The organism is Streptomyces toxytricini, assembly GCF_014649915.1.
Lineage (GTDB): Bacteria > Actinomycetota > Actinomycetes > Streptomycetales > Streptomycetaceae > Streptomyces > Streptomyces toxytricini.
Genome location: NZ_BMTY01000002.1, coordinates 223,463 through 336,659, shown reverse-complemented (window position 1 = coordinate 336,659; position 113,197 = coordinate 223,463). Strand labels below are relative to the sequence as shown.

At 73.6% G+C, this 113,197-nt stretch carries 102 protein-coding genes, 8 tRNA genes, 1 other RNA gene and 1 pseudogene (1 of these 112 only partly in view); 53 read left to right on the top strand and 59 right to left on the bottom strand.

Annotated features, from left to right (window positions below; all coding sequences use genetic code 11):
• The 3 genes in view from purL to purS are tightly spaced (at most 3 nt apart) and all read right to left on the bottom strand, a layout consistent with a single transcriptional unit that may run on beyond the window.
• Positions 1–178 carry the start of a phosphoribosylformylglycinamidine synthase subunit PurL gene (gene purL, locus IE170_RS03765; RefSeq protein ID WP_189807854.1) on the bottom strand. The gene continues 2,072 nt to the left of window position 1, outside the view, so only the first 178 of its 2,250 coding nucleotides appear in the window; the start codon lies at positions 176–178; its stop codon lies off the left edge, out of view.
• On the bottom strand, positions 175–855 hold the full coding sequence (gene purQ, locus IE170_RS03760) for a phosphoribosylformylglycinamidine synthase subunit PurQ (RefSeq protein ID WP_114058208.1): 681 nt from the start codon (positions 853–855) through the stop codon (positions 175–177). Before purQ ends, purL begins: the two co-directional genes overlap by 4 nt.
• 3 nt (positions 856–858) lie before the next feature.
• Positions 859–1,110 carry a phosphoribosylformylglycinamidine synthase subunit PurS gene (gene purS / locus IE170_RS03755; protein WP_114058209.1) on the bottom strand — a complete coding sequence of 84 codons (252 nt, stop codon included), beginning with the start codon at positions 1,108–1,110 and terminating at the stop codon, positions 859–861.
• A gap of 345 nt (positions 1,111–1,455) precedes the next feature.
• On the opposite strand from purS, the gene IE170_RS03750 reads away from it, so the two are divergent.
• The 6 genes from IE170_RS03750 (at position 1,456) to IE170_RS03725 (ending at position 4,264) form a co-directional block, all read left to right on the top strand.
• A complete protein-coding gene (locus tag IE170_RS03750; RefSeq protein ID WP_189807853.1) occupies positions 1,456–1,773 on the top strand; it encodes a histone-like nucleoid-structuring protein Lsr2 in 318 nt (105 codons plus the stop codon).
• Positions 1,774–1,917: 144 nt separating this feature from the next.
• Positions 1,918–1,989 (top strand) — tRNA-Gly (locus IE170_RS03745).
• Between the two features lie 77 nt (positions 1,990–2,066).
• Positions 2,067–2,139, top strand: a tRNA-Gly gene (locus tag IE170_RS03740).
• 180 nt (positions 2,140–2,319) lie between these two features.
• The gene (locus IE170_RS03735) at positions 2,320–3,558 is read left to right on the top strand and encodes a sensor histidine kinase (RefSeq protein ID WP_189807852.1); all 1,239 of its coding nucleotides are present in this window, start codon (positions 2,320–2,322) and stop codon (positions 3,556–3,558) included.
• Positions 3,555–4,166 carry a response regulator transcription factor gene (locus IE170_RS03730; RefSeq protein WP_114058212.1) on the top strand — a complete coding sequence of 204 codons (612 nt, stop codon included), beginning with the start codon at positions 3,555–3,557 and terminating at the stop codon, positions 4,164–4,166. The genes IE170_RS03735 and IE170_RS03730 overlap by 4 nt, the downstream gene beginning before the upstream one ends.
• Before the next feature lie 22 nt (positions 4,167–4,188).
• Positions 4,189–4,264, top strand: a tRNA-Gly gene (locus IE170_RS03725).
• A gap of 78 nt (positions 4,265–4,342) precedes the next feature.
• Here the strand turns inward: IE170_RS03725 and IE170_RS03720 are convergent.
• The 6 genes from IE170_RS03720 to ffs form a co-directional block, all read right to left on the bottom strand.
• A complete protein-coding gene (locus tag IE170_RS03720; protein WP_189807851.1) occupies positions 4,343–5,245 on the bottom strand; it encodes a phosphoribosylaminoimidazolesuccinocarboxamide synthase in 903 nt (300 codons plus the stop codon).
• A 95-nt stretch (positions 5,246–5,340) separates the two neighbouring features.
• Positions 5,341–6,819 (bottom strand): N,N-dimethylformamidase beta subunit family domain-containing protein, encoded by a 1,479-nt coding sequence (locus tag IE170_RS03715; RefSeq protein WP_189807850.1) that lies wholly within the window; start codon positions 6,817–6,819, stop codon positions 5,341–5,343.
• A gap of 215 nt (positions 6,820–7,034) precedes the next feature.
• Complete coding sequence (locus IE170_RS03710; protein ID WP_189807849.1) at positions 7,035–8,633, bottom strand: M48 family metalloprotease; 1,599 nt, start codon at positions 8,631–8,633, stop codon at positions 7,035–7,037.
• A gap of 287 nt (positions 8,634–8,920) precedes the next feature.
• Complete coding sequence (purD, locus tag IE170_RS03705; RefSeq protein WP_189807848.1) at positions 8,921–10,174, bottom strand: phosphoribosylamine--glycine ligase; 1,254 nt, start codon at positions 10,172–10,174, stop codon at positions 8,921–8,923.
• 60 nt (positions 10,175–10,234) lie between these two features.
• On the bottom strand, positions 10,235–12,433 hold the full coding sequence (locus IE170_RS03700; protein WP_189807847.1) for a DNA polymerase III subunit gamma and tau: 2,199 nt from the start codon (positions 12,431–12,433) through the stop codon (positions 10,235–10,237).
• A 78-nt stretch (positions 12,434–12,511) separates the two neighbouring features.
• Positions 12,512–12,610: signal recognition particle sRNA small type (gene ffs, locus IE170_RS03695), an RNA gene on the bottom strand.
• A gap of 72 nt (positions 12,611–12,682) precedes the next feature.
• Here ffs and IE170_RS03690 point away from each other — a divergent pair.
• Positions 12,683–12,767: transfer RNA gene (locus IE170_RS03690), tRNA-Ser, on the top strand.
• A gap of 110 nt (positions 12,768–12,877) precedes the next feature.
• Positions 12,878–13,843: a phosphorothioated DNA-binding restriction endonuclease gene (locus tag IE170_RS03685; protein WP_189807846.1), complete on the top strand. Its 966-nt coding sequence runs from the start codon at positions 12,878–12,880 to the stop codon at positions 13,841–13,843.
• A gap of 27 nt (positions 13,844–13,870) precedes the next feature.
• Here the strand turns inward: IE170_RS03685 and IE170_RS03680 are convergent, their stop codons facing one another.
• Positions 13,871–14,290, bottom strand: coding sequence for a TOBE domain-containing protein (locus tag IE170_RS03680; RefSeq protein ID WP_189807845.1), 420 nt, complete (start codon positions 14,288–14,290; stop codon positions 13,871–13,873).
• Positions 14,291–14,292: 2 nt separating this feature from the next.
• Positions 14,293–15,111, bottom strand: coding sequence for a VOC family protein (locus IE170_RS03675; RefSeq protein ID WP_189807844.1), 819 nt, complete (start codon positions 15,109–15,111; stop codon positions 14,293–14,295).
• 101 nt (positions 15,112–15,212) lie between these two features.
• On the opposite strand from IE170_RS03675, the gene IE170_RS03670 reads away from it, so the two are divergent.
• Positions 15,213–15,815: an HhH-GPD-type base excision DNA repair protein gene (locus IE170_RS03670; RefSeq protein ID WP_189807843.1), complete on the top strand. Its 603-nt coding sequence runs from the start codon at positions 15,213–15,215 to the stop codon at positions 15,813–15,815.
• A gap of 18 nt (positions 15,816–15,833) precedes the next feature.
• Here IE170_RS03670 and opcA read toward each other — a convergent pair whose 3' ends face one another.
• Positions 15,834–16,760: a glucose-6-phosphate dehydrogenase assembly protein OpcA gene (gene opcA / locus IE170_RS03665; RefSeq protein ID WP_189807842.1), complete on the bottom strand. Its 927-nt coding sequence runs from the start codon at positions 16,758–16,760 to the stop codon at positions 15,834–15,836.
• Between the two features lie 56 nt (positions 16,761–16,816).
• Positions 16,817–18,406, bottom strand: coding sequence for a helicase HerA-like domain-containing protein (locus tag IE170_RS03660; RefSeq protein WP_189807841.1), 1,590 nt, complete (start codon positions 18,404–18,406; stop codon positions 16,817–16,819).
• An 88-nt stretch (positions 18,407–18,494) separates the two neighbouring features.
• Here IE170_RS03660 and IE170_RS03655 point away from each other — a divergent pair, with 88 nt between their 5' ends.
• Both IE170_RS03655 and IE170_RS03650 read left to right on the top strand, forming a co-directional pair.
• The gene (locus tag IE170_RS03655) at positions 18,495–18,791 is read left to right on the top strand and encodes a type II toxin-antitoxin system VapB family antitoxin (RefSeq protein WP_114058229.1); all 297 of its coding nucleotides are present in this window, start codon (positions 18,495–18,497) and stop codon (positions 18,789–18,791) included.
• A 165-nt stretch (positions 18,792–18,956) separates the two neighbouring features.
• On the top strand, positions 18,957–19,601 hold the full coding sequence (locus IE170_RS03650; protein WP_189807840.1) for a LytR C-terminal domain-containing protein: 645 nt from the start codon (positions 18,957–18,959) through the stop codon (positions 19,599–19,601).
• A 94-nt stretch (positions 19,602–19,695) separates the two neighbouring features.
• On the opposite strand, the gene upp is transcribed toward IE170_RS03650, so the two are convergent.
• Positions 19,696–20,331 (bottom strand): uracil phosphoribosyltransferase, encoded by a 636-nt coding sequence (upp, locus tag IE170_RS03645; protein WP_114058231.1) that lies wholly within the window; start codon positions 20,329–20,331, stop codon positions 19,696–19,698.
• Positions 20,332–20,513: 182 nt separating this feature from the next.
• Between upp and IE170_RS03640 the strand changes: the two genes are divergently transcribed.
• The 10 genes from IE170_RS03640 (at position 20,514) to IE170_RS03595 (ending at position 27,436) form a co-directional block, all read left to right on the top strand.
• Entirely contained in the window at positions 20,514–21,458 is a 945-nt protein-coding gene (locus tag IE170_RS03640) for a universal stress protein (protein WP_229884580.1), read from the top strand.
• A 111-nt stretch (positions 21,459–21,569) separates the two neighbouring features.
• The gene (locus IE170_RS03635) at positions 21,570–21,764 is read left to right on the top strand and encodes a hypothetical protein (RefSeq protein WP_114058232.1); all 195 of its coding nucleotides are present in this window, start codon (positions 21,570–21,572) and stop codon (positions 21,762–21,764) included.
• Between the two features lie 385 nt (positions 21,765–22,149).
• Positions 22,150–22,695: a tRNA adenosine deaminase-associated protein gene (locus IE170_RS03630; RefSeq protein WP_189807923.1), complete on the top strand. Its 546-nt coding sequence runs from the start codon at positions 22,150–22,152 to the stop codon at positions 22,693–22,695.
• Between the two features lie 80 nt (positions 22,696–22,775).
• Complete coding sequence (tadA, locus tag IE170_RS03625; protein WP_189807922.1) at positions 22,776–23,204, top strand: tRNA adenosine(34) deaminase TadA; 429 nt, start codon at positions 22,776–22,778, stop codon at positions 23,202–23,204.
• A gap of 70 nt (positions 23,205–23,274) precedes the next feature.
• Positions 23,275–23,359 (top strand) — tRNA-Ser (locus tag IE170_RS03620).
• A gap of 253 nt (positions 23,360–23,612) precedes the next feature.
• Complete coding sequence (locus tag IE170_RS03615) at positions 23,613–23,897, top strand: hypothetical protein (protein ID WP_189807839.1); 285 nt, start codon at positions 23,613–23,615, stop codon at positions 23,895–23,897.
• 260 nt (positions 23,898–24,157) lie between these two features.
• A complete protein-coding gene (locus IE170_RS03610; RefSeq protein ID WP_185902808.1) occupies positions 24,158–24,319 on the top strand; it encodes a hypothetical protein in 162 nt (53 codons plus the stop codon).
• A gap of 236 nt (positions 24,320–24,555) precedes the next feature.
• Complete coding sequence (locus IE170_RS03605; RefSeq protein WP_189807838.1) at positions 24,556–25,407, top strand: RNA polymerase sigma factor SigF; 852 nt, start codon at positions 24,556–24,558, stop codon at positions 25,405–25,407.
• Between the two features lie 220 nt (positions 25,408–25,627).
• Positions 25,628–26,476: an RNA polymerase sigma factor SigF gene (locus IE170_RS03600; protein ID WP_189807837.1), complete on the top strand. Its 849-nt coding sequence runs from the start codon at positions 25,628–25,630 to the stop codon at positions 26,474–26,476.
• 111 nt (positions 26,477–26,587) lie between these two features.
• Positions 26,588–27,436, top strand: coding sequence for a hypothetical protein (locus IE170_RS03595; RefSeq protein ID WP_229884579.1), 849 nt, complete (start codon positions 26,588–26,590; stop codon positions 27,434–27,436).
• Positions 27,437–27,476: 40 nt separating this feature from the next.
• Here the strand turns inward: IE170_RS03595 and IE170_RS03590 are convergent, their stop codons facing one another.
• Complete coding sequence (locus IE170_RS03590) at positions 27,477–27,680, bottom strand: hypothetical protein (RefSeq protein ID WP_189807931.1); 204 nt, start codon at positions 27,678–27,680, stop codon at positions 27,477–27,479.
• A gap of 122 nt (positions 27,681–27,802) precedes the next feature.
• On the opposite strand from IE170_RS03590, the gene IE170_RS03585 reads away from it, so the two are divergent.
• Positions 27,803–28,258 (top strand): MarR family winged helix-turn-helix transcriptional regulator, encoded by a 456-nt coding sequence (locus IE170_RS03585; RefSeq protein WP_189807836.1) that lies wholly within the window; start codon positions 27,803–27,805, stop codon positions 28,256–28,258.
• A gap of 104 nt (positions 28,259–28,362) precedes the next feature.
• Positions 28,363–29,901 (top strand): MDR family MFS transporter, encoded by a 1,539-nt coding sequence (locus IE170_RS03580; protein ID WP_469810020.1) that lies wholly within the window; start codon positions 28,363–28,365, stop codon positions 29,899–29,901.
• A 35-nt stretch (positions 29,902–29,936) separates the two neighbouring features.
• Here IE170_RS03580 and IE170_RS03575 read toward each other — a convergent pair whose 3' ends face one another.
• The 11 genes and pseudogenes from IE170_RS03575 to IE170_RS03525 all read right to left on the bottom strand — a co-directional run bounded on the left by IE170_RS03575 (position 29,937) and on the right by IE170_RS03525 (position 39,877).
• Positions 29,937–30,374 (bottom strand): hypothetical protein, encoded by a 438-nt coding sequence (locus tag IE170_RS03575; protein WP_229884578.1) that lies wholly within the window; start codon positions 30,372–30,374, stop codon positions 29,937–29,939.
• 312 nt (positions 30,375–30,686) lie between these two features.
• Positions 30,687–32,876, bottom strand: a complete 2,190-nt coding sequence (locus IE170_RS03570; protein WP_189807833.1) for a glycosyltransferase family 39 protein — start codon at positions 32,874–32,876, stop codon at positions 30,687–30,689.
• A complete protein-coding gene (locus IE170_RS03565) occupies positions 32,873–34,141 on the bottom strand; it encodes a bifunctional glycosyltransferase family 2/GtrA family protein (protein ID WP_189807832.1) in 1,269 nt (422 codons plus the stop codon). The genes IE170_RS03570 and IE170_RS03565 overlap by 4 nt, the downstream gene beginning before the upstream one ends.
• A 25-nt stretch (positions 34,142–34,166) precedes the next feature.
• Positions 34,167–35,771, bottom strand: coding sequence for a sensor histidine kinase (locus IE170_RS03560; RefSeq protein WP_223855545.1), 1,605 nt, complete (start codon positions 35,769–35,771; stop codon positions 34,167–34,169).
• Positions 35,772–35,818: 47 nt separating this feature from the next.
• Positions 35,819–36,589 (bottom strand): response regulator transcription factor, encoded by a 771-nt coding sequence (locus IE170_RS03555; protein WP_308428356.1) that lies wholly within the window; start codon positions 36,587–36,589, stop codon positions 35,819–35,821.
• 99 nt (positions 36,590–36,688) lie between these two features.
• On the bottom strand, positions 36,689–37,609 hold the full coding sequence (locus IE170_RS03550) for an amidohydrolase family protein (RefSeq protein ID WP_189807830.1): 921 nt from the start codon (positions 37,607–37,609) through the stop codon (positions 36,689–36,691).
• Positions 37,593–37,931 (bottom strand): antibiotic biosynthesis monooxygenase family protein, encoded by a 339-nt coding sequence (locus IE170_RS03545; protein WP_189807829.1) that lies wholly within the window; start codon positions 37,929–37,931, stop codon positions 37,593–37,595. The genes IE170_RS03550 and IE170_RS03545 overlap by 17 nt, the downstream gene beginning before the upstream one ends.
• Positions 37,932–38,041: 110 nt before the next feature.
• Positions 38,042–38,916: pseudogene (locus tag IE170_RS03540) on the bottom strand (DUF2797 domain-containing protein).
• Positions 38,913–39,347, bottom strand: a complete 435-nt coding sequence (locus IE170_RS03535; RefSeq protein ID WP_189807828.1) for an Lrp/AsnC family transcriptional regulator — start codon at positions 39,345–39,347, stop codon at positions 38,913–38,915. Before IE170_RS03535 ends, IE170_RS03540 begins: the two are co-directional and overlap by 4 nt.
• Before the next feature lie 103 nt (positions 39,348–39,450).
• Positions 39,451–39,523 (bottom strand) — tRNA-Arg (locus IE170_RS03530).
• Between the two features lie 263 nt (positions 39,524–39,786).
• Positions 39,787–39,877, bottom strand: a tRNA-Ser gene (locus tag IE170_RS03525).
• A 201-nt stretch (positions 39,878–40,078) separates the two neighbouring features.
• Here IE170_RS03525 and IE170_RS03520 point away from each other — a divergent pair.
• The 3 genes from IE170_RS03520 (at position 40,079) to IE170_RS03510 (ending at position 44,659) form a co-directional block, all read left to right on the top strand.
• Entirely contained in the window at positions 40,079–40,504 is a 426-nt protein-coding gene (locus IE170_RS03520; RefSeq protein WP_189807827.1) for an SSI family serine proteinase inhibitor, read from the top strand.
• A gap of 119 nt (positions 40,505–40,623) precedes the next feature.
• The gene (locus IE170_RS03515) at positions 40,624–44,070 is read left to right on the top strand and encodes a PAS domain-containing protein (protein WP_189807826.1); all 3,447 of its coding nucleotides are present in this window, start codon (positions 40,624–40,626) and stop codon (positions 44,068–44,070) included.
• A gap of 13 nt (positions 44,071–44,083) precedes the next feature.
• Positions 44,084–44,659, top strand: coding sequence for an antibiotic biosynthesis monooxygenase (locus IE170_RS03510; protein ID WP_189807825.1), 576 nt, complete (start codon positions 44,084–44,086; stop codon positions 44,657–44,659).
• Between the two features lie 18 nt (positions 44,660–44,677).
• Here the strand turns inward: IE170_RS03510 and IE170_RS03505 are convergent, their stop codons facing one another.
• The 14 genes from IE170_RS03505 to IE170_RS03440 all read right to left on the bottom strand — a co-directional run bounded on the left by IE170_RS03505 (position 44,678) and on the right by IE170_RS03440 (position 58,460).
• Entirely contained in the window at positions 44,678–46,327 is a 1,650-nt protein-coding gene (locus IE170_RS03505; protein WP_189807824.1) for a long-chain fatty acid--CoA ligase, read from the bottom strand.
• A gap of 287 nt (positions 46,328–46,614) precedes the next feature.
• A complete protein-coding gene (locus IE170_RS03500) occupies positions 46,615–47,148 on the bottom strand; it encodes a SigE family RNA polymerase sigma factor (protein WP_189807823.1) in 534 nt (177 codons plus the stop codon).
• A 125-nt stretch (positions 47,149–47,273) separates the two neighbouring features.
• Complete coding sequence (locus IE170_RS03495) at positions 47,274–48,440, bottom strand: lipid-transfer protein (protein WP_189807822.1); 1,167 nt, start codon at positions 48,438–48,440, stop codon at positions 47,274–47,276.
• Positions 48,437–48,856 carry a MaoC family dehydratase gene (locus IE170_RS03490; protein ID WP_189807821.1) on the bottom strand — a complete coding sequence of 140 codons (420 nt, stop codon included), beginning with the start codon at positions 48,854–48,856 and terminating at the stop codon, positions 48,437–48,439. Before IE170_RS03490 ends, IE170_RS03495 begins: the two co-directional genes overlap by 4 nt.
• The gene (locus IE170_RS03485; protein ID WP_189807820.1) at positions 48,853–49,962 is read right to left on the bottom strand and encodes an acyl-CoA dehydrogenase family protein; all 1,110 of its coding nucleotides are present in this window, start codon (positions 49,960–49,962) and stop codon (positions 48,853–48,855) included. Before IE170_RS03485 ends, IE170_RS03490 begins: the two co-directional genes overlap by 4 nt.
• On the bottom strand, positions 49,962–50,909 hold the full coding sequence (locus IE170_RS03480; RefSeq protein ID WP_189807819.1) for a bifunctional MaoC family dehydratase N-terminal/OB-fold nucleic acid binding domain-containing protein: 948 nt from the start codon (positions 50,907–50,909) through the stop codon (positions 49,962–49,964). The genes IE170_RS03485 and IE170_RS03480 overlap by 1 nt, the downstream gene beginning before the upstream one ends.
• Positions 50,906–52,063, bottom strand: coding sequence for an acyl-CoA dehydrogenase family protein (locus IE170_RS03475; protein ID WP_189807818.1), 1,158 nt, complete (start codon positions 52,061–52,063; stop codon positions 50,906–50,908). The genes IE170_RS03480 and IE170_RS03475 overlap by 4 nt, the downstream gene beginning before the upstream one ends.
• A 164-nt stretch (positions 52,064–52,227) precedes the next feature.
• On the bottom strand, positions 52,228–52,671 hold the full coding sequence (locus tag IE170_RS03470) for a DUF6344 domain-containing protein (RefSeq protein ID WP_223855500.1): 444 nt from the start codon (positions 52,669–52,671) through the stop codon (positions 52,228–52,230).
• Between the two features lie 190 nt (positions 52,672–52,861).
• Positions 52,862–52,946 (bottom strand) — tRNA-Ser (locus tag IE170_RS03465).
• Positions 52,947–52,985: 39 nt separating this feature from the next.
• A complete protein-coding gene (locus tag IE170_RS03460; protein ID WP_189807817.1) occupies positions 52,986–53,954 on the bottom strand; it encodes a trypsin-like serine peptidase in 969 nt (322 codons plus the stop codon).
• A 171-nt stretch (positions 53,955–54,125) separates the two neighbouring features.
• Positions 54,126–55,184, bottom strand: coding sequence for a YeiH family protein (locus IE170_RS03455; RefSeq protein ID WP_189807816.1), 1,059 nt, complete (start codon positions 55,182–55,184; stop codon positions 54,126–54,128).
• A complete protein-coding gene (locus IE170_RS03450; protein ID WP_189807815.1) occupies positions 55,184–55,738 on the bottom strand; it encodes a cysteine dioxygenase family protein in 555 nt (184 codons plus the stop codon). Before IE170_RS03450 ends, IE170_RS03455 begins: the two co-directional genes overlap by 1 nt.
• Before the next feature lie 117 nt (positions 55,739–55,855).
• Positions 55,856–56,761, bottom strand: coding sequence for a LysR family transcriptional regulator (locus tag IE170_RS03445; RefSeq protein WP_189807814.1), 906 nt, complete (start codon positions 56,759–56,761; stop codon positions 55,856–55,858).
• Between the two features lie 136 nt (positions 56,762–56,897).
• On the bottom strand, positions 56,898–58,460 hold the full coding sequence (locus IE170_RS03440; RefSeq protein WP_189807813.1) for a S1C family serine protease: 1,563 nt from the start codon (positions 58,458–58,460) through the stop codon (positions 56,898–56,900).
• Positions 58,461–58,735: 275 nt separating this feature from the next.
• On the opposite strand from IE170_RS03440, the gene IE170_RS03435 reads away from it, so the two are divergent.
• The 3 genes from IE170_RS03435 to IE170_RS03425 all read left to right on the top strand — a co-directional run bounded on the left by IE170_RS03435 (position 58,736) and on the right by IE170_RS03425 (position 61,322).
• Positions 58,736–59,536: a glycerophosphodiester phosphodiesterase gene (locus IE170_RS03435; RefSeq protein WP_189807812.1), complete on the top strand. Its 801-nt coding sequence runs from the start codon at positions 58,736–58,738 to the stop codon at positions 59,534–59,536.
• Between the two features lie 85 nt (positions 59,537–59,621).
• Positions 59,622–60,224 (top strand): ATP-binding protein, encoded by a 603-nt coding sequence (locus IE170_RS03430; RefSeq protein ID WP_189807811.1) that lies wholly within the window; start codon positions 59,622–59,624, stop codon positions 60,222–60,224.
• 123 nt (positions 60,225–60,347) lie between these two features.
• Positions 60,348–61,322, top strand: coding sequence for a DUF5926 family protein (locus IE170_RS03425; protein ID WP_189807810.1), 975 nt, complete (start codon positions 60,348–60,350; stop codon positions 61,320–61,322).
• A 194-nt stretch (positions 61,323–61,516) separates the two neighbouring features.
• On the opposite strand, the gene IE170_RS03420 is transcribed toward IE170_RS03425, so the two are convergent.
• The gene (locus IE170_RS03420) at positions 61,517–62,134 is read right to left on the bottom strand and encodes a hypothetical protein (RefSeq protein ID WP_189807809.1); all 618 of its coding nucleotides are present in this window, start codon (positions 62,132–62,134) and stop codon (positions 61,517–61,519) included.
• A 123-nt stretch (positions 62,135–62,257) separates the two neighbouring features.
• Positions 62,258–63,049 (bottom strand): bifunctional DNA primase/polymerase, encoded by a 792-nt coding sequence (locus IE170_RS03415; protein WP_189807808.1) that lies wholly within the window; start codon positions 63,047–63,049, stop codon positions 62,258–62,260.
• Positions 63,050–63,462: 413 nt separating this feature from the next.
• On the opposite strand from IE170_RS03415, the gene IE170_RS03410 reads away from it, so the two are divergent.
• A complete protein-coding gene (locus IE170_RS03410; protein ID WP_189807807.1) occupies positions 63,463–65,004 on the top strand; it encodes a PP2C family protein-serine/threonine phosphatase in 1,542 nt (513 codons plus the stop codon).
• 85 nt (positions 65,005–65,089) lie between these two features.
• A complete protein-coding gene (locus IE170_RS03405) occupies positions 65,090–66,556 on the top strand; it encodes an aminopeptidase P family protein (protein WP_189807806.1) in 1,467 nt (488 codons plus the stop codon).
• A 92-nt stretch (positions 66,557–66,648) separates the two neighbouring features.
• Here the strand turns inward: IE170_RS03405 and IE170_RS03400 are convergent, their stop codons facing one another.
• Positions 66,649–67,164 carry an ATP-binding protein gene (locus tag IE170_RS03400; RefSeq protein WP_189807805.1) on the bottom strand — a complete coding sequence of 172 codons (516 nt, stop codon included), beginning with the start codon at positions 67,162–67,164 and terminating at the stop codon, positions 66,649–66,651.
• A gap of 216 nt (positions 67,165–67,380) precedes the next feature.
• On the opposite strand from IE170_RS03400, the gene IE170_RS03395 reads away from it, so the two are divergent.
• From IE170_RS03395 to IE170_RS03355, 9 genes are all read left to right on the top strand, one after another.
• On the top strand, positions 67,381–68,193 hold the full coding sequence (locus tag IE170_RS03395; protein ID WP_189807804.1) for a hypothetical protein: 813 nt from the start codon (positions 67,381–67,383) through the stop codon (positions 68,191–68,193).
• Between the two features lie 113 nt (positions 68,194–68,306).
• Positions 68,307–69,023, top strand: a complete 717-nt coding sequence (locus IE170_RS03390; protein WP_189807803.1) for a YcnI family copper-binding membrane protein — start codon at positions 68,307–68,309, stop codon at positions 69,021–69,023.
• Between the two features lie 102 nt (positions 69,024–69,125).
• The gene (locus tag IE170_RS03385) at positions 69,126–69,779 is read left to right on the top strand and encodes an SCO family protein (RefSeq protein WP_189807802.1); all 654 of its coding nucleotides are present in this window, start codon (positions 69,126–69,128) and stop codon (positions 69,777–69,779) included.
• Positions 69,776–70,294 carry a copper chaperone PCu(A)C gene (locus IE170_RS03380; protein WP_189807801.1) on the top strand — a complete coding sequence of 173 codons (519 nt, stop codon included), beginning with the start codon at positions 69,776–69,778 and terminating at the stop codon, positions 70,292–70,294. The genes IE170_RS03385 and IE170_RS03380 overlap by 4 nt, the downstream gene beginning before the upstream one ends.
• Before the next feature lie 23 nt (positions 70,295–70,317).
• Complete coding sequence (locus IE170_RS03375; protein ID WP_189807800.1) at positions 70,318–72,339, top strand: copper resistance CopC/CopD family protein; 2,022 nt, start codon at positions 70,318–70,320, stop codon at positions 72,337–72,339.
• A complete protein-coding gene (gene efeB, locus IE170_RS03370; RefSeq protein ID WP_223855553.1) occupies positions 72,336–73,610 on the top strand; it encodes an iron uptake transporter deferrochelatase/peroxidase subunit in 1,275 nt (424 codons plus the stop codon). The genes IE170_RS03375 and efeB overlap by 4 nt, the downstream gene beginning before the upstream one ends.
• Positions 73,611–73,669: 59 nt before the next feature.
• Positions 73,670–74,605, top strand: a complete 936-nt coding sequence (gene pheA / locus IE170_RS03365; RefSeq protein ID WP_189807798.1) for a prephenate dehydratase — start codon at positions 73,670–73,672, stop codon at positions 74,603–74,605.
• Positions 74,606–75,126: 521 nt separating this feature from the next.
• Positions 75,127–76,404, top strand: coding sequence for a serine--tRNA ligase (gene serS, locus IE170_RS03360; protein WP_189807797.1), 1,278 nt, complete (start codon positions 75,127–75,129; stop codon positions 76,402–76,404).
• The gene (locus tag IE170_RS03355) at positions 76,401–77,213 is read left to right on the top strand and encodes an HAD family hydrolase (protein WP_189807796.1); all 813 of its coding nucleotides are present in this window, start codon (positions 76,401–76,403) and stop codon (positions 77,211–77,213) included. Before serS ends, IE170_RS03355 begins: the two co-directional genes overlap by 4 nt.
• A gap of 260 nt (positions 77,214–77,473) precedes the next feature.
• On the opposite strand, the gene IE170_RS03350 is transcribed toward IE170_RS03355, so the two are convergent.
• Genes IE170_RS03350 through IE170_RS03335 form a run of 4 tightly spaced genes read right to left on the bottom strand, consistent with a single transcriptional unit; the run spans position 77,474 to position 80,964 of the window.
• Entirely contained in the window at positions 77,474–78,193 is a 720-nt protein-coding gene (locus tag IE170_RS03350; RefSeq protein ID WP_189807795.1) for an ABC transporter permease, read from the bottom strand.
• Between the two features lie 14 nt (positions 78,194–78,207).
• On the bottom strand, positions 78,208–79,119 hold the full coding sequence (locus IE170_RS03345; protein ID WP_189807794.1) for an ABC transporter ATP-binding protein: 912 nt from the start codon (positions 79,117–79,119) through the stop codon (positions 78,208–78,210).
• On the bottom strand, positions 79,116–80,003 hold the full coding sequence (locus IE170_RS03340) for an ABC transporter permease (RefSeq protein ID WP_189807793.1): 888 nt from the start codon (positions 80,001–80,003) through the stop codon (positions 79,116–79,118). Before IE170_RS03340 ends, IE170_RS03345 begins: the two co-directional genes overlap by 4 nt.
• The gene (locus IE170_RS03335) at positions 79,993–80,964 is read right to left on the bottom strand and encodes an ABC transporter ATP-binding protein (RefSeq protein WP_189807792.1); all 972 of its coding nucleotides are present in this window, start codon (positions 80,962–80,964) and stop codon (positions 79,993–79,995) included. The genes IE170_RS03340 and IE170_RS03335 overlap by 11 nt, the downstream gene beginning before the upstream one ends.
• Before the next feature lie 214 nt (positions 80,965–81,178).
• Here IE170_RS03335 and IE170_RS03330 point away from each other — a divergent pair, with 214 nt between their 5' ends.
• From IE170_RS03330 to IE170_RS03320, 3 genes are read left to right on the top strand one after another with little or no spacing between them, the layout of a single operon-like run.
• Positions 81,179–82,054, top strand: coding sequence for a M24 family metallopeptidase (locus IE170_RS03330; RefSeq protein WP_189807791.1), 876 nt, complete (start codon positions 81,179–81,181; stop codon positions 82,052–82,054).
• Positions 82,051–83,853, top strand: a complete 1,803-nt coding sequence (locus IE170_RS03325; protein ID WP_189807790.1) for an SDR family oxidoreductase — start codon at positions 82,051–82,053, stop codon at positions 83,851–83,853. Before IE170_RS03330 ends, IE170_RS03325 begins: the two co-directional genes overlap by 4 nt.
• Positions 83,850–84,803 carry a MerR family transcriptional regulator gene (locus IE170_RS03320; RefSeq protein WP_373298941.1) on the top strand — a complete coding sequence of 318 codons (954 nt, stop codon included), beginning with the start codon at positions 83,850–83,852 and terminating at the stop codon, positions 84,801–84,803. Before IE170_RS03325 ends, IE170_RS03320 begins: the two co-directional genes overlap by 4 nt.
• A 138-nt stretch (positions 84,804–84,941) precedes the next feature.
• Here the strand turns inward: IE170_RS03320 and IE170_RS03315 are convergent, their stop codons facing one another.
• Positions 84,942–85,697 carry an aquaporin gene (locus IE170_RS03315; protein WP_189807789.1) on the bottom strand — a complete coding sequence of 252 codons (756 nt, stop codon included), beginning with the start codon at positions 85,695–85,697 and terminating at the stop codon, positions 84,942–84,944.
• Positions 85,698–85,830: 133 nt separating this feature from the next.
• Between IE170_RS03315 and IE170_RS03310 the strand changes: the two genes are divergently transcribed.
• The 3 genes from IE170_RS03310 (at position 85,831) to IE170_RS33130 (ending at position 91,386) form a co-directional block, all read left to right on the top strand.
• Positions 85,831–86,379, top strand: coding sequence for an RNA 2'-phosphotransferase (locus IE170_RS03310; protein WP_189807788.1), 549 nt, complete (start codon positions 85,831–85,833; stop codon positions 86,377–86,379).
• 115 nt (positions 86,380–86,494) lie between these two features.
• Positions 86,495–88,357, top strand: a complete 1,863-nt coding sequence (locus tag IE170_RS03305) for an HSP90 family protein (protein ID WP_189807787.1) — start codon at positions 86,495–86,497, stop codon at positions 88,355–88,357.
• Positions 88,354–91,386 carry a tetratricopeptide repeat protein gene (locus IE170_RS33130; protein ID WP_263406919.1) on the top strand — a complete coding sequence of 1,011 codons (3,033 nt, stop codon included), beginning with the start codon at positions 88,354–88,356 and terminating at the stop codon, positions 91,384–91,386. Before IE170_RS03305 ends, IE170_RS33130 begins: the two co-directional genes overlap by 4 nt.
• A gap of 53 nt (positions 91,387–91,439) precedes the next feature.
• Here the strand turns inward: IE170_RS33130 and IE170_RS03295 are convergent, their stop codons facing one another.
• Positions 91,440–92,345 carry an LLM class flavin-dependent oxidoreductase gene (locus tag IE170_RS03295; RefSeq protein WP_189807786.1) on the bottom strand — a complete coding sequence of 302 codons (906 nt, stop codon included), beginning with the start codon at positions 92,343–92,345 and terminating at the stop codon, positions 91,440–91,442.
• Positions 92,346–92,464: 119 nt separating this feature from the next.
• Between IE170_RS03295 and IE170_RS03290 the strand changes: the two genes are divergently transcribed.
• Entirely contained in the window at positions 92,465–93,349 is an 885-nt protein-coding gene (locus tag IE170_RS03290) for a Cof-type HAD-IIB family hydrolase (RefSeq protein WP_189807785.1), read from the top strand.
• Positions 93,350–93,381: 32 nt separating this feature from the next.
• On the opposite strand, the gene cydD is transcribed toward IE170_RS03290, so the two are convergent.
• The 3 genes from cydD to IE170_RS03275 are packed head-to-tail and all read right to left on the bottom strand — an operon-like array spanning position 93,382 to position 99,533.
• Positions 93,382–96,957 carry a thiol reductant ABC exporter subunit CydD gene (gene cydD / locus IE170_RS03285; protein ID WP_189807784.1) on the bottom strand — a complete coding sequence of 1,192 codons (3,576 nt, stop codon included), beginning with the start codon at positions 96,955–96,957 and terminating at the stop codon, positions 93,382–93,384.
• Between the two features lie 53 nt (positions 96,958–97,010).
• Positions 97,011–98,012, bottom strand: coding sequence for a cytochrome d ubiquinol oxidase subunit II (cydB, locus tag IE170_RS03280; protein ID WP_189807783.1), 1,002 nt, complete (start codon positions 98,010–98,012; stop codon positions 97,011–97,013).
• Between the two features lie 18 nt (positions 98,013–98,030).
• On the bottom strand, positions 98,031–99,533 hold the full coding sequence (locus tag IE170_RS03275) for a cytochrome ubiquinol oxidase subunit I (protein ID WP_189807782.1): 1,503 nt from the start codon (positions 99,531–99,533) through the stop codon (positions 98,031–98,033).
• Positions 99,534–99,719: 186 nt separating this feature from the next.
• Here IE170_RS03275 and IE170_RS03270 point away from each other — a divergent pair, with 186 nt between their 5' ends.
• Positions 99,720–100,088, top strand: coding sequence for a cyclophilin-like fold protein (locus IE170_RS03270; RefSeq protein ID WP_189807781.1), 369 nt, complete (start codon positions 99,720–99,722; stop codon positions 100,086–100,088).
• Positions 100,089–100,165: 77 nt separating this feature from the next.
• Here the strand turns inward: IE170_RS03270 and hisC are convergent, their stop codons facing one another.
• Positions 100,166–101,245: a histidinol-phosphate transaminase gene (gene hisC / locus IE170_RS03265; protein ID WP_189807780.1), complete on the bottom strand. Its 1,080-nt coding sequence runs from the start codon at positions 101,243–101,245 to the stop codon at positions 100,166–100,168.
• A gap of 361 nt (positions 101,246–101,606) precedes the next feature.
• On the opposite strand from hisC, the gene IE170_RS03260 reads away from it, so the two are divergent.
• The 3 genes from IE170_RS03260 (at position 101,607) to IE170_RS03250 (ending at position 105,153) form a co-directional block, all read left to right on the top strand.
• Positions 101,607–102,722, top strand: coding sequence for a LacI family DNA-binding transcriptional regulator (locus tag IE170_RS03260; protein WP_189807779.1), 1,116 nt, complete (start codon positions 101,607–101,609; stop codon positions 102,720–102,722).
• A 230-nt stretch (positions 102,723–102,952) separates the two neighbouring features.
• Complete coding sequence (locus IE170_RS03255; protein WP_189807778.1) at positions 102,953–104,170, top strand: metallophosphoesterase; 1,218 nt, start codon at positions 102,953–102,955, stop codon at positions 104,168–104,170.
• A 152-nt stretch (positions 104,171–104,322) separates the two neighbouring features.
• The gene (locus IE170_RS03250; protein WP_189807777.1) at positions 104,323–105,153 is read left to right on the top strand and encodes a hypothetical protein; all 831 of its coding nucleotides are present in this window, start codon (positions 104,323–104,325) and stop codon (positions 105,151–105,153) included.
• A gap of 24 nt (positions 105,154–105,177) precedes the next feature.
• On the opposite strand, the gene IE170_RS03245 is transcribed toward IE170_RS03250, so the two are convergent.
• Positions 105,178–105,975 (bottom strand): hypothetical protein, encoded by a 798-nt coding sequence (locus IE170_RS03245; RefSeq protein ID WP_189807776.1) that lies wholly within the window; start codon positions 105,973–105,975, stop codon positions 105,178–105,180.
• Between the two features lie 236 nt (positions 105,976–106,211).
• Here IE170_RS03245 and IE170_RS03240 point away from each other — a divergent pair, with 236 nt between their 5' ends.
• A complete protein-coding gene (locus IE170_RS03240) occupies positions 106,212–107,348 on the top strand; it encodes a glycosyltransferase (protein WP_229884577.1) in 1,137 nt (378 codons plus the stop codon).
• 120 nt (positions 107,349–107,468) lie between these two features.
• Here IE170_RS03240 and thiC read toward each other — a convergent pair whose 3' ends face one another.
• The gene (thiC, locus tag IE170_RS03235) at positions 107,469–109,256 is read right to left on the bottom strand and encodes a phosphomethylpyrimidine synthase ThiC (protein ID WP_223855501.1); all 1,788 of its coding nucleotides are present in this window, start codon (positions 109,254–109,256) and stop codon (positions 107,469–107,471) included.
• Positions 109,257–109,480: 224 nt separating this feature from the next.
• Here thiC and IE170_RS03230 point away from each other — a divergent pair, with 224 nt between their 5' ends.
• Positions 109,481–110,878, top strand: a complete 1,398-nt coding sequence (locus IE170_RS03230; protein ID WP_189807916.1) for a YibE/F family protein — start codon at positions 109,481–109,483, stop codon at positions 110,876–110,878.
• 58 nt (positions 110,879–110,936) lie between these two features.
• On the opposite strand, the gene IE170_RS03225 is transcribed toward IE170_RS03230, so the two are convergent.
• The 4 genes from IE170_RS03225 to IE170_RS03210 form a co-directional block, all read right to left on the bottom strand.
• Positions 110,937–111,386 carry an SsgA family sporulation/cell division regulator gene (locus tag IE170_RS03225; RefSeq protein WP_189807775.1) on the bottom strand — a complete coding sequence of 150 codons (450 nt, stop codon included), beginning with the start codon at positions 111,384–111,386 and terminating at the stop codon, positions 110,937–110,939.
• Positions 111,387–111,483: 97 nt separating this feature from the next.
• Complete coding sequence (locus IE170_RS03220; protein WP_229884576.1) at positions 111,484–112,230, bottom strand: IclR family transcriptional regulator; 747 nt, start codon at positions 112,228–112,230, stop codon at positions 111,484–111,486.
• A gap of 297 nt (positions 112,231–112,527) precedes the next feature.
• Positions 112,528–112,755 (bottom strand): DUF5326 family protein, encoded by a 228-nt coding sequence (locus tag IE170_RS03215; RefSeq protein WP_114058314.1) that lies wholly within the window; start codon positions 112,753–112,755, stop codon positions 112,528–112,530.
• A 199-nt stretch (positions 112,756–112,954) separates the two neighbouring features.
• The coding region (locus tag IE170_RS03210) for a cupin domain-containing protein (protein WP_229884575.1) at positions 112,955–113,197 on the bottom strand (243 nt) is incomplete at its 5' end.

Sequence of the window (113,197 nt, the reverse complement as noted above, 5' to 3'; positions counted from 1 at the left end):
TCTTGTACGAGCAGTGCTCGGACCACATCACGGAGTACATGGCGAGCTCGGCGCCCGTGGGGCGGCGGCCGAGGATCTCGCGGATGCGCTGGTACTCGTCCTCCTTGAGGCCGAGTTCCTTCCAGGGCTGCGCCGCGTCCGGGGTCCCGGCGGCGTGCTTGACGGTGTCCAGAGTCATGCGGAGACCAGCTTCTTCAGGATCGAGGTGAAGAATCCGAGGCCGTCGGTGCGGCCGGTCCCGATCAGCGGCTCGACCGCGTGCTCGGGGTGCGGCATGAGGCCGACGACGTTGCCGGCGGCGTTGGTGATGCCTGCGATGTCGTTCAGCGAGCCGTTGGGGTTGAAGTCGAGGTAGCGGAAGGCCACTCGGCCCTCGCCCTCCAGTTCGTCCAGCGTCCGCTGGTCGGCGACGTAGCGGCCGTCCATGTTCTTGAGCGGGACGGAGATCTCCTGTCCCTGCTCGTAGTCGCCGGTCCAGGAGGTGTCCGCGTTCTCGACGCGGAGCTTCTGGTCGCGGCAGATGAAGTGCAGGTGGTTGTTCCGGAGCATCGCCCCCGGCAGCAGGTGGGCCTCGGTGAGGATCTGGAAGCCGTTGCAGATGCCGAGGACCGGCATGCCGCCCCTGGCCTGCTCGATGATGGTCTCCATCACCGGCGAGAACCGGGAGATGGCTCCGGCGCGCAGGTAGTCGCCGTAGGAGAAGCCGCCCGCGAGGACGACCGCGTCGACCTGGTGCAGGTCCTTGTCGCGGTGCCACAGCGAGACGGGCTCGGCCCCTGCGAGGCGCACGGCGCGCAGCGAGTCACGGTCGTCGAGCGTTCCGGGGAACGTGACGACACCGATGCGAGTGGTCACCGGTCAGTCCTCTACCTTCACGGTGAAGTCTTCGATGACGGTGTTGGCGAGGAACGTTTCGGCCATCTTGTGGATCCGGTCGAGGGCGGTCTGGTCGACCGGACCCTCCACCTCCAGCTCGAAGCGCTTCCCCTGGCGGACGTCGGCGATGCCCTCGAAGCCCAGGCGCGGCAGTGCACGCTGCACCGCCTGGCCCTGGGGGTCGAGGATCTCCGGCTTGAGCATGACGTCGACTACGACGCGTGCCACTGGCACTCCCGATGGGTGGTTGGTGCAAGGCGGTTCCTTCAGCGTACCCGCCCGAAATTTCTACGCGGGTAGATTTCCGGAGGGGGTCGCACGGGCGCCGTTGAGGCTTCACCAACGCTTCGCAAAATCCGCCGGAAAACCCCCGACTCGGCATTGCGGCGGGACACGCGCAGACAATTAACTGGGCTTCGCAATGCAATGGCAATCGCGGTACAAAGGAATCCCCGAGCAAGCGGGATTTGCCGCCCCGCTTCGGGGCCGGAAAACCGCATTGCTCCGAAACATCCACACAGGCGACATCACCGCACGTCAACGGACGGCGGCGAGTGGCCCACGAAGGGATCGAGATCCGTGGCGCAGCGCGTAGTGGTCACTCTCTCCGACGACATCGACGGCGGAGAAGCGGCGGAAACCGTCACGTTCGGCCTGGACGGGAAGTCCTACGAGATCGATCTCAATCCGGCCAACGCGAAGAAACTCCGGAAGAGCCTGGCCCCGTACGTGGCCGCCGGCCGCCGGCAGTCCCGCTCCGGGCGGGCCTTCAAGCACACCTCCCTCGCCCCCGACCCGGCGGTGGTCCGCGCCTGGGCCCGGTCGCACGACTTCGAGGTGCCCCCGCGGGGCCGGATCCCCAAGCGCGTCTACGAGGCGTACGAGCAGGCGCACTGAGCGGCGGGCCGGCGGCGCCCCTGAGGCTGCCCCGGCCGCGCGCCCGGCCGGGGCAGGGGCGGATTTGGCATCCACCCCCTGTCGTCCGCTAGTGTGTGGATCACGCCGAGGGGCGAGGCCGCAGGTCAGAGCCCCGAAGGTCGTGCGGGTGTAGTTCAGTAGCAGAACATCCCCCTTCCAGGGGGAAGGCGCAGTGTGCGATCCCTGTCACCCGCTCGCAGGCTTTACCCACCACTCCGGTGGATCGGGTAGAGTGATGCACGCATCGCGCGGCCATCGTGCCGAGGCGGCATGCGGACGTAGCTCAGTTGGTAGAGCACCACCTTGCCAAGGTGGATGTCGCGAGTTCGAGTCTCGTCGTCCGCTCAGCTGCGAAGGGCCCTGATCATCGATCAGGGCCCTTCGTCGTATGTGCCGCACCCCCGGTTCCTGACAAATGTCATCCTCGGCGATGATCACCTGCACTGGTGCGGCGGCCGGCCCGCCGCCAGGCTTGGACCGTGGAGAGCGCCCGCCCGAGGGCGGCCGGGGGGACGGACGGGGACCGTGTCGAGACTGACCGGATGGTGGAGGAACCGCAGCAGCGCGGCCAAGGTCGAGCTGTACACGCGGTGGTCGTTCCACTTCTTCATGGCCATCGAGGCGCTCGCCGTCCTCGGCGCGCTGGGAACCATGCCGAAGCCCGTCGCCCTGGCCCTCCTCCTGCCCGTCCTGGCACACCCCGTGCTGTTCGGTGTGCTGTCCGCCAGGGCGCTGGACTGGGTCCTGGGCCACCGCGAGCGCCCCGTGCGCCAGGCCGCCGCCCTCTCCGCCCTGACCCTGGTCCTCGTGGCCGCCCTGCTCCTGCTGCACTCCGCCGGAAAGGCCGGCGACGGCAACGCCACCCCGATGATCGTGGTCAACACCGTCGCCTTCGCGACGGGCGCCCTCGCCCTCGCCCTGGACAAGGTCCGCCACATGGCCTGCCTGCCCGCCGCTGCGGCCGTGCTCGCCGGGCTGCCGTCCGCGGCCCTGCGCCCGCCCATGGAAGCCGCGGGCTACGCGACCGGGGTCTTCCTCACCAGCCTCCTCCTCGCCTTCACCTGCGCCTTCTCCGCCTGGCTCCTCAAGACCGTCTACGAACTCGACCGCGCCCGCGAGCTCCAGGCGCAGCTCGCCGTCGCCGAGGAGCGCCTCCGCTTCGGCCGGGACCTGCACGACGTCATGGGCCGCAACCTCGCCGTCATCGCCCTCAAGAGCGAACTCGCCGTGCAGCTGGCCCGCCGTGAGCGCCCCGAGGCCGTCGACCAGATGATCGAGGTCCAGCGGATCGCCCGCGAGTCCCAGCGCGAGGTCCGCGACGTCGTCCGCGGCTACCGGGAGGCCGACCTCGCGGTCGAGCTGGAGGGCGCGCGCGGCGTCCTCGCCGCGGCCGGCATGGACTGCAGGGTCGAAGTGGAGGCCGGGCGGGTCCTGCGCCCCGAGGTGCAGTCGGCGCTCGGCTGGGTGGTCCGCGAGGCCACCACGAACGTGCTGCGGCACGGCGACGCCCGCTCCTGTGTGATCCGCCTCACCGTGCCCCCCGAGGCCGCGGCCGGCGGGGACGGCGCGCTCACCCTGGACGTGGAGAACGACGGAGCCCCCGACGCCCCCGCCGGTCCCCCCGGCTCGGGGCTGGCCGGGCTGCGGGAGCGGCTCGCAGCCCTGGACGGCACGCTGGAGGCCGGCCCGCTCGGCGACGGCCGGTTCCGGCTGCGCGCCCGGATACCCGGGCGCCAACTGCGAGGACTGGAGGTGCGGGCATGAGCCCCGTGCGCGTACTGCTGGCCGACGACGAGCACCTGATCCGCGGCGCCCTCGCCGCCCTGCTCGCCCTGGAGGACGACCTGCTGGTCGTCGCCGAGGCGGCATCGGGGCCCGAGGCGCTGGCGATGGCCCGGGCGCACCGGCCCGACGTGGCGGTGCTCGACCTGCAGATGCCGGGGGCGGACGGCGTGAGCGTCGCCACGTCCCTGAAGGCGGAGCTCCCCGACTGCCGCACCATGATCGTCACCAGTCACGGGCGGCCCGGCCACCTCAAGCGGGCCCTCGCCGCGGGCGTGCGGGCGTTCGCCCCGAAAACCGTGTCGGCGCAGCGGCTCGCCGAGCTCATCCGCACCGTGCACGCCGGCGGCCGGTACGTGGACCCGGAGTTGGCGGCCGACGCGATCAGCGCGGGCGACTCGCCGCTGACCGCCCGCGAGGCCGAGGTGCTGGAGCTCGCCGGGGACGGCGCGCCGATCGCGGAGATCGCCGAACGGGCCGGCCTGTCACAGGGCACCGTGCGCAACTACCTGTCGTCGGCGGCCTCGAAGCTGGGCGCCGAGAACCGGCACACCGCGGTGCGTCTCGCCAGGGAGCGCGGTTGGGTATAGTGGTGCCCGCGCCACGGCGCCTGCGGACATAGCTCAGTTGGTAGAGCACCACCTTGCCAAGGTGGATGTCGCGAGTTCGAGTCTCGTTGTCCGCTCCACAGGGAAGCCCCCGGTCACCGACCGGGGGCTTCCGGCGTATCCCCCCCCCCGGCCCGGCCGGGCAGGGGGGCGCGCGTTCAGGACCAGGACAGGCCGGTGAGCCGCTCGTACGCCTCGACGTACTTGGCGCGGGTCTGCTCGACGACCTCCTGCGGGAGGGCGGGCGGCGGGAGTTCGCCCTTGGGGTCCCAGCCGGAGGCGGGTGAGGACAGCCAGTCGCGGACGAACTGCTTGTCGAAGGACGGCTGGGCGCGGCCCGGCTCCCACAGGTCCGCCGGCCAGAAGCGCGACGAGTCGGGGGTCAGCACCTCGTCGGCGGCGACGAGCGTGCCGTCGCGGTCGAAACCGAACTCGAACTTCGTGTCCGCGAGGATGATCCCGCGCTCGCGGGCGATGTCCCGGGCCCGGCCGTAGACGTCCAGGGTCGTCCGGCGCAGCAGGGCGGCGGTCTCGGCGCCGGTGGTGCGCGCCACCTCCTCGTACGAGACGTTCTCGTCGTGCTCGCCCACCTCGGCCTTGGCGGCCGGCGTGAAGATCGGCGCGGGCAGCTCCGAGCCGTCGACGAGCCCCTCGGGCAGTGCGAGCCCGCACACCGTGCGGGTCTGCCGGTACTCGGCGAGGCCCGAACCGGTGAGGTAGCCGCGGGCCACGCACTCGACCGGGACCATCTCCAGGTCCTTGCAGACCAGGGTGCGGCCCGCCCAGTCGGCGGGGGCGCCGGCGGGCAGGTCCGTGCCGATGACGTGGTTCGGGACGAGGTCGGCCAGCTGGTCGAACCACCACAGCGACAGCTGCGTCAGGACGCGGCCCTTGTCCGGGATGCCGGTGGGCAGCACCCAGTCGAAGGCGGAGATGCGGTCGCTGGCGACCATGACGAGGTTGCCGTCGCCGTCGCGGTAGAGGTCCCGCACCTTGCCGGTGTGGAGGTGGACGAGGCCCGGCACCTGCACCGGCTCGGGCTTTTCGACGAATCCGGACACGGGGTCTCCCTGTGGTTCTGTACGAGCGCAGCCCCATTCTCCCGCACCGGCCGCGCGGCGGCCGCCGAGGGTCGCGCGGCGGGGGCGGCGCCCGGTCAGTCCCTCTTGCAGATCCGGTCGAGGAGGTTCGCCGTGGCCCGCTGGATCCGCTCGTCGACGTGCCCGGGGCGGTCCAGCGCCGGGGACCACGCGAAGGTCCCGGAGGCGAAGACCAGCGCCCCGCTCGGCGCCCGGTACAGGGAGGTCTCCTGGTGCCGCCGCACCCCGTCCCCGTCGAGGTACGGGGAGTGCGCGAGGAGGATCCGGTCGTGGTGCTCGGGCAGCTGGGTGCGCGGGAAGTACCGGTCGGCCTCGCCCGCGACCAGGCCGGGCAGCTCGTCGTTCTCGCCGGCCCCGGTGGATTCCCACAGCCAGTGCGCGGCGTTGCGGACGACGAGCGGGGCGGGCTCCGGGACCCGGCCCGCGTACTGGATCCCGAGGAGCTGCTGCTCCGGGCGGTCGACCTCCCGCCACAGGCAGGGGCGGCCCGGGCCGCGCCGTTTTCGGCAGGTCAGGAGCCGGTCGGGGACCCCGGAGGGGGAGGGGCCGAGCTCGACCTGCCAGTACATGGTGTTCGCGGAGAGGAAGACGAGGGAGGTGCCGTGGTCGCGGGCCCGCTCGGCGGTGCGGCGCATGGCCGTGGACCAGTACTCGTCGTGGCCTGGGAAGACGAGGCCGCGGTAGCGGGTGGGGTCGACGCGGCCGGCGTGCAGGTCCCGGGTGTCGGCGTAGGCGAGGTCGTAGCCGTAGCGCTCGGCCCAGCGGATGAAGTCGTAGGCGTGGCCGACGTGCAGCGGCAGCCCGGCGCCGGCGTAAGGGCGGTCGAAGGAGACGGTGACCGCCGCGTCCCGCTCGCCGAGCAGCCGGCCGTCCGCGTCCCACGCGTGGTAGAGGCTGGCGCCGGTGCGGCCGTCCTCCGGGTACAGGTTGTACGCCTGCCAGGTGATGTCCGGCAGGAGCAGGAGCAGGTCGGCGGGGTGCTCGTCGCGGACGGTGAACGGGATGTGCGACCGGTAGCCGTCGGCGGTGGTCAGCACGGCCACGTAGGCCCCGAGGTTCCAGTACGAGGGGATCTGCAGCCGCCACGACAGCCACCAGTGGTGGCAGGACACGGTCCGGTCGGCGGTCAGCGGGGGCGGCTGGACGATCCCGGAGAGGCGCGGGCTGGTGGTGATCTTCGAGGCGCCGTCGCCGCCGTAGTGGCCGATGCGGTAGACGTCGACGGAGAACTGCTGCGGCGGGTCCACCGTGATGTGGAAGTCGATGGCCTCGCCCGGGGCCACCGCCCCCGTGGAGGCGAATCCCTTGATCTGCCGGTGCACGTCGTCCACGGTGCGGGGGCCGCCGCTGCCCGTGGCGCGGGCCGGCCGGCCGGGGGCGATGGCCGGGTCGACGTACCACGGCACGACCTGCCCTGTGTCGCCGAAGTACACCTCGCTGCCGCGGAACCACGGCAGCGGACCCTGCCCGAAGGGGTCGTTCACCGCATGGGCGAGTGCCCCCGACTCCCACCGCCGGATCTGGTCCGAACCCATTCCGCGCCCCTCCCTCGCTCCCCCGAACGGTCCTCTGCTGCATGCCGGCACGGCTCGGCTGCCCGGGCGACCGACCGCGGCCGGTCCCAGCACATCACATAACGCGCTGATTCCGTCACCGTTCGCCACAACCAACCACGACCTCGAAAACCGACCCGCAAGCGCACGGCAGACGGGAGTGGCGGGTGTGATTGCAGGGGTGCAGGGGGAGGTCGTCAGAGGAGGCGGATGGGCTTCTCCGGGCGGATGCCCAGGGTGGCGAGCCAGTCGCGGAGGGGGTCCGGGTCGCCGTCCTCCACGAGGCTCAGGACGCGGGGGGCGAGGTCCTGGCGGCGTTCTCCCGCGAGCAGGAGGACGGGGCCGTCGAGCCAGTCCAGGCCCGGGCCGGCGCCCACGCCGTCGACGGCGGCGCAGCACACCGCGGCCGTCACGTGGTCGGCGAGCAGGTCCCGGCCGCTGCGCTGCGGCTGGAGCGGGAACAGCGGTACCGCGTCCGCCCCGCGCACCGGCTCGGCGCGGTGCTCCGCGGAACGTTCCTCCCTGGCGACATCGGCGCTGAGGCGCCCCGCGAGCGCCTCCCCGGGGCCGCCTTCGCCGCCCCCGCCCGCCAGGTAGCCGAGGACCCGGTCCAGGGTGGGCCCGGTGCCGGCCGGCACCGCGAGGGCGTCCAGCGCGGCATGCAGCCGGGCCGCCTCCTGGCGCCACTTCCGGTCCACGACCTCCTCCGGGTACGCCGCCCAGTCCACCGGCGACCACTGCGGTCCCGGCTCGGCCGGGCCGCCGTGGAACAGCCGCGCGGCGAGCAGCGAGGCCGCCTCGTCCACCGCGCCGGGCCGCTCCAGCAGGTCGCAGGCCGGCCGGTCGCCCAGCCGGGAGGTGAACCCGTCGGCCAGCCGGTCCCGCCGGGACAGCTCCGTCAGCGCGGAGACCACCCCCGCGTCGAGGTGGGAGGGCCAGCGGCCCATCCGCCAGGCGGGCAGCGCCACCCTGGTCAGCAGCCGGTCCCAGCCCGCGTACGCGAGGCCGACCTGCTCCTGGGCGGTGATCCGCAGCCCGTAGTCGACCCGCTCCGCCCGCGCGGACGCGGCGGCCGCGACACCCCGCTCCATCTCGGCGGCGTCGTCCCGGCAGAGCCTCAGCAGCAGCCGGGCAGGGCGGCCGATCCAGCCGAGGCCGGGCCTGCCGCCCACGTCGGCCGCGGCGTCGAGCCCGCGCACGAAGCTCCTGGCGTCGGCTATGTCCGGGTGCGCCGAGGGCCCCGTACCGGCGACGACGGGCGCGAGCACCGCCCGCAGCTCCGCCACCCGCATCCACCACAGGAACGGGGAGCCGATCACCAGCACCGGTGCGGCGCCGGGCTCGCTGCCCGGGCCGGCGGCCGCGCCGCGCCGGCGGTGGGCCGCATGCGTGCGGTCCTCCAGCCAGCTGTCGCAGTCCGGCGCGAGCGCTATGGCCGACGGTGCGGGCACCTCCATCCGGTCGGCGAGGTCCCGCACCAGCCGGTACAGGTCGGGCGCCTCCGACTCGGCCAGCGGCACGGTCGGGGTGACCGGCGGGCCGGCGCGCAGCACCACGGCGGCGAAGACGCCGGCGGCGAGCAGCACCACGGCGGCGACCGCACAGACGACGAGGGTCACCAGCGGCCAGGGGTCGCCGGCGAGCCGGCCCGTCATGCGGGCGGTCACCAGTACCACCGCCGCGGCGGCGGGCAGCAGGCAGAGGGCCAGCGCCCTGCTCCGCACGCGGAGCACGGCCAGGGCCCTGGAGCGCGCGGACGGCGCGCCGCCTTCCCCGTACGAACCGGTTCCGGACACGGCCGGACCTCACCCCCTCTGCCCTGCGGCGGTTTCGCTCACTCCCCCACTGTGACACCCGCCACTGACATCGCAATGCCGGTGGGCCAAGTGCCGGAATGCTTGCGCCGCACCCTAGTTGGGGAGCGGCCGGCAGTCAGCCGGACAGTATGACGATCACTCGATGGAATGGCTTTGGGTAAAGCTGCTGCGTTCGAACGCGGCCGGATGCACTCGCACACGCACACGCGCGCGGGCCCGGTGCGCATGCCTCTCGCGCACCGGGCCCGCGTCGCGGATCGGACTGCTCAGCTGCCCGCGGCCGCCTTCGCGGCGATGTCCGTACGGTGCTGGGAGCCGTCCAGCCGGATCCGGGCGACGGCCCGGTACGCCTTCTCGCGTGCCTCCGCGAGGTCGGCGCCGGTGGCGGTCACCGACAGGACGCGGCCGCCGGCGCTGACGACGGCGCCGCCCTCGCGCCGGGTCCCCGCGTGCAGCACGTACGCGTCGGGGCCGTCCTCGGCGGCGACCTCGTCCAAGCCCTCGATCGGGTCGCCGGTGCGCGGGGTGCCCGGGTAGTTGTGCGAGGCGATGACCACCGTGACGGCGGCGTCGTCGCGCCAGGACAGCGGCGGCTCGGCGTCCAGGGTGCCGTTGGCCGCGTTCAGCAGGACGCCCGCGAGCGGGGTCTTCAGCCGGGCCAGGACGACCTGCGTCTCGGGGTCGCCGAAGCGGGCGTTGAACTCGATGACGCGGACGCCGCGCGAGGTGATCGCGAGGCCGGCGTACAGCAGGCCGGAGAAGGGCGTGCCGCGGCGGCGCAGCTCGTCGACGGTCGGCTGGAGCACGGTCGCCATGACCTCGTCGACCAGCTTGGGGTCGGCCCACGGCAGCGGCGAGTAGGCGCCCATGCCGCCGGTGTTGGGGCCCTGGTCGCCGTCGAGCGCGCGCTTGAAGTCCTGCGCGGGGCGCAGCGGGACCACGGTGACGCCGTCGGTGATGGCGAAGAGGGAGACCTCGGGGCCGTCGAGGTACTCCTCGATGACGACGCGGTCGCAGGCCAGCGCGTGGGCGCGGGCGGCCTCCAGGTCGTCGGTCACGACGACGCCCTTGCCGGCCGCGAGGCCGTCGTCCTTGACGACGTACGGGGCGCCGAAGGCGTCGAGCGCCTCGTCGACCTCCTCGGGCGTGGTGCAGACGTGGCTGCGGGCCGTCGGGACGCCGGCGGCGGCCATGACGTCCTTCGCGAACGCCTTGGACCCCTCCAGCTGCGCCGCCTCGCGGGACGGCCCGAAGACGGGGATGCCCGCGGCGCGGACGGCATCGGCGACGCCGGCGACGAGGGGCGCTTCGGGGCCGATGACGACCAGGCCGGCGCCGAGCTCGGCGGCGAGGCCGGCCACGGCGGCGCCGTCGAGGGCGTCGACCGGGCGCAGCTCCGCCACCTCGGCGATGCCGGCGTTGCCGGGGGCGCAGTAGAGCGCGTCGACGGCGGGGTCGAGGGACAGGGAGCGGCACAGGGCGTGTTCGCGGGCGCCGCTGCCGATGACGAGGACCTTCACGCCATGCAGCCTAGCCCGCTCGCGCGCCGGCCCTTTGTGCGGCCACCCGAAAACCAGCCCCTATTCGTTCGTGTATTCCTCCACAACGGTCGCCCCGAGCTCGCGGACGATGAGGTCGTGCCCGGTCAGCGCGCTCTCGACGAGGTCGGGGTCGTCCTCCTCGGGTACGTCGTCCTCGGGCGCCACCGGCGGCGGTGCCTGCCGTACGGGCGCCTGAGGCGCGGCGGCCTGCGGGGGCTGCTGCGGCGGCTGGTACTGCTGCTGGGGCGGAGCGGACGGCTGCGGCGCGGGCGCCGGGGCCGCGGGGGCGGCCGGGGCGGCCGGCGGGCTGTGGGCCGGGGCGGGCGCGGGGGCCGGGGCCCCGTACGCCGGGGCGCCGTAAGCGGACGGCTGCGGGGCGGGCTGGCCCCCGCCGACGACGGCGTCGATCTTCCAGTTGACCTGGAACTGCTCGGCCAGGACGGCCTTCAGCACGTCCTCGCTGCCGCTGCTGGCGAAGTTGTCGCGGGCTCCGGCGTTCGGGAAGCCGAGCTGGAGGGTTGTTCCGTCGAAGCCGGTGACCTGGGCGTTCTGGCTGAGCAGGATCCAGGTGAAGCGGCGGCGGTTCTTGACGGCGTCGAGGATGCCGGGCCACATCGCCTGCACCTGCCCGGCGCCCGCCGCCATGCCCGGCGAGGGCTGCGCGGCCGGGGCCGCCGCGGCGGCCGGTGCGGGAGCGGGAGCGGCAGGGGCCGCCGGGGCCGCTGCCGGTGCGGGGGCGGGGGCGGGGGTGCCCTGCCCGGGCGCGGCCGCGGTGGGCCAGGCGCCGCGCACCCCGGAACCGGGCTTGGCGGCCCCCGGCCACGCCCCGGGCGCCGCGGGAGCCTGCGCCGAGGGTCCGGCGGGCGCGGGCTGGGCGGCGGGCGCGGCGGGCGCGGCGGGCTGGGCCGGCGGTGCCGCCACCGGCGCCATGGCGTGCGCCTCGGGACCGGGCGAGTACCCCATGGCGGGCTGCGGGGCCGCGGGCTGCACGACCGGCGGCGCGGCCACGGGCGGGAGCGGCGGCGGCGACACGGGCGCGGCGGGGTGCGCCCCGAGCGCCGCGGCCCCCGCCATGACGGCACCGCCCCGCTCCAGCCGCTCCAGACGGGCCTGGAAGGACCGCTCGTCGTCGAACGCGGCCGGCAGCAGCACCCGCGCACAGATCAGCTCCAGCTGGAGCCGCGGCGAGGTGGCGCCCCGCATCTCGGTGAGACCGGTGTTCACCAGGTCGGCGGCGCGGCTGAGCTCGGCCGCCCCGAAGACGGAGGCCTGCGCCTGCATCCGCTCCAGCACATCGGCGGGAGCGTCGATCAGCCCCTTCTCCGCGGCGTCGGGCACCGCGGCGAGGATCACGAGGTCGCGCAGCCGCTCCAGCAGGTCGGCGACGAACCGGCGCGGGTCGTTCCCGCCCTCGACGACCCGGTCGACGACCTCGAACGCGGCGGCCCCGTCGCCCGCGGCGAACGCGTCCACGACGGAGTCCAGCAGCGACCCGTCCGTGTAGCCGAGCAGCGACGTCGCCATGGCGTACGTCACGCCGTCGTCGGCGGCGCCCGCGAGCAGCTGGTCCATGACGGACATCGAGTCGCGCACGGAGCCCGCGCCGGCCCGCACCACGAGCGGCAGCACGCCGTCCTCGACCTTGGCTCCCTCGCGGCCGCACACCTCGCCCAGGTAGTCGCGCAGCGTCCCGGGCGGCACGAGCCGGAAGGGGTAGTGGTGCGTCCGCGACCGGATGGTCCCGATGACCTTCTCGGGCTCGGTGGTCGCGAAGATGAACTTCAGGTGCTCCGGCGGCTCCTCGACCACCTTCAGCAGGGCGTTGAAGCCCGCCGAGGTGACCATGTGCGCCTCGTCGATGATGTAGATCTTGTAGCGGCTGGACGCCGGCCCGAAGAACGCCTTCTCGCGCAGGTCACGGGCATCGTCGACACCGCCGTGCGAAGCGGCGTCGATCTCGATCACGTCGATCGACCCCGGGCCGTTGCGCGCGAGGTCCCGGCAGGACTGGCACTCCCCGCACGGATCGGGAGTGGGACCCTGCTCACAGTTCAGGCACCGGGCCAGGATCCGCGCACTGGTGGTCTTGCCACAGCCGCGGGGCCCGCTGAACAGGTACGCGTGGTTGACCCGGTTGTTCCGCAGGGCCTGCATCAGCGGAGCGGTGACATGCTCCTGGCCGATGACCTCGGCGAACGACTCGGGGCGGTAGCGGCGGTACAGCGCAAGGGACGACACGTCTACGAGGTTATCCGGGCCCGCCGACAAACAGCCCCGCCGAACATCCGGCGGCCACCACCCGCCCGCCCGTCCGGGAACGCGAACGCCCCCCACGCACCCGCCAGAGCCCACTTACCCTTGCTGCCTTCCGGCCCTGGGGGAGTTGGGTGAGATAGCGCCACGTGAGGGGCTGCCCCCACCCTAGCGGATGGAGGCCCCGGGTATCGAGTTCGCTAGCACCCCTCATCGTCTTGTATTGTTCGTCGCGGAGGATTCGCCTAGAGGCCTAGGGCGCACGCTTGGAAAGCGTGTTGGGGGCAACCCCTCACGAGTTCGAATCTCGTATCCTCCGCAGCCGCCTGAAAAGGCGAGACGAAGACCCCGACCGCATTGCGGCCGGGGTCTTCGTCGTTGGGGGCCGAACCGGGCGGCGTCAGCAGGGGCGCACTACGATCGCCGATCGTGGACTGGGTGGAGCGGACCGCGACGTTGCGGCAGTGGACCAGGGACGGGGCGCGCGCTCCGCACAAGCCGCTCCTCCTGCTGTACGCCCTCGGACGGTTCCAGGAGGACGCCGGCGGCGAGCTGGTCTACAGCGCCGTGGAGGAGGACCTGAAGCGGCTGCTGGCCGAGTACGGGCCGCCCCACAGGACGACGCCCGCGTATCCCTTCCACCACCTGGCCGGCGACGGCGTGTGGGAGGTGCGCACCGACCGCGGGCCGGGAAGTCCCGGGACCGGAGTCCGGGAGCTGCGGGCGTCCCGGGCTGCGGGGCGGCTGGCACCGGAGCTGCGGACGGCGCTGCGGCGCGAGCCGTCGCTGCTGGGCCGGCTGGCGCGCGTACTGCTCGACCGGCATTTCCCGCCCTCCCTGCACGGTGAACTGTGCGAGGCGATCGGGCTCGAGCTGGAGCTGGAGCCCGAAGAGACCGGACGGGCCCCGTCCGCCCGACGGCAGAGGGACCGGCGTATGCGGGAGCTGGTGCTGACGGCCTACGAGTACCAGTGCGCGTTCTGCGGCTACGACGGGCGGATCGGAGCGGTGCCGGTCGGACTGGAGGCCGCGCACGTGCGCTGGTGGGCGTTCGGCGGACCGGATGACGTGGAGAACGGCCTGTGCCTGTGTTCACTGCACCACAAGCTCTTCGACAAGGGCGTCCTCGGTGTCGGCGACGGCCACCTCATCCTCGTCTCGCAGCACTTCGTCGGGCGCAGCCCTGCAGCCCGCGAGCACGTCACGGCCCTCGCGGGCCGTCCGGTCATCGGCCCGCAACCGGGCGCCCGCCCCGTGGCGGCACACCACCGCTCCTGGCACACCAGCCAGGTGTTCCACGGCGTCCCGCGACCCGGTGCAGATCTTCCGCGAAGCCGGTCTCCAGAGGGCTCGCCCGGCCACCCGCAGGTGAGTCCCGGTACTTCCGCGGGTTGAGCACCGATCCGCGAGGGCAGCGGCCCGTCAGGCCGTGGCCAGGGCGACCTCCGTGGCCTTGATCAGGGCCACCACGTGGGAGCCGGGGGCCAGGGAGAGGGCCTCGACGGCGTCGCGGGTGATCGCCGCGGTCAGTTCGCCGTCGTTCACCACGATGCGCACCGACGCCATGGCCCCGCCCTCGGTGATGCCGGCGACCGTGCCGGAGATCTGGTTCCGGATGCTGATGCCCTCGACGGCGCCCGACGCCAGCGCCACGTCGGTGGCCTTGACCAGGGCGGTCACCGCCGCGCCGGGGCTCAGGTCGAGTTCCCGGGCGGCGTCGCTCGTGATGGCCGCGACGATGTCCGCGCCGCCCTCCAGCCTGATTCCCACCGTCGTCACGGCCTCGCCGCCGGCCACCGCCGTCACCCGGCCGACCAGCCGGTTCCGGATGCTCAGGTGCACGGCTACACGTCCGTCATGGCGGGCATGCCGCCCTGGGTGGTCGAGGTGTCGATGACCGCGAACGCCGCGCCCTGCTGGTCGGCGAGCGCCGCGAACCGCCCGAAGGGGCTGTCCATGGGCCCGAAGTGCAGCCTGCCGCCGAGCCTCTGCGCCTTCGCCACGGCCTCGTCGCAGTCCGGCACCGAGAAGTAGAGCTGGACGTACGGCGGGACCTCCGGCGGGAAGTCCCCGCCCATCGCCATCCGGCCGAGCACCGGGTTCTCCGGCCCGCCCGCGCTGAAGACCCGGAAGTCCATTCCCTCCTCCTCGGGGCTGCCGTCGGGCTGCATCTGCTGCGCCCCGTACGGGAAGACCTGCGGGAAGAAGGCGTCCACGCGCTCGGGGTCGCGGGTGAAGACCTCGGCCCACGTGTAGGCGCCCGGCTCGCCCATCTTCTCGAAGCCCCGGTGCTCGCCCGGCTGCCAGACGCCGAAGACCGCGCCGCTCGGCTCCTTCGCGATGAGCATGGTGCCGTACGTGCCGATCTGCATCGGGCCCATCATCACCTCGCCGCCCGCCGCCCTGATCTTCTCGGCGGTGGCCGCCGCGTCGGGCGAGGCGAAGTACAGGCACCACTGCGACGGGGCTTCGGTGCCGGGCATCGGGGGGACGACGGCGGCGACCGCCTTGCCGTCCGAGTACGCCTGCGTGTAGTTGCCGTACTCGCTCGCCGCCTCGCCGAAGGTCCAGCCCAGCACCTCCCCGTAGAAGGCCTTCGCCGCCTCGACGTCCGTGAACATCGCGTCCGCCCAGCAGGGCGCGCCCTCCGAGAACTCCGCCATGGTCGATCGACTCCTGTGTCGTGGGCTCCGTCCGGTGTTCCACGCTAGGCGCGCGGTGCGCCGCCCGCGCGCGGAACGCGGCCGCGCGAGAGGCTGGAGCCATGGACACCACCTTGCGGCTGTCGCAGCACCCGGAGGCCGACGAGCTGCTCGGGCGCAGCCCGCTCGCCGCGCTCGTCGGGATGCTGCTGGACCAGCAGGTGCCGATGGAGTGGGCGTTCGCCGGGCCGTACACGATCGCGCAGCGGCTCGGCGCGGACGACCTCGACGCCCATGCCATCGCCGCCTGCGACCCGGAGGAGTTCGCCGCGCTGCTGTCGCGGAAGCCGGCCGTCCACCGCTATCCGGGGTCGATGGCGAAGCGGGTGCAGCAGCTGTGTGCGTACCTGGTGGAGCACTACGACGGGGACGCGGCGGCGCTGTGGGACGGCGTCGGGACCGGGGCGGAGCTGCTGGACCGGCTGAAGGCGCTGCCGGGCTTCGGCGAGCAGAAGGCGCAGATCTTCCTCGCGCTGCTGGGCAAGCGGCTCGGCGTACGGCCGGAGGGCTGGCGGGAGGCGGCCGGCGGCTACGGGGAGGCCGGCGTGTACCGCTCGGCGGCGGACATCACCGGGCCGGAGTCGCTGGCCAAGGTGCGGGCGCACAAGCAGGAGCTGAAGGCCGCGGCCAAGGCCGCCAAGGCCGCGAAGGCGCCCGGCGGCTGACCCGCCCCCGGCCCGGCCCTACACCGGGACCGGGTCGGGGCGCCGGCGCAGGGCGGCGGCGTACACCTCGTCCGCGTGCAGCCGCCGCAGCTCCTCCGACAGCAGCTCGGCCGTGCTGCGGATCTTCAGGGCGGCGGTGCGGTCCGGGCTGTCCGGCAGGCTCAACGTGGCCAGCACCCCGTCGGGCCGGTCCACGCGGATGTCGCCCTCGGGGGTCCCCAGCCGCACCCCGGTGATGACGGGCCCGCCGGTGGCGATCCGCTCCACGGAGACGCCCAGCCGGTCCTCCAGCCACCGTGCGAGGAGTTCCGCGCTCGGGTTCCCGGCCTCGCTCTCCACGGCCGCGCCGGTCACGGGCAGCGGCTTCTGGTCCAGCGCGGCGGCGAGCAGCGCCCGCCAGGGGGTGAGCCGGGTCCAGGCCAGGTCGGTGTCCCCGGGGGCGTACGCGGCCCCCTGCGCGGCCAGCGCGGCCAGCGGGTCGGCGGCCGCCTCGGAGTCCGTGATCCGGCGCTGCGCCAGCGCGCCCAGCGGGTCGCGGGCCGGGTGGGCGGGGGCGTCGGCGGGCCACCAGGCCACGACGGGGGCGTCGGGGACGAGGAGCGGCAGGACCACGGAGCCGGCCTGCTCGGTGAGCGCGCCGTGCAGCCGCAGCACGACGACCTCGCCGGTCCCGGCGTCCGAGCCGACCCGCAGCTCGGCGTCGAGCCGGGTCTGGCGGAGCCGGTTCGGGCCGCGCGAGGAGCGCTTGACCACCGCGATGATGCGGCAGGGGTGCTCCCGGGAGGCCTCCGTGGCCGCGCGGATCGCGTCGTAGGCGTTCTCCTCGTCTGTGGCGATGACGAGGGTCAGGACCAGGCCCATGGCGGGGCTTCCGATGGCCCGCCGGGCTTCGAGCAGGGCCCGGTCGACCTTGCTGGACGTGGTGTCGGTGAGTTCGGTCCGCATGGGTCGAGTGTGGCAGCGGGGACGGCCGGTGCGTCACCCGGCGGGGCGCCCATCCGTCACCTGCGGCGCCGGGCGGTACCGAAGAGGGAGCGGGAGATCTCCCGGCCCAGCTGGGTGCCGACCGACCGGGCGAGCGAGCGGAAGATTCCGCTCCCCATCACCTGCTGCGCCAGAGACGGCTCCTCCGCGGGCCGGCGGGGCTGCTGCGGCCGGGCGGCCTCCGTCCCGGCGCCGGCACGCGGGGGTTCCGCCCGCGCCGCCTCGGCCTCCGCCGCCGCCTCTGCGGCGGCCTGCTCCGCGCTGATCTTCTCGTACGCCGACTCGCGGTCCACGGGCTGCGCGTAGCGCGCGTACAGCGGCGACGCGTGCACCGCCCGGTCCAGCGCCTCCGCCCCGACCGGCGCCATCAGCGACCGCGGGGCCCGCAGCCTGGTCGCCGCGACCGGAGTCGGGGCGCCCTTCTCGTCTAGCACGGTGACCACGGCCTCGCCGGTCCCGAGCCCCGTCAGGAGCTCCTCCAGGTCGTACTCCGAACGGGGGTAGGTCTTCACCGCGGCCTTGAGCGCCCTGGCGTCGTCCGGCGTGAACGCGCGCAGCGCGTGCTGCACCCGGTTGCCGAGCTGGGCCAGCACGTCCGCCGGCACGTCCTTGGGGGTCTGCGTCACGAAGAAGACGCCGACGCCCTTCGAGCGGATGAGCCGGACCGTCCGGGTGACGGCCTCCAGGAAGGCCTTGGAGGCGCCGTCGAAGAGCAGGTGCGCCTCGTCGAAGAAGAAGACGAGCTTCGGCTTGTCGAGGTCGCCCGCCTCGGGCAGGGCCGCGAACAGGTCGGCCAGCAGCCACATCAGGAAGGTCGAGAAGAGCTGCGGCCGGTCCTGCACGGCCGGGAGCTCCAGCAGGGAGACGACGCCGCGCCCGTCGGGCGCCGTCCGCAGCAGGTCGGCGGTGTCGAACTCGGGCTCGCCGAAGAACACGCCCGCGCCCTGCTGTTCGAACGCGGTCAGGGCGCGCAGGATCACCCCGGCCGTCGCCGCGGAGATGCCGCCGATGTCCTTCAGCTCGGCCTTGCCGCGGTCCGACACGAGGAACGCGACGACGGCCCGCAGGTCCTTGAGGTCGTACAGCTCCAGGCCCTTGGCGTCGGCGTAGTGGAAGACCAGTCCGAGCGACTGCTCCTGGGTGCGGTTGAGGCCGAGCACCTTCGACAGCAGCACCGGCCCGAAGTCCGTCACCGTGGCGCGCACCGGGACGCCCGGCCCGATGCCGCCCAGCGAGAGGAACTCGGCGGGGCAGCCGCCCGGCTGCCAGTCCTGGCCGACCTCGCGGGCCCGCTCGGCGGTCTTCGGGTGCGGCTCGCCCGGGGCGGCGATGCCGGAGACGTCCCCCTTGACGTCGGCGAGGAACACCGGGACGCCGCTCGCGGACAGCTGCTCGGCGATGAGCTGGAGGGTCTTCGTCTTGCCGGTCCCGGTCGCACCCGCGATCAGGCCGTGGCGGGCGAGCACCGCGAGCGGAACACGGACGCGCCGGTCGGGCAGGCAGGCGCCGTCCCACAGCAGTGCGCCCAGCTCCAGCGCCGGACCGGTGAAGGCGTAACCGGCGGCGATCCGGTCGGCCGGCGCTTCCGGGGCGGTGCTCTCGCTCATACGACCCTCCCGTATTGACCCTGTACGCCACTTTTGCACCGCCCGCGTGAGGCTGCGCCCGCAGGCACGGGCCCGGTAGGCTTTCCGTGTGATCTTCAAGCGCATCGGAAACGGGCGGCCGTACCCCGACCACGGCAGGGAAACCACCCGGCAGTGGGCGGATGTCGCCCCGCGCCCGGTCCGGCTCGACCAGTTGGTGACGACCAAGGGGCAGCTGGACCTCGAGACGCTGCTCGCCGAGGACTCCACCTTCTACGGGGACCTCTTCGCCCACGTCGTGAAGTGGCAGGGCGACCTGTACCTGGAGGACGGCCTGCACCGCGCGGTCCGCGCCGCCCTGCAGCAGCGCCAGGTCCTGCACGCGCGCGTCCTCGAAATGGACTGACGGCGGCCCTGCCGCCGCACCGGGCGGGACTTCGCGGCACCCGCGGGGGCCCGTCGCGCCCCCGCCCGCCTCCCGCTTGTCGCGAGTTGCGCCTTTCGGGTCGGTCTTGCCCTATCAACAGATCATTCGGTGGGCAACCTCTGCGCCCGGTATTACGCTGCGCCCATGAGCATGCTCACTCCCCCCGGCATGGGCGGAAAGTACCGCGTCACGGGAGCGGCCTACCCCCGCCTGAGCCGGCGCCCGCGCCGCCGTCGGATCGTGTTCGCCGTACTCGGCGCGGTCCTCGGGATCTCCCTGCTCGGTTACGGATCCCTGCAGCTCATCGAGGTGTTCCGCGGCGACGGCGACGGACGGCGCCCCGCCGCCGGCGGGAAGTGCCCCGACAAGGGCAGCGGGGCGGCCTCGGCCGCGCCGGCGAACGCCCCCGCGGTGGTCCTGCCGCAGCCCGCCGACATCACCGTCAACGTCTACAACGCCACCCCGCGCGCGGGCCTGGCCAAGGCCGTCGGGGACGAGCTGAAGGCGCGCGGGTTCACCGTGGGCCAGGTCGGCAACGCCCCCGCCGACTTCGACAAGAAGGTCCCCGGGACGGGGATACTGCTCGGCTCGCCGAAGACCGACAAGGCGGCCTACTCCGTGCTCGGCACGCAGCTCGCGGGCGACACCCTGCAGAGCGACGCCCGCGAGGGCGCCGACATCGACCTGATCCTCGGCGACGCGTTCACGGAGCTGAGCCCGAAGGCGACCGCGGACCAGGAGCTGGCGCTGCTGGCCAACCCCAAGCCGGCGGCCGCACCGGCCTGCTGACCCGGCGGCGGGCGGCGGCCGGCGGCGGGCCGGCAGGCCGGACCGGAGGCAGGAGAAGGCCCCGGCGCCGTACGGCACCGGGGCCCGTGGACTGCTACTCGGCCGAGCCGTACATGCGGTCGCCCGCGTCGCCCAGCCCCGGCACGATGTAGCCGTGCTCGTTGAGCCGCTCGTCCACCGCGGCCGTCACGACCGTCACCGGCGTGCCCGCGAGCTCGCGCTCCATGACCTCGACGCCCTCCGGCGCGGCCAGCAGCACCACGGCCGTCACGTCGTCCGCGCCGCGCTTGATCAGCTCCTGGATGGCCGCGACCAGCGTGCCGCCCGTCGCCAGCATCGGGTCCACGACGTAGACCTGGCGTCCGGAGAGGTCCTCCGGCATGCGCGTCGCGTACGTGGAGGCCTCCAGGGTCTCCTCGTTGCGGACCATTCCCAGGAAGCCCACCTCGGCCGTCGGCAGCAGCCGCACCATGCCGTCGAGCATGCCGAGGCCGGCGCGCAGGATCGGCACGACCAGCGGGCGCGGGTGCGACAGCTTCACACCGGTGGTCGGGGCGACCGGCGTCTCGATGTCGGACTGCTCGGTGCGGACGTCGCGGGTGGCCTCGTAGGCGAGGAGCGTCACCAGCTCGTCGGCGAGCCGGCGGAACGTGGGGGAGTCGGTGCGCTTGTCGCGCAGGGTGGTCAGTTTGTGCGCCACCAGGGGGTGATCGACGACCTGCAAACGCACAGCATCCTCCAAGGCTCAAGAGTCGGGTTTCGACCTGCGACCAGCAAAAACGGCCGCACGTTTTCGCGACCCACACCCAAAAGGCTACGCGGTGTGCGCACCCCCGTGCGCCCCGACGCCCGCCCGGGCCCCGCCCGGCCCCTGCGGATGCGGCCCGGCCGGGCGCCCAGCACGCTGGTCACGTGACCAATGCACCGGTGATCGCGGCCGTCGACGGATCCGAGCACAGCCTGCGCGCCCTCGAATGGGCCTGCGCCGCGGCCGTGCGGCACGGCACCGGGCTCGTCATCGCCCACGTCCTGTCCGACAGCGCCCAGCTGTACGTCGCCCGCCGCTCCTCCCTCGCCGATCCGGGCGCTCCCGCGGAATGGGAGGACCCGGTCGCGGAGCGGATCCACACCCTGCTCGCCGAGGCCCCCGGCGCCCCGGAGGACGTCCGCTACGAGTCCCTGACCGGCTCCGTCCCGGAGGCGCTGCGCGTGATCGGCGCCGACGCGCTGATGCTGGTCATGGGGTCGCGCGGACGCGGCGGCTTCGCCGCCCTGCTGCTCGGCTCGAACAGCAGGGCCGTCTCCGGGACGGCGCCCTGCCCGGTCGTCGTGGTCCCGCACGAGGCGCGCGACGCCGCCGCCGGCGACGCGGCGGGCCCCTCCGCCGGCCGGGTGGTCCTCGGGCTGCACGTCGACGAGACCCCGGACGACGTCATCGCCTTCGCCTTCGCCGAGGCTGCCTCGCGCGGCACGGACCTCCAGGTCCTCTCCGCGTACGCCGTCCCGCCGTCCCCCGTGGTGGTGGCCGACACCCCCTTCACGGTGCTCACCCCGGAGGGGCTCGCGGACGGCGCCGACACCGCCCCGGCCGAACGCGACATGCTGCGCGCCCAGAGCCGGCGACTGGCCCCGCACCGGGAGCGCGCGCCGGACACCGCCGTCGCCCAGGCCGCCGTACCCGGCGACGCGGCGGGCGGGCTCGTCGAAGCCTCCCGGTCCGCGGCGCTCGTCGTTGTGGGCCGCCACCACCCGAGGCGCAGCGTCCGCGGTCTCGCGATCGGCTCCGTCGCGCACGCCGTGCTGCACCACGCGCACGGCCCGGTGGCCGTCGTCCCGGCCCTCTCGGACGACGCCTGACCTGCGCGGGGGTGGCGTCAAGAGGGCCGACGGGGGGAAGGTGGGTGCGGAGGGGTTTCCTCCGCACCGGCGGAGGAGGAAGACCTGACCAGCCGGGGTGGGTGGTGGCCGATGCCCGACACGCAGCCGAGCCGAGACAGCGGCGAGGACGACGCGCCCGAAACGGCGGCGCAGCGCCGAGCGCGCCGCGCGCAGTTCCTGCGCGACCTGATGGAAGCGCGCGCCCTGCGCGACCGCGTCCAGCCCCGGCGCGCCCGCGCCGCGCGCATGCGCCAGCAGATGCGGATGCGCACATTCCGCTGGTGATGCGCGCCCTGCCGGTGACGCCTGCGGCGTGAGGGACCCCTGTGACGCCCGTGGCCACCGGGCGGATTCCGGCGCGCCCGCAGGTCCGCGGCCCGGCCACGCGCGCGGGCGACCGCCGGTCGGCCGTACGCCGCGCCCCGCCGGGGTGCCCCCGCCCGGCGCCGGCCGCCCGGCCCCGCCGTGGCCGACGGGCCGCCTTGCGCCCGCCGCCGCGGGCGGCACGGCACGACGCAAGCGCGGAAGACCTCTCGCAAAGCCGCTGTTTCTGCCACGATGCCGATTGGGCGGGGCACGAAACGGCGAGCAGCACGGCCGTTCCAACCCTCCCCACCTCCGGCCGGGGGGACCTCCAACCGGCACGCCTATGACCAGTGGGAGAGTCACGGTGTACTTCGCCGCACTGCTCGCGCGCACCGAAGACGGGTGGGAAGCGAGCGACATGGAACTCGACGACGTCGAGTCCCTCAGTGATCTGATCGATCTCGCCCGTGCCGCCGCTGTCGACGACGACACGGTGGTCGCCCTCATCGAGCAGGAGGACGCCTGGTTCGGCGTCGTCCGCGTGGACGGCGAGGAGGACCCGCGGTACTTCGTCTCGAACGCCGCCGCGGCCTCCCGCAGCTCCTACGGCTCGATGCTGACCGACGAGCTGCTGGGCAGCGACGAGGAGGACGACGAACTCGACGAACTGGACCTGGACGGCACCGAGGACGGCGAGGAGGAGGCGATCACCGCGTACGGCGGATCGGACGACGGGGACGACGGCGCCGGCTCCGGCGCGGAACCGGTTCCGGCCGGCCCGCTCGGCGACCCCCGCCTGCTGGACGACCTCGGGGTGACCCACAAGCAGCTGATGACCCTCGACGGGGACGCCCTCTCGGAGATCGCCGAGTCCCTCGGCGCGACCGAGGTGCTGGAGGCTGTCCGCTAGTGATCACCGAGCACCACCCCCCGCAGCCCTCCGGGCCCGGGCCCGCCCCCGATCCCGTACGGGACCCGTGGCGGGACCCCATGCGCCTGGCGCTGCGGGAAGCCGCACGGGCGGTGCCGGCCGGCGACGTGCCGGTCGGCGCCGTCGTGCTCGGCCCGGACGGGGAGCTGCTCGCCTCCGGGCACAACGAACGGGAGGCCGCCGGCGACCCGACGGCGCACGCCGAGGTGCTGGCGCTGCGCCGGGCGGCCGCCCGGCTCGGGGAATGGCGGCTTGCCGGGTGCACGCTGGTGGTGACCCTGGAGCCGTGCGTGATGTGCGCGGGCGCGCTCGTCCAGGCGCGGGTGGCCCGGGTCGTGTACGGCGCGGCGGACGAGAAGGCGGGCGCCGCGGGTTCCCTGTGGGACCTCGTACGGGACCGTCGGCTCAACCACCGCCCCGAAGTGGTCCGCGGGGTGCTCGCGGAGGAGTGCGCGCAGCAGCTGACGGACTTCTTCCGGGAGCTGTGAGCCCGGGCGGCGGGGCCCGCCCGGGAGGCGGATTTCGGAACTGGGCCGACCTTGGGCTAGGATCTCTCTCGGTAGCGTGTCCGAGTGGCCGAAGGAGCTCGCCTCGAAAGCGAGTATGGGGCAACCCATCGGGGGTTCAAATCCCTCCGCTACCGCTCCGATCGAGAGCCTCGTCCCGCAAGGGCCGGGGCTCTCGGCGGTTTCCGGGGTGCGGAGCGCCTCGTACCGGAGGCCTGGCGGCGGCGTGGTGGCGGAGGCCCCCGCAGCGGAGCGCTTCGTCGCGGAGGCTTCGTACGGCAGCGCCTCGTACCGGGTTCGCGGCCCCGGGCCCGTACTCCGCACCGGTGAGCCCGGGATGCCCGCGGCGCCCGCCGCGTGACCGCACCGCCCGCCGGGCGTTGTCACGGCATGACCAAGACCCAGCGCATGCTCGCCGCCGTCGCCCTCGCGGGGGCCGCCGCGGGGCTCGCCGCACCCGCCGCCTCCGCAGCGCCCGTGGCGCCCCTCACCCTTCCGGACCTGCCGCGCCCCGCGGGGATGCCGGAGGGGGCCGTACCGGGCTCCGTCCAGGAGATCGGCGGGCAGCTGAACGCGCTCAACCAGCTGAACCAGCTGGCGGAGCTCCCGAACCACCTGGAGCCGGTCGTCGCACCCGCCGCCCCGGTCCTGGGGCTGCTCGGCGCCATCCAGTAGCGCACGGCGGGGCCGCGGGCCGGGACCCTGCCGGGGGAGGTGCGGTCCCGGCCCGCGGCGGACCCCGTCGGGCCGGGTCCACCGGCTCCCTGCCGCAACCGGCGGACCCGCCTCCATCCTGCGGGCCCGCACACGGCGCACGGCGCGGCAAAGGGCCCGCGGGGCAGGGCCGTTGGTCCCGAAGGCCGGGCCGGCGCGCGGGACCGACCGGATAGACTCACCCGACCTGGCAGGACCGGTTGGGGAGGCCGACACCGCTGATGGAGACCAAGAAGATGATCACGGGAGGGCTCGTCGTCTTCGCGCTCTTCGTGATCATCACGCAGCCGGTCAAGGCCGCCGACATCGTGAAGATCGGCTTCCAGGGCATCTCGGACGCCGCCCACGGCATCGGCGCGTTCATGACCGAACTGGTGACCTGAAACCCGTAAGCCGAGGCGGCCCTCCGGGCCGAACGGCCCCCCACTCCTACGGGTGGGGGTTTTTGCGTTCCCCACCCTCGTGGCACTCCACCAAGAACGCCCCATTATGCCCAACTTGCCCTCAACACGGCGATATACGGTGCTTGCATACAGTGCACATGTGTTGTGATGCTATGACCGCTTTTGACGGATAGTTGATGTGGTTGATCTGGTTGATCCGAAGGGGTGGCGTGACCGTGCCGGCCAGTACTGCGCCTCAGGTGCCACCCCAGCAGGACCCGCAGCACGGCCAGGAGGAGGCCCCGCCGCCCCCCAGGCCGCAGAGCCGGGGCGCGGACACCCGGGCGCTCACCCAGGTCCTCTTCGGGCAGCTGAAGGACCTCCAGCCGGGCACCCGCGAGCACGAGCGGATCCGCGGCGCACTGATCGAGGCCAACCTGCCGCTGGTGCGGTACGCGGCCGCCCGCTTCCGCAGCCGCAACGAGCCGATGGAGGACGTGGTGCAGGTCGGCACCATCGGCCTGATCAACGCCATCGACCGCTTCGACCCGGACCGCGGGGTGCAGTTCCCGACCTTCGCCATGCCGACCGTGGTCGGCGAGATCAAACGATACTTCCGCGACAACGTCCGCACCGTGCACGTGCCGCGCAGGCTCCACGAGCTGTGGGTCCAGGTCAACGCCGCCACCGAGGACCTCACCACCCTCCACGGCCGCACCCCCACCACCCCCGAGATCGCGGAACGGCTGCGGATCAGCGAGGACGAGGTGCTCTCCTGCATCGAGGCCGGGCGCAGCTACCACGCCACCTCGCTGGAGGCCGCCCAGGAGGGCGACGGCCTGCCGGGCCTGCTCGACCGGCTCGGGTACGAGGACCCCGAGCTCGCCGGCGTCGAACACCGCGACCTCGTCCGGCACCTGCTCGTGCAGCTGCCCGAGCGCGAGCAGCGGATCCTGCTGCTGCGCTACTACAACAACCTGACGCAGTCGCAGATCAGCGCGGAGCTCGGCGTCTCCCAGATGCACGTCTCGCGCCTGCTCGCCCGGAGCTTCGCTCGACTCCGATCCGCAAACAGGATCGAGGCGTAACCGGATCGGGTGGAGATCCGCCGAGCGTTTCCCGACAGAACCGGCGCAATCCGCTCTATCGCTGGAGATATATGTCGACATGGCGCTACAGCGCGTTGCCGACATGTGACATTCTGCTTGAACCGCGTTTGCCGCAGCCCCGGCTCCGGTATTCAGGTTGAGGCTGCGTTCCTCCGACGGGCGCGCCGTACGCGACCGTCCGCGACCTCAAGGGGGTGGCATGTCCGAAGACCAGGGCAGCTCCAAGGTGCTCACGCTCGTCAAGAGCGATGCGCCGACAGCACCCGCGGTGTCCCACCGCTCGGAAGCCATCGACACCCGCACCCTCTCCCGCTCCCTCTTCCAGCGACTCGCCGCCCTGGACCCGGACAGCCCCGAACGGGCCTACGTGCGCGACACCCTCATCGAGCTGAACCTCCCGCTCGTGCGGTACGCCGCCGCCCGCTTCCGCAGCCGCAACGAGCCGATGGAGGACATCGTCCAGGTCGGCACCATCGGCCTGATCAAGGCGATCGACCGGTTCGACTGCGAACGGGGCGTCGAGTTCCCGACGTTCGCGATGCCCACCGTCGTGGGCGAGATCAAACGGTTCTTCAGGGACACCTCCTGGTCCGTGCGGGTCCCGCGGCGCCTCCAGGAGCTGCGCCTGGCCCTCACCAAGGCGAGCGACGAGCTCGCCCAGCGGCTCGACCGCTCCCCGACCGTGCCCGAACTCGCCGCCGTGCTCGGCGTGTCCGAGGAGGACGTCGTCGACGGGCTGGCCGTCGGCAACGCGTACACCGCCTCCTCGCTCGACTCGCCCTCCCCGGAGGACGAGGGCGGCGACGGCTCCCTCGCCGACCGGCTGGGCTACGAGGACACCGCGCTCGAAGGGGTCGAGTACCGCGAGTCCCTCAAGCCCCTGCTGGCCAAACTGCCGCCCCGCGAGCGACAGATCATCATGCTGCGCTTCTTCGCCAACATGACGCAGTCGCAGATCGGCGAGGAGGTCGGCATCTCCCAGATGCACGTCTCCCGGCTGCTGACGCGCACGCTCGCGCAGCTCCGCGTCGGGCTGATCGGGGACTGACGCTCCGCACGCGTGCGGCCGCCCGGTCCGGGCTCCTCCCGGATCCGGCGGCCGCACGCGCATGCGCCGGCGGGGTTTACATGTGACGGTACGTCAGCCACACTGCGGCGCGTGCCCGACGGATGCCCCAGGCCCGGAGCCGCCCGCGCCCGCCGCCGCGCCCGCACCTCCGGCCGCGCGCCGGGCGTCCGGGCCGCCGCGCTGCTCGCCCTGTGGGCGGCCGCGGCCTGCCTGGCCGGCTGTGCCGGCACCCCGACCGGCGGCTATACGGCCTCCGGAGCCGCGGCACCCGGGCCGGAGCGGCGCGCCGGCGACAACGTCGCCCCGCGGGGGCCGGTGGAGTACCGGCGGCTCGGCGATCCGCCCGCGGCGGACGGGCCCGCGCCCTCGGCCGCGGCCGGTACGGGGGCCGGGGCTCCGGGCAGCCCGAGCGCCGGCGGCCCCGGGGGCGGCGTACCGGGTGGGGGCGGCGGCGTACCCGCGGGGCTCGGCGGCGTACCCGGCGTGGGTGGCGGGGGCTCCGTACCGCCCAGGGGGCACGACGGCCAGGCTCCACCCGCTCCGGGGCCCTCGGGGCCCGCGCCCGGGATCCCGCCGGGCAGTCCGCCGGCCCCGGCCCCGGGTACCCCGCCGCCCCCGGCGTCCCCGCCCGCGCCCGCGTACGTCACTGTGGGCAGCCCCGCCCGCGCGCCGGCGGCGGACCGCTGGTGCGAGCAGGTGACCGTCCGCATCGCCAACACGGGCGGCACGGCGGTCCGTTCGGGGACGATCACCTTCGAGACGCACGTCATCGGCGCCCTCGGCATCGACTGGGCCACGGTCAGGACGAGCCGCCCCCTGCCCGCCCCGCTGGCCGGCGGGACGGCGCGGACGCAGACGTACACGGTCTGCCTGGACGCCTGGCGGGTCCCCCTCGGCATGCACGTGGAGATCCGGCGGGCCACCGCCGCCTGGAGCTGAGCCGCCCTTGTCCGCTTGCCGAGCGGGTGTCGGCGTACCGTCAGCGCAGGACGATCCAGAGCGCCGCGGCGAGGACCGCGGCGAACCCGGCGGCGAGTGCGGCGAGGTTCCCCCCGCCCTCGGCCGGGCGTTCCGCGGCGCGCCGGCCGCTGGCGCCCTCCTCGACGAAGGCGCGGAACATCTGGGTGTCGGCCGCCGGGTCCTGCGGAGCTTCGGCGGCCGGTGAGTCGTGGTGCGAAGACATGGCGCGGACCCTAGCGGCTTTGGGGATTCCTTTACCGCCGGATGGCCCGAATTCATTTGCCTGTAGCAACCAACCGCTTCTATGGTTGCCCGGAGCAACGACATTCGGAGGAGGAGGGCCAGATGCCGACGCAGACCGCCCCGGCGGCCCGCTACGAGGAACTGGCCCGGCAGCTCGCCGGCATCGGCGCGGTCAAACGGGACCTCGCCCGACTCCTCCCGCCGGACTGCCCTCCGGGCTCCGCGGCCGTCCTGACGATCCTCGACCGCCACGGCGAGATGCGCCTCAGCCGCCTCACCGACCTCATGGGCATCGACATCTCGGTGACCAGCCGCCACGTCGCCCACGTCGCCGACCGCGGTTGGATCGCCCGGGACGCCGACCCCGGAGACGGCCGCTGCCGCATCCTGCGGCTCACCCCCGCCGGCGCCGCCCTCCTGGCCGAGATCGGCGCCCGGTACACCGGCGCGCTGGCCGGAGCCCTGGCCGACTGGTCCGCCCACGACGTCGACGCCCTGTGCTCGCTGCTGGCCCGGCTCCGGACGAGCGTCCGAACGGGCTTCCGGCCGAGCCCCTAGACGAAGGAACCCGCATGACCACGACCTCACCCGCACGGGTGAAGGGAGGCGGCCCGCCGCAGGCCCCGTCCGACCAGGCGCCCGCCGACGCCGCGCCCGCGCCGATGACCCACCCGCAGATCATGAAGGCGCTCTCCGGGCTGATGCTCGGCATGTTCGTGGCGATCCTCTCCTCGACGATCGTCTCCAACGCCCTCCCCCAGATCATCGGCGAGCTCGGCGGCACCCAGTCCTCCTACACCTGGGTCGTCACCGCCGCCCTGCTGTCGATGACCGCCGCGACCCCCCTGTGGGGCAAGCTCGCCGACCTGTTCAGCAAGAAGCTGCTGGTGCAGCTGGCCCTCGTCGTCTACGTGCTCGGCTCGGTCGTCGCCGGGCTGTCCCAGAACACCGGCATGCTCATCGCCTGCCGCGTCGTCCAGGGCATCGGCGTCGGCGGCCTGTCCGCCCTCGCGCAGATCGTGATGGCCGCCATGATCTCCCCGCGCGAGCGCGGCCGGTACAGCGGCTACCTCGGCGCCGTCTTCGCCGTCGCCACCGTCGGCGGGCCGCTGCTCGGCGGGGTCATCACCGACACCGACTGGCTGGGCTGGCGCTGGTGCTTCTACGTCGGCGTCCCCTTCGCCGTCATCGCGCTCGTCGTCCTGCAGAAGACGCTCCGGCTGCCCGTCGTGCGCCGCGCCGACGCCAAGGTCGACTGGCTCGGTGCGCTCCTCGTCAGCGGGGCCGTCTCGCTGCTGCTCATCTGGGTCACCCAGGCCGGCGACTCCTACGGCTGGATCTCCTGGACCACCCTGGCCATGACCGGCGGCGCCGTCGTCCTCGGCCTGCTCTTCGTCCTCGCCGAGAGCCGCGCCGCAGACCCGGTCATCCCGCTGCGGCTCTTCCGGAACAAGACCATCGCCCTCGCCTCGGCCGCCTCCCTGTTCGTCGGCACCGCGATGTTCTCCGGCACGGTCTTCTTCAGTCAGTTCTTCCAGCTGGCCCGCGGCGAGTCCCCCACCATGTCCGGCATCCTGACCATCCCGATGATCGGCGGGCTGTTCGTCTCCTCCACCGTGTCCGGCCAGGTCATCACCAGGACCGGCCGGTGGAAGGGGTGGATCGTCTCCGGCGGCGTGCTCCTGACCGCGGGCCTCGGGCTCCTCGGCACCCTGCGCCACGACACGCCGTACTGGCACATCGCCGTCTTCATGGCGCTCACCGGGCTCGGCCTCGGCATGATGATGCAGAACCTCGTCCTCGCCACCCAGAACCAGGTCGCGCCCGGCGACCTCGGCGCAGCCAGCTCCGTCGTCACCTTCTTCCGCTCCCTCGGCGGCGCCGTCGGCGTCTCGGCGCTCGGCGCGCTCATGGCCCACCGGGTCAGCCACTACGTCGAGGAGGGGCTGGCCGCCCTCGGCCCGAAGGCGGCCGCGATGGGCCACGGCGGCACCGCCGGCGGGGGCATCCCCGACCTCGACACCCTGCCCGCGCCGCTGCGCGCGGTCATCGAGTCCGCGTACGGGCACGGCGTCGGCGACGTGTTCCTGTACGCCGCCCCCTCGGCCCTCCTCGCGCTGCTCCTGGCGGTGTTCATCAAGGAGGTCGCGCTGAAGTCCGCTCCGGCGGAGCACGGTTCGGCGTCCTCCGCGCAGGATTAGGGGGCGGCGGAGGCGGCGCCACGGCTAGGCCGCGGCTACCGGGCGGCGGGGCCGGGCCCCTGCCGCGCCCGGGATGCCTCGGCCGTCGCCGAGATGCCCGCGATCAGCACGTCGCGGGCCTGGCGTCGGGACCGGCCGGCAGGGCCTCCGCAGCCGTGCAGGAACTGCCGCACGGCCACGTGGGCGCCCGCCCGGCCGGCGTCTTCCGGTCCGGCGGAGCCCGGCAGCCGGTGCAGGGCTGCGTCGAAGGCACGGGCATGCGGGCCGGGGTGCGGGCACGCGGCCGCAAGCGGGGCCGCCCACGGATGGTCGGCCGGCATCCCGTGGTGGCCGCGGGCCGTCATCCGCAGCCCGTCCGGCCGGCCCGCACGGCCGGCGGGGTCCTCGGGAGGCAGCGGAAGCTCGCCCCGCGCCCGGTTCGGGGTCAGTTCGAGCAGCTCGTGCTTGGTGTCGACGTACCGGTACAGGGACATCGCTGTGACGCCGGGCCCGGCCGCGAGCGGCCTCATCGAGAACCCGGCCGGCCCCGCCGCGGCCGGCAGCCGGACGGCGGCCGCCGTGACCCGCTCCCGGCCCCACGGCTGACGCGCCCTCGCCGCGGCGCCGCGGCGAGGGCACGGCGGGCCTGCCGGCAAGCCACACGCTGGTCCGGTCGCCGTCTTTTGCGGATTCGGCCGCGGTCGCCACGACCACCTCCTCACGGCAGCGGGCCCTGCCCTGCCCTGCCCGCCGAGCCCGGCCGCCGTCGCGGTGCCAGGGGGTGCCCCGGGGCGGCCCCGGCGACATCAGGACGCGCCGGAGGCAGCGCCCAGAGGATCGGTCAGGTCGTGGAAGACCGCTCCGCCGACCGTCTTCGCAGTGAAGTTGGCCTCCACCCACTCCGTGATCGCGCTGCTGGTGGCGCCGCCCGGGCCGCCGCCGCGCCGCATCCCCGCGCCTTCACCGGCGGCGGGAGCTGCGCCGCCCCCGATGAAGTAGTGGATCCTGCCGGACCGCACGTACTCCCGGAACTGCTCCAAGGTGGGTGAGGGGTCGCTGCCGTTGAAGCCGCCGACCGGCATCACCGCCTCCCCGGAGGCCAGTTGGTAGCCCGCCGCGTTCTGGGCTCCCACGACGGCGGCCGCCCACGTGTACGCGTCCGCGCCTGCGCGCAGGGCCGCCACGGCCTCCCCGCTCGGCTTCGTCCCGTTCAGCAGGCCGCCCGGGCCGCCGGCTCCGCCGCCCCGCGGTCCGCCGGTGCCGCTCGCGGGGCCTCCGGGACCCGCGGGCGCGCCGTCCTGGCCGCCGGGGAGCATCCGGCCGTTGGCCGGCCGTCCGTCCCGTCCCGGCAGGCCGCCCGGCCTCTCCTGCACCGGGGCGCCCTGCGGACCCGCGCCCGGCGGGAGGCCGGCGCCCTCGAAGACCCTCCGGCCCCCGGGGCCCGCACCGGCCACCACGGGGCCGGCCGTCGGGATCGAGCCGGTGTGCGGGGACGCCACCGTGGCCAGGCAGTACGCAAAGGGCCCGGCCAGCGCCGCGACCAGCCCCAGCGCCGCCGCGCCCTGCGTGAACCGGCGGCCCGGCCGCGCCCCCGCGAGCAGCCCCGCGGCCGCCGCCAGACCGGCGGCGAGGACGGTCCAGCGCAGCCACGGCAGGAAGTCCGGGGAACGCCCGAGCAGCACCCACGACCACCAGGCGGTCAGGGCGAGTGTGCCGGACAGGGCGGCTGCTGCCGCCGTACTGCCCCGCTCCTCCCACAGCAGGGCGACGCCCATGCCGACCAGCGCGGCCGTGAACGGGGCCAGGGCCACCGTGTAGTACTCGTGGAAGATGCCCTGCATGTAGCTGAAGACGGCCGCGGTGAGCAGCAGCGGGCCGCCCCAGGCCAGGAAGGCGGCGCGCGCCGCGGACTCCACGGAGGCCACCGGGCGGCCCGCCCGCCAGGTGATCACCAGCCCGGCGGCGAGCATGGCCAGGGCCGCCGGGAGCAGCCAGGAGGCCTGCCCGCCCACATTGGCCGAGAACAGCCGGTCGATGCCGGTCTCCCCCCAGCCGCCACCACCGCCGGGCCGACCGCCGCCGCCCACGCTGCCGGTCTCGTTGCCGTTGATCCGGCCGAGGCCGTTGTAGCCGAAGGTCAGCTCCAGGAAGGAGTTGGTCTGCGAGCCTCCGATGTACGGGCGCGAGGAGGCGGGCCACAGCTCGACGACCGCCACCCACCAGCCGCCGGCCGCCGCCATGGCCGCCCCGGCCGCGAGCAGCTGCCCGAGCCTGCGGCGCAGCCGGGTCGGTGCGCAGACGGCGTACAGGAGGGCCAGCGGCGGAAGGATCACGAACGCCTGGAGGGTCTTGGTCAGGAAGGCGAGGCCGACCACCGCCCCGGCGGCCACCAGCCAGCCCGTGCGGGCGCCGTCGAGGGCCCGCAGCACGCAGTAGACGGTGGCCGTCAGCAGCAGCGCCAGCAGCGCGTCGGGGTTGTTGAAGCGGAACATCAGGGCGGCGACCGGGGTGAGCGCAAAGACGGTGCCGCTGAGCAGGGCGGCTGCCGGGCCGAAGTGGCGGCGGACCGCCGCGTACAGCACGGCGGTCGTGGCGACGCCCATCAGGGCCTGCGGCACGAGGAGCTGCCAGCTTCCGAGCCCGAAGAGCCGGACGGAGAGGGCCATCGGCCACAGCGCGGCCGGCGGCTTGTCCACGGTGATGGAGTTGCCGGCGTCCGAGGAGCCGAAGAAGAAGGCCTTCCAGCTCTCGCTGCCGGCCTGGGCGGCCGCCGAGTAGAAGGAGTTGGCGTAGCCGGAGGCGCCCAGGTTCCACAGCAGCAGTGCGGCGGTCGCCGCGAGCAGGGCCGCCAGGGCGGGAAGCTCCCAGCGGGGGCGGGGGACGGCCGGGGCGGCGGCCCCGCGCTCGGCCGCGGCCCGGCCCGAGGCGGCAGCCCGGCCCGAGGCGGCGGCCCGGTCGGTTCGCGCGGCGTCCAGGGGGGGTACGGCCGAGGTCATCGCAGGTGGTCCTTTGCAGCAGGGGTGCACCGGTCGGGAAAGACCCAGGCGCGGAGGAGCAGGAACCGCAGCACGGTCGCGGCGAGGTTCGCCGTGACCAGCACGGCCAGTTCGGTGCCGTGCCCGGGGCGGGCGGTGGCGGCGCCGAGCGCGGCGAGCGAGCCGCTGGTCAGGGCCAGGCCGACGCCGAACACGACGAGTCCCTGCGCCTGGTGGCGCACGGCCCGCTCGCGGCCGCGCACCCCGAAGGTGAGCCGCCGGTTGGCGGCGGTGTTGGCGACCGCGGACAGCAGCAGCGCGGCCGCGTTCGCCGTCTGCGGCTCGGCGCCGGACCGGAAGAGGGAGTAGAGGGCGAGGTAGCAGAGGGTGGACAGGGCGCCGACGGTGCAGAAGCCGAGGAGCTGCCGGGCCAGCCCGCTCGGCACTCCGGGGAGGGCGCTGCGGTCGCGGGGGTCGTCGCCGAAGGGGCGGGCCAGCCGGTCCAGCGGCAGGGCGCCCGTGGCGAGAGCGCGGCCCACCCGCCACACGCCCTTCAGGTCCTCGACGGCGGTCCGGGCGATGCGGACGCTGGAGTGCGGGTCGTCCACCCAGTCGACCGGCACCTCGTGGATCCGCAGCCCGGCCCGTTCGGCGAGCACCAGCAGCTCCGTGTCGAAGAACCAGCCGGAGTCCTCCACCAGCGGCAGCAGCCGCTCGGCGACGTCGCGCCGGATGGCCTTGAACCCGCACTGGGCGTCGCTGAAGCGGGCCGCCAGGGAGGAGCGCAGCAGCAGGTTGTACGCGCGGGACACGAACTCGCGCTTCGCTCCGCGGACCACGCGGGAGGAGCGGGCCAGCCGGGTGCCGATGGCGAGGTCGGAGTGGCCGGAGACGAGCGGGGCGACCAGCGGCAGCAGCGCGTTGAGGTCGGTCGAGAGGTCGACGTCCATGTAGGCCAGGACGGGTGCGTCGGAGCGGGCCCAGACGGTGCGCAGGGCGCGCCCCCGGCCCTTCTCCTCCAACCGGACGCTGCGGACGCCGTCGAGGCGGGCGGCGAGGTCGGCTGCTATCCGGGGGGTGGCGTCGGTGCTGGCGTTGTCGGCGATCGTGATGCGGAAGGCGTACGGGAACGTGCGGCCGAGGTGGTCGTGGAGCCTGCGCACACACGGGCCCAGGTCCGTCTCCTCGTTGAAGACCGGGACCACCACGTCGAGGACGGGCTCGCCCGGCACGGGCGCCAGAGGCGTCCGTGCCGGGAGGGTGCCGGCGGGAGTGTCGGTTGGCATGCCCGGAGCCTGGCCGGGCGGGCTGTCACCGCTGTGTGGTGAGCCTGTGGCCCGTCTGTGAGTGCGGTGCCGGGACGGCCGGGGCTTCGGCGGGCGCGGCCGTCGGCGTCCCCGGGGCGGGATCGGGGGCGAGGGGCAGGACGACTTCGAAGCAGGTCCGGCCGGGCCGGCTCCCGACGCTGACGCTGCCGCCGTGTGCGGCGACGACGGCCGCGACGATGGCGAGCCCGAGGCCGGTGGAGCCCGCGGTGCGCGAGCGGGAGGCGTCGCCGCGCGCGAACCGCTCGAAGACGCGGGGCAGCAGCTCGGCGGGGATGCCGGGGCCGTCGTCCTCGATCCGGAGCCGGACGACGGGCTCCAGGCGCCCGGCTCCGGTGGATGTTTCACGTGAAACCGCCGGTGTTTCACGTGAAACACGGGCGGTGACGGTGGTTCCGGGCGGGGTGTGTGTGCGGGCGTTGGCCAGGAGGTTGACCAGGACCTGCTGGATCCGGGCGGGGTCGGCCCGGACGGGGGCCGGCTCGTCGGGGAGGTCGAGGCGCCAGTGGTGCCCGGGGCCGGCCGCGCGGGCGTCGCCGACCGCGTCGATGACGAGGGGGGCCAGGTCGGCGTCGGCCAGGGTGAGCGGGCGGCCCGCGTCGAGCCGGGCCAGCAGGAGGAGGTCCTCGACGAGCCCGGTCATCCGGGTGGCTTCGGACTCGATGCGGCCCAGCGCGTGCCGGGTGTCGGGGCCGGGCACCTCCCGCCCCCGCCGGGTGAGCTCGGCGTAGCCGCGGATGGAGGCGAGTGGCGTGCGCAGCTCGTGGCTGGCGTCGGCGACGAACTGCCGGACCCGCATCTCGCTCTGCTGGCGGGCGGTGAGGGCGGAGGAGACGTGCCCCAGCATCCGGTTGAGGGCTGCGCCGACCTGGCCGACCTCGGTGCGGGGATCGGCCTCGGCGTCGGGGACCCGCTCGTGCAGGGCGGGCTCGCCGCTGTGCAGGGGCAGTTCCGAGACGCGGGTGGCGGTTGCGGCCACCCTCCGCAGCGGGCGGAGGGCGACGCCGACCATGGCCTGGCCGGCGAGGGAGGCCGCGATCAGCCCGGCCAGGGTGACGCACACCTCGACCGCGACCAGGGTGCCGACGGTGGAGTCGACCTCGGCGAGCGGGTAGCCGAGGGCGATGCTCCCGTCAGGGGCGGCGAGGACCCGGTAGCCGCCGAGCCCCGGCAGGTCCAGGTCGGCGGGTGCGGTCCGCCCGGCCCCGGCCGCCTTGCGGGCGACGCGGGCGAGGGCGTCGGTCTGCGCCTGGGTGAGGGTGCGCCGGTGGTCGGCGCCCGGCCCGCCGGAGGCGGAGAGGTGGGCGCCGCGGACGGTGCCGTCGGCGTCGGTGCGGATCCCGACGGCGCCCAGCGGGGTGCCGGGCGCGACCACGAACCAGAGGGCGTCACGGCCGGGCTTGCCCGCACCGGGCCCCTTGGGGCCGGCCATGTCGACGCTGATCCGCAGCTGCTGGTCCACCTTGGCGACGAGGTACGAGCGCAGGGCGAGGGTGGTGACGGTGCCGATGGCGGCGCCGACGACGGCGATCAGCGACACCGCGGAGACGACGAGCCGGGCCCGCAGCGACCAGGTGCGTCTGCGCCGCAGGAGGCGGCGGGCCGGACCGCGGCCCGGCCGCGGGCGGGCCCGCCCCGTCACAGGTCGGCCGGCTTGATCAGGTATCCGGCCCCGCGCCGGGTGTGGATCATCGGCGGCAGGCCGGGGCCGCTCTCCAGCTTCCGCCGCAGGTAGGAGATGTACAGCTCGACCACGTTGGCCTGGCCGCCGAAGTCGTACGACCACACCCGGTCCAGGATCTGCGCCTTGCTCAGCACGCGCCGCGGATTGCGCATCAGGTAGCGCAGCAGCTCGAACTCGGTGGCGGTCAGGTGGATCTCCCGGCCGGCTCGCGACACCTCGTGGCTGTCCTCGTCCAGCAGCAGGTCGCCCACGCACAGCACGGAGCCGCCGCGGGCGGCCTGCGCGGCCCCCGAGCGGCGGACCAGGCCGCGCAGCCGGGCGACGACCTCCTCCAGGCTGAACGGCTTGGTGACGTAGTCGTCGCCGCCGGCGGTCAGGCCCGCGATCCGGTCCTCGACGGAGTCCTTGGCGGTCAGGAACAGCACCGGGACCTGAGGGATCTCCCGCCGCAGGTGCCCCAGGACGGTCAGACCGTCCATGTCGGGGAGCATGACGTCGAGGACGACGACGTCCGGCCGGAACTCCCGGGCGGCGCGCACCGCACCCGCCCCGTCGCCGGCGCTGCGGACCTCGCAGCCCTCGTAGCGCATCGCCATGGAGAGCAGTTCGGACAGGGGCGCCTCGTCGTCGACGACGAGGACCCGGCATGGCCCTCCGTCGGGCCGCACCAGGGCGGCGGCGTGACCGGTGGACGCGGACGCAGGAGAGGTGGTCGTCGCAGTCATGCGACCACCGTCCCTGCCGCCTCTGAGAGCGTTCTTGCCCTTGTCTGTGAATTCCCTGAGAAACGCCCGCCGGCCTCCTGTCGCCGTTCCTCCGCGGCGTCAGCCCGCGCCCGGGCGGTCCGGCCGGGCCGGCGGGCCCGCACGGTCGAGGGCGAAGAGGCGGGCCCCGTTGTCGTGGCAGACGGCGCGCAGCCAGGCGTCGCCGAGGCCGAGCCTCTCCAGGGAGTCGAGCTGGTGCTCGTAGGGGTAGGGGATGTTCGGGAAGTCGGTGCCGAGGAGGATCCGGTCGCCGAGGTCCGCGAGCCGTCCGAGACCGCTCGGCGGGAAGGTGCCGAACTGCGCCGAGAAGTCGGTGAAGGCCATGGTGGTGTCCAGGTGCACCCGCGGGTACCGCTCGGCGAGGTCGAGGAAGTCGCCGTACTCGGGCATGCCCATGTGCGCGACGACCAGCGCCAGCCGGGGGTGGCGGGCCAACAGGGCGGCGACGGGGCCGGGACCGGTGTGCTTGCCCGGCACGGGCCCCGACCCGCAGTGCACGACGACCGGGACGCCCGCCTCGGCGAGCAGGCCCCACACCGGTTCGAGCAGCGCGTCGTTCGGGTCGTAGCCGCCCACCTGCAGGTGCGCCTTGAAGACGCGGGCCCCGGACTCGACCGCCTGCCGGACGTAGTCCGCGGCCCCCTGCTCCGGGAAGAACGTGGCCGTGTGCAGGCAGTCGGGGGTGCGGGCGGCGAAGGAGGCCGACCAGGAGTTGAGCCAGGCGGCCATCTGCGGCTTGTGCGGATAGAGCATGGAGGTGAAGGCGCGGACGCCGAACTCCCGCAGCAGCTCGACCCGGCGGGCCTCCTCGTGCCGGTAGGTGATGGGCCACGCGACACCGGTGAGCGGGCCCGCCGCGTCGAAGTAGTCCCACACCTTGGCGAGGACCCGTTCGGGCATGAAATGCGTGTGCACGTCGACCAGTCCGGGCAGGCCGAGCCGCTCCCGGAAGGCGCGCACCGCGTCAGGCGTCGCGGTCAAATCCGTGGCTCCGCTCGACGGTCCCGACGTGCAGGGTGTAGCTCTCGTACCAGTCCCGGCGGCCCTGCTCCATGGCCGCCCGGTGCTCCTCCTCGCGGCGCCACCGGGCGAGCGCCTCGTGGTCGCGGAAGTAGGAGACGGTGATGCCGAGGCCGCCCGGGGTGCGGGCCGACTCGTATCCGAGGAAGCCGGGGACCTCCCGGACCAGTTCCGCCATGCGGGCGAGGGTCTCGGGGTAGCCGCTGTCGTCGGGGGTGCGGACGGAGGTGAACACGGCCATGACGTAGGGCGGTTCGAATGCGGGTACGGGTGTGGCGGTCATGCCCCCACCCTCTGCGGCGGTCCGCCCCGTGTCCACGGAAAAAGGGGCCTGCGGGCGGAAGGGATCCAAGATTTGACCTTTGCGGTGTGCCCTTCGTCCTCCGGCTCCCGTCAGAAGAGCCCGTCCTGGCGGGCGCCGCCGCCGGACGGCACGGCGGCCACCGGCACGTCGGTGGTGCGGCCGGCGGCGGCGACGAGTTCCCACCCGGCGAGCAGGCGGGTGTCCAGGACGAGCCCGTCGGAGAAGTGCAGGTCGGGCCCGGCCGCGGCGGCCAGCCGGCCGGCGACGGCCCCTCCGGACGCCATCGCGGTGACCGTGCGGGCAGGATCGTCCAGCCCGTCCAGCCCGAACACCGCGGCATGGTCGACGACTCGCAGGGCAGCCGCTCCAGCGACTGCGGCCATCCCTCCAGCGCAGCCGCCTCCGCGTGCAGCGCGGCGACCGCACCGGCCCGGTCGGCGGCCGCGGGCAGCCTGCTGCGGACGGCGCGCTTGCGGGCGTACGGGATCCGGTCGGGCACGCCGAGGGCGGCCCGCAGCAGCTCCTCGGTGCGCCGGCCTGCCATCAGCGGGCCGCGGCCGAGCCAGGCCCACGACACGGCCCCCTGCTCCAGGAGCCGGGCCGCCCCCCGCTCCTCGGCCGTGATCCCGACCTTGGCCAGCCCGGGCCCGAACCAGGCCAGGTAGACCCGGTAGGGGCGGGGATCGCCGGCGTTGGTGTCCGCGGCCACGGAGAACGACCGGTCCAGGCGGGCGCATTCGGGGCACTGGGCGTTCCCGGCCGCGGCGGGCACGGCGGCGCCCGCCGGGCACGGCGTCCGCTTCCCGGCCCGCCGGACGCCGAGGCAGCGCCGCTCCCCGCGGGCGGCGAAGGCGAGCCCGGCGCCGTACACGAGCGGGCTGGTGCGCTCGCCGCGGCCGTCCGCGGTCCAACCGACGGCCGGCCGGCCTCCGCTCCAGCGAATTCCGGTGCACCGCCAGGTCACAGCGGGACCGGCCGCTCGAAGAAGGTCTCCAGCACGACGGTGGCCTGCGTTCCGCTGACCCCGTCGATGGCGTACAGACGGCGCAGGACGTCCTGGAGCTGCTCGGTCGTGGCCGTGCGCACCTTCACCAGGACGGAGGCACTGCCCGCGATGACGTGCGCCTCCTGGATCTCGGCGATCGCCGCGAACGCGGCGGCGGAGTCCCCCATCCATGCGTTGGCGTCGACCATCACGTAGGCCAGCACCCCGCTGCCGACGGCGGCGGGGTCCACCTCGACGGTGGTCCGCCGGATGACGCCGCGCTCGCGCAGCTTGCGGACCCGCTCGTGGGCGGCGCCGGCGGAGAGCCCGACTGCTGCGCCGAGCGCCGCGTACGACCGGCCGGCGTCCTCCTGCAGGTTCCGGACGAGCGCCCGGTCGATGTCGTCCACCTGGTGTCCCTCCCGCGGCCCCGCACGCCCGACCGTCTGCGTACGCGTCGCTACATGATCAACGCAAGAGGCCCCCCGGTGAACCGGGGGGCCTCTTCGGCTGTGCACTCGGCAGGATTCGAACCTGCAACCTTCTGATCCGTAGTCAGATGCTCTATCCGTTAAGCTACGAGTGCTTGGGCTTCTCGGGGTTTTTCGCCCCGTTGGCCTTGCGAGAACAACAATACATGGACCTTGCCGGGACGCGAAATCCGTTAAGCAAACCGGCTCTGACCTGCGAAAACGTCCCGGAGGGCGATCATCCGGACTGAGGGGCGGCCCGGTCGTACCGGGCCGGCCCCCGGTTTCGGGAGCCTCGGGGACCTGCCCGTGCAGCCGTCGGCCGCGACCGGAAAAGCAGCGAAGCCCCGGTCCGTGGGGACCGGGGCTTCGGTGGCTGCGGAGGCGGAGGGATTTGAACCCTCGATGGGGGGTAAGCCCCAAACCGCATTAGCAGTGCGGCGCCATAGACCGGACTAGGCGACGCCTCCAGCACACCCCCGCGAGGAGGGTGCGTGCAGATGATGACACAGGCGCGGGGCCGGTCACCAATCCGCTCCCACGGTACTAGGACAGCCGGTCACAGGGCAAAGCCTTAATCACTCCCGGCACACGGCCGCCGCGGCCGTCACGCGCTCCGCCGGGCCGTCGTTGGTACCGGTGCACGACGTACGGACGACCTGGAGTGCCCCATGCTGCGACTCGCCGCCTTCGCCGTCACCTCCGTCCTGGCCGCCACGGCCGCCGGCCCGCTGCCCCCACTGCCCCTGAGCAGGCTGCTGAGCAGCCCCGACCGCCTCACCATCGCCGTGTCCGCCACCGGCAACCCGCGGGCGGAGGGGGAGTACGCCCTGGAATGCCGCCCCACCGGCGGGAACCACCCCGAGCGCGACCGGGCGTGCGCCCGCCTCGACCGCATCGCACAGGACGGCTCGGATCCGTTCGCCGCCGAGCCCAGGCGGCAGATGTGCACCCTGCAGGACGGCGGGCCGGCCACCGCGCGCATCACCGGAACGTGGCGCGGACAAAAGGTGAATGCCACGTTCCGGCGAACGAACGGATGCGAGATCGCCCGCTGGAACAACTTGGAACCTGTGCTTCCGGCGGGGCGCTCCTGACCTGGGACGATGCCGCGGGCCGGGGTGGCCGCCCCGACATCGGCCACCCCGCGGCGGGGAGGTGCCCTTAGACTCCTCCCGTGACATGCCGGTAGTCCTGGTCAGGGAGGAAGCTCGTCGTGAGCAGCAGGCCATCCCGGGGCGCTGCTCGCCTCGCAGCAATACTCGACGCGCTTCCGGATGCGCTGCTGCTGGTCAACGCCAACGGCACCGTCGTCAACGCGAATTCGATCGCCCTCGAGGTCATGGAGAGCCCCGGCACGGGCCTGGTCGGCCGGGGCGTGCTCGACCTCTTCCCCGACTTCGACTCCAAGCTGATCCCCGGCTCGATGCGCCGGCCCGGCGACGACGACGGCGGCCGCGCCAAGCCCAAGCGGATGGTCGCGCGCCGCACCGACGGCAGCGAGTTCCCCGTCGAAGTCACCCACGCCCACCTCGACGGCCGCGACGCCTACCGCGAGCCGCAGCCCTCGTACACCGGCGACGAGCTGCTGATGCTCGTCGTCCGGGACCTGTCCGAGACCGTGGACACCGAGGCCGAGCTCGCGCGCTCGCAGCGGCAGACCGAGATGATCCTGCGCGCAGCCGCCGAGGGCGTCGTCGGCACCGACACCGAAGGCCGGGTCGTCCTGGTCAACCCGGCGGCCGCCCAGATCCTCGGCTACCGGGCCACCGACCTCGGCAACCGGGAGCTGCACGCCCTGATCCAGCACTCCCGGGCCGACGGCTCCCCGTTCCCCTTCGAGGAGTCGCCGCTCGCCGACACGCTGCGCAGCGGCCGCAAGCACCGCGTCCGCGGGCAGGTGCTGTGGAACAAGGCCGGGCAGCCGGTCTCCGTCGACCTGACCACCTCCCCCGTGCGCGACGGCGACATGCTCGTCGGCGCGGTCATGACCTTCACCGACCGTCGGCCCTTCGACGCCCTGGCCGCGCGCCACGCCCAGCTCGTCGCCGTCCTCGGCGAGTCCCTGCGCGGGCCGTTGGAGGAGCTGCGCGGCGAGCTGGCCACACTGGCCGCCGACGACGGGGGCCAGCTGTGGCCCGAGGCCAACCAGCTGCTGCACCACCTGGCCGCCGGGTACTCCCGGATGACCGCACTCGTGGACAACGTGCTCGGCTTCCAGCGCCTCGACGCGGGCAGCGAGAAGCTGAAGAAGAAGAACGTCCTCATGAACGGGGTGGTCGCGGCCGGAGTCGACGCGGCCGTCGAGCTGATCGGCCCGGGCCGGGTCCAGTTCGCCGTCCACGCGCCGACCATCGAGGCCGAGGTGGACGCCGACCGCGTCGCGACAGCGCTCGCCCACCTCGTGGCGGACGTCGCCGGGGTGGACGCCACCGGGAAGACCCCCCAGGGCAGCGGCTACGGCGACGCCACGATCGTCGTCGCCGCGGCGCAGCGGGGCGAGGTCGTCCGCATCGAGGTGCGCGGGCCGTACGACGGCGGCAGCCCGGTCCACGAGCCGATCGTGCGCGGCATCGTGACCGCGCACGGGGGCGTCCTCCAGACCGTCGAGGTCCCCGGGGCGCCGGGCGGCGCGTACGTACTGGAACTGCCGATCGGGTCGGGTGCCGGGATGGTGACCCTGCCCGAGCCGGAACCGGAGCCGGAGACCGACCCCGAACCGGAGCCCGAGCCGCAGGCCGGCCGGGGGACCGGGCGCCGCGGCCGCCGCGGGGTCGACGCCTTTCTGGAGGACCGGGACGAGCCCGCCGCGGGCGGGGCGCTCGCGCTGCCGTCCGGGCGCCGCCGGGGCGGCGAGGCCCCGGCCGCGGAGGCGGCACCGGCCGGTCCCGCTGCTCTCGCGCAGTCCCCGGTGAACCCGGCCGGACTGGGCACCGGCCGCCGCCGGGGCCGCGACGGCGACAACGGCCCCGAGGGCGGCGACGCCCGGCCCGTACCGCCGCAGGGCGGAGCCGTGCCCGCTCTGCCGCCCGTGCCCGCCGTGCCGCCCGTTCCGGTGACCGAGCACCCGGCAGGGCGCCGCCGCGCCCTGGGTCCCGCGGCCGTCGCACGGCCCGGCGGCCCCGTCCCCGCGACGGGGCTCGGCCCGGCCGTTCCGAGCGGGCCCGGCGCCGCAGCCCCGGCCCGGCCCGTCGCGCCGGAGGGCGGGTTCGCGCTGCCGCCCGGCCCGACGCCGCCGCCGACCCCGCCCGGTGCCCCCGGCTTCCCGCCGCCGCCCGCGGTGCCGGCCGCCGCCGGCTCGAACGGCGATGCCGCCCCGGCAGCGAAGCCCGCCGCCGGGCCGTCCGCCGCCGGGACCGTGCCCGGCTCCGTCCCCGCCGGTGTGCCCGGGCCCGTACCGGCGTCCGCCGAGGGAGACGCTCCGGCCGGGCGGCGTGCCCGCCGGGCCCTCGGCACGCCCGGGGTCCCCGCCGGCACCCCCGCCGAGCAGGCCGCCGCCGGTGCGGAGGCGGCCGTACCGCCGACCGGGCGGCGGCGCCTCGCCGAGCCCCCCGCCCCGTCCGCGTGGCCGGTCCCCGGTGCCCGGACCGCGCCCGACGGCGACGACGCCTCCGGCCGGCCTGCCGTGCCCGGGGCGCGGCAGGCCCAGGACGCCTCCGCCGAGCCGGGCCGGCCCATCAGCGTGCGCGCCCTCGGCACCATCGGCCAGGGCATCGCCGTGGACCCCGCCGCCGCGGCCGGCACAGCCTCCGACGCAACCGGTGCGGGCGGCTCCGGCCGCCGGCGGCGGCTCGCCGAGCCCGCCCCGCAGGGCCGCGCCTTCGCGATAGGGGCGCCCGAGGCGGGCGCCGCGGAGGGCCCCGAACCGCTGGACGGGCCCGGCGGCGCCGTGGAGGTCGTCAGCCGGCCCGTACCGCCGCCGCCCGTCGACGACGAGCTGCCGCCCGAGCCGCTGGACAACCCGCGCCGGCTGCTGGTCTGGCCCGCGCCCGACCCGCAGACGCAGCAGGCGCTCAATGACCGCGGCTACCGCCCCGTCGTCGTCCACTCCCGCGAGGAAGTCGACGCGCAGATAGCGGCGTTCCCGGCCGCCCTGTTCGTGGACCCGCTGACCGGGCCGATCACCCGGACCGCCCTCCAGTCGCTGCGCTCCGCCGCGGTGGCCGCCGAGGTGCCCGTCCTCGTCACGGCCGGGCTCGGCCACGCCTCGCGCGACGCCGCGTACGGGGCGGACCCGGCCGTGCTGTTGAAGGCGCTCGCGCCGCGCGACAGCGAGCAGCACCCCTCCCGGGTGCTGCTGATCGAGGAGCGCGACGAGATCGCGGCCGCCCTGACGGCCGCGCTGGAGCGGCGCGGGCTGCAGGTGGCACGTGCGGGCGCCGACACGGACGCCGCGGAGACCGCCGCCCGCATCCGGCCCAACCTGGTGGTCATGGACATCATGCAGGTCCGCCGCCGGCGGGCCGGCATCGTGGACTGGCTCCGCGCGAACGGCCTGCTCAGCCGGACCCCGATGGTCGTCTACACGGCCGCCGGCATCGAACCGGAGGCGCTGCCGCGGCTGGCGTCCGGGGAGAGCGTCCTCTTCCTCGCCGAGCGGGCCACCTCGGAGGACGTGCAGGGCCGCATCGTGGACCTGCTCGCCAAGATCGGCTCGAACTAGCCATCCTGGGCCGATGGCCCTCACCGACACGTCCGAGCGCACCGTCCCCGCCGACAACGGGGAGGTGAGCCTCCTCATAGCCCGCCAGGTCGAGCCGGGCTACGAGGAGGCCTTCGAGGCGTGGGCGCGCGCCATTCTGGAGACCGCCGCCGCCTTCCCGGGACACCTGGGCTACGGGCTGTTCCGCCCGTCGCGGGACGGTGCGCCCTGGTTCCTCGTGCACCGCTTCCGCGACCAGGAGGCGTTCCGGCGCTGGCAGGACTCGCCGGAGCGGGCCGCGTTCTTCGCGAACTGCGAGGGGCACCGCCACACCGAGACGGCCCGGCGCGAACTGCACGGCATGGAGACCTGGTTCGCCGAGCCGGGCACGACCCGGCCCGCGCCGCCGCGGTGGAAGATGGCGGTCAGCTCGGGGCTCGCCATCTTCCCCATCTCGCTCGCCGGCAACATGCTGCTCGGGCCGTACCTGGTGGACCTGCACCTGGTGCTGCGGACGGCCGCCTTCGCGGCCGTCTTCAGCACCCTCATGACCTACGTGGCCATGCCCGCCGTCAGCCGCCTGCTCCGCCCGTGGCTGACGCGGGCCTGACCCCGCCCCGGCGGCGGCTCAGCCGAGGGTGGTGACGTCGAGCTCGCCGTCCGCGTACTGCCTGCGGATCACCTTCTTGTCGAACTTGCCGACGCTGGTCTTCGGGACGGCCGGAACGGACGCCCAGCGCTCGGGCAGCTGCCACTTCGCGACGGACCCGGCGAGGAACTCCCGCAGCGCTGCGTAGTCGGCGGTGGCACCCTCCTTGAGGACCACGGTGGCCAGCGGCCGCTCGCCCCACTTGTCGTCGGGGACGGCGACGACCGCCGCCTCGGCGACCTCCGGGTGTGCCATGAGCGCGTTCTCCAGCTCCACGCTGGAGATCCATTCGCCGCCGGACTTGATGACGTCCTTGGCCCGGTCGGTCAGGGTGAGGAAGCCGTCCGCGCTGATCACGCCGACGTCGCCGGTCTTCAGCCAGCCGTCGGCGCTGAACTTGTCCCCGGGCCGGATCGGTTCACCGGACACGCCGCCGTAGTACGCGCCCGCGATCCAGGGACCGCGCACCTCCAGCTCGCCCGCGGACGTCCCGTCCCACGGCAGGACGTCCCCGCCCGGGCCGACCAGGCGGCCCTCGACGCCCGCCGGGAAGCGGCCCTGCGTGATGCGGTACGGCCACTCCTCCTCGGCGCTCAGCCCGGACGGCGGGTGCGCCATGGTCCCCAGCGGGGACGTCTCGGTCATGCCCCAGGCGTGGCAGAGGCGCACCCCCAGCTTGTCGTAGGCCTCCATCAGGGACGGCGGGCAGGCGGCGCCGCCGATCGTGACCTGGCGCATCGAGGACAGGTCCCGCGGGTTCGCCGCGACCTCCGCGAGGAGGCCCTGCCAGATGGTGGGGACGGCCGCGGCGTGCGTGGGCCGCTCCCGCTCGATCATCTCGGCGAGCGGGGCGGGCTGGAGGAAGCGGTCGGGCATCAGCATGTTGATGCCGGTCATGAAGGTCGCGTGCGGCAGCCCCCATGCGTTGACGTGGAACTGGGGGACGACGACGAGGCTCGTGTCCTTGTCCGTCAGGCCCATCGACTCGGTCATGTTCACCTGCATGGAGTGCAGGTAGACCGAGCGGTGCGAGTAGACGACGCCCTTCGGATCCCCGGTGGTGCCGGAGGTGTAGCACATGGCGGCGGCCTGGCGCTCGTCCAGCTCGGGCCAGGCGAAGTCGGCGGAGCGGCCTTCGAGGAGCTCCTCGTACTCGTGGACGCGGACGTCGAGCCCGTCGAGCGCGGAGCGGTCGCCGATGCCGGAGACGACGACGTGCTCGACGGTCGGCAGGTGCGGCAGCAGCGGGGCGAGCAGCGGCAGCAGGGTCCCGTTCACCAGCACGACCCGGTCGGCGGCGTGGTTGACGATGAAGACCAGCTGCTCGGCGGGAAGCCGCAGGTTGAGCGTGTGCAGGACCGCACCCATGGACGGGATCGCGAAATACGCCTCGACGTGCTCGGAGTTGTTCCACATCAGTGTCGCCACACGATCGTCCTGTCGGACGCCGAGCTCGTCCCGCAGGGCGTGGGCGAGGCGGCCGGCGCGGGCGCCGATCTCGGCGAAGCTGCGGCGGTGCGGCTCCGCCTCCCCGGTCCAGGTCGTCACCTGGGACTTCCCGTGGATGGTCATCCCGTGGCGGAGTATCCGGCTGATGAGAAGCGGTACGTCCTGCATCGTGCTCAGCAAAGCGTCCTCCCGTGGGCGCTGCGGCGCTGCGGCGGCTTCGAGTGCTGCCGATTCTGCGCACGTACCGCGCGGCATGTCACTACCCGGAAGGGGCGAACACGTCGGGCCGACCCCGCCGGCGGCGCGGCATGGACGGGCGCACAGGCGGGAGGGCCGCGAACGGTGCACCGGCACAGGGCGGCAGGCAGGGAGGCCGGCCTGGGCGACCGCGGATGTTTCACGTGAAACTCTCGGGCGGGAGGTCTGTTTCACGTGAAACACGACGGCCCTGCGGGAGGGCGGTCGGGTCAGCGGACCGGGACGAGCTCCGGGTCCTCGCGGAGCTTGACCAGGGCACGGGAGACGGCGCTCTTGACCGTGCCGACCGACACGCCCATCACGTCCGCGGTCTGCGCCTCGGTCAGATCCTCGTAGTAGCGCAGCACCACCATGGCTCGCTGCCGGTCCGGCAGCCGGGTCACAGCACGCCACATCGCGTCCCGCAGCGCCTGCGCCTCGGCCGGGTCGGTGGCCGGCGCCGCCTCGGCCTCGGGGAGCTCGTCGCACACGAACTCGTCGACCTTGCGCTTGCGCCACTGCGAGGTGCGGGTGTTCACCAGGGCCCGGCGGACGTAGCCGTCCAGGGCACGGTGGTCCTCGATGCGGTCCCAGGCGGTGTACGTCTTGGCGAGGGCCGTCTGGAGGAGGTCCTCGGCGTCGCACGGGTTCGGCGTGAGGGAGCGCGCGGTACGCAGCAGGGCCGTGCCCCGGCTCCGGACGTACGCCGAGAACGACGGGTACGGCGTCGGGTTCGAGGCGAGCGGGCACACAGGCGTGGTCATGTCTCCACGCTAGGAGCGGGTACCGCCGCAGGGATCGGCCGCAGGTGCCGAAGCGGGATCCGCCTCAAGTTGTAGGGGTGGGGACGGCCCGACCTCCTGAAGGTGGACGGCCGCCTGGGACCGGCTCACGCGTCGGTACCGAGGATCAGGCCGGAGGTCGGGACCCCGGTCCCGGCGGTGACCAGCACGCGGGCCGCTCCGGGGACCTGGTTGACGGAGCTGCCGCGCAGCTGGCGGACCGCTTCGGCGATGCCGTTCATGCCGTGCAGGTACGCCTCCCCCAGCTGGCCGCCGTGCGTGTTCAGCGGCAGCGCGCCGGCGGCCACGAAGTCGGCGGCCTCACCGGGCTTGCAGAAGCCGAACTCCTCCAGCTGCATGAGCACGAACGGCGTGAAGTGGTCGTAGAGGACGGCCACGTCGATGTCCGCGGGGCGCAGCCCGCTCGTGCGCCACAGCTGGCGGGCGACGACGTCCATCTCGGGGAGGCCGGTGAGGTCGTCGCGGTAGAACGAGGTCATGCCCTCCTGGCGGCGGCCCGCGCCCTGGGCGGCCGCGGTGATCACGGCGGGGCGGTGGCGCAGGTCCCGGGCCCGTTCGGCGGTGGTGACGACGACCGCCTGGCCGCCGTCCGTCTCCTGGCAGCAGTCCAGCAGCCGTAGCGGCTCAACGATCCAGCGGGAGGCCGCGTGGTCGGCGAGGGTGATCGGCCTGCCGTGGAACCAGGCGGCCGGATTGTTCGCGGCGTGCCGGCGCGCGGTGACCGCGACATGTCCGAAGGCCTCGGGGGTGAGGCGGTGGACGTGCAGGTAGCGGCGGGCCGCCATGGCCACCCAGGAGGCCGGCGTGAGCAGCCCCCACGGCAGGGACCAGCCGAGCGCGGCGCCCTCGGCCGACGGCTCGCGCTGCTGGACGCCCGAGCCGAAGCGGCGGCCGGAGCGCTCGTTGAAGGCGCGGTAGCAGACGACCGTCTCGGCGACGCCGGCCGCGACGGCGAGCGCCGCCTGCTGGACCGTGGCGCACGCGGCCCCGCCGCCGTAGTGGATGCGCGAGAAGAAGGAGAGCTCGCCGATGCCGGCGGCCTGGGCCACCGTGATCTCCGGGTTGCCGTCCATGGTGAAGGTGACCAGGCCGTCGACGTCGGCGGGGGTGAGGCCGGCGTCGTCGAGGGCGGCGTGCACGGCCTCGACGGCGAGCCGGAGCTCGCTGCGGCCGGAGTCCTTGGAGAACTCGGTCGCGCCGATGCCGGCGATGGCGGCGCGGCCGCCGAGCAGGTCGGGGGTGCGCAGGCTCATGCCGCTCCTCCGGAGGCGCCGCCGGCCGGCGGCGGGGCGGGCAGGGCCACCGTGACCGTGCCGGTGACGTGGTGGCCGATGCCGTTCGCACCGACGACGCGGATCTCCAGCGTGTCCCCGTCCGCGGCGGTGACGGTCCCGGTCAGGGTCATGGTGTCGCCGGGGTGGTTGGGGGCGCCGAGGCGGATCGCGACCTTGCGGAGCACCGCCCCGGGGCCGAGCCGGTCGGTGACGTACCGGCCGACGAGTCCGTTGGTGGTGAGGATGTTCATGAAGATGTCGGGGGAGCCCTTCTCGCGTGCGAGGTGGGCGTCGTGGTGGACGTCCTGGTAGTCGCGGGAGGCGATGGCCCCGGCGACGATCAGGGTGCGGGTGATCGGAATCTCCAGCGGGTCCAGTGTGTCGCCGATGTTCACGTGTGCTCCCCTTCGGCGGCACCGGTCCGGGACGTACGGGCGCCGCCGGGGGCGTCCGCGCGGTCGGGGCCGTCCTCGGGGCGGGCGAGGTGGGCGCCCAGCTCGGCGAGGAGTTCGCTGCCGCAGCCGAGGTAGGCGTCCAGCTGCCGCCCCCACAGGAAGTGCCGGTGGACGGGGTGCTCCAGGTCGGCGCCGGCCCCGCCGTGCAGGTGCTGCCCGGCGTGGACGACCCGTTTGCCGGCCTCCGAGGCCCACCAGGCCGCCGTCAGCGCGTGCCCGGCCGCCGGGAGGCCCTCGTCGATCCGCCAGGCCGCCTCGTACGCGGTGACCCGGATCGCCTCCGTGTCCATGTGGGCGTCCGCCGCCCGCAGCATCACGCCCTGCTTCGCGGCCAGCGGCCGCCCGAACTGCTCCCGGCCGGAGGTGTGTGCCACGGCGCGGGCCAGGGAGCCCGCGCAGACCCCGGCCTGGAGGCCGGCGAATGCGGTACGGGCGGTGGCGAGGACCGAGGCGTACGCGTCCGGGCGGCCGCCGCCGAGCCGCTCCGCCCCGGCACCGGACAGGGTGAGCCGGCCCGCCGACCAGGGGGCCGTCGTCTCCACCGGCTCGACCGCCACGCCGGGCGCGTCCGTCCGTACGAGCCACAGGGCCCGGTCGGCGTCCGGGACGAGGACGTGGGTGGCGTCGCGCAGCCACGGCACCCAGGAGACGGTTCCCGTCAGCCGGCCGCCGGGGGCGGCTGTGACCCGGGCGCGGTCCGGGAAGGCCCCGGTGGCCACCGCTTCGCCCGTGCCGAGGGCGGGCAGCAGGCGCCTCCGCTGCTCGGGGGTGCCGTGGGCGGCGACGGGGAGGATCCCGTAGGCGCAGGTGGCGGCGTACGGGACCTGTGCGGTGGTGCGGCCCTGCTCCTCCAGGACGAGGACGAGACCGAGCAGGCCCGTGTCCTCGACGGCGGCGACCAGTCCGCAGTCGCAGAGCGCCTTCCACAGCTCGGCGTCGCTGCCGGAGCCTGCGGCGGCGAGGCGCTCGGGCGTGGACAGGTCTCGGAAGACGCGGGCGGCGAGTGCGGCCGCGGCGGCCTGCTCCTCGCCGGGGCGGAAGTCCATCAGGCCTCGCTCCCTCCTCGGAAGACCGGCAGCTCCAGGTCCTCGTCGACCCGGAGGAACTCCAGGCGGACGGGCATGCCGATGCGGACCCGGTCGTGGGGGACGCCGGTGATGTTGGTGGTCATCCGTACGCCTTCGGCGAGTTCGACGAGGGCGACCGCGTAGGGCGGGTCGAACGCCGGGAAGGGCGGGTGGTGCATGACGACGTAGCTGAAGACGGTGGCCTCGCCGCAGGCCTGCACGGTGTCCCACTCCAGGCTCGCGCAGGCGTTGCAGCCGGGCAGCCAGGGAAAGCGCAGGGCGGTGCAGGAGGTGCAGCGCTGGATCAGGAGCCGGTGCTCGCGGACGCCGTCCCAGAAGCCCTGGTTGTCGCGGTTGACGACCGGCCGGGGGCGGCGGGGGCGGGCCGGAGCCCGGGCGGGGGCGGTCGGCGCGGGTGCGGCGGCCGGGGCGTACTTGAGGATCCGGAAGCGGTGGGTTCCGGCGGGTTCGCCGTCGGCGAGCACGTCCATGCGGGTGGTCACGAAGTGGCCGGTGCCCAGGCGGGTGGTCTTGCGGGGGGACACGGACTCGATGACCGCGTCGAAGGTGACGGTGTCGCCGGGCCGCAGCGGGCGCAGGTACTCCTGTTCGCAGTCGGTGGCGACGACGGAGGTGCAGCCGGCGGCGTCGAGGAGGGCGAGGAGTTCGTCGTAGGCGTCCGAGCGGCCGCCGTGGCCGGAGAGGCCGCCCATCGTCCAGGCCTGGAGCATGGTGGGCGGGGCGACGGCGTCCGGCCCCGTGTAGGCCGGGTTGGTGTCGCCCATTGCCTCGCACCAGTGGCGGATCATCGCCGCGTTGACGGGGTCCTTCCCCCGGCCCCCGGTGACGGCGGGCAGGCCTTCGAAGACCCTGAGGCGCGCGAGGAAGGAGGCTGCCTCCGACCCGCCGCCGTCTCCCGCGGTCACCGCTTCCCGCTCCGCATGCCGAGCCGCATCACGGCGGTGATCTCGCGCTGCACCTCGCTGACGCCGCCGCCGAAGGTGTTGATCTGGGCGGCCCTGTTCAGCCGCTCCAGCTCGCCGCCGGCGAAGGCACCGGGCTCGCCGCCGCGAAGGAGGGCCTCTTCGCCGACGGCCTCCTGGCACATCCGGTACACCTCGACGGCCGTCTCGGTGCCGAAGAACTTGACGCCGGCGGCATCGCCCGGGGCGAGGGTGCCGGCTCCGACGTCCTGGACGAGCCGCCAGTTGAGCAGCCGGAGCGCGGCCAGCCGCGCGTGGGCCTCCGCGAGCCTGGACCGCACCCACGGCCGGTCGGCCGGCCGCTCCCCGGTGGCCGGGTCGGGGGTGCGGGCGTACCTCAGTGCGGCCCCGTGGAACTCCTCGGCCTGCATGCCGAGGGCGGCCAGGGCGACGCGCTCGTGGTTGAGCTGGTTGGTGATCAGCTGCCAGCCGCCGTTCTCGGGGCCGACGAGGTTCCCGGCGGGCACCCGCACGGAGTCGTAGTACGTGCACGTCGTCGTGAGGCCGCCGACCGTCTCGACGGGCGTCCAGGAGAAGCCGGCGGCGGAGGTGGGGACCAGGATGATCGATATGCCCTCGTGCCGGGGCGCGTCGGGGTCGGTGCGGCAGGCCAGCCAGATCCAGTCGGCGTGCTGGGCGTTCGAGGTGAAGGCCTTCTGCCCGTGGACCACCCAGCCGTCCCCGTCGCGGACGGCACGGGTCTGCAGGGCGGCGAGGTCGGTGCCGGCGCCGGGCTCGGTGTAGCCGATCGCGAAGACGGCCTCGCCGGCGAGGATTCGGGGCAGGAACCGGTCCTTCTGCGCCCGGGTGCCGTACTTCATCAGGGTCGGCCCGACGGTGTTCAGGGTGACCATGGAGACGGGTGCCCCCGCCCGGTGGGCCTCGTCGAAGAACACGAACTGCTCGTCCGCTCCGCGGCCGCGGCCGCCGTACTCGACGGGCCAGCCGATGCCGAGGAGGCCGTCGGAGCCCATCCGCCTCAGGAGGGCGCGCCGGGCCTGCGGATCGGCGGGAGGGCCGTCCGGCAGGAGGTCCTGGAAGTAGGCGCGCAGCTCGGCGCGGAGCCTCAACTGCGCTGCTGTCGGGGCGAGGTGCACGCGGTCCTCCGGGCATCACGACGTCCACACCAATCTGACTGTCCGTCAGATCTACTGTGGCTGTCAAGGCTCGGGACGCCGCGGCCACACCGCACAAAGGGCCGCTCCGTCCGGAAACCCCACCGTCTCCCGGCTCCGCGGCCCCGCCATGCAGCGCACGCGCCCTACGCGGCCCGCGCGAACCCCTCCTGCTGCGCCCGCACGGCCGACGGCCACCGCACGACCGGCACCGCGCCGGACACGCTGCCGACGGCGGCAGCACCGGCGGCCTCACCCTCATCCGCGGAGAGCATCCCGACCCGGGCACCAGCCGCGGCACCGGCGGCGGACCGGCGGACGGAGGGGGACTTGCCGTGCGCCTCGGCCCGGATCCGCTGCTTGATCGTCGGCGGAAGCGCCGCACCCCGCACCCCCGCCGGCCACGCGCGCCGCACCGCCGGCGCAGCCCCCGGGGCCGTGGCCGCCGGCGTGGCCCACACCCGCGCCTCACCGACGCGGACCCCGGCCGCGGCGGCCTTGCCGCGACGGAACCCGAGAGCGGCGAACACCGCGAGGAGCAGGGCGGTGAACACGGTCCACACGGAGCGGGCGGCAATGCGCTGAGCCATGACGGGGAGCCTCGTTTCGCGATGTTCCGACGGACGGATCTGCATACATTCGACATGATGTGTCCGCAACCGCACGCCCACCCCGCCCCGCGCCGATCGTCCGACAAACACCACCCGAACGCACCAGAGCACGAAAAGGGGCGCCCCGTGCTCGGGGCGCCCCTTCAAAGCCATCGCTGTGGCTGTGGTGCGGTGGGTGTGGGATTTGAACCCACGGTGGCTTGCGCCACGACGGTTTTCAAGACCGTTCCCTTAGGCCGCTCGGGCAACCCACCTGGCCGGTACAGAGTACCGGGAGGTGGGAGGCGCCGGGGTCAGGAATTCTGGGCCTTGTCGTAGACGGCCTTGGCCTCGTTGCCGAAGTAGGGGCCGAACATGCGGTTCGGCAGGAAGACGTAGCCGAAGCTGTTCACCGAGACCTGGGTGCCCAGGCCCGTGGCCTCGTCGAAGTCCTGGAACCAGGGGCCGCCGCTGGAGCCGCCCGTCATGTTGCAGCCCAGGCTGTGGTCCTTGGTCAGCAGGAAGTCCTTGCCGCTGTTGCCGCTGCAGTAGACCAGCTTCGAGCCGTCGTACGGCGACGCCGCCGGGAACCCGAAGGCGTACATCCGCTTGTTGTAGGCGCCGTTGAACAGCAGGCCCTGCGCGCCGACGACCTGGCTGAGCTTCTGGCCGTTCAGCGGGGCGACGACGGCCAGGCCGACGTCCATGTTCATGTCCTCGCTCGCCGCCCACTTGTCCGTCGCGAAGGTCTGGGTGGCCGTCCACTGCCCGTAGGGCGCGCTCCCGTTGTCGTAACCCGGGACGAAGATCCAGTTCGTGTGCCAGGAGCCCTGGTACTTCACGCAGTGGCCGGCGGTCATGACCGTGCTGCCGTTGGCGCTGGTCACGGAGTCGCCCGAGCAGGAGGCCGTCCGGTCGCCGAACGTGAAGAACACCCGGCCGGAGGTCTTCACCACCGCCCCGCCGCCCGTCCAGGGACCGCCGGCCTGCGGGAAGGCGGTCGGCGAGACCGCGGCGGGCGCCGCCGAGGCGGGCGTCGGCGCGATCAGCGTGGGCCGGTCCGAGGGCGCGGCCGGTGTGCGCCGCACCGTCCCGGGCACCGCCACCACGTCCAGCGGAACGGCGCTGCGCATCCGTTCGGCGGTCCAGAAGCCCTCGGTGTGCTGCTGGCGGAACGAGGCGGGGCCGTCGGCGGCGGCCGCGGGGGCGGCTCCCGTCAGGGCGCCCGCGATCAGGGCGCCTGCGGCCAGGAGGACGGATGCTGCCGTGCGATGACGATTCACGCAGACTCCTTCTGCCGTGCCCGGTCCGGTGAGGTCCGGGCAGGGTGGGGGTGAAGAGCTGTCGGTGCGGATCGGCCGCAGGGTCGCACGCGCGGCACGAGAAGTCAGGAGCCGGTCGAAACGTCGGTCGGATCCGGCCGGCATTTGGCCGACTCCCGCCCGTCCCGCAGGTCACACGGTCAGCAGCACTCCTGCGTACGAGACGCCGGCGACCACCGCCCACGCGGCCAGCCCGAGCAGGGCGGCCCGGCCGCCGGTCCGCGCCATGGACGGCAGGTCGACCGCGCTCCCGAGCCCGAACAAGGCCGCGGCGAGCAGCAGTTCCTGCGCCGTGTGCGCCCACTCCAGGGCCGCTGCGGGGAGGACGCCGGTGGCCCGCAGCGCGGCCGCCGCAAGGAAGCCGGCCACGAACAGCGGCACCGGGGCGGGCCGGCGCCCCGACGCCGTACGAACACCGCGGCGCCGGGCCCGCAGCGAGAAGGCGATGGCGGCCACCAGCGGGGCCAGGAGCGCCACGCGCATCAGCTTGACGAGGACGGCTTCGCCCAGGGCGTCCGGCCCCGCGGTCTGGGCGGTGGCCACGACCTGGCCGACGTCGTGGACGCTCGCGCCGACCCACCGCCCGAAAGCCTCGTCGGCCAGCCCCAGGGGGTCCTGGAGGACGGGGAGCACCGCGATGGCCAGCGTTCCGCACAGCGTCACCAGCGCGACGGAGGCGGCGACGTCCTCCTCGTCGCTGCCCGACACCTGGCTCACCGCGCCGATCGCCGAGGCTCCGCAGATCGAGTACCCGGTGGCGATCAGCAGCGGCTGGTCGCCCGGCAGGCCGAGCCTGCGGCCCAGCCAGACCGTGCCGAGGAAGGTGGCTGCGACCACGCCCGCCACCATGGCCACTGTGGCCCAGCCGAGCCGGAGCACCTGGTCCAGGCCGAGTCCGAGGCCCAGCAGCACGATGCCGATCCGCATCAGCCGCCGACCGGCCAGCGAGAGCCCGGGCCGTGCGACTCCGCGCACGGTGTGCCGCAGGACGGGCAGGTGCGCCGCGGCGATGCCGAGGACCACCGCGGCCGTCAGCATCGGGACGCCCGGCAGCAGCCGGTGCACGCACCACGCCGCCCCGACGCCGACCGCGGCCGTGGCCAACCCCGGCCAAGACGAGGGTGTTTCACGTGAAACAAGCCGGCCGCCGGACCCGTCCGCCGCCCGGACCGGGCGGTTGAGCAGGGCCATCAGTCGACGGGGAGCGTGTAGACGCGGCGGACGCTGCTGCCGAGCCGGACGACATCGGCGCCGTATACGTGGATCGAGATCGCCTTCGTGCCGCAGGAGTTGCGGACCTTGTGGATGTCTCCGGGCGGGGCGAACCCGCAGACGTCGCCGACACCGTTGACGACCGTTTCGGTGGCCGCGAGGCGCGCGGCGGACGTCTCCGTGGCGGGCACGAGCCGGTAGCGGAGCTCGCCTTCCTGGCCCTGGTGGACCCCTGCCACGCACCAGGAGACGTGGTCGTGGATGGTCGTCTCCTGACCGGGCAGCCACACCAGCGCCACCACCGAGAAGCTGCCGTCCGGCTCGGCGTGCAGCACGTGCTGGCGGTAGCGGTCCGGGCTGCCCTCGCACTGCTCGGGGGTCAGCAGATCGGGTGCCCCCAGGTGCGGGGCCACGCGCTCGCACACCTGGTGGGCGGTCTGCTCCGGGGTGAGGCCCCGGTCGACGACGGTGCGTATCTCACGGACGAGGGCGGCCATCCTCGTGGTCGTGCGGGCCGGCGCGGTGGTGGTCATACAGGCAGCGTCGAGGCGCCGATCCATCACGTCCAACGACAGTTTTCACCCGAAATCCCAACGAGCGCTTATGGGTCGGGCCGCTCGCACATCCGGTTCGGGCCCGCAGAGGCTGCGTCAGCAGCCGACGCGGTTCGACGCCACCGTCCTGAGGACGTCCAGGGCCACCGCCGTCGCCGGGATCCTCAGGTGGTCGCGGTAGACGTACGCGGCGATGTGGCGGCGGGCGGCCGGCTGGAGGGCGCGGCCGCAGACCCGGGTCAGCGAGAGCGACGGGAGCAGCAGGGCGGGCATCATGGCGACACCGAGCCCCTGTCCGACCATGCTCTGCACCACCAGGTTGTCGTCGGTGGCGAACCGGATGTCGGGGACGAAGCCCAGCTCGGCGCACTCGTGGAGCAGGTTGGCGCGGCAGCGCGGACAGCCCGCGATCCAGCGCTCCTCCGCGAGGTCGGCGAGGTGGACGGCCCTGCGCCGGGCCAGCGGGTGGCCGGTGGGCAGCAGCACCGTGAGCTGGTCCTCCATCAGCCTGATCTCCGCCACCTCCTCCGGCAGCTCCTCGTGCAGGCCGGGATAGGTGAAGGCCAGCGTGATGTCGCACTCGCCGCGCTCCAGCCGCCGCAGCGACTCCGGCGGCTCGCATTCGAGGAGTTCGACCTGGATGCCCGGGTGGTCCTTGGCGAGGCTGCTGAGGGCTTCCGGGACGAGTGTGGCGTTGGCGCTGGGGAAGCCGCAGAGCCGCACCCGGCCCGTGCGCAGCCGGGCGTACGCCTTCAGCTGGGATTCCGCGGCGGTGAGGGTGCCGAGGATGGACTCGGCGTGCCGGGCGAGGGACTTCCCGGCCTCGGTGAGCTGCATGGTGCGACCGACCCGGGTGAAGAGCGGGGTCCCGGCGGCCCGTTCGAGCGCTTTCATCTGCTGCGTGACCGCCGGCTGCGTGTACCCGAGGGCGCGGGCGGCTGCCGAGTAGCTGCCCGCGGCGACGACCTCGTGAAACGTGCGTATGTGCCGCGAATCGAACACAGCGAAAGCATAAGCGGACGTTGGGAGGGGCCGTAGGCGGATTCCCGCCCGCGGCCCCTCCCCATCCGGCCAGTCCCGGTCCGGCGCCCGGCCGGCGCCCGGTAGGCGTCCGGCGCCTGCGCCGGCGGGCCGTCGCCTACTTGTCGCCGACGCGCGAGCCGAGCGTGATGTCCACGGTGGTCGGCTTGCCCTCGCGCAGGTACGTCAGCTTCACCACGTCGCCCGGCTTGTGCGTCCAGATCTCGCTGATGAGGGTCGGGCCGCTGTCGATCGGCCGGTCACCGAACCGGGTGATGATGTCGCCGGGCCGCAGGCCGGCCTTGCCGGCGGGGCCGTTGGGGTCGACCAGCTCGTTGGCCGGGGCGCCCTGCTCGGAGATCTTCGCGCCGTCGACCTTGGACTGGAGGTCGACGGAGACGGAGATCACCGGGTAGACCGGCTTGCCGGTCTTGATCAGCGACTCGGCGACGTTCTTCGCCTGGTTGATCGGGATGGCGAAGCCGAGGCCGATAGAGCCGGCCGGTGCGCCGAGGCCGCCGCCGCCCGCCGACTGGATCGCGGAGTTGACGCCGATGACCGCACCGCGGCCGTCGAGCAGCGGGCCTCCGGAGTTGCCCGGGTTGATCGAGGCGTCCGTCTGGAGGGCGCTCATGTACGAGTTCTTCGCGCCGGAGCCGTCACCCGAGGCGACGGGGCGGTCCTTGGCGCTGACGATGCCGGTGGTGACCGTGTTGGACAGGCCGAAGGGCGCGCCGATCGCGATGGTCGCGTCGCCGACGGCGACCTTGTCCGAGTTGCCCAGAGGCAGCGGCTTCAGGCCGGCCGGAGGGTTCTTCAGTTTGATCACGGCGACGTCGTAGCCCTGGGCCCGGCCGACGACCTCGGCCTCGTACTTCTTGCCGTCGGAGAAGGTCGCGGAGAGCCGGCCGCCGTTCGCGGCGGAGGCGACCACGTGGTTGTTGGTGAGGATGTGGCCCTGCTGGTCGTAGACGAAGCCGGTGCCGGTGCCGCCCTCGCCGTCGCCCGCGGAGGCCTGGAGGGTGACGACGCTGGGCAGGGCGCCCGCCGCCAGGCCTGCGATCGAGCCCGGCTCGCGCTTGAGGTCCTTGGGCGTGTTGCCCGCGGTGATCGTCGTCGAGCCGAAGCCGTTGTCGTTGCGGTCGGCGGCCCAGTAGCCGACGCCACCGCCGACGCCGCCCGCCAGGAGGGCCGCCGCGAGCACCGCGGCGACCAGGCCGCCCTTGCCGGGGCGCTTGGCCGGGGCGGCGCCGTCGTGCGGGAAGGCGCCCCAGCCGGCGCCCTGGCCGCCGCCCGCACCGTACGCGGGGACCGCGGGCGGCGGGGGCGGCCAGCCGCCGGCTCCGTGCGCGGCCTCGCCCGGATGCGGGGCGGGGGTCTGCGGATACGCGTACGCGGCCGCAGCCGGGGCCTGGGGCGGGGCGGGCGGCATCGGCCGGGTGTGCTCGGTGCCGGGCGCGGCGGCCGGCGGCATCTGCTGGGCCACCGGCTCGGCGGCGGGCTTGGCGGTCAGCGCGGCCGGCGGGGCGTCCGCGGGTGCCGCGGCCGGGGGCGCGGGGTGGGTTGCGGGCGTGCCGGTCGCCGGGGCGGCGGGCGCCTCGGAAGCGGGAGCCGCCGCCGGGGGTGCCGACGGGGCCGCAGGGGGCGTCGGGGCCGGCGTGCCCTCGTTCTCGGTGCTCACAGCGCTCTCTCCTCGTCACACACGACTTCTCACTGGTGGTACGGCCCGACTGAACGTTCGACGTGCCACACAAGTTCCTGGGCCAAGCGTTCCCCATGACCCGTCAGAGCACTGTAAGCCGGACCTGTGCGTCTCCCCCATCCTTTATGCCCGGCATTTCGGGCGCATCCCCGGGGTCTGCCGCAGCGCCTCCGCAGCGCCGCCGCCGCACCTCCGCAGCACCGCGACCGCACGCAGCCACCGCACCGCCGGCCCCGCGATGGCACCATGACCCGGTGACCCACGCAACGCCGCCGCCCATCCAGGTCGTCGCCCACCGGGGCGCCTCCGAGGACGCCCCCGAGCACACCCTGGCCGCGTACCGGAGGGCGATCGAGGACGGCGCGGACGCCCTGGAGTGCGACGTCCGCCTCACCGCCGACGGCCACCTGGTCCTCGTCCACGACCGCCGGGTCAACCGCACCTCCAACGGCCGCGGCGCGGTCTCCGCCCTGGAGCTCGCCGATCTGGCCGCCCTCGACTTCGGCTCCTGGAAGGACCGCGAGGAGTCGCCCGACTGGGTGGCCGACCCCGAGCGGACGTCCGTCCTCACCCTGGAGCGGCTGCTGGAGCTCGTCGCCGATGCCGGCCGCCCGGTCCAGCTCGCCGTCGAGACCAAGCACCCGACGCGCTGGGCCGGACAGGTGGAGGAGCGCCTCCTCTTCCTCCTCAAGCGCTTCGGCCTGGACGCCCCGCCCGCCGAGGGCCCGCACCCCGTCCGCGTCATGAGCTTCTCGGCACGCTCCCTGCACCGCGTACACGCGGCCGCCCCGACCGTTCCGACGGTGTACCTCATGCAGTTCGTCACCCCCCGTCTGCGCGACGGGCGCCTGCCGGGGGGTGTGCGGATCGCGGGTCCGGGCATGCGGATCGTGCGCAACAACCCGGGCTTCATCCGCAGGCTCCAGGACGCCGGGCACCCCGTCCACGTCTGGACGGTGAACGAGCCGGACGACGTTCAGCTCTGCGCTGATCTGGGTGTGGAGGCGATCATCACCAACAGGCCGCGGCAGGTTCTGTCCCAACTCGGGCGTTGACGTCCCTGTTTGCCCACCGGTCGCCGACGTCACACGGGTGACGGGGTGTGCCCCGGCGCATGCTCTCCGCCACCACTCGTCATGAATGCGTCAGAGGGGTCCCCGCCGCCGGTTTCCGGTCCGGACCGGGGGGGCATCCAGACCTTGGCGTGGGGCTAAGGAGGTTCCGGGGGTGGCGTTGGTGGTGGCACAGGAAGTGCCCACGTCGTCGTGCGTGGACGTACTCCACGGTCCTGCGGGCGTGAGCGAGGCGCGGCATCGGATGCGCGAGGACCTGCGCATCAGCGGAGTGCCGGAATCCGTCGTGGACGACGCCGTGCTGATCCTCTCCGAACTGCTCAGCAACGCCTGCCGCCACGGCCGGCCGCTGGGCACGGCCGGAGCCGGGGACGGCGGGGTCCGCGCCGCGTGGCGCATCGACGGGGCCGGTCGGCTGACGGTCGAGGTGACCGACGGGGGCGGGCCGACGCGGCCGCTGCCGTCGACCCCCTCGGTCACGGCGCACGGCGGCCGGGGGCTGAACATCATCAGCGCCCTCTCGACGGCCTGGGGCGTCAGGGACGGGGCGGCGGGCGAGGTCACCGTGTGGGTGATCGTCGCGTGCGGGCCGCGGCACGACGATTTCGCTACGCGCGTTGCAGCGCCGGTCCTCGACTTCGCGACCGCCTTCGACGACCTGGCTCCCTGACACGGCCCCGGGAGCGCGCGCCGACCGCGCCCCCGGCCGCACCCTCCGGGCCACGGCGGTACGAGCGGCTAGGCTCACGCCCAGACGCAACAGCCGTACCGCCGCACCCGGGAGACACCCACGATGGCCAAGAAGCGCCCCGCAGCCAAGACTGCAAAGCCGCAGCTCCAGAACGGCGAGATCCCGGTCGTGGGCGCGCGCGAGCCCTGCCCCTGCGGCTCCGGCCGCCGGTACAAGGCCTGCCACGGCGCGGCCGCCTCGCACGCCGCGACCGCTCACGTGCAGCGCCCCTTCGAGGGGCTCCCCGGCGAGTGCGACTGGGTCGCGCTGCGCGAACTCGTCCCGGCGGCGACCGTTCCGCTGTCGCTCAAGGGCGGCCTGCCCGAGGGCGTCCCCTCCGTCACCCTGGTGACCGTGCTGCCCATGGCGTGGCCGGCGCTGCGCCGCGAGGACGGCTCCGTCCTGCTCGGCCTCCAGAACGACGCCAGCAGCGGCGACCTCTCCCGCGAGATGGCCGACACGCTGGAGCGCGCCCTCGCCACGGAGCCGGGCAATCCGGTCGCCGCGCGCCGGGTTCCCGCCGAGGGTCCTCGGCTCCAGGAGGTCCTGGACACCGACGGCGTTTTCGAGCCGGTTGTGCACAGCGGCTTCGAATTCTGGATTCCGGATGCGGAGGGCGCCCAGAACGCCTCCCCGGAGATCGCCGCCTCCCTGGAGCGCGCCAACGCCGCCGCCATCCCGACGGTCAAGCTGGCCGGCGTCGAGGCCGCGTACTGGTGCGAGACCCCGGACAAGAACCACCTGCGCTGGGTCATGCCGCACCCCGAGGAGAAGCTGCTCGACGCCCTGGCCCGGCTGCACGCGGCGGGCACCTCCTCGCTCGGCGAGGGCACCCGGCTCGTCGGCTCCTTCCGCGCCCACGGCCTCGTCGTCCCCGTCTGGGACCTGCCCACCGGGGTGTCCGCCGAGGACGTCGAGAAGCCGGCCGCCGAATTCGCGGAGCGGCTGGCCGCGGCCCTCGCCTCGGACGCCCCGCTGACCTCGGACGAGCGCCGCGCACGCGGCGGGCTCACCAACCGCCAGGTGACCCTGAGCTGATCGCCCGCCGATCGGGGACGGTCCGTGCAGGGTTGGTGACCGGTGTCACAACTCCCGCTAATCGTCTGCGAATCGGTGTCTGAATATCAGAGATCGAATTTGCGAACAGGCGATCTCTTGTTACGGTTCTTGTAGCCCGGTCGCTGGTGCATCCCCCGTCGCCAGCGACCGGGCCCTTCCATTTCCCCCGCGGGTCAACGGCCCTCCGCCTCCGGTGCGTTGCTCCCGGAGCGCAGCAGCAGCTCCCCTTCATCATCCGGAACTGCAAACTCCGCAACGGCCGAGTACGCGTTCTGCGGCCCCGCCGACGCCTCGCGAGGCGTCTCGCACAGCCCCGGCTCGTCGCCCGCCCCTACCGTGCAGCGGATCTGCACCGTCCGCCCGGCGGGCCCCATCACCGTCAGCACGGCGTCCAGCGCACGCCCGCTCGTGTTGCGGTAGTAGGTGCGCCCCCAGGTCCGCCCCTCGGCGGCGAGCACGCAGGTCTGCGCCTCCAGCCCCTGCGGCGCGGTGAGTTCGGGCCCGCACGCCGATTCCGTACGGGGCTGCTCGGCCGGACCCGGACGGGCCGGCTCGCCCGGACGCACCGCGGCACCGGCCTGCGCGGGCGCCTTCTCCTGCCCTTCGGCGGCCGCCGCGGGGGATTCCCGGGCGGTGCCGCCGGAAGGGCCCGCAATGCCGAGGGTGGAGAGCAGCCCACCGCCTTTTCCGTCATCACGACCGGCGAAATCCGGTCCGGCGATCGCACCCGCCAACGGGAGCGACAGGATGATCAGCACACCGGCGCCGATACCGATCAAGCGGAGATTCATTCGCCGAAGATAGCGACGCGGGAATGGGGCGCGGAGATCCCCGCGCCCAATTCCCCGGGAAACTCGCCGCTCCGGCACCCGAACGAGTGACCCGGGTACGGGCGTCCTTCCGGAGCGGGTCCGTCAGTACGCGAGACGGCTGCCGCCGCCCGAAGCCCCGCTGCTCGCCTCGACGAGCGCGTCCACGACGGCCTCGACGTCCGGCAGCCACGGCTCGCCGGTCGCGGCGGGCTCCCGCTCCCAGCGCACCCGCCCGCCTCCGGACGCGGGGGAGGGCGGCAGCAGCAGGTAGCCGCCCTCCCCGTGGAAGCGCAGCGCGGACGGGACGTGGTCCTTGGCGTAGAGCAGCTCTCCGAGCCGCTCCAGCGAGTACGGCGCCACCAGCAGCGACCACCGCGTGGGCGTGGCCGCGACCGGGCCCAGCCGCATGCCCTGCCCCTCCAGCCGGGCCACGGCCCGTGCGGCCGCGGCGGCGGGCAGGCTCACCGCGCACGGCGCGCCGCCGCCGGTGGCCAGCAGGAGCGGGGCGCCGGGCCGCCGGGTCCACCACCAGGCCACCATCCGGGGGTCGGTGGTCGCGGCGAGCAGCCCCGGGTCGAAGGGGTGCGCGCCCGGTACGGGGCAGTCCGGATCCGGGCACGCGCACCGGGCGGCCGGGGGCACCGGTAGCGGGGAGACCTCCGGGGCCGCGGAGGCCGCGGAGGAGGCCGCGGCACCGGGCGGGCCGGCGGGGCCGACGCCCGGCAGGACGGGCCACCGCCGGACGGTGGCACAGGTCAGCGCCGCATCGCGGAGCGCCGTACCGGGGAGCGCCGGGTCTGGGTGTGCCGGGTCGTCGCGCTGCACCGGGGAGGGCCGGAGGGTTGTCAGGCGGTTGCGGAGCCGCTGGAGACGCCTTCCGAGGATCTCGCGCATGAGCGCTCGTTCCTTTCCGTTGAACGCCGAGGGCCTGATCACACCACGTATGAGGTGTCTCACCACACGTACACGTTTTCGCGCCACTGTCCGCAGGAAGCGGGTTCACACGGTTCGTGCACTTTTGTTACGGGTTCATGGAACGTCCGGCGGGGGCGGGCGGATCACGGCCCCGCGCCGGTGCCGAGACCGGCTGCCTCCGTTAAGGACGGCGGCCCCTGGCGGGCGGTTCCCGGCGGTTGCCGGGCTGCGCCAACTGGCCCCGGGGAACACCGACTACGTACCCGGAGCCTCTTCCACGTCTGACCAGTCGATCGCAAAAACCGTCCTGTTCCAGCTTTTTCCAGCCAAGTTCTAGCCTTGACCGGACAGTGAGTTGCAGCCTCACGGACACCAGGATTCCCACCGGGACAATGCTGGACATCGATCCTCGTGTGCGTGTAGATGTGGATTCATTGATGGCGGCGCAGCACGATCTGGGGGTTTGCGATGCTATACGGCGTATCGCACCAGGTGGAAAGGCGGACGCCATGAGCGCCCCCCATCCGCCGAAAGTGGCCGGAATCGATCCGGCAGTCGCAGCGGTCCCGCACACTACGGCGGCCGCGCCGCCCCGAACCGCCGCCGCACCGGCAGCGCCTCCCGCCCCCGGCACGCTCGTCCAGGACCGGCTCGCAGGCATGGTCTCCGATCTGACCACCCTCCACGAGCTCACCGAACGCCTCGCCCGCACGGCCGTCCTGGAGTCGGCCCTCCGCGAGTTCGTGCGCGCCGGGGCCGCCCTCGTCGGCGCCCGCCGCGGCCTGATCGTGCTGGAGCCGTCCGACGGACTCGGCCCCGCCACCACCGTCGGCCTCGGGCTCGGACGCGCCGAGCTCGGACACATCGAGACCGTGCCCCGCGCCGCCACCCCCTACGGCCGGATCCTCGACGGGCTCCCCGACGCCCACGGCGGCTCCGAGGTGCTGCCCGAACCCGACGCCGCACCCGGAGCCGGCGGCCACGGCGCCCCGGTCGACCCCCGGCACCGCGAGGTCGCGGCCCGGCTCGGCTACGCCGCCAGCTACGCGCTGCCGCTGGCCGCCGAGGCGACCGGGCGGCTCGGCGCGGTCGTCTGGCTCTACGACGAGCAGGCCGAGCCGAGCGACCGCCAGCGCGACCTCGTCGGCCTCTACGTCCGCCACGCCGCCGAGCACCTCGCCCGCGTGCTCGACGCGGAGCGCTCGCGCACCAGCCTGGCCACCGTCGCCGAGGAACTGCTGCCCAGCCGGCTGCCCCGGGTCCCCGGAGTGGAGCTCGCAGCCCGCCACCACCCCTCGCCGCGCGGTGGGGGCGACTGGTACGACGCGCTCCCGCTGCCCGAGGGGGCGCTCGGGCTGGCGGTCGGGTCGGTGACCGGCTCCGGGCCCAGTGCCGTCGCCGCGATGGGCCGGCTGCGCGCCTCGCTGCGCGCGTACGCGGTGATGGAGGGCGAGGACCCCGTCGCGGTCCTCTCCGACCTCGAACTGCTGCTGCGGCTCACCGAGCCCGCCCGCTGTGCGACCGCCCTCTTCGCCTACTGCGAGCCTGCCCGGCGCAAGATCGTGCTGGCCGGGGCGGGGCACGCCCCGCCGCTGGTCGTCGGCGAGCGCCGCACGGAGTTCGTCGAGACCTCGCTGTCCGCGCCGCTGGGGATGCTCTCCTGCTGGGAGGCGCCCAGTGTGGAGTTCGAGCCCGCACCAGGAGAAACGGTGCTGCTGTACACCGACGGGCTCCTGCGGCGCACCGGCGACCCGATGGACCGCGCGTATGCGCGGCTCCACGCGGCGGCCGCCGGAGCCCCCCGGGCGGTCCGCCGGGAACCGGGCGCCCTGTGCGAGCACGTCCTGCGCACGGTGCTGCCCACCGGCGACCCCGCGGCGGCCGCGGCAGGCGCCGAAGAGGACATCGTCCTCCTCGCTGCCCGCTTTGACTGATTTGTCACAGTCGTCTCGGCGTCTTCCCCTCGCACATACGATGGAAGCGGTCCCAACCCGGTCCTGTCGTAGCTGAGGAGAAGACGTGGCTGACGAGCTCACCCCGGAGACCCCGGAAGAAGAGCAGCCCAAGCAGACGCACAAGCAGCGCAAGAACGGGCTGTACCCGGGAGTCAGCGACGAACTCGCCGAGAGCATGCGCACCGGCTGGGCGGACACCGAGCTGCACGGCCTCGAACCGATCGCCCAGGCCGCCCACACCGCCGCCCGCCGCGCCGCGCTGTCCGAGCGCTTCCCCGGCGACCGCATCGTCGTGCCCGCCGGCCGGCTGAAGACCCGCTCGAACGACACCGAGTACCCCTTCCGCGCCTCGACCGAGTACGCGTACCTCACCGGCGACCAGACCGAGAACGGCGTCCTGGTCCTGGAGCCCTCCGGCGACACCGGCCACACCGCCACCGTCTACCTGCTGCCCCGCTCCAACCGTGAGAACGGCGAGTTCTGGCTGTCCGGCCAGGGCGAGCTCTGGGTTGGCCGCCGGCACTCCCTCGCCGAGGCCGAACAGCTCCTCGGCATCCCCGCCAAGGACGTCCGCGAACTCCCCGAGGCCCTCGCCGAGGCCACCGGTCCGGTGCGCGTGGTCCGTGGCCACGACGCCGTCGTCGAGACGGCCCTGACCGACAAGGTCACCGCCGAGCGCGACGAGGAGCTGCGCGTCTACCTCTCCGAGGCCCGCGCGGTGAAGGACGACTTCGAGATCGGCGAGCTCCAGAAGGCCGTCGATTCCACCGTCCGCGGCTTCGAGGACGTCGTGAAGGTCCTCGACAAGGCGGAGGCCACCTCCGAGCGCTACATCGAGGGCACCTTCTTCCTTCGCGCCCGCGTCGAGGGCAACGACGTCGGCTACGGCTCCATCTGCGCAGCCGGCCCGCACGCGTGCACCCTGCACTGGGTCCGCAACGACGGCCCCGTCCGCTCCGGCGACCTGCTCCTGCTCGACGCCGGCGTGGAGACCCACTCCCTCTACACGGCCGACGTCACGCGCACCCTGCCGATCAGCGGCACGTACAGCGACATCCAGCGCAAGGTCTACGACGCCGTGTACGAGGCCCAGGAGGCCGGCATCGCGGCCGTCCGCCCCGGCGCGAAGTTCCGCGACTTCCACGACGCCGCGCAGCACGTCCTCGCCGAGAAGCTCGTCGAGTGGGGCCTGCTGGACGGCCCGGTCGAGCGCGTCCTGGAACTGGGCCTCCAGCGCCGCTGGACCCTGCACGGCACCGGCCACATGCTCGGCATGGACGTCCACGACTGCGCCGCCGCGCGCACCGAGGCCTACGTCGACGGGACGCTGGAGCCGGGCATGTGCCTGACCGTCGAGCCGGGCCTGTACTTCCAGGCCGACGACCTGACGGTGCCGGAGGAGTACCGCGGCATCGGCGTCCGCATCGAGGACGACATCCTCGTCACCGAGGACGGCAACCGGAACCTGTCGGCCGGGCTGCCGCGCGCTTCCGCCGAGGTGGAGGCCTGGATGGCCGGCCTCAAGGGCTGATCGCGGCCGACCCGGCAGGCCGCTGCCGGCCTGTTGCGCCGCACTCCGCCGATGGGCGGGGCTCTGTACGGAGCCCCGCCCATCGGCGTGGTTCACGACACCTGGAGCAGCGCCGCTCCGTCGCGCCACTTGAGGATCTTGTCGAAGCTGACCACCGCGCCGCGCCCCGGCCGGTTGCGGAACCGGACGTGGTCGGCGAGCTCCTCGATCAGCCACAGACCGCGGCCGCTCTCGCCGACGGCGCCCTCGCCGGATCCCTCGTCGCCCGCTGCGCTCCCGGCTGCGGGACCGGACGCCGCCGCCCGCGCCCGCCGGGACAGCGCCGCCGGTCCCGGATCCGGGAAGCCCGGCCCCGAGTCGGTGACCTCGATGCGGCAGCAGTCGCCGTCCAGGTAGGCGGTGACCCGGTAGTCGCCGCACGGCTCCGCGGCCGGGGCCGGTCCGCCGTGCTCCACCGCGTTCGCGCAGGCCTCGCTGAGCGCCACCGACAACTCGTAGGAGATGTCGGGGTCCACCCCCGCGGTCTCCATCGTCCTCAGCAGCAAACGCCGGGCGAGCGGCACGCTCGCGGCTTCGCGCCTCAACTGGAGAGACCACCAGATGCTCATACCGTTACCTATTGCCTCCCCTGCCGGGCCGTAAGCCACCGGCACCCCCCGCAGCCCTCATTCGGCCGATGCGGCACGCCGGAGACGGCGTGTATGCCGCGCCCGGGGCGCGCCCCGGGCCGGACAGGCCCGCTGAAGCCGCCGCACAACGGGCACGGGCGACCTTCCGGACCTGCCGTACGGGAGTGCGGAGGGCAGTGCGATGATGGCCCGGCCATGACTGTCCCGCAGACGACGCCCGCCGGAGCCGGCCTCCGGCTGATCCGGGCCGCGGTCTTCACCGCGGTCTGCGTCGTGCTGTCCGCGGTCGGGCACGCCCTCGCGTCCTGCGCGGCGGTCCCCTGGTGGGCCCTCGCCGTCGCGTTCGCGGGAGTCTTCGCGGTCGCCGCACCGCTCGCCGGGCGGCGTCGCTCGCTGCCGGGCCTCGCCGTCGCACTCGCCGGCGGACAGCTCGGGCTGCACGCCGTCTTCGGCCTCGCCCAGCACGGAACCAGCGCACAGGCGGCCGTCGGCGCCAACACGGATGCCGCGCTCGCCGAACTCGCCGCACAGCTCGTCTGCGGCGGCAACGCGGTCCCGCTCGGCCCCGAGGACGCCCGCCGGATCCTGGAGGCAGCCGGCCTCGACCCGGCCGCTCTCGCGGCGCAGGCCGCGGCCTCGGCGCACACCGGCCACGCCGGCCTGGCGGAGTCCGCCGGGGCTCCGGCCGCCGGCCTGCTCAGCCCCGGCATGACCGCCGCGCACCTGCTCGCCGCGCTCGCCGCCGGCTGGCTCCTCGGACGCGGCGACGCCGCCCTCTTCCGGCTCGTCGAGCTGTCCCGCGGCTCCGCCGCGGCCGGCCCGGTGCGGGCGCTGTGCGCCGCCCTGGCGTTCGTCCGGGCACTCGGCGCCGGGCTCGCGGCCGCGCCCGCCGCCGGGCCGCAGGTCCGGCGGACCGCAGCCGAGCCGGCCGCGCACACCGGCCGGGAGGCCCTGCACCACACGGTGGTCAGGCGCGGGCCGCCGGCGGCCTACGCCCTCGCAGCCTGACGCGGCACCCCTCCCCGGCCCGGAGCACGCAAACACCGGGAGGCAGCGGTGCCGCGGTACGCCGCGCGCCCGCGCGCGGAGCCACCGTCACCCCCGCTTCCCGGAGTCCTCACATGAAGAGCTCACGCGTTCCCGCCGCCGCCGTCCTCGCCGCCGGCGCCGTCCTCGCCCTGTCCGGGCCCGCCTTCGCGCACGTCAGCGTGCAGCCCGGCGACGCCCCCAAGGGCGGCTTCGCCACCCTGGCCTTCAAGGTGCCGAACGAGCGCGACAACGCGTCCACCACGCAGGTCGAGGTCAACTTCCCCACCGACCAGCCCCTGTCCTCCGTCATGCCGCAGGACGTGCCCGGCTGGACCGTCACGGTCGAGAAGAGCAAGCTCGCCAAGCCGCTGACGGTGCACGGCAAGCAGATCGACGAGGCCGTCACGAAGGTGACGTGGAGCGGCGGCAAGATCGAGCCGGGGAAGTTCCAGCAGTTCCCGGTGTCCGTCGGCAAGCTGCCGGACAACGCCGACCGGATGGTCTTCAAGGCGATCCAGACGTACGACAACAACGAGGTCGTCCGCTGGATCGAGGAGCCCAAGGCGGGCGCTCCCGAGCCGCAGACCCCTGCGCCGGTCCTCGAGCTGACCGCCGCCAAGGCCGCCGGCGCCCACCACGACGACGCCAAGAAGCCCGCCGACTCCGGCCACACCGCCGAGGACGGCCACACCGAGGCGGCCTCCGGGACGACTTCGGACACCACCGCGCGCGTCCTCGGTGTCACCGGCATCGTGATCGGCGTCGCCGGCGTCGCGTTCGGCGTGACGGGCCGCCGCCGCACCTCCTGATCCGCCGGGCCGCACCGGCCCACCCGGATCGTCCGCAGCACCGCGCGGCCGGACCACGTCCGGCTGCGCGTCACCAACCCACCCCATTTCCAGGGAACCTCCATGCGCACCACACGTGTGACGGCCGCCGCCCTCGCGGCGGCGGCCGCGCTCACGCTCTCCGCCTGCGGCGGCGAGCCGACCGCCCGGACCGACGCGGTCACCCAGATCTCCGGCCAGGCCAAGACGGGGACCGCGACGGTCCTCGACCGGCCCTTCGACAAGCCGGAACTCGTCCTGACGGACACCACCGGCAAGCCGTGGAACCTGCGCGAGCAGACGAAGGGCAAGCCGACGCTGATCTACTTCGGCTACACCAACTGCCCCGACGTGTGCCCGCTGACGATGAGCAACATCGCCGTCGCCCGGAAGGCGCTGCCCCAGGCCGACCAGGAGAACCTGCGGGTCGTCTTCGTCACCACGGACCCCGAACGGGACACCCCCGAATCGCTCGGCGCGTGGCTCAAGGCCCAGGACCCCTCCTTCGTCGGGCTCACCGGGGACTTCGCCACCATCCAGGCCGCGGCACGCACCCTCGGCGTCGGTATCGACCCCGCCAAGAAGGAGGCCGACGGCAGCGTCGTCTCCATGCACGGCGCCCAGGTCATCGCCTTCTCCCCGAAGACGGACGAGGGCTATCTCCTCTACGGGGAGAACACGACCGTCGACACCTACACCGCAGACCTGCCGAAGATCGCCAAGGGAGAGAACCCGTGACCGCCCGCACCACCCGCACCGTCGCCGCCGCCCTCTCCCTGGCGGCAGCGCTGGCCATATCCGGCTGCTCCTCGGACTCGGGATCCGGCTCCTCGTCCGACTCCGGGGCGGGCGCCGGCGCGCCGGCCGCGGAGAAGCCGAAGGTGTCCGTCAGCGGCGCCTTCATGCCCGAACCGGTCAACGACAAGATGGCCGGCGGCTTCATGGTCATCAAGAACGACTCGAAGACCGCCGACAAGCTCGTCTCCGCCACCAGCACGCTCTCGGACGACCTCCAGATCCACGAGACCAAGGACCAGAAGATGCAGCAGGTCCCGTCCATGGACGTGCCCGCGAACGGCGAGCTGCGGCTGGAGCGCGGCGCCAACCACATCATGTTCATGGGCCTCAAGCAGAAGCCGAAGGTCGGCGACAAGATCACCGTCGAGCTGCGCTTCGAGAAGGCCGACCCGGTCAAGGTCGAACTGGACGTGAAGGAACGGACGTACCAGGCCCAGCACTCCACCGCCCACTGACGGACCCGAGGGACCGACACGCCATGACGGCCACCGCCCCCGCCCCGCCCCCGGCCCGCGTCCGCGCCGCGGCAGTCCTGCCGCGGCTCGCGCTGGTCCTCGCAGCATTGCTGGCACTCCTGTTCGCCGAGGCCGGCCCGGCCTCGGCACACGCCGCACTCACCGCGAGCGACCCCGGGGAGGGGGCGGTGGTCGCCACCGCACCCGCCCAGGTCACCCTCTCCTTCTCGGAGAAGGTCGCCCTGGGCGAGGACTCCATCCGCGTCCTGGACCCCCGGGGCAAGCGGGTGGACACCGGGGAGATCCGGGACATGTGCAGCGGTTCGACCATCCGGTACGGCACCGCGCTCCACCCGGGCCTGCCCGACGGCACGTACACCGTCGCCTGGCAGGCCGTCTCCGCCGACAGCCACCCCATTGCGGGGGCGTTCACCTTCTCCATCGGCGCCCCCTCGGAGACCACGGTGGCGCTGCCCGAGCGGCAGGCGGGCGGCGGGCCCGTCGGCGCCGCGTACGGCCTGGCCCGGTACGCCGCCTACGCCGGCTTCACCGTCCTCGTCGGCGCCTGCGCCTTCCTCCTTGCGTGCTGGCGGCGGGGTGCCGCCGTGCGCCCGATGCAGAAGCTCGTCCTGCGCGCGTGGGTCGTGCTCACCGCCGCCACGCTGGTGATGCTGGTGCTGCGACACCCGTACACCGGGTCGGGGAACTTCGCCGACGTCTTCGACCTCGCCGGACTCAAGGCCGTCCTGGCGACCAAGACCGGCGCCGCGCTCGTCTCCCGGCTGCTCCTCCTCGGCGCCGCCGCGCTCTTCATCGCCGTCCTGTTCGGCGCGTTCGCCCGTCGGCAGTCCGCCGCAGCGGAGGGCGAGGAGGCCGGTGCCGGGAAGGCGGACAGGAAGGAGGACGGCAGGGACGCCGCCGACCTGTTCTTCGGCCTCGCCGTCGCGGGCGGGGTCTTCGCTGCAGGCATCGCCGCGACATGGGCATTGTCGGAGCACGCCTCGACTGGTCTGCAGAGCAGCATCGCGATGCCGGTCGACGTCCTGCACCTGCTGGCCGCGGCCGCCTGGCTCGGAGGGCTCACTGCGCTGCTGGTCGCCCTGTACACCGTGCCGGACGTCGAGGGGGAGGCCGTGCGCCGGTTCTCCCGGATCGCGTTCGCCGGGGTCGTCGTGCTGGCCGCGACCGGGGCCTACCAGTCGTGGCGCCAGCTCGGCAGCTGGCAGGCCCTGACCGGCACCAGCTACGGACGGCTGCTGATCATCAAGGGCGGCCTGGTGGCCGTCCTCGTCGGGGTCGCGTACCTCTCCCGGCGCTGGACCGCGCGGCTCGGGGAGGCACCGGCGGTGCACGCCGCGTCGGACGAGCCGGCTACGGCCGCGGTGCCGGGCGCGGTTTCACGTGAAACATCTGCCGAGCCGGGTGTTTCACGTGAAACATCCACCGCAGCGACGGATGTGCCCGAGGATCCGAAGCGGGCCGCGCAGCTCGCCCGGCAGCGGGCAGCGCTCGAGAACGCGCGCCGGCGCCAGGTCCGGGACGCCGATCCGGTACGGGCGGGCCTGCGCCGGTCCGTGCTGGCCGAAGCGGCGGTGGCCGTCGCGGTCCTCGCCGTGACCACCGTGCTGACGAGCACCGAGCCGGGCCGGGTCGTGGCCCAGGAGGCAGGCCGCAACGGCGCCTCCTCGCCCGCCGTGCCCAATCGGGCGGTGAAGATCACCCTGCCGTTCGACACGGGCGGTACGCACGGCAAGGGCTCCGTCCGTCTGGAGCTGGACCCTGGGCGGACCGGCTCCAACACCCTCCACCTGTGGGCCGAGGCCCCGGACGGCGCGCCGCTCGACCTCCCCGAGGTCAAGGTGGCCTTCACCCTCCCGGCCAAGGAGGTCGGCCCGCTGCCGACCGCGCCCGACCGGGCGGGCCCAGGGCACTGGAGCGCTCCCGGCGTCCAGCTGCCGCTGGCCGGGGAGTGGCGCATCGACGTGACCGTCCGGACCTCCGAGATCGACCAGACCACCGTGCAGAAGACAGTGAAGATCGGCTGAACAGCGTGACCGAGAGCAACACCGACATCGAGATCTCCCGCCGCCGGCTGCTCGGCACCGTCGGCGCGGCGGGGGCCACCGGGCTCGCGCTGGGTGCCACGGGCGGCGCGCTGGTGCAGTCCGCCATCGCCGCCACCCCGTCCGGCGGCGCCGGCAGCCTCTCCACCGTGGGCGCCACCCGGGTCGCCTTCCACGGCGAGCGCCAGGCGGGCATCACCACGCCCCTGCAGGCCAAGGGGCACGTACTGGCGTTCGACCTGGCCCCCGGGGCCGGGCGCAAGGAGGCCGCCGCGCTGATGCGCCGCTGGTCCGACACCGCCCGCCGGCTGATGGCCGGGGAGACCGCGGCGGCGGCCGACACGGGGATCGCCCTGGACGCCGGGCCGTGCTCACTGACCGTGACCTTCGGGTTCGGGCATTCCTTCTTCGATCGCACCGGGCTCACCGCCCGGCGGCCCGCGGCCCTGGATCCGCTGCCGGACTTCTCCTCCGACCGGCTGGACCCGCAGCGCAGCAACGGCGACCTGTGGGTCCAGATCGGCGCCGACGACGGCCTGGTGGCCTTCCACGCCCTCCGCGCGATCCAGAAGGACGCCGGGGACGCGGCCAGGGTGCGCTGGCAGATGGACGGCTTCAACCGGTCCCCCGGCGCGACCGCCTCGCCGATGACCGCCCGCAACCTGATGGGCCAGGTCGACGGCACCAACAACCCGAAGCCCGCGGAGGCGGACTTCGAGAAGCGGATCTTCGTGCCCGCCGCGGGGCCGGGCCCGGCGGAGCACGCGTGGATGGGCGGGGGCTCGTACGCGGTCGTCCGCCGCATCCGGATGCTCCTCGACGAGTGGGACAAGCAGTCCCTCGCCCAGCAGGAGCAGGTCATCGGCCGGAACAAGGCCACCGGGGCGCCCCTGACGGGCGGTTCGGAGACCACCGCACTGGACCTCGACAAGATCGGCCCCGACGGCAAGGCGGTCATCCCGGCCAACGCGCACGCCCGCATCTCCGCCCCCGCGCAGAACGGCGGGGCGGCGATGCTGCGCAGGCCGTTCTCCTTCCACGACGGCACGGCCGAGGACGGGGGGCCCGACGCCGGGCTCCTCTTCATCTGCTGGCAGGCGGACCCCCTGCGCGGGTTCGTCCCGGTGCAGCGCAAGCTCGACCGCGGGGACGCCCTGTCGGCGTTCATCCGGCACGAGTCCAGCGGGCTGTACGCGGTGCCACCCGGCCCGCGGGACGGCGAGTACGTGGGCCAGCGGCTGCTCGAAGGGTGAACGTGCTCGAAGGGTGAACGGGGCCCCGCGGCGCGGGTGCCCGGCATTAGGCTGGCCGCATGTCGGCCACCCGCTTCACCTATCTCGGTCCCGAGGGCACCTTCACCGAGGCCGCCCTCCGCACGCTGCCGGAAGCCGCGACCCGGGAGCTCGTCCCGATGGTCTCCGTGGCATCCGCCCTGGACGCCGTGCGCAACGGGGAGGCGGCGGCCGCCCTCGTCCCGATCGAGAACTCGGTGGAGGGCGGGGTGACCGCCACGCTGGACGAGCTGGCCTCCGGCGAGCCGCTGATGATCTACCGCGAGGTGTTGCTGCCCATCGCGTTCGCCCTGCTCGTTCGGCCCGGTACGGCCCTGTCGGATGTCAAGACGGTCACCGGGCACCCGGTCGCGCAGCCGCAGGTGCGCAACTGGCTGCGGGCGAACCTGCCGGACGCCGTGTGGGAGTCGGCCGCGTCGAACGCGGACGGGGCGCGGCTGGTGCAGGAGGGCCGCTTCGACGCGGCGTTCGCGGGCGAGTTCGCCGCCGCCACGTACGGGCTGGTGCCGCTCGTCACGGAGATCCACGACGCGGAGAACGCCGAGACGCGGTTCGTGCTGGTCGGCCGGCCGGCCCGGCCCGCCGCGCCGACGGGCGCCGACAAGACGTCGGTGGTGCTGTGGCTGGGGGACGACCACCCCGGTGCCCTGCTGGAACTCCTCCAGGAGTTCGCCGTGCGCGGGGTGAACCTGATGCTGATCCAGTCACGGCCGACGGGTGAGGGCATCGGGAACTACTGCTTCGCGGTCGACGCCGAGGGCCACATCTCCGACCGCAGGGTGAGCGAGGCACTCATGGGGCTGAAGCGGACCTGTCCGCAGGTCCGCTTCCTGGGCTCGTACCCGAGGGCGGGCGTCACCCGCAGTGACGTCCGGGCGCCGCGGCCGGGTACCTCGGACGGCGACTTCACGGCGGCGTCGGACTGGCTGACGCGTTGCCTGGACGGCCGCGCGTAGTCACGATTCGCCATCCACAGAGTTATCCACAGGTCGCGGCGCGGGCCTGTGGACTAGTCGACAGTTTCGGCACCCCGGGTCGACTTGTCGGCCTCCGCGGGCAGGTTTCGCGCAGGAGATCGGTGGATGAACAGCGTCACCCGCGTATCACGGATCAACTCTTTGGGGCGAGTCATTCCCACCCGAATGAGTGTGTGAGGGTGGTTTGGACCATGAATCGCCGGGAGGGCGCATCAGGGGGATTGATCTAATTCCGTGTCCACAGATGCGCCGCACAGCCTGTGGACAACCTTGTGGGCTGCGGCTTCCCTGTGGACAAGCGGCCTCCGACCGCACCGGCACCGCTGTCCGGATGCCGGGATTTCCCCCTTTCTCGGAATGGCCAGGTTTTATGGAGCGCGGAGCAGTCGACGACTTCCGGCCACGGGTACAGAGTTTTCCATTCGTTGCAATTAGGACATAGCGACACGCAGCGTGATATCGGTGTGAGCCCGGGAAGCTCAGGCCGGTAGCCTGGTGGGGTGATTGACCTCCGGCTGCTCCGTGAAGACCCCGACCGTGTCCGCGCCTCGCAGCGCGCCCGTGGAGAGGACGTCGAACTCGTCGACGCCGTGCTCTCCGCCGACGAGCGCCGCAGGTCGTCCGGCATGCGCTTCGACGAACTGCGCAACGAGCAGAAGTCGCTCGGCAAGCTGATCCCCAAGGCCTCCCCGGAGGAGCGGGCGGAGCTGCTGAAGCGCGCGGAGCAGCTCAAGGCCGACGTCAAGGTCGCGGAGGCCGAGCAGAACGAGGCCGACGAGACCGCCCGCGCCCTGCTGCTCAAGCTCGGCAACGTCGTCCACCCGGACGTGCCGGTCGGCGGCGAGGACGACTTCACCGTCCTGGAGACCCACGGCACCATCCGCGACTTCGCCGCCGAGGGCTTCGAGCCCAAGGACCACCTGGAGCTCGGCGAGCTGCTCGGCGCCATCGACGTCGAGCGCGGCGCCAAGGTGTCCGGCTCGCGCTTCTACTACCTGACCGGCGTGGGAGCCCTGCTGGAACTGGCCCTCGTCAACGCTGCCATCGCGCAGGCCACCGAGGCCGGCTTCATCCCGATGCTGACCCCGGCCCTGGTGCGTCCGCGCGCCATGGAGGGCACCGGCTTCCTCGGCCAGGCCGCGGAGAACGTGTACCACCTGGAGAAGGACGACTACTACCTGGTCGGCACCTCCGAGGTCCCGCTCGCCGCTTACCACATGGACGAGATCGTCGAGGCGGACAAGCTGCCGCTGCGGTACGCCGGCTTCTCCCCGTGCTTCCGCCGCGAGGCCGGCACGTACGGCAAGGACACCCGCGGCATCTTCCGCGTCCACCAGTTCGACAAGGTCGAGATGTTCTCGTACGTCGCCCCGGAGGAGGCCGAGGCGGAGCACGCCCGGCTCCTCGCCTGGGAGAAGCAGTGGCTGACCAGCCTGGAGCTGCCCTTCCAGGTCATCGACGTCGCCACCGGCGACCTCGGCGCGTCGGCCTCCCGCAAGTTCGACTGCGAGGCCTGGATTCCCACGCAGGGCAAGTACCGCGAGCTGACCTCCGCCTCCAACTGCGACGGCTTCCAGGCCCGCCGGCTGTCGATCCGCGTCCGCGACGGCAAGAAGACCCAGCCGCTCGCCACCCTGAACGGCACCCTGTGCGCGGTGCCGCGCACCATCGTCGCCCTCCTGGAGAACCACCAGCAGGCCGACGGCTCCGTGCGCGTCCCCGCGGCGCTCCGCCCCTACCTGGGCGGCCGCGAGGTCCTGGAGCCGATCACCAAGTGAGCCCGGCCCCGTTCCCCTACCAGCTCGTCGCGACCGACCTCGACGGCACCCTGCTGCGTGGCGACGGCACCGTCTCGGAACGCACCCGGGAGGCCCTCGCCGCGGCCACCGCGGCCGGGGCCGTCCACATCGTCGTCACGGGCCGCGGCGTGGCCTGGACCCGCCACATCCTCGACGACCTCGGCTATCAGGGGATCGCCGTGTGCGGGCAGGGGGCCCAGGTCTACGACGCGGGAGCGCACCGGCTGCTGACGTCCGTGACGCTGGACCGGCAGCTGGCCGGCCTGGCCCTGGCGAAGCTGGAGGCCGAGGTCGGTCCGCTGGCGCTCGCCGCGAGCCGCGACGGGGTCGACGGCGACGTGCTGTTCGGTCCCGGCTACCGGGTGCAGGGCGGCCTGCCGGCCCTGTACCTGGAGGACACGTCGGCGGTGTGGTCGGCCCCGCTGAACAAGCTGTACATCCAGCACCCCGAACTCGGCGACGACGCCCTGGTCGACGCGGCCCGCCGGACGGTGGGTTCGCTCGTGGACGTCGTGATGGCCGGGCCGGGAATAGTGGAGATACTGCCGCTCGGGCTGACGAAGGCGACCGGCCTCTCGCTGGCCGCGCGCCGGCTGGGGGTCAAGGCCGCCGGCACGATCGCCTTCGGCGACATGCCGAACGACGTCCCCATGTTCGGCTGGGCGGCGCACGGTGTGGCCATGGCCAATGCCCACCCGGAACTGAAGGCGGTGGCCGACGAGGTGACGACCTCCCACGAGGAGGACGGCATCGCGGTGGTGCTGGAGCGCCTGCTCGGCGCCGCGTAAGACCCGTTTCCCGCCGACCGGAGCCGCAGGGCCCGGCGCGGAGGCCCGTAAACGGCAGCGGTCCGGGGCGGCCCGCACCTGACGGTGCGCTCGAAGTGGCCGCCCCGGACCTTTTGTTGCTCCCCGCACGGCTCACTCTGCCCGGGGCCGGAGTCCCGTACCAGTGATTTTCCGCCGCCGCGGCGAGAGCCGGGCCCCGTCCGATCCGCATCGTGTTTCACGTGAAACATGCGGCGCCCGCGGGGCCCGTACGCCGGTGGCTACTCCTCACCGGCCAGCGTGAGCCGGCGCAGCTTCTGTCCCGCGTAGACGGTGGCGCCGACCGTGACGGCCACGAGGAGCGCGACCGCGGTGGGCAGGCCGACGGTCGCGTCGACGTAGCCCTCCCCGGCCACCTTCTCGGCCAGGGCCAGCGCCCACTGCTGGACGCTGAGGGTCTTGGCGCCGGAGACCAGGCTGCCGAACAGCGACTCCCAGATCAGGGCGTACACGAGGCCGAAGACGACCGCGTGCCGGCTGACCGTGCCCAGCAGCAGGAACAGCGCGCTGTAGGCGATGGAGGCGACCAGCGCGGCGATCGTGTAGGCGACCGCGATCTGCTGGCCGTTGTTGTTGAGGATGAAGCCGGCGATCAGCGTGGGGATCGCCGAGAAGGCCATCGTGACGGCGATCGCGACGATCAGCTTGGTCATGATGATCGTCGGCCGCTTCACGGGCTTCGACAGCAGGTAGACGATCGAGCCGTCGTCGATCTCCGGTCCGATCGCGCCGGTGCCGGCGATCACGCCGATCAGGGGGACCATGGTGGCCAGGGCGAAGCCGCCCAGCAGGTCCGCCGCGATCTTGTCGTCGAGCCCGGTGAAGGCCCGGACGGCGCCGGCGATGACGATGAGCATGGCCGGGAGCGCGAAGAGGATCAGCGCGCGGCGGCGGCCGAGGAGGGCCCGGTAGGTGAGCCGGGCCACGGTGGGGTTGTACATGGGTGCCAGCTCCTTCAGGCCGCGACGAGGTAGGAGAAGACCGACTCGAGGGACTCGTCGGAGGGCGAGACGGTCAGGAGCCGGATGCCGTGGGCGCGGGCGACCTGCGGCAGGAGCTCGGTGAAGCGCCCGAAGTCGGAGGCCTGGATGCGCAGGGCCCCTTCCTGGACGTCCACCTCGATACCGGAGGTGGAGGGGTCCGCGATCAGGGCGGCGGCGAGCGCCCGGTCGTCGGAGGAGCGGACCAGGTAGCGGTGCGGGCGGTCCGTCATCAGGCGCCGGATCTTGCGGAAGTCGCCGGAGGCGGCGTGGCGTCCGGCGACGACCACCTCGATGTGGGAGGCGAGCTGCTCGACCTCCTCCAGGATGTGGGAGGAGAACAGGACGGTCCGGCCGTCGTCGCCCATGCGCCGCAGCAGGTCCATCAGCTGCATGCGCTGGCGGGGGTCCATGCCGTTGAACGGCTCGTCGAGCAGCAGCACGGAGGGCTCGTGGACAAGCGCCGAGGCCATCTTCACGCGCTGCCGCATGCCCTTGGAGTAGGTCGCGATCTTGCGGTCCTGGGCGTACTCCATCTCGACGGTGGCCAGCGCCCGCCGGGCGGCTGCGTCGTCGAGGCCGTGCAGCTCGGCGTTGGCGACGACGAACTCCCGGCCGGTGAGGAAGTCGTACATGGCCTCGCGCTCGGGCACGACGCCGATCTGCCGGTACACCTGCTCGTTCCCCCAGATCGGGGTGCCGTCGATGGTGACGGTGCCCGTCGAGGGCGCGAGGAAGCCGCCCATCATGTTGATGAGGGTGGACTTGCCGGCGCCGTTCGGGCCGAGCAGGCCGGTGACGCCGGGGCCGACGCGCATCGTCACGTCGTTGACGGCGACGACGTTCCCGAACCAGCGGGAGGTGTGGTCGATGTCGATGGTGGTCACAGCCCGGCCTTCCGGTAGCGGGCCATCAGGGCGGCGTACGAGCCGGCGATGAGGGCCAGGATGACGAGCAGGTAGACGAAGCCGGCGCCCGTGGAGGGGCCTTCGCCGCTCGGGAAGGCGGTGGTCGCCCCGAGGAAGGCGGTCTGCATGCCGTCGATCAGGGTGATCGGGGAGAAGAGCCCCATCCACTCGATCGGGCCGGTGCTGCCCGCGCTGTAGGCGACGCCCTGGACGGCGGTCACCGCGCCGTACGGGATCAGCAGCATGGCGATGATGGCGGCGACGCCGAAGCCGCGGCGCGGCGTGAGCGCGGCCGTGACCAGGCCGAGGCCGGCGAAGAGCACCGAGAGCAGCAGCACGGAGACCAGTCCCTGGGCGAACCCCTTGGTCTGGTCCGCGAAGTCGAATTTGGCCAGCAGCGAGCCGATCCACATGATCAGCAGCGGCGTGGCGGTGAGGATGAACAGGGCGGAGGCCATCGCCGCGTACTTCGCGACGACGTAGTCGACCCGCTCGATGGGGCGCGAGAAGTACAGCGGCACCGTCTTGAAGCGGAGGTCGCGGGAGACGGACTGCGGTGCCTGCGACGCGAGGAACAGACCGATGATCATCTGGGTGGTCAGCGCGTACGTCGTGTACTTGATCGGCAGTTCGGTGGAGCCGGGCACCGCGATGGCGACGGCGACGATGATCAGCGCGGGGACGCACATCACCGCGAAGAGGAGCATCGGGAGCACCTTGGACTTGGCCGAGCGGCCCAGTCCGTAGGCGCCGCGCAGCGACTGCGAGTACAGCGACTTGCGGGCGTAGGAGCGGCCGAGCCGGGCGCCCTCGTAGGACCGGTAGCCGATGTTGTGGATCTGGGTGGAGGTGTCAGGCGCCATCGGTACCGGCTCCCTTCCGCTGGTCGTTGTCGCGGAAGACCTCCGCGATGTGGTGGCGCCGCTGTTCCATGCGGACCAGGCCGAGGCCGAGGCCCGCGACGGTGTCGCGGATGGTGTCGTAGGTGCTCTCCCCGGTGGCCTCGACGAGGAGGATGTGGCCGGCGCCGGGCAGGCCCTGCTCCTCGCCGGCGTGCAGGGCCAGTCCCGCCTCGGTGAGCGCCTTGCGCAGGGCGGCCGTGCCGTCCGGGTGCGCGTCGGAGTCGGTCACCTCGACCGCGAGGGTCGCCGTGATCTGAGTGAAGTCGCTGGTGGAGCTGGAGCGCAGGAGCTTACCGCCGTCGACGACGACCACGTGGTCGCAGGTTCGCTCCAGCTCGCCGAGCAGGTGCGAGGTGACCAGGACCGAGATGCCGAAGTCGGTGTGGACGCGGCGGATCAGGCCGAGCATCTCGTCCCGGCCGACCGGGTCGAGGCCGTTCGTCGGCTCGTCGAGGAGGACCAGCTGCGGGTCGTGGACCAGCGCCTGGGCCAGCTTGACTCGCTGCTTCATGCCGGTGGAGTAGCCCCCGATGGGCCGGTATCGCTCCTCGTACAGCCCGACGTGCCGCAGGGTGTCGGCCGTCCTCTCGCGGGCGGCGGCCGGCGGGAGGCCGGACATGCGCGCCATGTGGACGACGAACTCGGTGGCGGAGACGTCGGGCGGCAGGCAGTCGTGCTCGGGCATGTAGCCGACGCGCTCGCGGATGGCGCTGCCGTGCGTGGCGACGTCGAGTCCGAGTACGGCTGCGCGGCCCTCGGTGGCGGGGGACAGTCCCAGCAGGATCTTGATCAGCGTGGACTTGCCGGCTCCGTTGGCGCCCACCAGGCCGGTCACGCCCGGCCCGATGTCCAGGGAGAGCCGGTCGATGGCGGTCACTCGGGGGTACCGCTTGCTCAGGCTTTCGGTCGCGATGACAGTCACGGCTCAGACGTTAGCGGCGGCGTCCGCGCCGGTCGTCAGACCTGGAGGGCGGTCCGGTGTCAGCCTTCAGGACTACGGACCCTGACACAGGGCTGATGTGAACCGGACAAGTTTGTCCACAGGCGGCCTGCCCGCCCCTTGACGCGGTCTGCGGGCATTGTCACATTCATCAGTGGCAGGTTCGGGCGGTACGGCTTCTGGGACGGCGGCTGGCATGGCTGGGGACACCGGGAAGGGCACCACCGCGGCACCGCGCACCGGGCGGCTCACCGCCGACCTGCGCGGGTTCCGGGAGGTGCAGCGGCTGGCGTATGCCTGCGCGGAGGCGGTCGCCGCGCAGCTGCGGCCGGGCGTGACCGAGCGGGAGGCGGCGCGGATGCAGCGGGAGTGGCTGCGAGGGCACGGCGTGCGGGACTGGTTCCACCTGCCGTTCGCCTGGTTCGGGGACCGGACGGCCTTCGCGGGCTTCCGGGTGCCGCTCCAGTTCTTCCCGACGAACCGGGCGCTCGAACCGGGCATGCCCTTCATCCTCGACATGGCCCCGGTGTACCGGGGGTACGCGGCGGACATCGGCTACTCCGGCAGCCTCGGCCTCAACCCGGTGCAGGACCGGCTGATGTCGGACCTGCGCGCGCACCGCGAGCTGATCCTGCGGCAGGTCCGCGAGCGCCGGCCGCTGCGCGAGATCTACGAGAACGTGGACCGGCTGATGGTGCGGCAGGGCTACGCGAACCGGCACCGCGCCTATCCCTTCGGCGTCATAGCCCACAAGATCGACCGCGTGCGGGAGCGGCGCTGGTCGCCGACCGTGTTCGGGTTCGGCACGCAGTCCCTCAAGGGGCTCGTCGGGGACGCGCTGCACGGGCACCGGGAGGGCTGGTCGCCGCTCTGGAGCCCGTACCGGTTCTCCGACCACGCACCGCAGCCCGGCATGTGGGCGGTGGAGCCCCACCTCGGGTTCCGGGGGACGGGCGCCAAGTTCGAGGAGATCCTCGTCGTCACGGACTCCCGCGACCCCGAGGAGAGCGCGTTCTGGCTGGACGACGATCTGCCGCACGTGCGGCGCTGGGCCGAGGAGGGGGCAGCATGAGCGAGGCGGACGGGACGACAGGGGCGCGCCCGGCGGGGTGGAGCCCGGCCGGGGCGCGCGAGCGGCGCGTCGGCACGGGCGGCGTCGAGCTGTGCGTGGTGGAGCTGGGCGAGCGGGACCGGCCGACGGTGGTGCTGGTGCACGGCTACCCGGACACCAAGGAGGTCTGGTCGGAGGTGGCCGAGCGGCTGGCGGACCGCTTCCACGTCGTGCTGTACGACGTCCGCGGGCACGGCCGCTCGACCGCGCCGGCGCCGCTGCGCGGCGGGTTCACCCTGGAGAAGCTCACCGACGACTTCCTGGCCGTGGCGGACGCGGTGAGTCCGGACCGGCCCGTCCACCTCGTCGGCCACGACTGGGGGTCCGTGCAGGGCTGGGAGTTCGTGACCACCGCCCGGACCGAGGGCCGGATCGCCTCCTTCACCTCCATGTCGGGCCCTTCCCTCGACCACTTCGGGCACTGGATCAAGGAGCGGCTGGGCCGGCCCACCCCGCGGCGGGCCGCCCAGCTGCTCGGCCAGGGCGCCAAGTCCTGGTACGTGTACCTCCTGCACACGCCGCTGCTGCCGGAGCTCGCCTGGCGGGGCCCGCTCGGCAGGCGCTGGCCGGGGATCCTGCAGCGCGTCGAGCAGGTCCCGGCCGGCTCGTACCCGACCCCGTCGCTTCCGTCGGACGCCGCGCACGGCGCCTGGCTGTACCGGGACAACGTCCGGCCGCGGATGCGCCACCCCCGGCCCGACGCGTACGCCCACGCGCCGGTGCAGCTGATCACTCCGACCGGGGACGCCTTCCTGTCCGAGCGGCTCTACGACGGGCTGGAGCGCTGGGCGCCGGACCTGGTGCGGCGCACGCTGCCCGCCAAGCACTGGGTGCCGCGCACCCGCCCCGACCAGCTGGCCGCGTGGATCGCCGAGTTCGTCACCGCCCGGGAGGAGCCCGCAGCGCGTGCGGCGCTGAAGGCGCCCGGCAGGTACACCGACCGGTTCGCCGGCCGGCTGGTCCTCGTCACCGGCGCCGCCAGCGGCATCGGCCGGGCCACGGCGTACGCGTTCGCCGAGGCCGGGGCCCGGGTGGTCTGCGTCGACCGGGACGCCGAGGGCGCGGCGCGCACGGCCGAGATGGCGCGGCTCATCGGCGCCGCCGGGGCCTGGGGCGAATGCGCCGACGTCGCCGACGAGGCGGCGATGGAGAAGCTCGCCGCGAAGACCGCCGCCGAGCACGGCGTCGTCGACGTGCTGGTCAACAATGCCGGGATCGGGCTGTCGGGGCCGTTCCTCGACACCACCGCCGAGGACTGGAGGAAGGTCCTCGACGTCAACCTGTGGGGCGTCATCCACGGCTGCCGGATCTTCGGCCGGCAGATGGCCGAGCGCGGCCAGGGCGGGCACATCGTCAACACCGCCTCGGCTGCCGCCTACCTGCCGTCCAAGTCGCTGCCCGCGTACAGCACGTCCAAGGCCGCGGTGCTGATGCTCTCGCAGTGCCTGCGCGCCGAGCTCGCCCCGCAGTCCATCGGCGTCTCGGCGGTCTGCCCCGGCATCGTCAACACCAACATCACCTCCACCTCCCGTTTCACCGGGGTGGACGGCGCCGAGGAGAAGCGGCGACAGGAGCGCGCGGCGCGGCTGTACCGGCTGCGCAACTTCCCGCCGGAGAGGGTCGCCGACGCCATCCTGCGGGCCGTCGTGCACAACGAGGCGGTGGTGCCGGTGACGCCGGAGTCCAAGGGGGCACTGTGGCTGTCGCGGTTCGCGCCCGGTGTGCTGCGGCGGCTCGCCCGGCTGGAGCCGCGCCTGTGACCGGGGCCGCGCCGGGAGTGGCCGACCAGGTGGCGGCCGAGTACCGGATCGAGGACCTGGCGCACCGCAGCGGGGCCACGGTGCGCACGATCCGGGCCTACCAGGACCGGGGCCTGCTGCCGAGACCGGAGCGGCGCGGCCGGTCGAACGTCTACCGCGACGCGCACCTGGTGCGGCTGCGGCAGATCGCCGACCTGCTGGACCGCGGCTACACCCTGGCCTCCATCAAGGAGCTGCTCGAAGCGTGGGACGAGGGGCGCGGGCTCGGCGGGGTCCTGGGCTTGGCCGCCGAGGTGCAGGGGCCGTGGAGCGACGAGGAGGCGGGCCGGGTCAGCCGGGCCGAGCTCGACGAGCGGTTCGGCGGCACCCCGGACGACGCGGCCGTCGCCGAGGCGTGCGACCTGGGCGTCCTGGAGCGGATACCCGGGTGTCCGGACGAGTTCCTGGTTCCCTCCCCGCAGGAGCTGGCGGTGGCCGCCGAGCTGTATGCGGCGGGAGTGCCGCTGCGGGCCATCGCCGGGCACCTGCGGGAGCTGCGCGGGCAGGTGGAGCACATCGCCTCGCGTTTCCTGGAGTTCACCACCGAGCACGTCTTCGCCCGCTACCTCGGGCAGGTGCCGCCGACGGACACGGACGCGGAGGCGGCCGCCGAGATGGTCCGGCGGCTGCGTCCGCTCGCGCAGCAGACGGTGGACGCCGAGCTGGCCCGCGCGATGAGGCTGTTCGCGACGCGGCACCTGCGCCACCACCTCGGGGCGGCCGGGGGTGCGCAGCCGCCCGGGACGGCGGCCGTCCCGCTGCCCGGCGAGACCGTGCGGGCGGTGCAGGAGCTCGTGGGCGCCGAGCACGTGGCGGAATTCGTCCGCGCCGCTGCCGAGCGGGAGGTGCAGGCCCGGCGGATGAACGACCTTGCTCGCCGCAGAGCCGGACGGGGACCGGGCACGGCGTGATCCACAGGCCGCCGTAGTCCACAGGGCGGATCACTCGTTTACCGTCAAATCCCACCCAACCGGCTGTGGACAACCCGAGTTTTCCTGTGGGCAAACCTGTGGACGACGCACCGTCCGGATGGCTTGCGCGGCAGCACGTCAGCCAGCGGCCCCGACCGCCCTGCCGGCCACGGGCTTCGCCGCGCCGTCCGCCCGTACGGCCGCGCGCCCGCCGCGGCCTCCGTAGAGGAGGGCGGCGAGGGCGAGGCCGAGCGCTCCGCCGGCGAGCTGCGCCGCCACGAAGCCGGGCAGCGACTGCGGCGCGATGCCGGTGAAGGAGTCGCTGAAGGCACGCCCCACCGTGCCGGCGGGGTTGGCGAACGAGCCGGAGGAGGTGAACCAGATCGCACACGCGAGGTACGCCGCCACCGCCCCGGGGACGAGCCGCGGCCGCCCGGTGCGGTCCAGGCCCTGGATCACCAGCACCAGTCCCGCGGTGGCGACGACCTCGCCGACGAGGAGGTGGCCGCCCCCGCGGACCTGGGTGGCGAGGGCGCCGGGCCCCCGGCCGAACATCGCCTCGGCGAGGAAGGCCCCGGCGACGGCCCCCGCGGTCTGCGCGGCGGCGTAGGCCGGCACCTCCCTGCCCGGCAGCCCGGCGCCGCCGCGGCGGCGCGACCACCACGAGGCGAGGGTGACGACGGGGTTGAGGTGCGCCCCGGAGAGCGGCCCGAAGAGGGTGACGGCCAGGCCGAGGCCGATGGCCGAGGCGAGCGAGTTGGCGGCCAGGGCGACACCGGTGTCGCCGCTGAGGGCCGCCGCCTGGATGCCGGATCCGACGACCACCGCGAGGAGGCCCGCGGTGCCCGCGAACTCGGCGGCCGCGCGGCGCGGCAGGGAAACGTGGATCGTCATGGGTCCTCCCCCGGAGCAGACAGGTAATGGAAAATATATTCCGTATACCGAAAGGGAGGTGCCGTGGGTGCCGCTCGGCCGCAGCGGCCGAAATCCGGTGCGGACCTCGGCCCCGCCCCGGCAAGCTGGGCGCATGGACGACAGACGCACCGTGAAGGTGTCCAAATACATGTCGAAGCACCTGCGCCACCAGCCGGAGCGCATCGGACTGCGCCTCGACCCGCAGGGCTGGGCCGAGATCGACGACCTGCTGGCCGCGGCCGCCGCCCACGGCTTCCCCGTCACCCGCGCCGAGCTCGACCACGTCGTCGCCGCCAACGACAAGCAGCGGTTCGCCGTCGACGGGACCCGCATCCGCGCCAACCAGGGCCACACCGTGCCCGTGGACCTGGCCCTCCCGGAGGCCGAGCCGCCGGCGCACCTCTACCACGGCACCGTCGCAGCGGCGCTGGACGCCATCCGCACCGAGGGCCTGCGCCCGATGGCCCGCCACCACGTCCACCTGTCCCCCGACCGGGAGACCGCCACCCGCGTCGGGGCGCGCCGCGGCCGCCCGGTCGTCATCGGCGTCGACGCAGCCGCGATGCGGGCCGCCGGGCACGTCTTCCGGATCAGCGCCAACGGGGTGTGGCTGGTGGACGCGGTACCGCCGCAGTTCCTCCGCCTGCCGGGGCCGCACTGAATTTCCCGGCAGACTGTCAGATCATCCCCCTAACCTGTTCCCCATTCCGGGATCCGTGAGGGGGGGCACCTCGCGATCGCCGAACCACCCATGCACCAACGCGAGGTGACTTTCCATGACGTCCGCATCCGCTGCCGCGCTCCCCGAAGACCCCGGGGCCAACACCTTCCAGGTGGACCTGCGCGGCCTCGTCGACCTGCTCTCCCACCACCTCTACTCCAGCCCGCGCGTCTACGTCCGCGAGCTGCTGCAGAACGCGGTCGACGCAGTCACCGCCCGGCACGCGGTCGACCCGCAGGCCGCGGTCCGCATCCGCCTCGCCGCCTCCGGCGGACGCGTCACCATCGAGGACAGCGGCATCGGCCTGACCGCCGACGAGGCGCACTCCCTCCTCGCCACCATCGGCCGCAGCTCGAAGCGCGGCGGCGAACACGGCCTGGAGACCGCCCGCCGCGAGTTCCTCGGCCAGTTCGGCATCGGCCTGCTCGCCTGCTTCGTCGTCGCCCGCCGGATCCGCGTCACCACCCGCTCCGCCCGCGACCCGCATGCCGCCCCCGTCGAATGGCTCGCCGCCGACGACGGCACCTACACCGTCCGCGAACTCCCCGACGACGCACGCCGCGAGCCCGGCACCACCGTCGAACTGGAGGCCCGCCCCGGCGCCGAGGAATGGGTGGCCCCCGCCAAGGTCGAGCAGCTGGCCCGCGACTACGGCTCCCTCCTGCCCTACGACATCACCTTCGACGACGGCACGGGCGGCGAGCCCCGGCCGGTCACCGACCGGCCCGCCGTCTGGGACCGCCCCTTCCCCACGCCCGCCGCCCGCCGCGTCGCGCTCGCCGGCCACTGCGCCGGACTCTTCGGATTCACCCCGCTCGACACCATCGACCTCGACCTGCCGCTCGCCGGAGTGCGCGGCGTCGCGTACGTCCTGCCCGAACCGACCAGCCCGGCCCACCGCTCCGGCCACCGCGTCCACCTCAAGGGCATGCTGCTCACCGACCGGGCCGACAACCTGCTGCCCGACTGGGCGTTCTTCGTGCGCGCCGTCCTCGACACCGACACCCTCCGGCCGACCGCGTCGCGCGAGAACCTCTACGACGACGAGACCCTCGCCGCCGTCCGCGAGGCCCTCGGCGCCCGCATCCGCGCCTGGCTCGCCGAGCTCGCCGCGAGCGACCCCGAACGCCTGGCCGCCTTCCTCGGCGTCCACCACCTCGGCGTGAAGTCCCTCGCCCGGCACGACGCCGAACTGCTCGGCCTGATGCTGCCCTGGCTGCCCTTCGAGACCAGCGACGGCTCGATGAGCCTCCAGGAGTTCACGGCCGCCCACCCCGAGATCCACTTCACCCGCTCCGTCGAGGAGTTCCGCCAGATCGCCCCGATCGCCGCAGCCCACGGCCTCGGCGTCGTCAACGCCGGCTACACCTACGACGCCGACCTGCTCGCCCTGCTGCCCGCCGTGCGGCCGGACCTCAAGGTCGCCGAACTCGACGCCGGAGCAGTCACCGAGCGGCTGGACCCCGTCCCGACCGCCGCCGAACTGGCCCTCGCACCCTTCCTGTCCACCGCCCGCACCCGCCTTCAGCCACAGGGCTGCGACGTGGTGCTGCGCGCGTTCCAGCCCGTCTCGGTCCCCGCGCTGTACCTCGACGACCGGCAGGCCCGGCAGGAGCGCGACCGCACCGCCGCCCTCGACAACGCCGACTCCCTGTGGACCGGCATCCTCGGCGCGCTGCGCGGATCGGCACCCCGTGCCCGCCTCGTCCTCAACCACAACAACCCGCTCATCCGGCGCATCGCCTCCCTGCCCGACGAAGGCCTCACCGGCACCGCCGTCGAATCGCTGTACGGGCAGGCGCTGCTGATGTCCCAGCGGCCGCTGCGCGCGGCCGACTCCGCCCTGCTCAACCGGGCCTTCCTCGGGCTCCTGGAATGGGCCACCCACCCGACCGACGCCCCGGAGGACCCCCAGTGAACCCGATGACGCCCGACGAGGTCCGGCAGGCCCTCGCGGAGAACCGCAGCGCCCCGGGCGGGTCCGCCCGCAACGCCCACGCCGAGGCCCTGGCCGGCGCGGCCGAGGCCACCGGCGACAGGGCGCTCTTCCGCGAGGCGCTGGACAACCTGATCACCTCCTACCTGCACAGCGCCGAGTCCTCGAAGATGCTCGTCCCCTTCGCCCGGCTGCTCCAGGAGTACGACGAGGACCCCGGCTCCTTCGGCCGGTGGGACGTCCACTCGCTGTTCTGGCAGTTCAAGTGGATCGGAACGGCCATCGGTGACTCACCCGAGATCCCCCTGGGCTCCGCCCGCGGCTGGCTGGAGGAGATGGAGCGCCGTTACCGACTCGCCGGCTACAGCGAGCGCCCCGTCCGCGAGGCCGAGATGTGGCTCGCCGACGCCACCGGCGACGACGAGCGGGCCGACCGGGCGATGCGCGCCTGGCTCGCCGCCGAGCGGGACGCCATGAGCGACTGCCACGCCTGCGAACTCAACAGCCAGGGCCAGTACGCCGCCCTGCGCGGCGACGACGCCCGCGCCCTGGAGCTGTGGCAGCCGGTCCTCACGGGGGGCCTGACCTGCGCGGAGGAGCCGCACCGGGTGCTGGCCGCCTCCCTGCTGCCACTGCTGCGGCTCGGCCGCCTCGACGAGGCCCGCCGCAACCACATCCGCGGCTACCGGCTGGCGCGCGGCAACGAGAGCCTGCTCCCGTCGGTCGGCCGGCACATCGAGTTCTGCGCCCTCACCGGCAACGAGTCCCGCGGCTTGGAGATCCTCGCCGAGCACGCCGGACACCTGGGCGCCCTCGCCAACGCCGACGACCAGCTCGACTTCCACGGCGGCGTCCTCGTGCTGCTGCGCCGGCTGGAGGAGCTGGGCCACGGCGGCAGCCCGGCCGTCCCGTACGGGGACGGCCCCCGCACGGTCTCCGCGCTGTACGCGCACCTTCACGCGGGCTCCCTCGACATCGCCCGCCGCTTCGACGCCCGCAACGGCAGCCCCCGCACTTCGGAGCGCTTCCTGGCCCGAGTCGGCCGTGCACCGCTCGTGGGCGTACTGCCTCTCGGCGTCCGCAGCACGCCGCTCCCGCAGACCGAGGCCGGGGCCCCGTCCGCGGTGCCGTCCCGGCAGGCCTCCGCAGCCGGGGACGCGGCCGCGTCCCCGGAGGGCTTCGCCGAGCTGGTGGAGCGGGCGCGTACGGCCCGCGACCAGGGCCGTCCCGCCGCGGACGCGCTCTGGGCCGAGGCCGCCGCCCGGGCCTCGGTGCTGCCCGCGGGCGCCGTGGACGCGCTGACGGCCGCCGACCTGGCCGACAGCCGGGCACTCGCCGCCGCCCGCGTCGGCGCCCCGGGCGCGGCGGACCTGCTCGCGGCGGCCCGCGACGGCTACCGGGCCCTCGGGCAGGCTCAGCGCGCGGCACTGGCGGAACTGCGGCTGGCGAGCGCGGCGGCACAGAACGGGGCTGCCCCGGAGCGGATCCGCGCGCTGCTCGCGGCCGCGGCGGACGCCGCCGAGGCGCTGGGGGCCGACGAGCCGCTGCGCGGGCGCCGGATCGCCCTGGCCGAGCTGGCGGCGCTCCGACTGGAGCCGTACCTGCGCTCCCTGGAGTCGCACCGCGAGGACGGCCCGCCGGAGGCCCACGGGCACGGCGCCGAGCTCGCCGCGGAGCAGGCGGCCCGGCTCACGGCCTTCGCCGCCGCCCACCGCGAGTCGCTGCCCGACCTCGCCGCGGAGGCGGAGGAGATGCTGGGCCGCCTCGCGCTGTCGCAGGGCGATCCGGAGGGCGCCGCGCCGCTGCTCGACGCGGCCGCCGCACGGGCGGTGGCCGCGGGCCGTCCCTGGCTGGCGGTGGACCCGCTCACGCTGCTCGCCGGTGTGCTGATGGCGCTGGACCGGCCGGAGGAGGCCGAGCGGGCGGCACGTGCCGGTCTGGAGCACGCGGCGGAGGTGACCGACGCCGAAACACAGGGCGCGGTCCGCCTCACGCTCGCGGACGTCCTGCTGCGCCGGGGCGACGCGGCCGCCGAGGCTGCCGAGCACGCGCTGGCCGCGGCTCACTGGTTCGACCAGGCCGGACTGGCCTCCGGCGGTGGCGCGCAGGCCCGGTTCACCCTGGCACGGTCCCACGCGGCCCAGGGGCACCACGTCGATGCGGCGGAGGTCCTGCAGTCGGCGCTCCCCGACCTCCTGGAGCACGGGGAGGGGCAGGCGGTAGCGGCCCGCGAGTTCCTGGGCGACCTGCTGGCGCAGCTGAACGAGCCGCAGGATGCGGCGGAGCAGTACCTCCTCGCGGCGGAGACGGCCGAGCACTGGGAGAACCAGCGCCCCCACGCGCACCTGGCGCACTCGGCCGCCGACCAGCTGGCCCGTACGGGTATGGCGCAGGAGGCGGCAGCCGCCTGGGAACGGGCCCTGGAGCTGTACCGGGGAGCGGGCGGCGAGCCGGTCTCCGAGGCGCGGATCCTGCGGTCGCTGGCCTGGCAGGCCCTGCGGGAGGAGGTCACCGCCCCGGCGGTGGCGCACGCCCGGTTCCGCATGGACCAGGCCGCCGACGTGCTGCGGTCGGCGCTGGCCGGCGACCCGGAGGCGCCGCACCTGCTGGCCGAGCTGGCGCAGACCTGGTACCAGCTGGCCCAGCTGGCCGACCGGCAGGTGAACGGGTCCGAGGAGCTCGACGACGCCCACGGCGGCGACGGTGAGGAGGACGGCGGCGGGCCGCGTCCGGCCGGCCGGCTGGACGCGCAGGAGATCGAGGCCCTCAGGCGCGAGGAGGTCGAGCTGTGCGAACGCGCTGCCGCGGTCTACCGGCAGCTGGGCCCGGACCACCTGGCCGACCGCCTCCAGTGTGAGCAGTACGCCGCCTGGACCGAGCAGGAGCTCGGCCGGGACGAGGCGGGAGCGGCGCGCATCGCCGCGCTGGTCGAGGAGTTCAAGGCCCTTCCCGAGGGCGTCGTCGGGGACCTGCTGGAGCGCGCGGAGTACACCCTCGCCCAGTTGTCCTGAGGCTGACCCGGCCCCCTGCCGTCCTGCCGGCGGGGGGCTCGTCGGGCGGGGCCTCAGCGGGCCAGCTGGGCGAGGCCCTCCGTGGCGATCTCCTCGAAAACGCGCTCGTCCGCGGCGAAGTCGGAGTCGGGGATCGGCGCATGGATCACCAGCTCCGTGAACCCGAGCTCCTGGTGGCGGCCCGCGAAGTCGACGAAGGCGTCCACGGACCGCAGCAGGGTGTTGCGCTCCGGGGTGAAGCCGGTCAGCAGGATCCGCTCGATCGAGGAGGTCTCCCGCCCGGCCTCGGCGAGCGCCTTGTCGAGCCGGCTCGACTGGCCCCGCAGTGCCTCCAGCGACTGCTCCGGCGTCCCTTCCTCGTACAGCTTCGGGTCGCCGGTGGTCACCCAGGCCTGTCCGAGGGAGGCGGTGAGCTTCAGACCTCGTGGGCCGGTCGCGGCGACCGCGAACGGCAGGCGGGGCCGCTGCACGCAGCCGGGGACGTTGCGCGCCTCGTCGGCGGAGTAGTAGGCGCCCCGCGCACTCACCGCCGGTTCGGTCAGCAACCGGTCCAGCAGGGTGAGGAACTCGGCGAAGCGGTCCGCGCGCTCACGCGGGGCCCACGGGTCCTGCCCCAGCACGGTCGCGTCGAAGCCGCTGGTCCCCGCCCCGATACCGAGCGACACCCGCCCGCCGGAGATGTCGTCCAGCGTCATGAGCTCCTTGGCGAGGGTCACCGGGTGCCGGAAGTTCGGCGAGGTGACCAGCGTGCCCAGCCGAAGCCGCTCGGTGGCCGCGGCCGCCGCCGTCAGGGTGGGAATCGCGCCAAACCAGGGAAGGTCGCGGAACGACCGCCACGACAGGTGGTCGTAGCTGTAGGCGGTGTGGAAGCCCAGTTCTTCGGCGCGCCGCCACTGGTCGCGACCGCCTTCGTGCCACGGACGTACCGGCAGGATCACCGTGCTCAGACGCAGACTCATGTGATCGAGCGTAGAGCCGGGCGATGTTTCACGTGAAACCGAGCAGGCCGGTGTTCCACGTGAAACATCGCCACCGCGGCCGCTTCCGTCAGCGGATCGAGACCTGTCGCCGCAGGTGCATGGGTGAAGATGGACCCGTGACCTCGGCTCCCCTGCGCCCGGAAGGGCCCACCCCGACCCCACGGCTCATCGCCACCGACCTCGACGGCACCCTGCTGCGCGACGACAAGTCCGTCTCGCTGCGGACCGTGGCCGCTCTCGCCGCCGCCGAGGAGGCCGGGATCGAGGTCTTCTTCGTCACCGGGCGCCCCGCCCGGTGGATGGACGTGGTCAGCGACCACGTGCACGGGCACGGCCTCGCCATCTGCGCGAACGGCGCCGCAGTCGTCGACCTCCACGCGGGCCGCAGCTTCGTCGAGGTGCGGGCCCTGCCCCGGGCCACCGCCCTCACGGTCGTCCAGACGCTGCGCGCCGTCGCCCCCGGCACGTCGTTCGCGGTCGAGATGACCACCGGCATCAACTACGAGCCCCTGTACCCGCCCTTCTTCCAGGACCCGGGTGCCAACGTCGCGACCGCGGAGAAGCTGCTGGACGGGGAGGCCGACGAAACCGCCGCCCCCGTGCTGAAGCTCCTGGCGCACCACCCCGAGCTGGCCCCGGACGAGTTCCTGGAGCTGGCCCGGACGGCCGCGGGCGGCCACGCCTCGATCACCCGGTCCAGCCCTACGGCCCTGCTGGAGATCAGCGGCCTGGGCGTGTCCAAGGCCAGCACCCTGGAACTCTGCTGCGCCGAGCGGGGGATCTCGCCGTCCGAGGTGGTCGCCTTCGGCGATATGCCGAACGACGTGGAGATGCTCCGCTGGGCGGGCACCTCCTATGCCATGGGCAACGCCCACCCTGACGTCATCGCGGCCGCTTCGGGCCAGACGGTCGCCAACAACGAGGACGGGGTCGCGGTCGTCATCGAGCGCATCCTCGCCGACCTCGCCACACAGCGGGGCTGACGCCGACGCAGGGGGCCCGGCAGACCGGCCGATCAGCGGGAGAGGCCGGCCAGCACACCGTCGGCCGCCCGCTCCCGCTCCAGCAGCCGGCGCAGCGGGCCCTCCACCGAGGCGAGTCGGGCGTACGGGCCGCGCTGTACGACCGCTCCACCGTCCAGGACGAGCACCTCGTCCACGGCCTCCAGGCCGGCCAGCCGATGCGTGATCAGCAGGGTGGTCCGCCCCTCCGTCGCGGCCAGCAGGTCGGCCGTCAGCGCGTCGGCGGTCGCCAGGTCGAGGTGCTCGGCCGGCTCGTCCAGGACCAGGACCGGGAAGTCCGCGAGCAGCGCGCGGGCCAGTGCCAGGCGCTGCCGCTGTCCGCCCGATATCCGCTCGCCGTGCTCGCCCACCAAGGTGTCGAGGCCGTCGGGCAGCGCCTCGGCCCAGTCCAGCAGCCGGGCCCCGGCCAGGGCCCGCCGCAGTTCCTCCTCGCTCGCCCCGGGGCGGGCCAGGCGCAGGTTCTCCCGTACGGAGCTGTCGAAGATGTGGGCGTCCTGTGCGCACAGGCCCACCAGCCGGCGGACGTCGTCGCCGTCGAGGGTGCGGGCGTCCGTCCCGGCGAGGGTGTAGGAGCCGGCGACCGGGTCGAGGAAGCGGAGCAGGACGTGCGCGAGCGTGGTCTTGCCGGCGCCGGACGCACCGACGACCGCCGTACGCCGTCCGGCCTCCAGGACCAGGTCCAGCCCGTGCAGGGCGTCCTGCTCCTGGCCCCCGTGACGCGCGGTGAGGCCCGTGAGGCGGAGCGGGAACGGCGAGGCGGGGGCGGGCGCAGGCAGTTCCGGTTCGGCGACCGGCTCGGGGGTGTCGAGCACCTCGTGGAGCCGCTCTGCGCTGCGGAGCACCCGCTGCCGGAACTGAACCGCCTGCGGCAGCCCGGCGACGGCCTCGAAGGCAGCCAGCGGGGTCAGGACCGCCACGGCCATGGCGACACCCGAGAGCCTGCCGTCCTGGACGGCGCCGGCGGCGAACGCCGCTGCCGCGGCGACCGTCAGCCCGCACACAAGCGCGGACAAGCCGCTGCCGAGTCCGGTCGCCGCCGCCCCGCGGGCGGCGATGGCCGTCAGGGTCCGGTCGCTGTCCCTGACCGCGTCCTTGCGGCGGCCCAGGGCGCCGGCGACGGCCAGCTCCGCGGTCCCGGTCAGCAGGTCGGCGGTCCGGGTGGCGAGCTCACCGCGGACGGGAGCGAGCCGGCGCTCGGCGCGGCGGGCACAAGCACCGCTGACCAGCGGGACTCCGACACCGGCGGCGAGAAGCCCGGCGGCGAGGACGGCGCCGGCCTCGGGCAGCAGCCAGGCGGTGAAGGCCACCGACCCGCTTCCGACGAGGACGGCGGTACCGACCGGCAGCATCCAGCGCAGCCAGTAGTCCTGGAGGGCGTCCGCGTCGGCGACGAGGCGCGCCAGCAGGTCGCCGCGCCGCTGCCCGCGCAGCCCGGCGGGGGCGATGCGCTCCAAACGCCGGAAGACGGACACCCGCAGGTCGGCCAGCATGCGCAGGACCGCGTCGTGCGAGACGAGCCGCTCCGCGTACCGGAACACGGCACGGCCGATGCCGAAGGCGCGGGTGGCCGTGACGGCCATCATCAGGTAGAGCACGGGCGGCTGCTGCGAGGCCCGGGAGATCAGCCAGCCGGACACCGCCATCAGTCCGACGCTGCATCCGACGGCCAGAGCGCCGAGCAGCAGTCCGAGCCGGAACCGCTCCTGCCAGGCGCGGGCGGCGGCCCTGACCCGGCGCAGATGGCCGGCGCCGTCGACGCCGCCTGCTCCCGCCGCCACCGCCTGGTCCGTGCCCGCCGGCTCTGACGTGCCGGTCGCCGCGGAGCGGGAGAACTCCCCGTCGGCAGCGGCCGGATCCGGGCGTTCGGCGGCGGCACCGGGAGCGGGCCCCCCTGCCGGTTCCACGGGGGCGGTTCCGACCTCGACGACCCGGTCCGCGAGGGTGAGCAGCGCAGGCCGGTGCACCACCAGCAGGACGGTACGGCCGACCGCGAGGCGCCGTACCGCTTCGACGACGGCGGCCTCGGTCTCCCCGTCCAGCGCGGCGGTCGGCTCGTCGAGCAGCAGCACGGGCCGGTCGGCGAGGAACGCGCGGGCCAGCGCGATCCGCTGCCGCTGTCCGGCCGAGAGCCCTGCCCCGCCCTCGCCGAGCACCGTTTCGGAACCCTGCGGCAGAGCAGCGACGAACTCACGGGCCCCGGCGTCTTCCAGGGCCCGGGCCACGGCCTCGTCGGAGGCGTCGGGCCGGGCGAGGCGCACGTTCTCCGCGACCGTTCCCGCGAAGAGGTGCGGCCGCTGGGGCACCCAGGCGACGTGCTGCCGCCACTGCTCCGGATCGAGGGCGGACAGGTCCGCGCCGCCGATCCGCACCCGCCCCGCACTCGGCGCGGTGAATCCCAGCAGCACCTGCAGCAGGGTGGACTTGCCGGCGCCGCTCGGGCCGGTGAGCGCCACGCACTCACCGGGCGCGACGGTGAGGGAGACCGCTGCGGGCGTGTCCGCGCCGCGGCCGGGGTACCGGACGGCCACCCCGTCGATGTCCAGGGAGAATCCGGCCGGGCCGGGGTCGGGAAGGGCGGCCGGCGTGCCCGGCGCCGGCCGGGGCAGCGGCGTTTCGAGGACGTCGAAGACCTCCTCCGCAGCGGCAAGCCCCTCCGCGGCCGCGTGGTACTGGGCACCGACCTGGCGCAGCGGAAGGTACGCCTCGGGGGCCAGGATCAGTACCACGAGCCCGGTGTAGAGGTCGAGCTCGCCGTGGACGAGCCGCATGCCGATGGTCACGGCGACGAGCGCCACGGAGAGGGTGGCCAGCAGTTCCAGGGCGAAGGACGACAGGAACGCAATCCGCAGGGTCCGCATGGTCGCCCGGCGGTAGTCGCCGGTGATCCGGCGGATCGATTCGGCCTGCGCCTTGGCCCGGCCGAAGACCTTGAGCGTCGGCAAGCCGGCCACGACGTCGAGGAAGTGCCCCGACAGCCGGGACAGCAGCTGCCACTGCCGGTTCATCCGGGACTGCGTGGCCAGCCCGATCAGCACCATGAACAGCGGGATCAGGGGCAGGGTGACCACGATGATCGCCGCTGACACCCAGTCCTCGGTGGCGATGCGGGCGAGAACGGCGGCCGGGACGGCCACCGCCAGGCCGAGCTGCGGCAGGTAGCGGGAGAAGTAGTCGTCGAGGGCGTCCACGCCCCGGGTGGCCAGCGCCACCAGGGAGCCGGTCCGCTGCCCGCTCAGCCACCCCGGCCCCAGGTCGGCGGCCCGGTCCAGGAGCTGTCCGCGCAGGTGCGACTTGACGGCGGCCGAGGCCCGGTGGGCGGCCAGCTCGGTGAGCCATGCCAGCAGCCCGCGCCCCAGTGCCACGGCCGCCAGAAGCAGCAGGGGCGTCTGCAGGGCCCGGCCGTCGAGCCCCTTCTCGAAGGCGCCCACCACGATCTCGGCGATCAGCATCGCCTGCGCGATGACCAGCCCCGCCCCGGCGCACCCCAGGGCCACCACGGCCCCCAGGAAGAGGCGGGTGGACCGGGCGTACCGGAGCAGGCGCGGGTCGATCGGTTTCACGTGAAACATCCCTCGGGAGACGGATGGCCGGGCGGGGCGGCAGCAACCCGCCCGGGTCGGGCTCAGTGCGCGTCGGCGATGTGCTGCGTACCGATCCGCTTGCGGAACACCCAGTACGTCCATCCCTGGTAGAGCAGGACGACGGGGGTGGCCACCGCCGCACACCAGGTCATGATCTTGAGGGTGTAGGGGCTGGACGCCGCGTTGGTGACCGTGAGGCTCCATGCGTCGTCCAGCGAGGACGGCATCACGTTCGGGAAGAGCGTCAGGAAGAGCATCGCGACGGCCGCCGCGATGGTGACGCCGGACAGGGCGAACGACCAGCCCTCCCGTCCCGCGATGTTGGCCGCGAGCGCCCCGGCCAGCGCCGCCACGGCGACGGCCAGGGCGACCAGGCTGGTGCCGTCACCGTGCGCGGCCTGCGTCCAGCCGAGGAAGCCGACGGCCGCCACCGCGGTGGCGACGCCCAGGCGGGTCGCCAAGGCCCGCGCCCGGTCGCGGATGTCGCCGACGGTCTTGAGCGCGGCGAAAACGGCTCCGTGGAAGGTGAACAGGGCGAGGGTGACGAGGCCGCCGAGCAGGGAGTAACCGTTGAACAGGTCGAGGACGCCGCCGACGTACTCCTTGTTCCGGTCGATCTCCACGCCGCGCACGATGTTGGCGAACACCATGCCCCACAGGAATGCGGGCAGCAGGGAAGTCCAGAAGATCGCGTGCTCCCAGTTGGCCTGCCACCGCTCCTCGGCCCGCTTGTGCCGGTACTCGAAGGCGACACCGCGGATGATGAGGCACACCAGGATGGCGAGGAACGGCAGGTAGAAGCCGGAGAACAGCGTGGCGTACCAGTCCGGGAAGGCGGCGAAGGTCGCGCCGCCCGCGGTGAGCAGCCACACCTCGTTGCCGTCCCACACCGGCCCGATCGTGTTGATCAGGACCCGCTTCTCGGGGCGGCCGCGGGCCAGGAGCTTGGTCAGGACGCCGATGCCGAAGTCGAAGCCCTCGAGGAAGAAGTAGCCGGTCCACAGGACGGCGATGAGCACGAACCAGACGTCGTGGAGTTGCATGGCGATATCCCCTCAGCCTCAGTACGAGAAGGCCATCGGCCGGTCGGAGGTGCCGTCCCCGCCGATCCGGGTGGGCGGGTTGAGGTCGGCCTCGGTGAGCTCCGGCGGGCCGGCCTTGACGTACTTGACCAGGAGCTTGACCTCGATGACGGCGAGTACGGCGTAGAGGGCGGTGAAGACGGCCATCGAGGTGAGGACCTCGGCCTGGGACACGCCCGGCGAGACCGCGTCCCGGGTGCGCAGCACCCCGTAGACGACCCACGGCTGGCGGCCCATCTCGGTGAAGATCCAGCCCCAGGAGCTGGCGATCAGCGGGAAGCCGAGAGTCCAGACACCGGCGAGCCAGTACAGGCGCGTCAGGCGGGGGCTGAGGGGCGTGCGGAAGAGGACCAGGTGCGGCCGTTCGTCCTCGCCGGTCCGCAGGGCGGCCGGCAGCAGGAACTTCCGCCGGGTCAACCAGAGGCCGACCGCCCCTATGGCGAAGGAGGCCATGCCGAAGCCGATCATCCACCGGAAGCCCCAGTAGGCGACGGGGATGTTCGGCCGGTAGTCGCCGGGGCCGTACTTCTCCTGCTCGGCCTTGTTGACGTCGTTGATGCCGGGGACGAAGGAGTCGAAGTCGCTGTCGGCGAGGAAGGAAAGGAGGCCAGGCACCTCGATGGCGACCGTGTTGTGGCCCTTGTCCACGTCCCCGTAGGCGAAGACCGAGAAGGGGGCACGCTCCTCGCCGTCCCACAGGGCCTCGGCGGCGGCCATCTTCATGGGCTGCTGCTTGAACATGACCTTGGCCAGCACGTCGCCGCTGACGGCGACGAGCGCGCCGCCGATGACGACCGCCACGAGGCCGAGCCGCAGAGAGGTGCGCATCACCGGGATGTGCTTGCCGCGCATCAGGTGGAATGCGGCGATGCCGACCATGAAGGCGCCGCCGGTCAGGACGGCCGCGGTGAGGGTGTGGAAGACCTGGGCGAGCGTGGTGTTCTGCGTCAGGACCAGCCAGAAGTCCGTCAGCTCGGCCCGTCCGCTCTCCGGATTGATGCGGTAGCCGACCGGGTGCTGCATCCAGGAGTTCGCCGCGAGGATGAAGTAGGCGGAGAGCACCGTGCCGATCGAGACCATCCAGATGCAGGCGAGGTGGATCTTCTTGGGCAGCTTGTCCCAGCCGAAGATCCACAAGCCTATGAAGGTGGACTCGAAGAAGAAGGCTATGAGGGCCTCGAAGGCCAGCGGGGCGCCGAAGACGTCGCCGACGAACCGCGAGTAGTCGGACCAGTTCATGCCGAACTGGAACTCCTGCACGATGCCGGTGACGACACCCATCGCGATATTGATCAGGAAGAGCTTGCCCCAGAACTTCGTGGCCTTGAGGTACTTCTCCTTCTCCGTCCGTACCCAGGCCGTCTGGAGGACCGCGACCAGGGCGGCGAGGGAGATCGTGAGGGGGACGAAGAGGAAGTGGTAGACGGTCGTGATGCCGAACTGCCAGCGCGCCAGTGTTTCCGGCGCCAAAGCTATGTCCACGTCGTCATCTCCTTCGGGTCGCCGTGGATGGCCGCTTCCGGACCCGTCCACTCCCGCCCATACCGGGAGGAAGCACACGAGCTTGTGAACGCGTTCACATTCACAAGCATTATGGCGCATCCCTTTCGGTGACTTTCAGCCGGGTCCCCCTGGTGAAAAAATTCAACAGATTGTTGAATGAGGCGCATGAAGATTCGCATCTCCTGGCCCGCCGGCCACCTCACCGCAACCCTCGACGAGACCCCGACCGGCAAGGCGCTGGCCGAGGCGCTCCCGATCTCCGCCTCCGCCCACACCTGGGGTGAGGAGGTCTACTTCGACACCGGGGTGAGCGTCGCGCTGGAATCCGATGCACGGCAGGTCGTAGAGCCGGGCACCGTCGCGTTCTGGACCGAAGGGGACGCCCTCGCCCTCCCCTACGGCCCCACACCCATCTCGCTGGGCGGCGAGAGCCGCCTGGCGAGCCCGTGCAACGTGCTCGGCTCCTTCGACGGCGACCCCCGCCTGCTGGCCACCGTCCGCGACGGCGACCCCGTCCGGGTGGAGCGCGCGTAGGGCGCACGCCCCCGACCTGCGGCGCACGCGCCCGCGCGCCGGTTGCCGCACCCGCCTGAGCGCTCCGTCCGCGAGCGCTACAGCTGCTTGAAGAAGGCCTCCGCCGTGTGCAGGAAGAGGTCGTTCGCCTCGGGCTCGCCGATCGTGACCCGCAGGCCCTCGCCCACGAAGGGCCGGACCACCACACCGGCCTTCTCGCAGGCCGCCGCGAAGTCGGCGGTGTGCTCGCCCAGCCGCATCCACACGAAGTTCGCCTGCGTGTCCGGCACCGTCCAGCCCTGGCCGAGCAGTGCCTCGTGGACGCGGTCGCGCTCGCACACCAGCGCCCCGACCCGGCCCATCAGCTCGTCCTCGGCGCGCAGCGACGCGACCGCCGCGTCCTGGGCCAGCTGGCTGACGCCGAACGGCACCGCCGTCTTGCGCAGCGCCGCGGCCACCCGCTCGTGCGCCACCGCGAAGCCGACGCGCAGGCCGGCCAGGCCGTACGCCTTGGAGAACGTGCGCAGCACGCACACGTTGGGGCGGTCGCGGTAGAGCTCGATGCCGTCGGGCACCTCGGTGTCGCGGACGAACTCGCGGTACGCCTCGTCGAGGACCACCAGGATGTCCGAGGGCACCCGGTCCAGGAAGCGCTCCAGCTCGGCGCGGCGCACAGCCGTACCGGTGGGGTTGTTCGGGTTGCAGACGAAGATGAGGCGGGTCCGCTCGGTGATCGCCTCGTACATCGCGTCGAGGTCGTGCACGTCCCCGTCGGTCAGCGGCACCTGCACGGACGTCGCGCCGGAGATCTGCGTGATGATCGGGTAGGCCTCGAAGGACCGCCAGGCGTAGACGACCTCGTCACCGGGGCCGGCGGTCGACTGGATCAGGGACTGGGCCACGCCGACGGAGCCGGTGCCGGTGGCGATGTGGTCCGCCGGGACGCCGAACCGCTCGGCGAGCTCGTTCACGAGGTCCGTGCACGCCATGTCGGGGTAGCGGTTGAACCTGCCGGCGGCGGCCACCGCGCTCTCCAGCACGCCCGGCAGCGGGGGGTAGGGGTTCTCGTTCGAGGACAGCTTGTACGCGACGGCGCCGCCGGCGGCAGCGGGCTTGCCCGGCTTGTAGGTCGGAATGCCGTCCAGCTCGGCGCGCAGCTTCGGGCTCTTCTCGCTCACCTGGGGTCCTCCTCGACCGTCCCGTCCGACGTCGCCGTCGACTCAATACTGCTCACCTTATGAGGATTCCGACGTCCCGAAAATGGCCGCGCCTGGATTGCGGGGGAGCGCACGCATATATGCGTGCGCCGGTGGCCTGCGCCGTGGCGCGCATCCCTCGTACAGGTGAGTTGGTGCGGGGCGCGGGCGCGTCCGTTTTGGCATGCCCGTACCCGGCGACTAAGGGCCAGCTCGCTCTCCGCAGGTAAATCCCTTTGTTTCCAAGGTCATTGAGGGTGTCGTGCCATGCAGAAACGTGCCTGTCAACGCGTGCATATGCACCCGGCCCCCCTGCCGTACCGCGCCCTACTATCGGCTCGCCATGACAGCAGCAGGGAAGCACCAGGTGAGCCGGACCGAGACCACCCGGCGGGCCGCCGGCCGACAGGGCCGGGCCGGCATCAGGGACGTGGCCGCCGCAGCGGGCGTCTCGATCACGACCGTCTCCGACGCGCTCAATGGCAAGGGGCGGCTGCCGGACGCCACCCGCCGCCACGTCCGCGAGGTCGCCGACCGGCTGGGCTACCGCCCGTCCGCCGCCGCCCGCACCCTCCGTACCGGCAAGTCCGGCCTCATCGGCCTGACCGTGACCACGTACGGGGATGAACCTTTCACCTTCACCGAGTTCGCCTACTTCGCCGAGATGGCCAGAGCCGCCACCTCCGCCGCGCTCGCCCGCGGCTACGCCCTCGTCATCCTCCCCGCCACCTCCCGCCACGACGTGTGGTCCAACGTCGCCCTCGACGGCACCGTCGTGATCGACCCCTCGGACCACGACCCCGTCGTCAGCGAGCTCGTGCGCCAGGGCCTCCCGGTGGTCTCCGACGGCCGCCCCGCCGGAAGCCTCCCCGTCACGGCCTGGGTGGACAACGACCACGAGGCGGCCGTCCTCAACCTGCTCGACCACCTCGCCGCCGCCGGCGCCCGCCGCATCGGGCTGCTCACGGGCACCACCACGGACACCTACACCCGCCTCTCCACCACCGCCTACCTCAAGTGGTGCCAGCGCGCCGGCCAGGACCCCGTCTACGAGTCCTACCCCGCCCACGACCCGTGCGCCGGCGCCGTCGCGGCCGACCGCCTGCTCGCCCGCCCCGACCGCCCCGACGCCGTCTACGGACTCTTCGACCCCAACGGGACCGACCTGCTGGCCGCGGCCCGCCGCTACGGGCTGCGGGTGCCCGAGGACCTGCTCCTCGTCTGCTGCAGCGAGTCCACCGTGTACGCCACCACCGAGCCGCCGATCACGACGCTCTCCCTCAAGCCGCGCCGGATCGGCACCGCCGTCGTGCAGCTCCTCATCGACGCGATCGAGGGCGTGCACACCGGCCGGCCGGTCGAGCAGGTCGTCCCCACGGAGCTGATCGTCCGCACGTCGTCCCAGCGCAGGAGGCCCCGGACCACGGTCAGTGCGCCCAGGTCACCGGCCCAGGACTGACCGCTGCGCCTCCCTGCCGGCGGGGTCGGGGGCTCCGCCGCGCAATTCGACAGTGCCGATTTCGGGAGAAAGCGGCAGGAACGATTGGTTCCGCACAGGATTCACCACCCCTGGTGCGTCACACAGCGCGAGCCGCATTCCTATGATGGGCGCACGACATCACGGATCCTCCGACCGGAGGCCAGGGGGATCCGCAGGTGTACGGCAGCGCGACGGTGGTGGAGGGGTCGATGACTCAGGGGGCCGGTCAGGGACCCGCGATGCGGACGGAGACGCTGCGGGACTTCCGGGTGCCGGTCGACGAGTCCCATCCGTACGGCGCGCCCGCGGGACGTCCCGAGGAGGCACCCGTCTACGGCGAGTACCCCGCCTACTACGGCGAGCCCGCGCCGGGTTCCGCACCGCCCCCGCCCGCGCCCCCGGCGCCCGCCCCCGTACCGCCGCCGGCTCCGGCCGTACCGCCGGTCCCGGCGCAGCCGCCGGCCGGCGGGGCGCCCGCGCAGGGCAGCGGCCACGCCGACTACACGCCCACCCAGCGCGACCTGCCGGTCATCACCCGCGCGGCCGTCGGCGGCCCGGGTGACACCGTCCAGGTCCAGTACGTCCCCCAGGACTCCCCGACCGGGCCGGGGCCGCTCTACGTCGTCGGCGACGTCCACGGCTACCTCGACGAGCTCGTCGCCGAGCTGCAGGCGCAGGGCCTGATCGACGCCGACCGGCGCTGGTCCGCGGGCAACGCCCGCCTGTGGTTCCTCGGCGACTTCACCGACCGCGGGCCCGACGGCATCGGCGTGATCGACCTGGTCATGCGGCTCTCCGCCGAGGCCGCCGCCGCCGGCGGCTACTGCAAGGCCCTCATGGGCAACCACGAGCTGCTGCTCATCGGCGCCAAGCGGTTCGGCGACACCCCTGTCGCCTCGGGCGCCGGCACCGCGACGTTCCAGGCGGCCTGGCTGCTCAACGGCGGCCAGCGCACCGACATGGAGCGCCTGGAGGACGTCCACCTGCAGTGGATGTCGCGGCTGGACGCCGCCGTCCTCGAGGACGGCCACCTGCTGCTGCACTCGGACACGACCGCCTACCTCGACTACGGCGACTCCGTCGAGGACGTCAACGACACCATCCACGAGCTGCTCAACCGCAACGACGCCGACATCACCTGGGACCTGTTCCGCAAGTTCACCAAGCGGTTCGCCTTCCGCGACGAGGAGACGGGCCCCCAGGCGGTCCGCGAGCTCCTCGCCACCTACGGCGGCAGCCGCATCGTGCACGGCCACAGCCCCATCCCGTACCTGCTCGGCGAGGTGGGCACCGAGGACGGCGACGACTCCCGCGGGCCCGAGGTGCACGGCCCCCACGTGTACGCGGACGGGCTCGCCATCGCGATGGACGGCGGCGTCACCATGGCCGGCAAGCTCCTGGTGCAGCAACTCCCGCTCGCCGACTGACGCTTGTCACGAGCGGGACAATTCGCGAAACCCCCTGTCACGGCGCGGCATGGGCCCTCTACCATCGCTCTATCCGTAGCAAACTCTCCTCCGTTGAGCCGGCCGCCCCGAAAATTCACGCGGGGAAACCGGCCGCCACGGAGCATCGGGGGATGCACATGAACAGCGCTCCGCACCTGCTGGCCGAGGACCGCCCCGAATTCGACCGGCTCCTCGACGAGGCGCTGCGCACCGCACACGAGCGGCCCGAGCTCGCCGCGCTCGGCGAGCGGCTGAGCACCGAACAGCTGCGGGCCATGGCGGTCGGGGCCAGCGCCCTGCTGACGGCCGCGGCGGCCGTCGAGTACGACCGCTTCGTGCAGGTACGCGGTGCACGGCGCGCTAAGATCCGCTCGACGCCGCGGTCGGGAGGGCCCGGGGGCGTCCCGGAGGAGAGCGGCGCCGGGCTCAGCGCCGTCGTCGCGGTCCTCGCGCCGGTCCTCGCGGCCGCCGCCATGATGATCTTCCTGTTGGTCGGCTACGTCCTGAAGGCGGTCGAGCCCGAACCGGCCTTCGCGGACACCCTGCTGACGGCGGGGTGGTTCTTCGGGGCTCTTACGGCGGTCACCCTGCTCGGCGCGGTCGTGGGGCTGCTGGTGACGGCCCTGCGGAACCGGGCGACGGAGGTCGTGGCCGGGGCTGAGGACCGGGCCGCGCCCGACGAGGTCTCCCTGGCCCGCGAGGCCTGGCGGCAGGCGCTGCTGGAGCGGGGCATCCTGCCGTTCCTGCGGGACGCTCTGGCCGCTCCGGGAGCGGGGCCGGAGCACGGCGCGCCCGGCGCGCCGAAGGCCGGGCGCATTCCCGATCTGGGATACACCCGGCCCGACTTCAGCAGTCCGCGGAACCCTTCGCAGGGGGCCCGGCCCGGCTACACCGCTCCGGACTTCAGCGGCCCGGAGTTCGGCAGCCCGGGGTTCGGCAGCGCGAGCCGCGGGCCGCTCTGACGACGGAGCGGCCTGCGCATCGCGCTAGTTCACGTCTGCCGGAAGGAGGTTCATGTCCTCCTGAGAGAGCGACTTGTTCGCGAACCGGGCGAGGCCGTTGGCCCCGGCGGCCGGCTGCGGGTTCGCCGGCGTCCACACCTCGTTGCAGGTGAGGGCGTCCGGTGTGCCGGGGTTGATGGTGCAGCTCGTCTCGTAGATCTCCCCGCCGGTGGTCAGCACCTCGATGTTGACGATGTTGGCCTGGGAGGAGACCGACACGGCGCAGGCATCCGTCGGGTACGTCTCGCCGGTGTCCGTCAGGTCGTACCAGCGCCACGGGGTGGGGGCAGGCGTAAGGTCCCGGATGCCCGCGTAGGTGACGGTGTCGGAGAGCACCGCCTTGACCTCGCGGGCCGCCGCGGGCCGGACGGCGTCCACGTCGAAGCACTGGCCGCTGGCGCCCTGGGGCCCGGTGGCGCCCGTCGGGCCCGTCGCACCGGTGCCTGCGGGGCCCGTCGGACCGGTCGGGCCCGTCGGGCCGGTGGCGCCCGTCTTGCCCTTGGGACCGCGCGGACCGGTGGGGCCGACCTTGCACTTGTCGCCGCCCGCGGGCTGGGCGGAGACCGCCGGCGGGTCCGTTGCCTTGTTCGCCGCCGCCAGGTCGCAGTGCTCGCCGGTGTCCGACACCAGCGCACCGGCGGGCAGCGGCGCCCCCACGGCGGAGGGGGCGGCGACCGCCGCACCCATGACCAGCGCCAGGGAGGCGAAGGTGCCGCCGGCCAGCCAGCCCGCCCGGCGGGGCAGCGGCCCCAGCGAAGCTCGGGTCCTGTCCTCAGAACTCATGTAGCGCTCCTCCTGCACACGGGATCGAATGCCTTCCCGAAGCCCGTACACGAACGCGGACTCCGCGAGGAGCAACTGTGTGCAGGCCCGCCCGCCACCGCAGCCCGGCTCGCCCGCCGGTCATTAAAACGGACGAGCACAAAGGGCCACTTGGCCGTGCGTACGGCAGCCGCGCGGGGCCGCCGTCCGGCGTGCCGCCCGCTGGAAGCAGTGCCGCGTCCCTAGGGTCGGCGGCCGTGAAGCCGACCATCTGCCTCTGCATGATCGTGAAGAACGAGTCCGCCGTCATCGAGCGCTGCCTGGACTCCGTGCGGGACCTCATCGACACCTGGGTGATCTCCGACACCGGGTCGACGGACGGCACCCAGGACCTCATCCGGAAGGCGCTGCACGGCATCCCGGGTGAGCTGCACGAGGAGCCCTGGACCGACTTCGGCCACAACCGCAGCCTCAACATCGCGCACGCCCGCGGCAAGGCCGACTACCTCCTGCTCCTCGACGCCGACCTCGTCCTGCGGCGCAACGGCCCGCTGCCCGAGCTCACGGCGCAGTCGTACATGCTGCGCCACGAGGGCCCGACGGAGTACCGGATCAAACGGCTGGTCCGCGGCGACCTGCCGTGGCGCTACGAGGGCGCCACCCACGAGTACCTGACCTGCGACCGCCCCGGCGAGTACGAGGACCGCCCCGGCGTGCAGGAGAACCTGGACGCACTCTCCATCGTGGACCACGCGGACGGCGGCTCGCGCCACGACAAGTTCGAGCGGGACGCCCGGCTGCTCGGGGCCGAGCTGGAGCGGGACCCCTCCAACACGCGGACGGTCTTCTACCTCGCCCAGACGATGCGGGACATGGGCAAGACCGCCGAGGCCATCCGGCTCTACGAGCAGCGCGCCGCCATGGGCGGCTGGGAAGAGGAGGTCTACTACGCCCTGCTCCAGTCCGGCGTCCTGCGGGCCGAGTCCGGCGACTGGCCCGGTGCGATGGACGCCCTGGTCCGGGCCTGGGAAACCCGGCCGACCCGGTTGGAGGCCTGCTACGAACTCGCCTCGCGGCTGCGGGTGCAGGGCCGCCACCACGCCGCGCACGCGGTCACCACGGCGGTCCTGGACCGGCCGGCCCCGCCGGACCTGCTGTTCGTGCACCCCTGGGTATACCGGTGGGGGCTGCTCTTCGAGCACTCCATCACGGCGTACTGGGTCGGGGACATGGACGCCTCCCTGCGCGCCTGCGACCGCCTGCTGGCACTTCCCGACCTGCCGGAGGCCTACCGACGGCAGACCGAGGCGAACCGCGCCTTCGCCCTGGCGGGCGGCGGCTCTGCCGTCCCTGTTTCACGTGAAACATCGCCCCAGCAGCCGACTGCAGTCTGAGCGGCCCCCTTCCGGGCCGCCGACCGGCCGGGAGCCGGGTACGCGCCGGGAACGACGGCGCGGGGCGGGCCCGCGGCTCCCCCCATGGGTCGCGGGTCCGCCCCGTCGCTCCCCAGGGGGTCAGTCGGCGAGCGGGAGGTACACCCTGTTGCCGCTCGCCGCGAATTCGGCGGACTTCTCCGCCATGCCCGCCCGGATCTCCTCGGCTCCCAGGTCCCCGCCGTGTTCGCGGCGGATGTCCTGCGAAATCTTCATCGAGCAGAACTTCGGACCGCACATCGAGCAGAAGTGCGCGGTCTTGGCCGGTTCGGCCGGGAGGGTCTCGTCGTGGAACTCGCGCGCCGTGTCCGGGTCGAGGGCCAGGTTGAACTGGTCCTCCCACCGGAACTCGAACCGCGCGTCCGACAGGGCGTCGTCCCACTCCTGGGCGCCCGGGTGGCCCTTGGCCAGGTCGGCCGCGTGCGCCGCGATCTTGTACGTGATGACGCCCGTCTTGACGTCGTCGCGGTTGGGCAGGCCCAGGTGCTCCTTGGGCGTGACGTAGCAGAGCATCGCCGTGCCCCACCAGGCGATCATCGCGGCGCCGATGCCCGAGGTGATGTGGTCGTAGGCCGGGGCCACGTCCGTGGTCAGCGGGCCGAGCGTGTAGAACGGCGCCTCCTCGCAGATCTCCTGCTGGAGGTCGATGTTTTCCTTGATCTTGTGCATCGGGACGTGCCCCGGGCCCTCGATCATGGTCTGCACGTTGTGGCGCTTGGCGATCGTGTTCAGCTCGCCGAGCGTCTTGAGCTCCGCGAACTGCGCCGCGTCGTTGGCGTCCGCGATGGACCCGGGACGCAGGCCGTCACCGAGCGAGTAGGTGACGTCGTACGCCGCGAGGATCTCGCAGAGCTCCTCGAAGTTCGTGTAGAGGAAGTTCTCCTTGTGGTGCGCCAGGCACCACGCCGCCATGATCGAGCCACCGCGGGAGACGATCCCGGTCTTGCGGCGGGCGGTCAGCGGGACGTACGGCAGCAGCACGCCGGCGTGGACCGTCATGTAGTCGACGCCCTGCTCGGCCTGCTCGATCACCGTGTCCTTGTAGATCTCCCAGGTCAGCTCCTCGGCCTTGCCGTCGACCTTCTCCAGCGCCTGGTAGAGCGGCACGGTGCCGATCGGCACGGGGGAGTTGCGCAGCACCCACTCGCGCGTGGTGTGGATGTTGCGGCCGGTGGAGAGGTCCATGACCGTGTCGGCGCCCCAGCGGGTGGCCCAGGTCATCTTCTCCACCTCCTCCTCGATGGAGGAGGTGACGGCGGAGTTGCCGATGTTCGCGTTGACCTTCACCAGGAACTTCTTGCCGATGATCATCGGCTCGATCTCCGGGTGGTTCACGTTGGCCGGCAGCACGGCGCGGCCCGCCGCGATCTCCTCGCGGACCACCTCGGGGGAGACGTTCTCGCGGATTGCGACGTACTCCATCTCCGGGGTGACCTCGCCGCGTCGCGCGTACGCGAGCTGCGTGACCGCCTGGCCTCCGCGTCCCCGGCGGGGCAGGCGCGGGCGGCCGGGGAACACCGCATCGAGGTTCTTGAGGCCCCCGCGCGGCGACGTGTGCTTGATGCCGTCGTCCTCGGGGCGTACCGGGCGGCCCGCGTACTCCTCCGTGTCGCCGCGGCCGATGATCCAGTTCTCGCGCAGCGGCGGCAGCCCGCGGCGCACGTCCGTCTCGATCTGCGGGTCGGTGTACGGCCCGGACGTGTCGTACAGCGTCACGTCATTGCCGTTGGTGAGGTGGACCTGGCGAACCGGCACGCGGATGTCGGGGCGGGAGCCCGCGACATAACCCTTGTGCCAGCCCGGCTGGCGCTCGGTCTGGCCGTCGGCGTCCCGGCCGGCGGCAGGCGTGCGTGCGTCCTGAATGGTCATGAGACCTGATCTCCCTACGCCGGCATTACCCGGTAACAGGTTCGGCGGTCGGCGCAGCCTCCTCCCGCACGCATGTCCGCGCGTACGGTGATCAGCGCCCTCTCAGCCCGGTGCTCCGAGCTCCCGCGTTGTGCAAAGGTGCCCCCACGCTAGCGTCATCTGTGGCGTGCTGAACAGTGGGCCCCCTCATCTCTTGCGATGATCAGCCGGTGACGCCCTCGACGATGCCCCCCGGCGAGCCCACCGACCCGCACGAGCCCCCGCCCTCGGACGGCCGTGCGCCGAAGGGCCGCGGCCACTCCCACGAACCAGGCCACTCCCAAGGCCACGGACACGTGCACAGCCACGGGCACGGGCCGGCGGCCCCCGTCTCGAAGCACCTGCGCAAGGTCATCGCGGCGGTGCTGATCCCGTTCGCCACGGCCGTGTTCGTCGGCATGGCCGTGCTGTGGCCCGGCGGCGCTCCGGCGCACGAGCGCTCCGGAGTGGGCTTCGACCGCCAGACGGAGCAGGCGCGCGTGGTCGCGCTGGAGACCGTCGACTGCAAATCCGTGAACGCCTCACAGGTGCCGCCCACCGGCGACACCTCCACCCCGTCGGGCCGCGAAGCGGTCGCCCGGCAGAACGGATCCTGCAAGAAGGCCACGGTGGAGGTCGGCACCGGGCCCGACAAGGGCCGGACCTTCTTCGAGATCGTCCAGCCGGGCGCACCGCGCCAGTTGGCCGACGGGCAGGAGGTCGTCGTGGCGTACGCCCCCGACGCGCCCCGCGACCTCCAGTACTCGGTCATCGACGTCAACCGCAAGCTGCCGCTGGCCCTGCTCGCCGGCCTCTTCGCGCTGGTCGTGGTCCTCGTCGGCCGTATGCGCGGGCTGTTCGCGCTGATCTCGCTCGCCATCAGCTTCACCGTGCTGACGCTGTTCATCCTGCCGGCGATCCTGCAGGGCTCCAATCCGCTGCTCGTGGCGGTCATCGGGGCCAGCGCCATCATGCTGATCGCGCTCTACATGTGCCACGGCCTGACCGCCCGGACCTCGGTCGCGGTCCTGGGCACGCTGGTGTCCCTGCTGCTGATCGGACTGCTGGGTTCGGTGTTCATCGACTGGGCGTTCCTCAGCGGCAACACGGACGACAACACCGGGCTCATCCACGGCCTCTACCCGGACATCGACATGAGCGGCCTGCTGCTGGCGGGCGTCATCATCGGATCGCTGGGCGTCCTCGACGACGTGACGGTCACCCAGACGTCGGCGGTGTGGGAACTCCACCAGGCGGACCCGTCGATGGGGCCGCGGGCCGTCTACCGGGCGGCCACCCGCATCGGGCGGGACCACATCGCGTCCGTGGTCAACACGCTGGTCCTGGCCTACGCGGGCGCGGCGCTGCCGCTGCTGCTGCTGTTCTCGATCGCGAACAGCAGCATGGGGTCGGTGGCCAACAGCGAGCTCGTCGCGGAGGAGATCGTGCGGACCCTGGTGGGGTCGATCGGCCTGGTGGCCTCGGTCCCGGTGACGACGGCCCTGGCGGCGCTGGTCGTCTCCGCGGACCGGCCCGGCCCCGCGGCCGCAGGCGGTGCCCCCGCTGCGGCCCGCGGCGGACGGGGGCGGCGGCGCAAGCGCTGACCCGGCCCGCAGCCGCAGCCGCGGGCCGGGTCCTGGGGGCGCGGCCGGGGCTGTGGCGCTAACCCGCGTTCTGCTCGTTCTGCCGTGCCTCGGACAGGATCCGGTCGAGGGCCTCGTCCAGGCTTCCCTCGAAGTCACCGAGGCTGCGCTCCTGGCCGAGCGGAACGATCCGGTCGGTACGGTCGAGGAAGGCGACGAGCGGTGCAGCGCCCGCCCGGAACAGCGCCCGGTCGCTGCCGACCTGGAGCCGGATGTGGACGTCCGACAACTCGTCGGGGGAGGTGGGGGCGACGTGCACATCGCCCTCGCCGCACGGCTCGTTGATGCCGTCGAGGAGGAGTTCCCGCCCGAACGCCCAGGTCACCGGCGCATCCCCGGGAAGGTGGAAGGTCAGGCGCACCGCATACGGATCGTCGGCGTCATACCGGAGCTCCACCGGGATCCGGAACGAGAGCTCCTCGGAAACGAGGAAGCTCATCATGACCTCTGCCTGAACCGATTCGCGCATTGCCTACCCCGCTGTCGTGGAAGTGGCCAGGAATGACCCCCCGAGACCCTCTTGACAAGGGTGGTGGAAGCAGTCGCGGATCACAAGGAGTGAGTTTTCAGATACTGATAGAGAACGAGAGGGTGCTCAACAGCGCGCCTACTTCACTCCGTAGTCGTCCAACTACACATGGCAACTTGTCCGCTTGGTGCAAGGGGAGAGAAATCGCCATGGTCCCGGCGGTGTCCCCCGCCGTGATCGGGACGGCCGCGCACACCGTGCCCAGCGCGTACTCCTGGTGCTCCGTCACCGGCTGCATGCGGCCGAGCGATGCGATGCGCTGCTCCAGCGCGCGCTGGTCCCGCACCGTGTACGGGGTGATGGCCTCGACGGGGTGCCGGTCGTAGTAGTCCCTGCGGGTCTCCTCGTCCAGCTGGGCGAGCAGGCACTGGCCGATGGCGTGGGCGTGGCCCGTGGCGCGGAAGTCCGCCCACTCCTCCACCGCCGGGTCGGACGGCGTGTCCGAGACGCCCACCACCTCGATCTCCCCGTCCCGGAAAACCGCGAAGTACACCGGGGCGCCGACCGCGTCACGGAAGTGGGCGAGCGAGTCGAGAATCATGCTGCGACGTTTCTGCTGCACCCCGCCGCCCGCCAGCCGTCCGGCCGCGTCCCCGAGGACGAACACCCCGCCCTCGCGGCGCAGGTATCCCTCGTAGGTGAGCGTGCGCAGCAGGTGGTACGCGGTGGGCAGCGGCAGGCCGGCCTCACGCGCGAGCTGTTTCGCCGGGGCTCCCCCGCTGTGGGAGCCCGCTGCTTCGAGCAGCCGCAGCGCCCGCTGCACCGAACCGATCAGCGTGGACACACCGGCATTGTGAACCGGAGACACAGCTCACCCCCAGGCCTGGCGGCGGAACAGGGCGGCCCGCCCTGCGGGGGCCGCCCCCGCCGCACGCCGCGGATTCTGGGGGTCATGCTCGGGTCATGAGTGGCGTAGCCGCAGGTCACAGCGGTGCTTCCGGCGTTCGCGCCCAGGAGCGGCACAGGCGCGACTCTATCCACCGTCGCGCGCGCCGTGAGCTTCCGCGTGCCCCACGTTCCCCCACTCGGGTTAACCGAGGCGGACCCGGCACCCGGTCCGCAGGAGCGGCCCCGCCGGTCGCTACCAGTCGCGCGAGGAGGACTTCGTGCTGCTCCCGCCGAACTTCTTCACCAGGAAGACGAGTCCGCCGACCAGCGCCACGAACAGCAGCAGCTTGAAGGCGAACCCGATCAGGGCACCGAGGATGCTCGTGATGACGCCGCCGAAGACGAACAGCACCAGAAGGGGGATCGCAACCCACTTCACCCACCAGGGCATGCCGGCGAACGTCTCTCGGATGCCGTCCATTGCTCGACCTCTTCCTCTTCGGCCCGCGTGTGCGCGTGCGCGTCGCATGTCGTCGTACGGTCGTGTTTCCTGACTCGATGCTAGGAGGGCGCGGGCACCGGCGGGGGCCCGCGAGCCCCCGGAGTCCCCTGATCCGGCCCTTAGGGGACTCCGGGGCCCGACCCGGAACCGGCCCCTCGGCGGACCCCGTGCCGAGCGGTCACACCTCCGGCGGGGAGAACACCACCAGCACCTTCAGGTCCTCGCTGATGTGGTGGAACTTGTGCGGGACCCCGGCCGGCACGTAGACGACGCTGCCCCGGGCCACCGTCGTCGTCTCGTCCCCGACCGTGATCGAGGCGCGGCCGCTCACCACGAAGTACACCTCGTCCTGGCGGTGCGGCTGCTGCGGGTCGCTCTGGCCGGCATCGAGCGCGTACAGGCCGACAGACATGTTCGGCTC

What these genes read in the sequence shown, in the direction of transcription:
- IE170_RS03730 (WP_114058212.1), top strand. Translation starts at nt 3,555, where the DNA reads ATGAGCCCCGTGCGCGTACTGCTGGCCGACGACGAGCACCTGATCCGC.
- IE170_RS03715 (WP_189807850.1), bottom strand. Translation starts at nt 6,819, where the DNA reads ATGGGTTCGGACCAGATCCGGCGGTGGGAGTCGGGGGCACTCGCCCAT.
- IE170_RS03675 (WP_189807844.1), bottom strand. Translation starts at nt 15,111, where the DNA reads ATGGCGGAGTTCTCGGAGGGCGCGCCCTGCTGGGCGGACGCGATGTTC.
- IE170_RS03670 (WP_189807843.1), top strand. Translation starts at nt 15,213, where the DNA reads ATGGACACCACCTTGCGGCTGTCGCAGCACCCGGAGGCCGACGAGCTG.
- opcA (WP_189807842.1), bottom strand. Translation starts at nt 16,760, where the DNA reads ATGCGGACCGAACTCACCGACACCACGTCCAGCAAGGTCGACCGGGCC.
- IE170_RS03660 (WP_189807841.1), bottom strand. Translation starts at nt 18,406, where the DNA reads ATGAGCGAGAGCACCGCCCCGGAAGCGCCGGCCGACCGGATCGCCGCC.
- IE170_RS03650 (WP_189807840.1), top strand. Translation starts at nt 18,957, where the DNA reads ATGAGCATGCTCACTCCCCCCGGCATGGGCGGAAAGTACCGCGTCACG.
- IE170_RS03635 (WP_114058232.1), top strand. Translation starts at nt 21,570, where the DNA reads ATGCCCGACACGCAGCCGAGCCGAGACAGCGGCGAGGACGACGCGCCC.
- tadA (WP_189807922.1), top strand. Translation starts at nt 22,776, where the DNA reads ATGCGCCTGGCGCTGCGGGAAGCCGCACGGGCGGTGCCGGCCGGCGAC.
- IE170_RS03615 (WP_189807839.1), top strand. Translation starts at nt 23,613, where the DNA reads ATGACCAAGACCCAGCGCATGCTCGCCGCCGTCGCCCTCGCGGGGGCC.
- IE170_RS03610 (WP_185902808.1), top strand. Translation starts at nt 24,158, where the DNA reads ATGGAGACCAAGAAGATGATCACGGGAGGGCTCGTCGTCTTCGCGCTC.
- IE170_RS03600 (WP_189807837.1), top strand. Translation starts at nt 25,628, where the DNA reads ATGTCCGAAGACCAGGGCAGCTCCAAGGTGCTCACGCTCGTCAAGAGC.
- IE170_RS03590 (WP_189807931.1), bottom strand. Translation starts at nt 27,680, where the DNA reads ATGTCTTCGCACCACGACTCACCGGCCGCCGAAGCTCCGCAGGACCCG.
- IE170_RS03585 (WP_189807836.1), top strand. Translation starts at nt 27,803, where the DNA reads ATGCCGACGCAGACCGCCCCGGCGGCCCGCTACGAGGAACTGGCCCGG.
- IE170_RS03580 (WP_469810020.1), top strand. Translation starts at nt 28,363, where the DNA reads ATGACCCACCCGCAGATCATGAAGGCGCTCTCCGGGCTGATGCTCGGC.
- IE170_RS03575 (WP_229884578.1), bottom strand. Translation starts at nt 30,374, where the DNA reads ATGTCCCTGTACCGGTACGTCGACACCAAGCACGAGCTGCTCGAACTG.
- IE170_RS03570 (WP_189807833.1), bottom strand. Translation starts at nt 32,876, where the DNA reads ATGACCTCGGCCGTACCCCCCCTGGACGCCGCGCGAACCGACCGGGCC.
- IE170_RS03565 (WP_189807832.1), bottom strand. Translation starts at nt 34,141, where the DNA reads ATGCCAACCGACACTCCCGCCGGCACCCTCCCGGCACGGACGCCTCTG.
- IE170_RS03555 (WP_308428356.1), bottom strand. Translation starts at nt 36,589, where the DNA reads ATGACTGCGACGACCACCTCTCCTGCGTCCGCGTCCACCGGTCACGCC.
- IE170_RS03545 (WP_189807829.1), bottom strand. Translation starts at nt 37,931, where the DNA reads ATGACCGCCACACCCGTACCCGCATTCGAACCGCCCTACGTCATGGCC.
- IE170_RS03520 (WP_189807827.1), top strand. Translation starts at nt 40,079, where the DNA reads ATGCTGCGACTCGCCGCCTTCGCCGTCACCTCCGTCCTGGCCGCCACG.
- IE170_RS03510 (WP_189807825.1), top strand. Translation starts at nt 44,084, where the DNA reads ATGGCCCTCACCGACACGTCCGAGCGCACCGTCCCCGCCGACAACGGG.
- IE170_RS03500 (WP_189807823.1), bottom strand. Translation starts at nt 47,148, where the DNA reads ATGACCACGCCTGTGTGCCCGCTCGCCTCGAACCCGACGCCGTACCCG.
- IE170_RS03495 (WP_189807822.1), bottom strand. Translation starts at nt 48,440, where the DNA reads ATGAGCCTGCGCACCCCCGACCTGCTCGGCGGCCGCGCCGCCATCGCC.
- IE170_RS03485 (WP_189807820.1), bottom strand. Translation starts at nt 49,962, where the DNA reads ATGGACTTCCGCCCCGGCGAGGAGCAGGCCGCCGCGGCCGCACTCGCC.
- IE170_RS03470 (WP_223855500.1), bottom strand. Translation starts at nt 52,671, where the DNA reads ATGGCTCAGCGCATTGCCGCCCGCTCCGTGTGGACCGTGTTCACCGCC.
- IE170_RS03455 (WP_189807816.1), bottom strand. Translation starts at nt 55,184, where the DNA reads ATGGCCCTGCTCAACCGCCCGGTCCGGGCGGCGGACGGGTCCGGCGGC.
- IE170_RS03450 (WP_189807815.1), bottom strand. Translation starts at nt 55,738, where the DNA reads ATGACCACCACCGCGCCGGCCCGCACGACCACGAGGATGGCCGCCCTC.
- IE170_RS03430 (WP_189807811.1), top strand. Translation starts at nt 59,622, where the DNA reads ATGCGTCAGAGGGGTCCCCGCCGCCGGTTTCCGGTCCGGACCGGGGGG.
- IE170_RS03425 (WP_189807810.1), top strand. Translation starts at nt 60,348, where the DNA reads ATGGCCAAGAAGCGCCCCGCAGCCAAGACTGCAAAGCCGCAGCTCCAG.
- IE170_RS03420 (WP_189807809.1), bottom strand. Translation starts at nt 62,134, where the DNA reads ATGAATCTCCGCTTGATCGGTATCGGCGCCGGTGTGCTGATCATCCTG.
- IE170_RS03415 (WP_189807808.1), bottom strand. Translation starts at nt 63,049, where the DNA reads ATGCGCGAGATCCTCGGAAGGCGTCTCCAGCGGCTCCGCAACCGCCTG.
- IE170_RS03410 (WP_189807807.1), top strand. Translation starts at nt 63,463, where the DNA reads ATGCTGGACATCGATCCTCGTGTGCGTGTAGATGTGGATTCATTGATG.
- IE170_RS03400 (WP_189807805.1), bottom strand. Translation starts at nt 67,164, where the DNA reads ATGAGCATCTGGTGGTCTCTCCAGTTGAGGCGCGAAGCCGCGAGCGTG.
- IE170_RS03395 (WP_189807804.1), top strand. Translation starts at nt 67,381, where the DNA reads ATGACTGTCCCGCAGACGACGCCCGCCGGAGCCGGCCTCCGGCTGATC.
- IE170_RS03390 (WP_189807803.1), top strand. Translation starts at nt 68,307, where the DNA reads ATGAAGAGCTCACGCGTTCCCGCCGCCGCCGTCCTCGCCGCCGGCGCC.
- IE170_RS03385 (WP_189807802.1), top strand. Translation starts at nt 69,126, where the DNA reads ATGCGCACCACACGTGTGACGGCCGCCGCCCTCGCGGCGGCGGCCGCG.
- IE170_RS03375 (WP_189807800.1), top strand. Translation starts at nt 70,318, where the DNA reads ATGACGGCCACCGCCCCCGCCCCGCCCCCGGCCCGCGTCCGCGCCGCG.
- pheA (WP_189807798.1), top strand. Translation starts at nt 73,670, where the DNA reads ATGTCGGCCACCCGCTTCACCTATCTCGGTCCCGAGGGCACCTTCACC.
- IE170_RS03350 (WP_189807795.1), bottom strand. Translation starts at nt 78,193, where the DNA reads ATGTACAACCCCACCGTGGCCCGGCTCACCTACCGGGCCCTCCTCGGC.
- IE170_RS03340 (WP_189807793.1), bottom strand. Translation starts at nt 80,003, where the DNA reads ATGGCGCCTGACACCTCCACCCAGATCCACAACATCGGCTACCGGTCC.
- IE170_RS03330 (WP_189807791.1), top strand. Translation starts at nt 81,179, where the DNA reads ATGGCTGGGGACACCGGGAAGGGCACCACCGCGGCACCGCGCACCGGG.
- IE170_RS03325 (WP_189807790.1), top strand. Translation starts at nt 82,051, where the DNA reads ATGAGCGAGGCGGACGGGACGACAGGGGCGCGCCCGGCGGGGTGGAGC.
- IE170_RS03315 (WP_189807789.1), bottom strand. Translation starts at nt 85,697, where the DNA reads ATGACGATCCACGTTTCCCTGCCGCGCCGCGCGGCCGCCGAGTTCGCG.
- IE170_RS03310 (WP_189807788.1), top strand. Translation starts at nt 85,831, where the DNA reads ATGGACGACAGACGCACCGTGAAGGTGTCCAAATACATGTCGAAGCAC.
- IE170_RS03305 (WP_189807787.1), top strand. Translation starts at nt 86,495, where the DNA reads ATGACGTCCGCATCCGCTGCCGCGCTCCCCGAAGACCCCGGGGCCAAC.
- IE170_RS03295 (WP_189807786.1), bottom strand. Translation starts at nt 92,345, where the DNA reads ATGAGTCTGCGTCTGAGCACGGTGATCCTGCCGGTACGTCCGTGGCAC.
- IE170_RS03290 (WP_189807785.1), top strand. Translation starts at nt 92,465, where the DNA reads ATGGGTGAAGATGGACCCGTGACCTCGGCTCCCCTGCGCCCGGAAGGG.
- cydD (WP_189807784.1), bottom strand. Translation starts at nt 96,957, where the DNA reads ATGTTTCACGTGAAACCGATCGACCCGCGCCTGCTCCGGTACGCCCGG.
- cydB (WP_189807783.1), bottom strand. Translation starts at nt 98,012, where the DNA reads ATGCAACTCCACGACGTCTGGTTCGTGCTCATCGCCGTCCTGTGGACC.
- IE170_RS03270 (WP_189807781.1), top strand. Translation starts at nt 99,720, where the DNA reads ATGAAGATTCGCATCTCCTGGCCCGCCGGCCACCTCACCGCAACCCTC.
- IE170_RS03260 (WP_189807779.1), top strand. Translation starts at nt 101,607, where the DNA reads ATGACAGCAGCAGGGAAGCACCAGGTGAGCCGGACCGAGACCACCCGG.
- IE170_RS03255 (WP_189807778.1), top strand. Translation starts at nt 102,953, where the DNA reads ATGACTCAGGGGGCCGGTCAGGGACCCGCGATGCGGACGGAGACGCTG.
- IE170_RS03250 (WP_189807777.1), top strand. Translation starts at nt 104,323, where the DNA reads ATGCACATGAACAGCGCTCCGCACCTGCTGGCCGAGGACCGCCCCGAA.
- IE170_RS03245 (WP_189807776.1), bottom strand. Translation starts at nt 105,975, where the DNA reads ATGAGTTCTGAGGACAGGACCCGAGCTTCGCTGGGGCCGCTGCCCCGC.
- thiC (WP_223855501.1), bottom strand. Translation starts at nt 109,256, where the DNA reads ATGACCATTCAGGACGCACGCACGCCTGCCGCCGGCCGGGACGCCGAC.
- IE170_RS03230 (WP_189807916.1), top strand. Translation starts at nt 109,481, where the DNA reads ATGCCCCCCGGCGAGCCCACCGACCCGCACGAGCCCCCGCCCTCGGAC.
- IE170_RS03225 (WP_189807775.1), bottom strand. Translation starts at nt 111,386, where the DNA reads ATGCGCGAATCGGTTCAGGCAGAGGTCATGATGAGCTTCCTCGTTTCC.
- IE170_RS03215 (WP_114058314.1), bottom strand. Translation starts at nt 112,755, where the DNA reads ATGGACGGCATCCGAGAGACGTTCGCCGGCATGCCCTGGTGGGTGAAG.